This is a genomic window from Microbacterium trichothecenolyticum, assembly GCF_000956465.1.
Classification (GTDB): domain Bacteria; phylum Actinomycetota; class Actinomycetes; order Actinomycetales; family Microbacteriaceae; genus Microbacterium; species Microbacterium trichothecenolyticum.
Genome location: NZ_JYJA01000036.1, coordinates 172,020 through 287,362, shown reverse-complemented (window position 1 = coordinate 287,362; position 115,343 = coordinate 172,020). Strand labels below are relative to the sequence as shown.

General features: G+C 71.1%; 99 protein-coding genes (2 of these 99 cut by a window edge). 37 read left to right on the top strand and 62 right to left on the bottom strand.

What is annotated here, in order from left to right:
• From hemB to hemE, 5 genes are all read right to left on the bottom strand, one after another.
• Positions 1-589, bottom strand: partial view of a porphobilinogen synthase gene (gene hemB, locus RS82_RS12915; RefSeq protein WP_045300100.1) — the 5' portion only. It extends 338 nt beyond the left edge of the window; 589 of the gene's 927 nt are visible here — the first part of the coding sequence; it begins with the start codon at positions 587-589; its stop codon lies beyond the left edge, outside the window.
• Positions 590-639: 50 nt separating this feature from the next.
• Complete coding sequence (hemC, locus tag RS82_RS12910; protein WP_045300017.1) at positions 640-1,557, bottom strand: hydroxymethylbilane synthase; 918 nt, start codon at positions 1,555-1,557, stop codon at positions 640-642.
• Positions 1,554-2,237, bottom strand: a complete 684-nt coding sequence (gene hemQ / locus RS82_RS12905) for a hydrogen peroxide-dependent heme synthase (protein ID WP_045300016.1) — start codon at positions 2,235-2,237, stop codon at positions 1,554-1,556. Before hemQ ends, hemC begins: the two co-directional genes overlap by 4 nt.
• A gap of 258 nt (positions 2,238-2,495) precedes the next feature.
• A complete protein-coding gene (locus RS82_RS12900) occupies positions 2,496-3,701 on the bottom strand; it encodes a protoporphyrinogen/coproporphyrinogen oxidase (protein ID WP_045300014.1) in 1,206 nt (401 codons plus the stop codon).
• Positions 3,694-4,752: a uroporphyrinogen decarboxylase gene (gene hemE / locus RS82_RS12895; protein WP_045300012.1), complete on the bottom strand. Its 1,059-nt coding sequence runs from the start codon at positions 4,750-4,752 to the stop codon at positions 3,694-3,696. Before hemE ends, RS82_RS12900 begins: the two co-directional genes overlap by 8 nt.
• 17 nt (positions 4,753-4,769) lie before the next feature.
• Between hemE and RS82_RS12890 the strand changes: the two genes are divergently transcribed.
• The 3 genes from RS82_RS12890 (at position 4,770) to RS82_RS12880 (ending at position 7,974) form a co-directional block, all read left to right on the top strand.
• Positions 4,770-6,017: a glutamyl-tRNA reductase gene (locus RS82_RS12890; protein WP_045300010.1), complete on the top strand. Its 1,248-nt coding sequence runs from the start codon at positions 4,770-4,772 to the stop codon at positions 6,015-6,017.
• Positions 6,018-6,145: 128 nt separating this feature from the next.
• The gene (locus RS82_RS12885; RefSeq protein ID WP_045300008.1) at positions 6,146-6,745 is read left to right on the top strand and encodes an ArsR/SmtB family transcription factor; all 600 of its coding nucleotides are present in this window, start codon (positions 6,146-6,148) and stop codon (positions 6,743-6,745) included.
• Positions 6,742-7,974 carry an MFS transporter gene (locus tag RS82_RS12880; RefSeq protein ID WP_045300006.1) on the top strand — a complete coding sequence of 411 codons (1,233 nt, stop codon included), beginning with the start codon at positions 6,742-6,744 and terminating at the stop codon, positions 7,972-7,974. The genes RS82_RS12885 and RS82_RS12880 overlap by 4 nt, the downstream gene beginning before the upstream one ends.
• Positions 7,975-7,998: 24 nt before the next feature.
• On the opposite strand, the gene RS82_RS12875 is transcribed toward RS82_RS12880, so the two are convergent.
• From RS82_RS12875 to RS82_RS12865, 3 genes are all read right to left on the bottom strand, one after another.
• A complete protein-coding gene (locus RS82_RS12875) occupies positions 7,999-8,811 on the bottom strand; it encodes a ZIP family metal transporter (RefSeq protein ID WP_045300004.1) in 813 nt (270 codons plus the stop codon).
• 82 nt (positions 8,812-8,893) lie between these two features.
• On the bottom strand, positions 8,894-10,486 hold the full coding sequence (locus RS82_RS12870) for an AMP-binding protein (RefSeq protein WP_045300002.1): 1,593 nt from the start codon (positions 10,484-10,486) through the stop codon (positions 8,894-8,896).
• Between the two features lie 178 nt (positions 10,487-10,664).
• Positions 10,665-11,741, bottom strand: coding sequence for a Glu/Leu/Phe/Val dehydrogenase family protein (locus RS82_RS12865; RefSeq protein ID WP_045300000.1), 1,077 nt, complete (start codon positions 11,739-11,741; stop codon positions 10,665-10,667).
• Between the two features lie 192 nt (positions 11,742-11,933).
• On the opposite strand from RS82_RS12865, the gene RS82_RS12860 reads away from it, so the two are divergent.
• Together RS82_RS12860 and RS82_RS12855 are read left to right on the top strand one after the other, a co-directional pair.
• Positions 11,934-12,731: a methyltransferase domain-containing protein gene (locus RS82_RS12860; RefSeq protein ID WP_045299998.1), complete on the top strand. Its 798-nt coding sequence runs from the start codon at positions 11,934-11,936 to the stop codon at positions 12,729-12,731.
• Positions 12,732-12,746: 15 nt separating this feature from the next.
• Complete coding sequence (locus tag RS82_RS12855) at positions 12,747-13,223, top strand: YbaK/EbsC family protein (protein WP_045300098.1); 477 nt, start codon at positions 12,747-12,749, stop codon at positions 13,221-13,223.
• A 9-nt stretch (positions 13,224-13,232) separates the two neighbouring features.
• On the opposite strand, the gene RS82_RS12850 is transcribed toward RS82_RS12855, so the two are convergent.
• Positions 13,233-13,997: an IclR family transcriptional regulator gene (locus RS82_RS12850; RefSeq protein WP_245619603.1), complete on the bottom strand. Its 765-nt coding sequence runs from the start codon at positions 13,995-13,997 to the stop codon at positions 13,233-13,235.
• An 88-nt stretch (positions 13,998-14,085) separates the two neighbouring features.
• On the opposite strand from RS82_RS12850, the gene hutH reads away from it, so the two are divergent.
• From hutH to hutI, 3 genes are read left to right on the top strand one after another with little or no spacing between them, the layout of a single operon-like run.
• Entirely contained in the window at positions 14,086-15,657 is a 1,572-nt protein-coding gene (hutH, locus tag RS82_RS12845; RefSeq protein ID WP_045299997.1) for a histidine ammonia-lyase, read from the top strand.
• Between the two features lie 2 nt (positions 15,658-15,659).
• Entirely contained in the window at positions 15,660-17,369 is a 1,710-nt protein-coding gene (hutU, locus tag RS82_RS12840) for a urocanate hydratase (protein ID WP_045299996.1), read from the top strand.
• Positions 17,370-17,381: 12 nt separating this feature from the next.
• Positions 17,382-18,575, top strand: coding sequence for an imidazolonepropionase (gene hutI, locus RS82_RS12835; RefSeq protein ID WP_045299995.1), 1,194 nt, complete (start codon positions 17,382-17,384; stop codon positions 18,573-18,575).
• A 12-nt stretch (positions 18,576-18,587) separates the two neighbouring features.
• On the opposite strand, the gene RS82_RS12830 is transcribed toward hutI, so the two are convergent.
• From RS82_RS12830 to RS82_RS12805, 6 genes are all read right to left on the bottom strand, one after another.
• Positions 18,588-19,061: a SixA phosphatase family protein gene (locus tag RS82_RS12830; RefSeq protein ID WP_045299994.1), complete on the bottom strand. Its 474-nt coding sequence runs from the start codon at positions 19,059-19,061 to the stop codon at positions 18,588-18,590.
• Positions 19,058-19,954, bottom strand: coding sequence for an agmatinase family protein (locus tag RS82_RS12825; protein WP_045299993.1), 897 nt, complete (start codon positions 19,952-19,954; stop codon positions 19,058-19,060). The genes RS82_RS12830 and RS82_RS12825 overlap by 4 nt, the downstream gene beginning before the upstream one ends.
• A gap of 20 nt (positions 19,955-19,974) precedes the next feature.
• On the bottom strand, positions 19,975-20,325 hold the full coding sequence (locus RS82_RS12820; protein WP_045300094.1) for a gamma-glutamylcyclotransferase family protein: 351 nt from the start codon (positions 20,323-20,325) through the stop codon (positions 19,975-19,977).
• Between the two features lie 74 nt (positions 20,326-20,399).
• Positions 20,400-21,677 carry a DUF445 domain-containing protein gene (locus RS82_RS12815; protein ID WP_045299992.1) on the bottom strand — a complete coding sequence of 426 codons (1,278 nt, stop codon included), beginning with the start codon at positions 21,675-21,677 and terminating at the stop codon, positions 20,400-20,402.
• 208 nt (positions 21,678-21,885) lie between these two features.
• Positions 21,886-22,365, bottom strand: coding sequence for a hypothetical protein (locus RS82_RS12810; RefSeq protein ID WP_045299991.1), 480 nt, complete (start codon positions 22,363-22,365; stop codon positions 21,886-21,888).
• Positions 22,366-22,462: 97 nt separating this feature from the next.
• Positions 22,463-23,665 carry an acyl-CoA dehydrogenase family protein gene (locus tag RS82_RS12805; RefSeq protein WP_045300092.1) on the bottom strand — a complete coding sequence of 401 codons (1,203 nt, stop codon included), beginning with the start codon at positions 23,663-23,665 and terminating at the stop codon, positions 22,463-22,465.
• Between RS82_RS12805 and RS82_RS12800 the strand changes: the two genes are divergently transcribed.
• Entirely contained in the window at positions 23,664-24,671 is a 1,008-nt protein-coding gene (locus tag RS82_RS12800) for a TIGR00341 family protein (protein ID WP_045299990.1), read from the top strand. The genes RS82_RS12805 and RS82_RS12800 overlap by 2 nt on opposite strands.
• A 15-nt stretch (positions 24,672-24,686) precedes the next feature.
• Here the strand turns inward: RS82_RS12800 and RS82_RS12795 are convergent, their stop codons facing one another.
• Positions 24,687-25,445: an alpha/beta fold hydrolase gene (locus RS82_RS12795; protein WP_045299988.1), complete on the bottom strand. Its 759-nt coding sequence runs from the start codon at positions 25,443-25,445 to the stop codon at positions 24,687-24,689.
• A gap of 65 nt (positions 25,446-25,510) precedes the next feature.
• Here RS82_RS12795 and RS82_RS12790 point away from each other — a divergent pair, with 65 nt between their 5' ends.
• Positions 25,511-25,915: a hypothetical protein gene (locus RS82_RS12790; RefSeq protein WP_045299986.1), complete on the top strand. Its 405-nt coding sequence runs from the start codon at positions 25,511-25,513 to the stop codon at positions 25,913-25,915.
• Between the two features lie 50 nt (positions 25,916-25,965).
• Here the strand turns inward: RS82_RS12790 and RS82_RS12785 are convergent, their stop codons facing one another.
• A complete protein-coding gene (locus RS82_RS12785; RefSeq protein WP_045299984.1) occupies positions 25,966-27,174 on the bottom strand; it encodes an MFS transporter in 1,209 nt (402 codons plus the stop codon).
• A 404-nt stretch (positions 27,175-27,578) separates the two neighbouring features.
• On the opposite strand from RS82_RS12785, the gene nrdH reads away from it, so the two are divergent.
• The 6 genes from nrdH (at position 27,579) to RS82_RS12755 (ending at position 33,078) form a co-directional block, all read left to right on the top strand.
• Positions 27,579-27,812 carry a glutaredoxin-like protein NrdH gene (gene nrdH, locus RS82_RS12780; RefSeq protein ID WP_045299982.1) on the top strand — a complete coding sequence of 78 codons (234 nt, stop codon included), beginning with the start codon at positions 27,579-27,581 and terminating at the stop codon, positions 27,810-27,812.
• A 1-nt stretch (position 27,813) separates the two neighbouring features.
• Positions 27,814-28,260, top strand: coding sequence for a class Ib ribonucleoside-diphosphate reductase assembly flavoprotein NrdI (nrdI, locus tag RS82_RS12775; protein ID WP_084695628.1), 447 nt, complete (start codon positions 27,814-27,816; stop codon positions 28,258-28,260).
• Positions 28,261-28,298: 38 nt separating this feature from the next.
• A complete protein-coding gene (gene nrdE, locus RS82_RS12770; protein WP_045300088.1) occupies positions 28,299-30,398 on the top strand; it encodes a class 1b ribonucleoside-diphosphate reductase subunit alpha in 2,100 nt (699 codons plus the stop codon).
• A gap of 33 nt (positions 30,399-30,431) precedes the next feature.
• Entirely contained in the window at positions 30,432-31,406 is a 975-nt protein-coding gene (gene nrdF / locus RS82_RS12765) for a class 1b ribonucleoside-diphosphate reductase subunit beta (protein WP_045299980.1), read from the top strand.
• Positions 31,407-31,624: 218 nt separating this feature from the next.
• Positions 31,625-32,575: an alpha/beta hydrolase gene (locus tag RS82_RS12760; protein WP_045299978.1), complete on the top strand. Its 951-nt coding sequence runs from the start codon at positions 31,625-31,627 to the stop codon at positions 32,573-32,575.
• Positions 32,576-32,613: 38 nt separating this feature from the next.
• The gene (locus RS82_RS12755; RefSeq protein ID WP_211255928.1) at positions 32,614-33,078 is read left to right on the top strand and encodes an alpha/beta fold hydrolase; all 465 of its coding nucleotides are present in this window, start codon (positions 32,614-32,616) and stop codon (positions 33,076-33,078) included.
• Positions 33,079-33,104: 26 nt separating this feature from the next.
• Here RS82_RS12755 and RS82_RS12750 read toward each other — a convergent pair whose 3' ends face one another.
• Positions 33,105-34,103, bottom strand: coding sequence for a LacI family DNA-binding transcriptional regulator (locus tag RS82_RS12750; protein WP_045299977.1), 999 nt, complete (start codon positions 34,101-34,103; stop codon positions 33,105-33,107).
• A 163-nt stretch (positions 34,104-34,266) separates the two neighbouring features.
• On the opposite strand from RS82_RS12750, the gene RS82_RS12745 reads away from it, so the two are divergent.
• Genes RS82_RS12745 through RS82_RS12730 form a run of 4 tightly spaced genes read left to right on the top strand, consistent with a single transcriptional unit; the run spans position 34,267 to position 38,618 of the window.
• Positions 34,267-35,550 carry an extracellular solute-binding protein gene (locus RS82_RS12745; RefSeq protein WP_084695627.1) on the top strand — a complete coding sequence of 428 codons (1,284 nt, stop codon included), beginning with the start codon at positions 34,267-34,269 and terminating at the stop codon, positions 35,548-35,550.
• Positions 35,547-36,470 (top strand): carbohydrate ABC transporter permease, encoded by a 924-nt coding sequence (locus tag RS82_RS12740; protein WP_342666939.1) that lies wholly within the window; start codon positions 35,547-35,549, stop codon positions 36,468-36,470. The genes RS82_RS12745 and RS82_RS12740 overlap by 4 nt, the downstream gene beginning before the upstream one ends.
• A 1-nt stretch (position 36,471) precedes the next feature.
• Positions 36,472-37,365 (top strand): carbohydrate ABC transporter permease, encoded by an 894-nt coding sequence (locus RS82_RS12735; protein ID WP_052676828.1) that lies wholly within the window; start codon positions 36,472-36,474, stop codon positions 37,363-37,365.
• Between the two features lie 38 nt (positions 37,366-37,403).
• Complete coding sequence (locus RS82_RS12730; protein WP_045299971.1) at positions 37,404-38,618, top strand: glycoside hydrolase family 1 protein; 1,215 nt, start codon at positions 37,404-37,406, stop codon at positions 38,616-38,618.
• A gap of 288 nt (positions 38,619-38,906) precedes the next feature.
• Here the strand turns inward: RS82_RS12730 and RS82_RS12725 are convergent, their stop codons facing one another.
• Genes RS82_RS12725 through RS82_RS12625 form a run of 21 tightly spaced genes read right to left on the bottom strand, consistent with a single transcriptional unit; the run spans position 38,907 to position 65,804 of the window.
• On the bottom strand, positions 38,907-39,296 hold the full coding sequence (locus RS82_RS12725) for a hypothetical protein (protein WP_045299969.1): 390 nt from the start codon (positions 39,294-39,296) through the stop codon (positions 38,907-38,909).
• Between the two features lie 13 nt (positions 39,297-39,309).
• Positions 39,310-42,528, bottom strand: coding sequence for a DUF6519 domain-containing protein (locus RS82_RS12720; protein WP_045299967.1), 3,219 nt, complete (start codon positions 42,526-42,528; stop codon positions 39,310-39,312).
• Positions 42,529-42,549: 21 nt separating this feature from the next.
• The gene (locus tag RS82_RS12715; RefSeq protein ID WP_045299965.1) at positions 42,550-44,727 is read right to left on the bottom strand and encodes a hypothetical protein; all 2,178 of its coding nucleotides are present in this window, start codon (positions 44,725-44,727) and stop codon (positions 42,550-42,552) included.
• The gene (locus tag RS82_RS12710; protein ID WP_045299963.1) at positions 44,724-47,273 is read right to left on the bottom strand and encodes a baseplate J/gp47 family protein; all 2,550 of its coding nucleotides are present in this window, start codon (positions 47,271-47,273) and stop codon (positions 44,724-44,726) included. Before RS82_RS12710 ends, RS82_RS12715 begins: the two co-directional genes overlap by 4 nt.
• The gene (locus tag RS82_RS12705; RefSeq protein ID WP_045299961.1) at positions 47,270-49,993 is read right to left on the bottom strand and encodes a putative baseplate assembly protein; all 2,724 of its coding nucleotides are present in this window, start codon (positions 49,991-49,993) and stop codon (positions 47,270-47,272) included. The genes RS82_RS12710 and RS82_RS12705 overlap by 4 nt, the downstream gene beginning before the upstream one ends.
• Complete coding sequence (locus RS82_RS12700) at positions 49,990-50,364, bottom strand: GPW/gp25 family protein (RefSeq protein ID WP_045299959.1); 375 nt, start codon at positions 50,362-50,364, stop codon at positions 49,990-49,992. Before RS82_RS12700 ends, RS82_RS12705 begins: the two co-directional genes overlap by 4 nt.
• Complete coding sequence (locus RS82_RS12695) at positions 50,361-50,678, bottom strand: hypothetical protein (RefSeq protein ID WP_045299957.1); 318 nt, start codon at positions 50,676-50,678, stop codon at positions 50,361-50,363. The genes RS82_RS12700 and RS82_RS12695 overlap by 4 nt, the downstream gene beginning before the upstream one ends.
• An 8-nt stretch (positions 50,679-50,686) precedes the next feature.
• Positions 50,687-51,214, bottom strand: coding sequence for a phage baseplate assembly protein V (locus RS82_RS12690; protein ID WP_045299955.1), 528 nt, complete (start codon positions 51,212-51,214; stop codon positions 50,687-50,689).
• The gene (locus RS82_RS12685) at positions 51,211-52,350 is read right to left on the bottom strand and encodes a hypothetical protein (RefSeq protein ID WP_045299953.1); all 1,140 of its coding nucleotides are present in this window, start codon (positions 52,348-52,350) and stop codon (positions 51,211-51,213) included. Before RS82_RS12685 ends, RS82_RS12690 begins: the two co-directional genes overlap by 4 nt.
• Positions 52,343-52,717, bottom strand: coding sequence for a hypothetical protein (locus RS82_RS12680; protein WP_045299951.1), 375 nt, complete (start codon positions 52,715-52,717; stop codon positions 52,343-52,345). The genes RS82_RS12685 and RS82_RS12680 overlap by 8 nt, the downstream gene beginning before the upstream one ends.
• Position 52,718: 1 nt before the next feature.
• Positions 52,719-53,363 (bottom strand): CIS tube protein, encoded by a 645-nt coding sequence (locus RS82_RS12675; protein ID WP_045299949.1) that lies wholly within the window; start codon positions 53,361-53,363, stop codon positions 52,719-52,721.
• A complete protein-coding gene (locus RS82_RS20750) occupies positions 53,360-55,042 on the bottom strand; it encodes an eCIS core domain-containing protein (RefSeq protein WP_157005561.1) in 1,683 nt (560 codons plus the stop codon). The genes RS82_RS12675 and RS82_RS20750 overlap by 4 nt, the downstream gene beginning before the upstream one ends.
• Positions 55,039-55,539 carry a hypothetical protein gene (locus tag RS82_RS12665; RefSeq protein WP_045299947.1) on the bottom strand — a complete coding sequence of 167 codons (501 nt, stop codon included), beginning with the start codon at positions 55,537-55,539 and terminating at the stop codon, positions 55,039-55,041. The genes RS82_RS20750 and RS82_RS12665 overlap by 4 nt, the downstream gene beginning before the upstream one ends.
• Positions 55,536-58,787 (bottom strand): eCIS core domain-containing protein, encoded by a 3,252-nt coding sequence (locus RS82_RS21675; RefSeq protein WP_084695626.1) that lies wholly within the window; start codon positions 58,785-58,787, stop codon positions 55,536-55,538. The genes RS82_RS12665 and RS82_RS21675 overlap by 4 nt, the downstream gene beginning before the upstream one ends.
• Positions 58,784-59,044 carry a hypothetical protein gene (locus RS82_RS12655; protein ID WP_045299944.1) on the bottom strand — a complete coding sequence of 87 codons (261 nt, stop codon included), beginning with the start codon at positions 59,042-59,044 and terminating at the stop codon, positions 58,784-58,786. Before RS82_RS12655 ends, RS82_RS21675 begins: the two co-directional genes overlap by 4 nt.
• Entirely contained in the window at positions 59,041-60,912 is a 1,872-nt protein-coding gene (locus tag RS82_RS12650; RefSeq protein ID WP_045299943.1) for an ATP-binding protein, read from the bottom strand. Before RS82_RS12650 ends, RS82_RS12655 begins: the two co-directional genes overlap by 4 nt.
• Positions 60,909-62,234 (bottom strand): Pvc16 family protein, encoded by a 1,326-nt coding sequence (locus RS82_RS12645; RefSeq protein WP_045299941.1) that lies wholly within the window; start codon positions 62,232-62,234, stop codon positions 60,909-60,911. Before RS82_RS12645 ends, RS82_RS12650 begins: the two co-directional genes overlap by 4 nt.
• A complete protein-coding gene (locus tag RS82_RS12640) occupies positions 62,231-62,878 on the bottom strand; it encodes a hypothetical protein (protein WP_045299939.1) in 648 nt (215 codons plus the stop codon). The genes RS82_RS12645 and RS82_RS12640 overlap by 4 nt, the downstream gene beginning before the upstream one ends.
• The gene (locus tag RS82_RS12635) at positions 62,875-63,615 is read right to left on the bottom strand and encodes a hypothetical protein (RefSeq protein WP_052676824.1); all 741 of its coding nucleotides are present in this window, start codon (positions 63,613-63,615) and stop codon (positions 62,875-62,877) included. The genes RS82_RS12640 and RS82_RS12635 overlap by 4 nt, the downstream gene beginning before the upstream one ends.
• Before the next feature lie 9 nt (positions 63,616-63,624).
• Positions 63,625-64,146: a phage tail protein gene (locus RS82_RS12630; protein ID WP_045299938.1), complete on the bottom strand. Its 522-nt coding sequence runs from the start codon at positions 64,144-64,146 to the stop codon at positions 63,625-63,627.
• 17 nt (positions 64,147-64,163) lie between these two features.
• Positions 64,164-65,804 (bottom strand): phage tail sheath family protein, encoded by a 1,641-nt coding sequence (locus RS82_RS12625; protein WP_045299936.1) that lies wholly within the window; start codon positions 65,802-65,804, stop codon positions 64,164-64,166.
• 299 nt (positions 65,805-66,103) lie between these two features.
• On the opposite strand from RS82_RS12625, the gene RS82_RS12620 reads away from it, so the two are divergent.
• The gene (locus tag RS82_RS12620; protein ID WP_045299934.1) at positions 66,104-66,787 is read left to right on the top strand and encodes a collagen-like protein; all 684 of its coding nucleotides are present in this window, start codon (positions 66,104-66,106) and stop codon (positions 66,785-66,787) included.
• 11 nt (positions 66,788-66,798) lie between these two features.
• Here RS82_RS12620 and RS82_RS12615 read toward each other — a convergent pair whose 3' ends face one another.
• Positions 66,799-67,902 (bottom strand): class I SAM-dependent methyltransferase, encoded by a 1,104-nt coding sequence (locus tag RS82_RS12615; RefSeq protein ID WP_045299932.1) that lies wholly within the window; start codon positions 67,900-67,902, stop codon positions 66,799-66,801.
• Positions 67,903-67,992: 90 nt separating this feature from the next.
• Here RS82_RS12615 and RS82_RS12610 point away from each other — a divergent pair, with 90 nt between their 5' ends.
• Together RS82_RS12610 and RS82_RS12605 are read left to right on the top strand one after the other, a co-directional pair.
• Positions 67,993-68,412 (top strand): MarR family winged helix-turn-helix transcriptional regulator, encoded by a 420-nt coding sequence (locus RS82_RS12610; protein ID WP_082497048.1) that lies wholly within the window; start codon positions 67,993-67,995, stop codon positions 68,410-68,412.
• A gap of 63 nt (positions 68,413-68,475) precedes the next feature.
• On the top strand, positions 68,476-68,940 hold the full coding sequence (locus RS82_RS12605; protein WP_045299930.1) for a DUF3817 domain-containing protein: 465 nt from the start codon (positions 68,476-68,478) through the stop codon (positions 68,938-68,940).
• 79 nt (positions 68,941-69,019) lie between these two features.
• On the opposite strand, the gene RS82_RS12600 is transcribed toward RS82_RS12605, so the two are convergent.
• The gene (locus tag RS82_RS12600; protein ID WP_045299928.1) at positions 69,020-69,391 is read right to left on the bottom strand and encodes a VOC family protein; all 372 of its coding nucleotides are present in this window, start codon (positions 69,389-69,391) and stop codon (positions 69,020-69,022) included.
• Between the two features lie 168 nt (positions 69,392-69,559).
• Here RS82_RS12600 and RS82_RS12595 point away from each other — a divergent pair, with 168 nt between their 5' ends.
• The 5 genes from RS82_RS12595 (at position 69,560) to RS82_RS12575 (ending at position 75,999) form a co-directional block, all read left to right on the top strand.
• Complete coding sequence (locus RS82_RS12595; RefSeq protein ID WP_045299926.1) at positions 69,560-72,118, top strand: ATP-dependent Clp protease ATP-binding subunit; 2,559 nt, start codon at positions 69,560-69,562, stop codon at positions 72,116-72,118.
• A 217-nt stretch (positions 72,119-72,335) separates the two neighbouring features.
• On the top strand, positions 72,336-73,211 hold the full coding sequence (locus tag RS82_RS12590; protein WP_045299924.1) for an LLM class flavin-dependent oxidoreductase: 876 nt from the start codon (positions 72,336-72,338) through the stop codon (positions 73,209-73,211).
• Positions 73,208-73,972 carry an LLM class flavin-dependent oxidoreductase gene (locus RS82_RS12585; protein ID WP_045299922.1) on the top strand — a complete coding sequence of 255 codons (765 nt, stop codon included), beginning with the start codon at positions 73,208-73,210 and terminating at the stop codon, positions 73,970-73,972. The genes RS82_RS12590 and RS82_RS12585 overlap by 4 nt, the downstream gene beginning before the upstream one ends.
• Positions 73,969-74,370 (top strand): DoxX family protein, encoded by a 402-nt coding sequence (locus RS82_RS12580; RefSeq protein ID WP_045299920.1) that lies wholly within the window; start codon positions 73,969-73,971, stop codon positions 74,368-74,370. Before RS82_RS12585 ends, RS82_RS12580 begins: the two co-directional genes overlap by 4 nt.
• Positions 74,371-74,466: 96 nt before the next feature.
• On the top strand, positions 74,467-75,999 hold the full coding sequence (locus RS82_RS12575) for an ATP-dependent DNA ligase (protein ID WP_045299918.1): 1,533 nt from the start codon (positions 74,467-74,469) through the stop codon (positions 75,997-75,999).
• A 13-nt stretch (positions 76,000-76,012) separates the two neighbouring features.
• On the opposite strand, the gene RS82_RS12570 is transcribed toward RS82_RS12575, so the two are convergent.
• Together RS82_RS12570 and RS82_RS12565 are read right to left on the bottom strand one after the other, a co-directional pair.
• Positions 76,013-76,669, bottom strand: a complete 657-nt coding sequence (locus tag RS82_RS12570; protein ID WP_045299916.1) for a response regulator — start codon at positions 76,667-76,669, stop codon at positions 76,013-76,015.
• Positions 76,666-78,318, bottom strand: a complete 1,653-nt coding sequence (locus tag RS82_RS12565; protein ID WP_211255927.1) for a sensor histidine kinase — start codon at positions 78,316-78,318, stop codon at positions 76,666-76,668. The genes RS82_RS12570 and RS82_RS12565 overlap by 4 nt, the downstream gene beginning before the upstream one ends.
• 181 nt (positions 78,319-78,499) lie before the next feature.
• Here RS82_RS12565 and RS82_RS12560 point away from each other — a divergent pair, with 181 nt between their 5' ends.
• From RS82_RS12560 to RS82_RS12550, 3 genes are all read left to right on the top strand, one after another.
• Positions 78,500-80,032: a CitMHS family transporter gene (locus tag RS82_RS12560; protein WP_045299914.1), complete on the top strand. Its 1,533-nt coding sequence runs from the start codon at positions 78,500-78,502 to the stop codon at positions 80,030-80,032.
• A gap of 125 nt (positions 80,033-80,157) precedes the next feature.
• Positions 80,158-80,778: an alpha/beta fold hydrolase gene (locus RS82_RS12555; RefSeq protein ID WP_045299912.1), complete on the top strand. Its 621-nt coding sequence runs from the start codon at positions 80,158-80,160 to the stop codon at positions 80,776-80,778.
• On the top strand, positions 80,775-81,482 hold the full coding sequence (locus tag RS82_RS12550; protein ID WP_045299910.1) for an NAD-dependent deacylase: 708 nt from the start codon (positions 80,775-80,777) through the stop codon (positions 81,480-81,482). Before RS82_RS12555 ends, RS82_RS12550 begins: the two co-directional genes overlap by 4 nt.
• A gap of 63 nt (positions 81,483-81,545) precedes the next feature.
• Here RS82_RS12550 and RS82_RS12545 read toward each other — a convergent pair whose 3' ends face one another.
• From RS82_RS12545 to RS82_RS12495, 11 genes are all read right to left on the bottom strand, one after another.
• Complete coding sequence (locus RS82_RS12545; RefSeq protein WP_045299908.1) at positions 81,546-82,814, bottom strand: sugar ABC transporter permease; 1,269 nt, start codon at positions 82,812-82,814, stop codon at positions 81,546-81,548.
• Complete coding sequence (locus RS82_RS12540; protein WP_045299905.1) at positions 82,811-83,641, bottom strand: ATP-binding cassette domain-containing protein; 831 nt, start codon at positions 83,639-83,641, stop codon at positions 82,811-82,813. Before RS82_RS12540 ends, RS82_RS12545 begins: the two co-directional genes overlap by 4 nt.
• Before the next feature lie 93 nt (positions 83,642-83,734).
• Positions 83,735-84,814: a sugar ABC transporter substrate-binding protein gene (locus RS82_RS12535; RefSeq protein WP_045299903.1), complete on the bottom strand. Its 1,080-nt coding sequence runs from the start codon at positions 84,812-84,814 to the stop codon at positions 83,735-83,737.
• 297 nt (positions 84,815-85,111) lie between these two features.
• On the bottom strand, positions 85,112-86,359 hold the full coding sequence (locus RS82_RS12530) for a sugar ABC transporter permease (RefSeq protein WP_052676823.1): 1,248 nt from the start codon (positions 86,357-86,359) through the stop codon (positions 85,112-85,114).
• Positions 86,356-87,288, bottom strand: a complete 933-nt coding sequence (locus RS82_RS12525; RefSeq protein ID WP_045299901.1) for an ATP-binding cassette domain-containing protein — start codon at positions 87,286-87,288, stop codon at positions 86,356-86,358. Before RS82_RS12525 ends, RS82_RS12530 begins: the two co-directional genes overlap by 4 nt.
• Before the next feature lie 51 nt (positions 87,289-87,339).
• Entirely contained in the window at positions 87,340-88,383 is a 1,044-nt protein-coding gene (locus RS82_RS12520; protein ID WP_245619601.1) for a sugar ABC transporter substrate-binding protein, read from the bottom strand.
• Between the two features lie 123 nt (positions 88,384-88,506).
• Entirely contained in the window at positions 88,507-89,709 is a 1,203-nt protein-coding gene (locus RS82_RS12515; RefSeq protein ID WP_045299899.1) for an ROK family transcriptional regulator, read from the bottom strand.
• A gap of 71 nt (positions 89,710-89,780) precedes the next feature.
• Positions 89,781-90,656 (bottom strand): NYN domain-containing protein, encoded by an 876-nt coding sequence (locus RS82_RS12510; protein WP_045299897.1) that lies wholly within the window; start codon positions 90,654-90,656, stop codon positions 89,781-89,783.
• 1 nt (position 90,657) lies between these two features.
• Positions 90,658-91,650 (bottom strand): Gfo/Idh/MocA family protein, encoded by a 993-nt coding sequence (locus RS82_RS12505; RefSeq protein ID WP_045300068.1) that lies wholly within the window; start codon positions 91,648-91,650, stop codon positions 90,658-90,660.
• 48 nt (positions 91,651-91,698) lie between these two features.
• Positions 91,699-92,562: a hypothetical protein gene (locus tag RS82_RS12500; protein ID WP_157005559.1), complete on the bottom strand. Its 864-nt coding sequence runs from the start codon at positions 92,560-92,562 to the stop codon at positions 91,699-91,701.
• A gap of 62 nt (positions 92,563-92,624) precedes the next feature.
• A complete protein-coding gene (locus RS82_RS12495; RefSeq protein WP_045299893.1) occupies positions 92,625-93,995 on the bottom strand; it encodes an O-acetylhomoserine aminocarboxypropyltransferase/cysteine synthase family protein in 1,371 nt (456 codons plus the stop codon).
• Positions 93,996-94,110: 115 nt separating this feature from the next.
• On the opposite strand from RS82_RS12495, the gene RS82_RS12490 reads away from it, so the two are divergent.
• Positions 94,111-94,962, top strand: a complete 852-nt coding sequence (locus RS82_RS12490; RefSeq protein ID WP_045299891.1) for a sulfurtransferase — start codon at positions 94,111-94,113, stop codon at positions 94,960-94,962.
• A 26-nt stretch (positions 94,963-94,988) separates the two neighbouring features.
• Here the strand turns inward: RS82_RS12490 and RS82_RS12485 are convergent, their stop codons facing one another.
• Together RS82_RS12485 and hrpA are read right to left on the bottom strand one after the other, a co-directional pair.
• On the bottom strand, positions 94,989-95,930 hold the full coding sequence (locus RS82_RS12485) for a quinone oxidoreductase family protein (RefSeq protein ID WP_045299889.1): 942 nt from the start codon (positions 95,928-95,930) through the stop codon (positions 94,989-94,991).
• Between the two features lie 29 nt (positions 95,931-95,959).
• On the bottom strand, positions 95,960-99,904 hold the full coding sequence (hrpA, locus tag RS82_RS12480; protein ID WP_045299887.1) for an ATP-dependent RNA helicase HrpA: 3,945 nt from the start codon (positions 99,902-99,904) through the stop codon (positions 95,960-95,962).
• A 79-nt stretch (positions 99,905-99,983) separates the two neighbouring features.
• Here hrpA and RS82_RS12475 point away from each other — a divergent pair, with 79 nt between their 5' ends.
• Together RS82_RS12475 and RS82_RS12470 are read left to right on the top strand one after the other, a co-directional pair.
• Positions 99,984-100,820, top strand: coding sequence for an aldo/keto reductase (locus RS82_RS12475; RefSeq protein WP_045299885.1), 837 nt, complete (start codon positions 99,984-99,986; stop codon positions 100,818-100,820).
• A gap of 28 nt (positions 100,821-100,848) precedes the next feature.
• Complete coding sequence (locus RS82_RS12470; RefSeq protein WP_045299883.1) at positions 100,849-102,699, top strand: thioredoxin domain-containing protein; 1,851 nt, start codon at positions 100,849-100,851, stop codon at positions 102,697-102,699.
• A gap of 6 nt (positions 102,700-102,705) precedes the next feature.
• Here the strand turns inward: RS82_RS12470 and RS82_RS12465 are convergent, their stop codons facing one another.
• The gene (locus RS82_RS12465; protein WP_052676822.1) at positions 102,706-104,289 is read right to left on the bottom strand and encodes a dolichyl-phosphate-mannose--protein mannosyltransferase; all 1,584 of its coding nucleotides are present in this window, start codon (positions 104,287-104,289) and stop codon (positions 102,706-102,708) included.
• Between the two features lie 23 nt (positions 104,290-104,312).
• Between RS82_RS12465 and rsmI the strand changes: the two genes are divergently transcribed.
• A complete protein-coding gene (gene rsmI / locus RS82_RS12460) occupies positions 104,313-105,131 on the top strand; it encodes a 16S rRNA (cytidine(1402)-2'-O)-methyltransferase (protein WP_045299881.1) in 819 nt (272 codons plus the stop codon).
• A 16-nt stretch (positions 105,132-105,147) separates the two neighbouring features.
• On the opposite strand, the gene RS82_RS21955 is transcribed toward rsmI, so the two are convergent.
• The 5 genes from RS82_RS21955 to RS82_RS12435 all read right to left on the bottom strand — a co-directional run bounded on the left by RS82_RS21955 (position 105,148) and on the right by RS82_RS12435 (position 113,906).
• Positions 105,148-107,877: a glycosyl hydrolase 53 family protein gene (locus RS82_RS21955; protein ID WP_045299879.1), complete on the bottom strand. Its 2,730-nt coding sequence runs from the start codon at positions 107,875-107,877 to the stop codon at positions 105,148-105,150.
• Positions 107,878-107,918: 41 nt separating this feature from the next.
• Complete coding sequence (locus tag RS82_RS12450; protein WP_045299877.1) at positions 107,919-108,839, bottom strand: sugar ABC transporter permease; 921 nt, start codon at positions 108,837-108,839, stop codon at positions 107,919-107,921.
• Positions 108,839-110,458, bottom strand: coding sequence for an ABC transporter permease subunit (locus tag RS82_RS12445; protein ID WP_045299875.1), 1,620 nt, complete (start codon positions 110,456-110,458; stop codon positions 108,839-108,841). The genes RS82_RS12450 and RS82_RS12445 overlap by 1 nt, the downstream gene beginning before the upstream one ends.
• Positions 110,459-110,612: 154 nt before the next feature.
• Positions 110,613-111,842, bottom strand: a complete 1,230-nt coding sequence (locus RS82_RS12440) for a sugar ABC transporter substrate-binding protein (RefSeq protein ID WP_045299873.1) — start codon at positions 111,840-111,842, stop codon at positions 110,613-110,615.
• A gap of 42 nt (positions 111,843-111,884) precedes the next feature.
• On the bottom strand, positions 111,885-113,906 hold the full coding sequence (locus tag RS82_RS12435; protein ID WP_045299872.1) for a beta-galactosidase: 2,022 nt from the start codon (positions 113,904-113,906) through the stop codon (positions 111,885-111,887).
• A 197-nt stretch (positions 113,907-114,103) separates the two neighbouring features.
• Here RS82_RS12435 and RS82_RS12430 point away from each other — a divergent pair, with 197 nt between their 5' ends.
• Positions 114,104-115,120, top strand: coding sequence for a LacI family DNA-binding transcriptional regulator (locus RS82_RS12430; RefSeq protein WP_045299870.1), 1,017 nt, complete (start codon positions 114,104-114,106; stop codon positions 115,118-115,120).
• A 146-nt stretch (positions 115,121-115,266) separates the two neighbouring features.
• On the top strand, positions 115,267-115,343 hold the 5' end (the start) of the coding sequence (gene metG, locus RS82_RS12425; RefSeq protein WP_045299868.1) for a methionine--tRNA ligase. The gene runs 1,504 nt beyond the window's last position; only the first 77 of its 1,581 coding nucleotides appear in the window; its start codon is at positions 115,267-115,269; its stop codon lies beyond the right edge, outside the window.

The following is a 115,343-nucleotide window of genomic DNA, read 5'->3' as shown; positions in this document are numbered from 1 at the left end:
AGGACTGCACGGCCTCGCGGAACGGTCCGTAGAACGCCGAGGCGTACTTCGCCGCATAAGCGAGGATCGGGGTGCTGCCGTGACCGGAGTCGTCGAGCGCGTCGCGCACAGCGGCGACCTGACCGTCCATCATGCCCGACAGTCCCAGCAGCTGCGAGCCCGCTTCGGCCTGGGCCACGCCCATGTCGCGGTAGCGCTCCAGGGTCGCGTCGTTGTCGACGTAGCCCTTCGCATCGAGCACGCCGCAGTGGCCGTGGTCGGTGAACTCGTCGAGGCACAGGTCGGTCTGCACGACGAGCGCGTCCCCGGCCTCGGCGACGGCGATGCGCGTCGCGACGTTGAGGATGCCGCCGGGATCCGTCGCGCCGGAGCCCACCGCGTCCTTGTGCTCGGGCACGCCGAACAGCATGATGCCGCCGATGCCGGCGGCCGCGGCATCCGCCACCACACGCTTCAGGCTGTCGGTCGAGTGCTGCACGACGCCCGGCATGGACGAGATCGGCACCGGCTCGCTCGCGCCCTCGCGCACGAAGAGCGGCAGGATCAGCTCAGCAGGGTGCAGGCGGGTCTCCGCGACGAGCCGCCGCATCGCGGGGGTCGCGCGCAGCCGGCGCGGGCGGTCGGTGGGTCCCAGGACAGTCAAGGGCGTTCTCCCGTCAGGCCGGCGGCGCCGGCATCGAGCAGTTCACGGGCGACGGATGCTGCGACCTCGCGTGACGGATCGCCCTCGTCCTCGGGCCACCCGGTGGCGTGCGACGAGGTGAGCGTCGTCGTGCCGTCGAGGCTGTAGACGCTCGCCGAGAGCAGGAGCAGCCCGGCGTCGACGACGGCGCGTGCGCCGACCGGGGCGGAGCACCCGGCCTCGAGGAGGGCGAGCACTTCGCGCTCGGCCTCGACGGCAGCGCGGGTCTCGGCGTGGTCGAGACGATCCACGAGGTCCTCCTCGCCGCGGCGCACCTCGACCGCGAGCGCGCCCTGACCGGGCGCCGTCGGCCAGCGGTCGGCGTCGAGGAACTCGGTCACGACATCGGTGCGGCCGATGCGGGTGAGGCCCGCGGCGGCCAGGATGACGGCATCCAGCTCTCCGCTCGCCACCTTGCCGAGGCGCGTGTCGACGTTGCCGCGGATGTCGACGACCTCGAGATCGGGGCGGCGGGCGCGCAGCTGCGCCATGCGGCGGGGGGAGCCGGTGCCGACACGGGCGCCCGCCGGCAGCTTGTCGAGCGTGAGGCCGTCCCGGGCGATGAGCGCGTCCCGGGGGTCTTCGCGCGCGGGCATCGCCGCGACGACGAGCTGGTCGTGAGGCGCCGTCGGGAGGTCCTTGAGCGAGTGGACGATGACGTCGCACTCGCCGGCGAGGAGCGCGTCGCGGAGGGCGCCGGTGAAGAGGCCGGTGCCGCCGGCACGCGACAGCGGCTCGTTCGAGCGGTCGCCGTCGGTGGTGATGGTGACGAGCTCGGTCGTGACGCCGTACGCGTCGGCGAGGTCGTCGGCGACCATGCCGGTCTGCGTCAGCGCGAGCGTGCTGCCGCGCGTGCCGATGCGCAGGGTGGTCACGCCAGCACCTCGGCGATCTCGTCGATGCCGATGCGGCGTCCGGTGTAGAAGGGCACCTCTTCGCGCACGTGGCGGCGTGCCTCGGTCTGACGGAGATCGCGCATGAGGTCGACGAGCTCGACGAGCTCGGGCGCCTCGAGGGCGAGGATCCACTCGTAGTCGCCGAGCGCGAACGACGCGACGGTGTTGCTCAGCACGGAGCGGTGCGCGGCGCCCTTGCGACCGTGGTCGGCGAGCATCTGGCGTCGCTCGTCGTCGGGGAGGATGTACCAGTCGTACGACCGCACGAACGGGTAGACCGTGAGCCAGGCCTCGGGATCCTTGTCGCGCATGAACGCCGGCAGGTGGCTGGCGGTGAACTCGGCGTCGCGGTGCACGCCCATGGCGTTCCAGACCGGCACGAGAGAGGCGAGCGGCTCGGCGCGGCGGAGCGTGCGGAGTGCGGACTGCAGCACCTCGGGGGCGATCCCGACTCCGGTGAGCCAGATCATGAGATCGGCGTCGGCGCGCAGGCCCGACACGTCGTAGAACCCGCGGACGGTGACCCCGGATGCCTCGACCTCGGCGACCGCGGCGGTCAGATCGCCGGCAGGGGCGGAAGCGGACGGTTCGCGGCGGAAGACCGCCCACAGGGTGTAGCCGAGGGTTTCAGTGGGGGAGTTCGCCGCGGGGTCGGTCATGCTCCCATCTTTCCATCCCTCGCATGGGCAGTTTCCGGGAGCGCCGTTTCATTCCGTGCCCGCCTGCAGCCCGGGGCTCATCCTCCGCCTCCCTCGTGCGAAGTCCGGACTTCGCGGGTTTCGGCGTCGGAGGTCCCGCGTTCTCCGGACCGTGCGGATGGGTCCCCTGCGTGCTCCACTTGCGAAGTCCGGACTTCGCGGGTCGGCGGCCCGGAAGGTATGCGAAGTCCGGACCGCGTGAGCTCGGCGGAACTCCGGTCAGCGCGCCAGGAGATCCGCAGCCGTGCGCTCCGCGTGGGCGACGATGCCGGCGAGGCCGGATCCGGCTACCGTCTCGCCGACGACCGTGGGACCCGAAGAGGGGACGGATGCTGCGGCCGGCCGCACCCAGAACACCCGGGCCGCGTCGACCACGACCGGCAGTCGCACGCCCAGCAGTGTCTCCGCGTCGGCGACCGCTGCGGCAACCGGGTCCGCGGGGGTCTCGTCGTACGAGAGCCGGATGACGTGCCTCCCGGCGGCGGCTTCACGGAGCCACGCCCACTTGGTAGTGGCGTGCGTGAGGGCCCGGGCGCCCACCGGCGCCCCGGCGGCGACGAGCAGCCCGGTGCCGCGGGGAGCGGCATCCAACTCGTCCTGCTCCACGACGAGCGTCACGAGGTCGATGCGGCGACCCGGCGCGGCTGGGGTGGCCACACCCGGCGCGGCCGCGACGACCGTGCCATCGAGAGCGCCGACGTCGCCGACCCGTGTCCCGAGACGGATGTCGCCACCGCGCCGCACGAGGTCGTCGGCGAGAGCCGGCACGAGGCGGTTGACGCCACCGCGGATCCCCGCGACCGCGGCGCCCGGCGCTGCGGCGGCACGCAGACGCGAGACGGCTCCGCTGAGCGAGCCCGCACTCTCGACGGCGTGCGCGAGCGCAGGATGGGCGCGAGCGACCGGGAGTTCGTCGGGGTGCTGCGAGTGCACGCCGTGCACGACCGGTGCGACGAGCCGGTCGAGCACGTCGGCGCCGAGGCGCTCCCGCACGAGCGGACCGAGCATCGCGGGCACGGCGCCGACCGGCCGCGCGTCGAGCGCGACGGCTCGTTCGGCCGCGGCGAGGCCGACCACTCGCACGACGTCGTCGGCGAGGGGGTCCGCCGGAATGCCGAGCAGCGCGGTCGCGGGCAGGGGGACGGCGTCGCCCGTGACGGGCTGCAGCCACGCCGGTCCCGGAGCGGGAGCGACGATGTCGCCGGCGAGGCCCAGCTCCACGAGCAGCGCCTCGACGGCACCGCCGCGGACCGCGAAGCTCTCGGCCCCCGCATCGAGGGCGAGTCCTCCGACGTCGTGGCGCGCGATCGTTCCGCCGAGCCGGCCGGATGCCTCGAACACCGTCACCGAAGCGCCCGCGGCAGCCAGGCGGCGGGCGACGACGAGCCCGGCGACCCCGCCGCCGACGACGCTGAAGTCAGCCATTCGCGTGGACGAACTCCACGATGCGCGTGAGCACGGTCGGGTCGGTGTCAGGCGGGACGCCGTGCCCGAGATTCACGACGTGCGCACGGGCGGCGCGCCCGCGCTCGAGCACGTCGATGATGTGCGCCTCCAGCACCGGCCACGGGGCGCGCAGCAGCGCCGGGTCGATGTTGCCCTGCACCGAGACGTCGGGGCCGAGACGGCGCACCGCCTCGTCGAGCGGGAGACGCCAATCCACGCCCACGGTGTCGACGCCGACGTCGCGCATCGCGGCGAGCAGTTCGCCGGTGCCGACGCCGAAGTGCACCAGAGGCACGTCGAGGTGGCGCACGGCGTCGAGGGCCAGGGCGGAGAACGGCGCAACGTGCTGCGTGTAGTCGGAAAGGCTGAGCGAGCCCGCCCAGGAGTCGAAGAGCTGCCCGGCCGACGCGCCTGCCTCGATCTGGGCGGCGAGGAATGCGCCGGTGATCTCGGCGCACCACGTCAGCAGCGCGGCCCACGTCTGGGGATCGGAGTGCATGAGAGCCCGCGTCTTGAGCTGCTCCTTCGACGGACCTCCCTCGACGAGGTACGACGCGAGCGTGTACGGAGCACCGGCGAAGCCGATGAGCGGCGTCGTGCCGAGTTCTGAGACCGTGAGCGCGACCGCGTCGCGGATGGGGGCGAGCGCCGCAGGGTCCAGCGGGGGCAGGGATGCGACATCCTCCGCCGTCCGCACCGGGTTCTCGAGCACCGGGCCGCGACCCGCGACGATGCGCACGTCGACGCCCGACAGGCGCACCGGGATCACGATGTCGCTGAAGAAGATGCCCGCGTCGACGCCGTGCCGGCGCACCGGCTGCAGCGTGATCTCGCTGGCGAGCTCGGGATTCAGGCAGGCGTCGAGCATGTCGGTGCCCACCCGCAGCTCGCGGTATTCCGGCAGCGATCGACCCGCCTGACGCATGAACCAGATCGGCGTGCGAGCCGGCCGTTCGCCGCGATAGGCGCGTATCAGCGCGGGGGGATCGTTTCTCTGAAGGACGGAAGGGTGAGAGTCATGCAACGACACACGTTAAGATTAGGTCCGTGCTCCTCTGTCTGACCGCGAACCATCGGAACGCGAGCCTCGACATCCTGGAGCGTCTCTCTGTGGGGGCGCCCACCGCGACGCGCGCCCTTGTGGACGACGAGATCTTCGTCTCCGGCGCCGTCGTGCTCGCGACCTGCAACCGTTTCGAGGCCTATCTCGACATCGACGAGCCGCTCACGGGCGGCGAGGCGGTCGCGGCCGAGTCCGTCATCGAGGCGATGGCCGACGCATCCGGCGTTTCCGTCGATCTGCTGCGCGCGTCGGTCGCGGTCCATCAGGGGGCGGATGCTGCGGCCCACCTCTTCGCCGTCACCAGCGGCCTCGAATCGATGTCGGTCGGCGAAGACGAGATCTCGGGCCAAGTGCGTCGCGCGCTCGACGCCGCGCGCGCCGACGGCCTGACCTCGAGCGAGCTGGAGCGCCTGTTCCAGAAGGCCACCCACACCAGCCGCGGCGTACGCAACCGCACGCAGCTGCGCGGAGCGCACCGCTCTCTCGTGCGCCTCGCCCTCGAGCTGGCGTCGAGCCGCGTCGCCGAGTGGGCCGCCGCCAAGATCGTCCTCGTGGGCACTGGAAAGTACGCCGTCCGCACGGTGGAGGCGCTCCGCGCCCGCGGCGCCGGCGACATCCACGTCTTCTCGCCGTCCGGTCGCGCCGAGTCGTTCGCCGCGCAGCACGGGCTGATCCCCGTGTCGGACTTCGTCGCCGCCGTCGCCGAGGCCGACGTCGTCATCACGTGTACGGCAGATGCCGTCGTGCACGCCGACGCGTTCACGCCCGGGCGACGCGTGCTCGTGATCGACCTCGGGCTCCCGCGCAACGTCGACCCCGCCGTCGGCGCGGTCGAGGCGGTCGAACTGCTCGACCTCGAGACCATCCGGCTGCACGCACCGCTCGCCGAGTTCAGCGCCCACGCTGCCGCGCGTGCGATCGTCGGCGACGCCGCCACCGAGTTCCACGCCGACCGCGAGGCCGGACCCGCGATCACCGCACTGCGCGGTGACGTCCTGAGCATCGTCGACGATGAGATCGCCCGGGCCCGTTCGCGCGGCGCCGGCGACGAGGTCGAGGCCGCGCTGCGACATCTTGCGGGCGTACTGCTGCACCGTCCGTCCGTGCGCATCCGCGAACTCGCTGTCGAAGGCCGCATCGACGAGGCGCGTGCCGCCCTCGAACTGCTCCACGGCCTGTCGATCGAGGCGCCCGGCGCCGCAGAGGACGACGGCCTCTGGGCCACCGCCTGATCCCCACGTCCGGGTAGGCCGCTGGAGGAGTCCCTCCGCTCTGGCGTCCCCCGCGCCCCGCAGCATCCGTGCGACGTCATTCTAAAGAAGTCTTGCGAAAGGAGTCTTTAGAATCTAAAGTCGTCGCCATGACCACCGACGACCAGCCGTTCCCGCGGTCGGCGCGCCGTGAGCGCATCACCGATCCCGAGCGCATCCGGGCGCTCGCGCACCCGGTGCGGATCGCCCTGCTCGACCACCTGGGCGACGTGGCGGAGGCCACGGCGACGGAGTGCGCCGAGGCGCTGGGGGAGTCGGCCGCGAGCTGCTCGTTCCACCTGCGGATGCTGGAGAAGTACGGCTACATCGAGCGGGCGGAGCGGCGCGGCCGCGAGAAGCCGTGGCGCGTGAAGGTCGCGGACTTCGACATGAGGCCCGATCCGGAGGTGCCCGGTTCGCTGCTCGCGGTGCAGGCGGTCGCGTCGATGGGGCTCGAGTCGGAGTTCCTCCGCGCGATGGACTGGTTCGCACGCATCGATCGCGAGAACGACGAATGGGTGCAGGCGACGACGTTCACGCGCTCGTCGTTCTGGGCGACCGCGGAAGAGCTCGCACAGCTCAGCCGCGATGTGCAGGAGATCACCGACCGGTTCGCGGGCCGGCACACCGATCCGTCGAAGCGGCCGCCGGGTGCCCGCTACTCCCGGTTCTTCGCTGTGGTGAACCCCGAACCGGAGGACGAGAAGTGACCGCCGGCACGGAGCGCGGAGTCCGGCGCGGTCCGGTCGCATGGTCGGCGCCGGGGTTTCCGCGGCTCGCGGCGGGCTGGGTCGCGACCAACCTGGGCGACAGCGCCCTGTTCCTGATGGTCGCGGTCTGGGTGAAGGAGCTCACCGGATCGGACGTCGCGGCCGGCTTCGTCTTCGTCGCGCTGGGTCTGCCGGCGATCCTCGCGCCCTTCATCGGGATGCTCGCCGACAGGATGCCGCGGCGCCGCCTCCTGGTGCTCAACAACGTCGCGCTCGTTCCCGTCGTGCTGTCCCTGCTGCTCGTGTCGGGCACGGCGCAGCTGTGGCTCGTGTACGCCGTCGTCTTCCTCTACAGTGCGGCCGGCTACGTGACGGCGTCGGCGCAGTCGGGCATCATCCGCGCGATGCTGCGCGACGACCAGCTCGCATCGGGCAACGGCGTGCTGTCGACGATCGACAACGGGCTGCGTCTCGTGTCGCCGCTCATCGGCACGGCTCTGTACGTCTGGCTCGGCGCACCGGCGGTCATCGTGCTCACCGCGGCGTGCTTCGCCGTGGCTGCCGTCATCGTCGCGGGACTGCCGGTCGGCGGTGCGGCTCCGGAGCGTGACCCCGGGCGCGGCTCCCTCCGCGAGCTGGTCGCGGGCTTCGAGCAGCTCTTCGCACCGCAGAGTCTCCGGGTCATCACGATCGCCGCGGCGATCGGCTTCGGCGCGACCGGACTGCTCAACATCATCGTGTTCCCGGCCCTCGATGCGATGCACGTCGACCCTGTCGCGATCGGGGTGCTCGTGCCCGTCCAGGGCGCGGGCGCCGTGCTCGGCGGGCTCCTGTCGGCGACCGTCGTGACCCGGTGGGGTGAGGGGCGGTCTGCCGCCCTCGGGCTCCTTCTCATCGCGGTCGGCAGCGTGCCGTTCGCCTTCGGCTCGGTCGTTCTCGGCGGCGCCGGCATGTTCGTGATGGGGATCGGCATCCCGATCACCGTCGTCGCCTTCTCCACCCTCCGCCAGCGCCTCACGCCCGACGCCCTGCAGGGCCGTACCGGCGCCGCGGCCAATGTGGTCGTGAACCTGCCGCAGACCCTCGTATCGATCGCGGGTGCGGGACTCCTCCTCGTCGTCGACTACCGCGTGCTCATCTGGTTGGCTGTCGGGGCCGTGCTGGCCGGCGCGGCGACCGCGCTCCGGGCGCGCCGCACCGTCGCCGTCGCGGCGGCACCGGGGGAGTGAACGCTGCGGCTCCGATCGTCCGGCTCAGGTGAGCTCGTGCAGGAGGAACGCGCCGAGGAAGCCGATCGTCGCCCACAGGCCGGTCAGTGCCTGCTGCTCGTCGAACGCCTCGGGGATCATCGTGTTGCACACCATCGCGAGGAGGCCGCCGGCGGCGATCGTCGTGATGAGGGCGATCAGGTTCGGCGACGCCGACTGGAAGGCGACGTAGCCGAGCACCGACGCGACGACGGTGATCAGCGCGATCCCGCTCCACAGCAGGGCGACGTACCGCCCGCTCGAGCCGCCGCGCTTGAGGGCGGCGGTCGAGCCGAGTCCCTCGGGGAAGTTGCTGATGGCGATCGCCGCGACGATCGGGATGCTGATCCCGCCCTGGAGGACGGAGAGGCCCATGACGATGGATTCCGGGATGCCGTCGATCAGCGCGCCGACCGCGATGACGAGCCCCGCTCCGCTCACCGCCTGTGCCCCGGCACGGCGGGCGACGATGTTCGCGGGGATCGCGTCACCGTCGGAGTACTCGGTGACCGAGGAGGCGTCGAGCTGAGGCGAGCCGGCGGCACGCTGCCTGCTGCGTCGCGAGATCAGCTGGTCCGCGACGATGTAGAGGATCGCGCCGCCCAGGAACCCGACGGTGGTCGGAACCAGCCCTCCGTCGGCCGCCGCCTCTTCGACGAGTTCGAAGGCCAGCGTCGAGATGAGCACGCCCGCACCCACGGCCATGATCCCGGCGACGATGCGCTGCGGAATGTCGATGTACCACGCGACCGCGGCCCCGACGAGCAGCGTTCCGCCGCCGATGAGTCCGCTCAGCGCGGCCAGCCAGAGTCCTTCCATGGCGCCAAACTAGTGGCCGCGCGAACGGATGCCTTGGCGAAACGCGTTCGCCGAGGCATCCGTTCTCTCGCGGAGCGTGGTGTCAGACCGTCGCGGCCTCGCGGGCGCGCAGGTCTTTGCGGAGGATCTTTCCGGCGCTGGACTTCGGGATCGCGTCGATGAACTCCACGCGGCGCACCTTCTTGTGCGGGGCGACGTGCTCGGCGACGAACGCCATGACCTCGTCTCCGGTCAGGCCGGAGTCGGCGGCGGCGACGATGAAGGCCTTGGGGATCTCCTGCTTGTCGTCGTCGAGCACGCCGATGACCGCGGCATCCATCACCTTCGGATGGCCGAGGAGGAGCGCCTCGAGCTCTGCGGGAGCGATCTGGTAGCCCTTGTACTTGATGAGCTCCTTGACCCGGTCGACGATCGAGAAGTAGCCGCCCTCGTGGTAGACGGCGATGTCGCCGGTGTGCAGGAAGCCGTCCGCATCGAGCGTCTCTGCCGTGGCATCGGGCTTGTTGAGGTAGCCGAGCATGACGTTGGGTCCCTTGACCCAGAGCTCGCCCGCCTTGGTGACGCCGTCCGGTCCGAGCTCGGTGATCTCCTCGCCGGTCTCGGTGTCGATCAGCTTGTTGAGGGTGTTGGGCAGCATCACGCCGACCGAGCTCACCGGGATGTCGTAGCGGTCGACCGGCATCGCGTGCGAGACGGGGCTCAGCTCGCTCATGCCGTACCCCTGCATCATGCGCGCGTTGATGCGGCGGCCCGCCGTCTCGGCCGTCTCGCCGTCGAGCGGAGCCGCCCCCGAGAAGACCGTGCGCACACTCGAGATGTCGAACTGGTCGACGATCGGGTGCTTGGCCAGCGCGACCGCGATCGGCGGCGCGATGTACAGGTACGTGCACTGGAACCGCTGGATGTTCGTCAGGAACTCGACCAGGTCGAACTTCGGCATCGTCACGAGGCTCGCGCGCTGGCGCAGCGCGAGATTGAGCAGCACCGTCATGCCGTAGATGTGGAAGAACGGCAGCACCGCCAGCACGCGGTCGGTCTCGGCGAGGTCGAGGGCGACGCGGCACTGCGCGACGTTCGCGACCAGGTTGCGGTGCGTGAGCATCACCCCCTTGGGGATGCCGGTCGTGCCCGACGAGTAGGGGAGCACCGCGATGTGCGTCGCCGGGTCGAACGAGACGTCGGGTGCGGGCGCGCCCTCGGCGAGCAGCTCCCGGAGGTTCGGGTGACCCGATGCGCCGTCGAGCACGATGACGCGTTCGTGAGGGATGCCGACGGCCTCGGCGGCGGCCTGGGCCTGTGGGAGAAGCGGGCTCACGGTGACGAGCCACGTGGCCCCGGCATCGCGCAGCTGCTTCTCGATCTCGCCCGCCGTGTACAGCGAGTTGACCGTCGTGACGGTGGCTCCCGCGCGCAGGATGCCGTGGAACACCGTCGCGAACGCGGGCACGTTCGGACAGAGCAGGCCGAGCACCGTGCCCACGCCGACCCCGCGCGCCGCCAAGGCGCCCGCGAACAGGTCGATCTGGGTGCGCAGCGCGCCGTACGTGGTCTCCGCCCCGGTCGCGGGATCGATGAGCGCGACGCGCCCCAGATCCTCGTCGGTCAGGCTCGCGAAGAGGTAGTCGTAGACGTCGAGTTCGGGTATCTCGATATCGGCTTCGGGACTGGTGAACACCGGATCTCCTTCGATCGGGCGGCATGACGGTCGTCGTCGGCGGGCCCGGGCCCGGCCGTGCGACCATCATGCCATCCGCGCCGAGGATTGTGGAACGCGATTCCGCGATCGGTGGAACGCAGTGTCAAGTGATGCAACGCGCCCGGCCATCCCCTCCGGTGGCCGGGCGCGTGCCGGCTCAGTGCGCGAGTGCGGGCTGGCGGCCGCCGGCGGCCAGGCGCTCCGCGGCGAGCCCTTCGGCGGCCTCGAGCGGCGTGACGCCGCGCGAGGAGGCCTCGTCGAAGATGCGGCGCACGGTGTCGCCGATCTGGCCGACGCGCTCCATGATCTCGGTGCGCGTGCCGAGGCGCTTCGCCTCGAGGTCGAGGTAGATCACGCCACCCGCGTTGACGACGAAGTCGGGGGCGTACAGGATGCCGCGACCGGCGAGGCGGGCCGCGCCGCTGTGGTCGGCGAGCGGGTTGTTCGCCGGGCCGCAGACGGCCTTCGCGTCGAGAGCGTCGATGACCTCGTCGGTGAGGAGCCCGCCGATGCCGGCCGGCACGAACACGTCGGCGGGAACGAGGTGCTCCTCGCCGGGGGCGATCCACTCCGCGCCGAGTTCGGTGGCGAGGTCGCGCTTGGCGGGGTTCACGTCGGTCACGGTGAGGCGCGCGCCCTCGGCGGACAGGCGCACCGCGAGGCGGCTGCCGACCTGGCCGAGGCCGGAGATCGTGATGCGGCGTCCGTCGACGTCGGCGGTGCCCGCGACGCGCTCGAGGGTCGCGCGCAGCGACTCGTACACGCCGAGGCTCGTCGGGCCGGCGGGCTCGCCGGAGCCGCCGACGGCGTCGGGCAGGCCCACGACGTGCTCCGTGCGCTCGCTGACGACGAGCATGTCCTCGGTCGTCGAGCCGACGTCCTCGGCGGTGCGGTACAGGCCGTGCAGCGACTCGACCGCGTCGCCGAGGTCGAGGAACGCGGCGCGGCGCCGGTCGGTGTCGAGCGTGGTGCCGGGAGGCAGGGCGATGACGGACTTGCCGCCGCCGGCGTCGAGGCCGGCCGCGGCGTTCTTGAGGGTCATGGCGGCCGACAGGCGCAGTGCGTCGCCGAGGGCGTCGCTCCAGTGCGGGTACGTCCACAGGCGCGCGCCGCCGAGGGCGGAGCCGAGCACGGACGAGTGCAGCGCGACGGCGATGAACAGGCCGCTGCGGCGGCCGGTGATCACCTCCACCCGCTCGTGTGTGAAATCGGGCAGGGGCAGGGTGTGCGTCATCGCGGTTCTTCCTTCGGCGGGCCTCGTGGGCAGTGCGCTGCGGACGCCGCGGCGTTGCGGCATCCACTCTCATTGGACACCGATTCTGCGAATTGTTCAACCGTGTCGACGGCGAGTGGGCACATTGCGTGGTCGTCGGTGTGAGTTCTGCGCACGCGTCAGCAGTGTGTGCGCCGTCGGTAGCATCGACGAATGCCAGACGCCTACACCCACGGCCACCACGAGAGCGTTCTGCGGTCGCACCGCTGGCGCACCGCCGAGAACTCCGCGGCATATCTGCTGCCGCACCTCGGGCCAGGCATCTCGGTCCTCGATGTGGGCAGCGGGCCCGGCACGATCACCGCGGACCTCGCGGCCCGCGTCGCACCCGCTCGGGTGGTCGGGACGGATGCCTCGGCCGGCGTCGTCGCGCAGGCCGCGGCCGACCACGCGGCGCCGAATCTGTCGTTCGAGGTGGGCGACGCCTACGCGCTGCCCTTCGACGACGGCGGCTTCGACGTCGTGCACGCGCACCAGGTGCTGCAGCACGTGGATCGACCGGTCGACATGCTGCGCGAGCTCGGGCGCGTCGCCGGCCCCGACGGCGTGGTCGCCGCGCGCGACGTCGACTACGAAGGCGTGATCTGGTACCCGCTGATCCCCGCGCTCGACGAGTGGCTCGCGCTGTACCTGGCGACGCACCGCAGCGTCGCGGGTGAGCCGGCGGCCGGACGCCGGCTGAAGGCGTGGGCGCAGGAGGCGGGGCTCGCCGACATCCGTGCCACGGCCTCGCTATGGCTCTTCGAGGACGAGGCCGACCGCGCGTGGTGGGGCGGGATGTGGGCGGACCGCGTGCTGCAGTCGGCGTTCGCCGATTCGGCGCGCGCGACCGGCGCAGACGACGCGCTGCTGCAGCGCATCTCGGACGGCTGGCGCGAGTGGGCCGCCGCCGACGACGGCTGGCTCCTCATGCCCCACGGCGAGATCCTCGCGCGCGGACCGCGTCGTTAGGCTGAGCCGGTGACCATCCCCGACTCGCTCCCCGCCCGCAGTCGCCTCGTCCACGATGCGATCCGCGCCGCCGGCATCCCCGGTGACATCGTGGTGCTTCCGGATGCGGCATCCACCGCGGTCCTCGCCGCCCAGGCGCTCGGGGTCGAGGTCGGCGCGATCGCCAACAGCCTGGTGTTCTTCAGCGACGGCGCACCGCTGCTCGTGATGACGAGCGGCGCGCACCGCGTCGACACCGCAGCCCTCGCCGAGCGCCTCGGACACGGCAGGATCCAGCGCGCGACGCCAGAGCAGGTGCGACAGGCCACCGGCCAGGCCATCGGCGGTGTCGCGCCGACGGGCCACCCGGCGCCGTTGCGCACGATCGTCGACGAGGACCTCGCCGGCTACCCCGAGATCTGGGCCGCCGGCGGCACGCCGCACACCGTCTTCCCGATGACCTACGACGAACTGGTACGTCTGACGGGCGGCACCGTCATGAAGGTCGACTGAGCTCGCGCGTCAGAGTTTCGATGTGGCCGGACGGGCGCCGCCGATGCGACGGCCCAGCTCGGCCGCCACGGGGGCGACGAGCTCCGCGAAGTCCGCGGCCTCGCGCGCGCCGTCGGTGGGGAAGGTCACCGCGATCGCGGCGATGGGCCAGCCGACGTGGTCGAGCACCGCGACCCCGACCGACCCGAGCCCGAGGGTGACCTCGCCGTCCTCCGAGGCCCACCCGCGCTCCCGCACCCCTCGGAGCAGCTCCCGCAGCTCGCCGAGTCGCCGGGGGCCTCGCCCGGTGCGGTCCGCGAAGGCCGCGGCGTCCGGGAACAGCGCCCGCACCTGCTCGCGCGGAAGCGCCGCCAGCATCGCGCGGCCCGTCGCGGTGAGGTGCGACGGCAGGCGGACGCCGACATCCGTCACCAGTGCGGGTCGGCGCGGCGCGCGTTCCTCGACGATGTAGAGCACGTCGCGTCCATGCATGACGGCGAGGTGCGCGCTCTCGCCGGCGCGATCGACGAGGTCGGCGAGCACGGGCCGGCCGAGCCGCGCGAGCGGCTCCTGGCGCGAGTACCCGCCGGCGAGCTCGAACGCGGCGATGCCGAGCCCCCAGCGCCGCTCCTCAGGCAGGTGCACGACGAACTGGTGCTCCTGCAGCGCCGCGAGCAGGTGGTACACGGTGGAGCGCGGGAGCTCCAGCGCGGTCGCGATCGTGCGCGCCGGGACCGGCCCGCGCTGGCGCGCGAGGTACGACAGGATCCGCAGCGTCTGGTCCGCGGCGGGCACCTGAGGCCGGGTACTGCTGTCTGGAATCACAGACAGAGGATGCCACGACCCGCTGTCGCGCGCCACGGTCCGGGTGTGGAATCGGAGCATGGCCATCGTCACGCCCACTTCCGCCGCCGACGTCGCGGTCGTCACCGTCGGCGCGGCGCCGCTGCGTCCCGACGAGGTCGTCGCCGTCGCCCGTCACGGCGCCGTCGTCGAGCTCGCCCCCGAGGCGGTCGCGCGCGTCGCGGCGACCCGCGCCCTCGTGGAGGGCCTCGCCGACGATCCCGAGCCGCACTACGGCATCTCGACCGGCTTCGGCGCCCTCGCCACCACGTTCATCGCCCCCGAGCGCCGCATGCAGCTGCAGGCCAGCCTCATCCGCTCGCACGCGGCCGGCACGGGCCCCGAGGTCGAGCGCGAGGTCGTGCGCGCTCTGATGCTGCTGCGCCTGCAGACGCTGGCGACGGGTCACACGGGTGTCCGCCCCGTCGTCGTGGAGACCTACGCCTCGATGCTCAATGCCGGGATCACGCCGATCGTGCGCGAGTACGGCTCGCTCGGCTGCTCCGGCGACCTCGCGCCGCTGTCGCATGTCGCGCTCGCCGCGATGGGCGAGGGTCGTGTGCGCACCGCCGCCGGCGAAGAGGTCGACGCGGCCGAGGCGCTGGCGGCAGCATCCGTGTCCCCGCTCGTGCTGCGCGAGAAGGAGGGGCTCGCGCTCATCAACGGCACCGATGGCATGCTCGGGATGCTGCTGCTCGCGCTCCACGACCTCTCGGTGCTGCTCGACACGGCGGATGTCGCCGCGGGCATGTCGGTGGAGTCGCAGCTCGGCACCGACGCAGTGTTCGCCGCCGACCTGCAGGCGCTCCGGCCGCAGATCGGGCAGGCTGTGTCGGCCTCGAACCTGCGGGCGGTGCTCGCGGGCTCGGGGATCATGGCGTCCCACCGCGACCCCGCCGTCTGCACCCGCGTGCAGGACGCGTACTCCCTGCGCTGCTCGCCGCAGGTGCACGGCGCGGCCCGCGACACCGCCGATCACGCCCTGCTCATCGCCTCGCGGGAGCTCGCGGCGGCCGTCGACAACCCCGTGATCACCGACGACGGGCGCGTCGAGTCGAACGGCAACTTCCACGGCGCACCGGTCGCGTACGTGCTGGACTTCCTCGCGATCGCCGTGGCCGACGTGGCCTCGATCTCGGAGCGGCGCACCGACCGCGCCCTCGACCGCGCGCGCAGCAACGGCCTGCCGCCCTTCCTCGCCGACGAAGTCGGCGTCGACTCGGGCTTCATGATCGCCCAGTACGCCGCAGCGGGGATCGTCTCGGAGCTGAAGCGGCTGGCGGTCCCGGCATCCGTCGACTCCATCCCGTCGTCGGCCATGCAGGAGGATCACGTGTCGATGGGGTGGGCCGCCGCGCGCAAGCTGCGTCGGGCGATCGACGGACTGTCGCGCGTGCTCGCGATCGAAGTGCTCACGGCCTCGCGTGCCATCGACCTGCGGGCGCCGCTCGAACCGGCCGCCGCCACGGGTGCCGTGCGCGATCTCGTGCGCACCGTCGCGGGCGGACCCGGCCCCGACCGCTACCTGTCGCCCGAGATCGAGGCCGTGACCGTGCTCGTCGCGTCCGGCGCCGTCGCGGCCGCCGCCTACCAGACCACCACGAAGGAGTGACGATGTCCGTTCCCACAACCTCGACGACCGCGTCGGCCGCTCGCGGGCTCGGCGAACGCGCCGTGCGCGCGCCGCGCGGTCCCGAGCGCACCGCCAAGAGCTGGGGCGCCGAAGCAGCCAAGCGCATGCTCATGAACAACCTCGACCCCGAGGTCGCCGAGCACCCGGAGGACCTCGTCGTCTACGGCGGCACCGGGCGCGCGGCTCGTTCGTGGGAGGCGTTCGACGCCATCGTCCGCACGCTCGACGAGCTCGAGCCCGACGAGACGCTGCTGGTCCAGTCGGGCAAGCCGGTCGGGGTCTTCCGCACGCACGAGTGGGCGCCGCGGGTGCTCATCGCCAACTCGAACCTCGTGGGGGACTGGGCGACGTGGCCGGAGTTCCGCCGTCTCGAGGAGCTCGGCCTCACGATGTACGGCCAGATGACCGCGGGGTCGTGGATCTACATCGGCACGCAGGGCATCCTCCAGGGCACGTACGAGACGTTCGCCGCCGTGGCGCGGTCGCTCGGGCGCGACGACCTGTCGGGCACACTCACGCTCACCGGCGGCGCCGGGGGCATGGGCGGCGCGCAGCCGCTGGCGGTGACCCTCAACGGGGGAGCGGTGCTCATCGTCGACGTCGACGAGTCGCGGCTGGCTCGCCGCGTCGAGCACGGCTATCTCGACGAGTACACGACCGACCTCGACGCCGCCCTCGCCCGGGTCGTTGCTGCGAAGGCCGCCGGCGAGGCGTTGTCGGTGGGCGTCGTCGGCAACGCCGCCGAGGTCTTCGGCGACGTGCTGCTGCGCCACCGCGCGGGCGAGGTCGCCGTCGACATCGTCACCGACCAGACCAGCGCCCACGACCCGCTGGCGTACCTGCCCGTGGGCATCGCCTTCGAGGACTGGAAGTCCGAGGCGGCGCGTGACCCCGAGGCGTTCACCGCCCGCGCCCGCGGCTCGATGGCCAAGCACGTCGCGGCGATGGTGGGATTCCAAGACGCCGGTGCAGAGGTGTTCGACTACGGCAACTCGATCCGCGCCGAGGCGCAGCTCGGCGGCTTCGACCGCGCGTTCGCGTTCCCGGGCTTCGTGCCCGCGTACATCCGCCCGCAGTTCGCCGAGGGGCGCGGACCCTTCCGCTGGGTCGCGCTCTCGGGAGACCCCGAGGACATCCGCAAGACGGACGAGGCCGTCAAAGCCCTGTTCCCCGACAACGCCGGTCTGGTGCGCTGGCTCGACAAGGCCGGCGACGCGGTCCACTTCGAGGGCCTGCCGGCACGCATCTGCTGGCTCGGCTACAAGGAGCGCCACCTCGCCGGGTTGAAGTTCAACGAGATGGTCGCCTCGGGCGAGCTGTCGGGACCGATCGTGATCGGCCGCGACCACCTGGACGCGGGCTCCGTCGCCTCGCCCTACCGCGAGACCGAGGCGATGGCCGACGGCTCGGATGCGATCGCCGACTGGCCGCTCCTCAACGCGCTCCTCAACACGGCGTCGGGCGCGGCGTGGGTGTCGATCCACCACGGCGGTGGCGTCGGCATCGGTCGCAGCATCCATGCCGGTCAGGTCACCGTCGCCGACGGCACCCCGCTCGCCGCCGAGAAGCTCGAGCGCGTGCTCACCAACGACCCGGGCACCGGCGTCATGCGCCACGTCGACGCCGGCTACGACCGCGCGAAGGACGTCGCGCGCGAACGCGGTCTGAACGTACCCATGCTCGGTGACTGACGGACGGATGCTGTGACTGCGACGCTCATCACGAACATCGGCGAACTGACCACCAATGTCGCCGCTCACGGCGATGCACTCGGCACGTTGCACGACGCGGCCGTGCTGATCGAGGGAGACAGGATCGCCTGGGTCGGGGCGGGGGGCGAGGCAGCCGCCGTCGCTGCGCGCTTCGCAGGTGCGAGCGCCAGGGCCCATCTCGTCGACGCCGGGGGCCGCGCGGTCATCCCCGGGTTCGTCGACAGTCACACGCACCTCGTGTTCGGGGGCGACCGCGCCGACGAGTTCGAGGCGCGCATGACAGGTACGCCGTATGCCGCAGGGGGCATACGGCGTACCGTCGCGGCGACCCGATCCGCGAGCGACGAGGAGCTGCGGGCGCGCCTCGCCGCCTTCGTGGCCGAGCTCCACGGCCAGGGAACGACGACCTTCGAGATCAAGACCGGCTACGGGCTCACCGTCGCCGACGAAGAGCGACTCGCGCGCCTCGCCGCGGAAGTCACGCCCGAGGTCACGTTCCTCGGAGCCCACGTGGTGCCTGCAGAGTACAGCGAGCGACGCGTCGAGTACGTCGAGCTCGTCTGCGACGCGATGCTCCGCGCCTGCGCCCCGCACAGCCGGTGGATCGACGTGTTCTGCGAGCGCGGGGCGTTCACGCCCGAAGAGTCGCGGCGCATCCTCGCCGCGGGCGTCGCGCACGGCCTCGAGCCACGGGTGCACGGCAACCAGCTCGGACCGGGCGAGGGGGTGCGTCTCGCCGTCGAGCTGGGCGCAGCATCCGTCGATCACTGCACGTATCTGTCCGACGACGATGTCGCCGCGCTCGCGGGATCGACCACGGTCGCGACGCTGCTGCCGGGCGTGGAGTTCTCGACCCGCCAGCCGTACCCCGACGCACGGCGCCTGATCGACGCCGGAGCGACCGTCGCCCTCGCGAGCGACTGCAACCCGGGGTCGAGTTTCACGAGCTCGATGCCCCTCATGATCGCGCTCGCGGTGCGCGAGATGGGGATGTCGCCCGCCGAGGCGGTGTGGGCCGCGACCGCAGGCGGAGCGAAGGCGCTGCGCCGCGACGACGTGGGCGCACTCGCCCCGGGGATGCGCGCCGACCTCGTGATGCTCGACGCGCCGACCCGCGTGCACCTCGCCTACCGCCCCGGCGTGCCGCTTGTGCACACCGTGTGGATCGGCGGTGCCGCGCTCTGACCGTCGTCGGCGTCAGCGGGGCGGCGTGTCGAACGTCCAGTTGTCGGGATCGACGGAGCTCGCGACGTCCCAGTCGTCCTGCACCCAGATGAACGTCGCGACGGCGCACGTCGGCATGTGGTCGATGTCGTCGTCCGAGAGGCTCGCCGCGAGGGCGCTCATCCCGGGATCGTGCGCGACCACCATGACCGTCGCCGCACGCGTGGCCGCGGCCGCTGCGAGCAAGGTGTGCGCCGGGGCGCCGTACAGCTCGGGGTCCAGCGAGACGGCCACGCCGAGCTCGGCGGCGAAGGCTTCGGCCGTCGTCCGCGCACGAACGGCGGTGCTCGAGAGGATGACGTCGGGACGGAACCCGGTTGCGGCGAGCCGCGCGGCCATGCGGGGCGCATCGCGCATGCCCCGGTCGTTCAGCGGGCGGTCATGGTCGTCGAGGCCGGGGTTGCCCCACTCCGACTTGGCGTGCCGCACCAGTGCGAGACGGATCATGAAGTCACCTTTCCGGAGGCCTTGGCGGCGAGGAGTTCGAGGACGCAGAGCGCCGCGAGACGCACCGTGCGGTCGTCGGGGGCATCCGCCGTGGCATCGACCTCGGCGATGTCGGCGCTGTGCAGGCGGGTGTCGGCGGCGAGGGTGCGCACGAGCGCCCGCAGCTCCCAGGCGGCAAGTCCGCCGGGGACGGATGCCGGGCACCCGGGCGCCACGGACCGGTCGCACACGTCCACATCGATGTCGAGATGGAGCGGGCCGCCGCCGGCGCCGGCGATCTCGAGCGCCTCGGCCGCGACGTCGGCGGCGCCGCGACGGCGCAGGTCGTCCAAAGTCACGACGGTGATGCCGTACTCCGCCGCGCGCCGCGCGTACGCGACGGAGTTGGCGAAGTCGGCGATGCCGAGCTGGACGATCCGCCGCCCGTCGAGACCGTCCTCGACCAGCCGCCGCACCGGGGAGCCGTTCGAGACGCCGTCGCGCAGATCGAAGTGCGCGTCGATGGTGATGAGCCCCGTCGCTGCGGCGCCCTGCGCCACCGCGTAGGTGAGCGAGTTGTCGCCGCCGAGCGCGACGACGAGATCCGCGCGCTCGCGCAGCCGCGTCACCGTGGAACGCACTGATGCCTCGCCCTCGGGCCCGTCGGGCTCGGCGACGTCGCCCGCATCCGCGATGCGCAGCACGTCGTTCAGGTCGACCGGGGGAGGTCCCAGGAGCGTCGGGCTGTAGCGGCGCAGGGCCTCGCGGATCGCCGCGGGCGTGGCGCCTGCGCCGGTGGGAGACAGGGACGTGCGGAATGCGGGGACGCCGAGGATCGCGGCATCCCACCTCCCGTCTTCGAGAGGGGGCCACGCACCTGCGCGTGGCCACGAGGGATCGTGGGAAAGCGTCACGTGTCGACGGTACCGGGCGCTCACGCCGCGACGTAGACCCACGCGGAGCGACCGCTCGCGAGCACCACGGCGCAACGTCGATACAGCGCCACCTCGTACTCGTCGGCCGCGTCGAGCTCGTCGTCGGTCACGAGCAGCGCCTTTCCCACGACCTTGTCGAGGGGGTTCCCGGTCTCGCGCACGATCGGGTGCACCGTCAGACCCGACAGATCGACGACCCGCATGTCTTCGATCTCGGCGTAGTCGACGGTGTACCCGGGCAGCGCGTCCGGCTCGCTCTCGACCAGGCGCCCGAACGTGTCGAGCTGCACGTCGTCGTTCTGCAGCGTGCCGTAGCTGAAGAGGTATTGGGTGGGCTCGTCCGCGGACACGGCATCAGGGTAACGCTCCGCGGCCTCGATCGACCCGGACTTCACGCACTCTTAACACGGCTCGCCGAGACGCGTCACCCGAGCAGCGCGTGGGCGATCGAGAAGATCGCGAGGCCCGCGAGCGCGCCGACGATCGTGCCGTTGAGGCGGATGTACTGCAGATCGCGCCCGACCATGAGCTCGATCTTCTCCGTCGTCTCGGCGGGATCCCATCGCTCGACCGTGTCGGTGATGATCGAGGCGATGTCGTGGCGGTAGCGGTCGACGAGGAACACGGCGGCGTCGGTGACCCAGGTGTCCACGCGGTGCTGGAGCGCAGCATCCGTCGTCAAGCGCTCGCCGATCTCCACCAGCGCCTCCACGCCCCGCCGCCGCAGTCCGCTCTCGGGGTCGGCGAGGGAGCGCAGCAGACCTGCCTTCGCCGTCGCCCACGCCTCGCCGGCCAGCTCGCGCACGCGCGGGCTGTCGAACACGGCGAGCTTCGCGTCCTCGAAGCGCCCGATCGTCGCGGGGTCGTGCTGCAGGTTGCCGGCGAGGCGCGCGAGGTAGCCGTCGATCGCGATGCGGGCGGGATGCCGCGGGTCGGCCTGGACCGCCGCGACGAACTTGACGGCCTCGTTGTACACGGTGTCGTCGACGAAGCGGTGGGCCACCGACGGCACCCACGCCGGCAGCCGGCGTGAGACGACGCCGGTGAAGGCGACCTTGTTGGCGGCGAGCCACGCTGCGATGGTGTCGGCGGCGAGGTCCACCGCGCCGTGATGCGCCCCGGCGGCGATGATGCGATCGAGCCACTCGCCGAGCGGCGGACCCCATTCGGGCGCGATGAGGTGCTCTCGGGCGAGCTCCTCGATGACGTCGCGCACGTCGTCGTCGCTGAGCGCGCGCAGCACGCTGCCCGCCATGACGGATGCCTCCGCCGCGACCCGCTCGGCATGCACGGGTGCGCTGAGCCAGTCGCCCAGGCGCGCGGCGATCGCGGTCTGGTCGAGCTTCGTGCGCACCACGTCGGCGCGCAGGAACTCGGTCTCGACGAACTCGCCGAGGTTGCGGCCGATCTCGTCCTTGCGGCTGGGGATGATCGCGGTGTGCGGGATCGGGATGCCCAGCGGATGCCGGAACAGCGCCGTGACCGCGAACCAGTCGGCGAGGGCGCCGACCATGCCGCCCTCGGCCGCCGCCCGCACGTAGGCGAGGGCCGGAACATCCTGCTGGAACGCGAACGAGAACGCGAACAGCACCGCCATGAACACGAGCGCGCCGAGCGCGACGCCTTTCATGGTGCGAAGGCCCCGTCGTCGCTCCTGGTCGGCCGGACTCAGCAGGGCCGTCGGCGTGCGCGCGCCGCTCATCGCGGCACCCTCCCCGAACCCCGGGATCGCTGCCTGCCGGGCGGGAGCGGACCCTTCAGGATCCGCTCGCCGAGGATGACCTGCTGCATCGCGCCTCCCGAGGACGACGTCTCTCCGCGAGACGTCTCAGGGGTACATCGGGTGATGTCCTCATCGATCCTCGCACGGCCGCCGGCCCTGCGGCCGTGTGCTCATGCGCGCGAGCGCGCTACGGCAGCTGGCTGAGCGGCCACGAGCAGTACATGACGATCGAGGTCCGGTACGCGACGATCGTCGCCTCGGCGTGCGGAACATGACGGGTCTCGTCGTCGCGGTACAGCTCGCTCGCTGCGTCGACGCCGGGCGGCAGGCACGTGCCCGCGTTCCGGGAGACGGTCGGGCTCGTCGGCGCGAACCACTCGCCCTTCCAATCGCCGGTGGTGCCCTCGCCCGACGCCGGCACGTACGCCGGCACCCGGAAGTAGCAGACGAGGTGGAGTGAACCGGCCTTCTCTACCAGGGTGTACGTCGAGGTGAAGATGTCGACGGGCGGCGTGCCCGTCATGATCGCCCCGGCGTAGCATCCGTTCGGGATGTCGGGGTCGTACAGCTCTGCGCCGCCGTTGTGGTCGGCGTAGGCCGGAAGGGCGACGCCCACGGCGCCGATGACGCCGAGCACGATCGCTGCGGCGATGTTCCTGGTACGCATGGTGCTCCTCCGATGACGCGGGATGTGACAAGGGGAGCGGCCTGTGATGCGCGGCCGGTATGCCACGGTAGCGCCGAAGCGGACGCCGGCGGAAGGGTCAGTCCTCGATGGGCCCGAGCCACGCGGTCGCGACCGTCGAGTGCGCGGACTCGGGATCGGACGGATGGAAGAGGCCGGCCAGGACGTCGCGGTACAGGCGGCTCAGCTCGTTGCCCTGGAAGTACGAGGATCCGCCGGCGACGAGCACGGCCTCGTCGACGATCTGCTTCGCGGCCGTCACGGCCCGGTGCTTGAGTCCCGCGAGGAGCGAGAACCACCTCGCCCCGTGGTCGGCGAGGTCGTCGACGTCGCGGGCGAGCGCCTCGATCTGCGGCGGCAGCGCGTCGTATGCGAGCGCCATGCCGGCGATGCGCCAGCGGATGTCGGGATCCTGGCTGTACGCCTTGCCGGTGCGCTTGGACGTGCGCCGGCCGGCGGTGCCGACGGCGAGGTCCAGCGCGCGCCGTGCGATGCCGGTGTACACGGACGCCAGCAGGATCTCGAAGACGCTGAAGATGCCGAAAACCAGCGGGTCGGGGTTCGGGCCCGGGGCGAGCCGGCGCACGACCCGGTCGGCGGGAGCCACGGCGTCGTGCAGCTCCGTCGTGCGCGATTGCGTGCCCCGCATGCCGAGGGTGTCCCAGTCGTCGCGCACGACGACGCGACCGGCCCGCACCTCGGAGCGCGGGACGAACGCGTAGACCATCTGCGGCGCGTCCTGCGAGGAAGTATCGAGTCCGTGCAGGCCCAGCTGGGTCCACACCGGCGCGAGGGACGTGAAGATCTTGGTGCCGGTGAACGAGTATCCGCCGTCGGGGAGGGGCGCGGCATCCGTCCCGCTCCCGAACAGCACCAGGTCGTTTCCCGCCTCGCTGATCCCGAACGCGAAGACCTCGCCGGCGACCGCGCCCTCCTGCACGAATCGCAGTGCGTCGATCCCGCGGTCGGCGAGCACCTTGGCGACGCCCGTCCACACCAGATGCATGTTGATCGCGAGGGCCGTCGCAGGGGCCGCGCCCGCGAGGCGCTGCTGAAGGACGGATGCCTCGGCCAGTCCCAGCCCGGACCCGCCGAGCTCTTCCGGCACGAGGATCGCAAGGTACCCGGCATCTTTCAGGTCGGCCAGATCGTCGTCGGGGAAGGTGTTCTCGCGGTCGTGCACGGCCGCCCGCACACGAAGACGCTCCAACAGCTCGTCGTTCAGGATCTCGCTCGGTTCGAAGGACGCCACCACGCCATTCTTGCGCGATGATGTGCGCATGGCGACGCTCTCGGGGATGCTCCAGGCGCTCATCCCGCCGACGCAGCGGCAGACGGCGGCGGAGGTGACGGAGGCGCTCGACCTCGGCTCCGGCGACCGCGCCGGCAAACGCAGCGGGTTCCTCATCATGCTGACCCTGGCCGGAATCATCGCGATCGCCGGTGTGCTGACCGACTCCACCGCGACGGTCATCGGCGCGATGATCATCGCGCCGCTCGGCACACCGATCCTCGCGATAGGGCTCGGCATCGTCACCGGGCACCTCAGCATCGTGGTGCGGTCGATCATGTGGGTGCTGCTCGGGCTGGTCATCGTGATCGTGCTGGGCCTGGCGTTCTCGCTGTTCGTCGCGACGCCAGAGAGCCTCGAGACCAACTCGCAGGTGCTCGGCCGCACCTCGCCGAGCTTCATGGATCTCGTGGCGGCGCTCGCCACCGGCTTCGCGGGCGGCTTCGCGATGTGCCGCAAGGACCTCAGCGCCGTCCTCCCCGGCGTCGCGATCGCGATCTCGCTCGTGCCGCCCCTGGGGGTCGTCGGCGTCTGCGCGGGGCAGGGACTCTGGAACGACGCGCTCGGTGCGCTGTGGCTGTTCCTCTCCAATGTCGTCGCCCTCGTGATCGCCGGCAGCATCGTCTTCACCCTCGCCGGGTACGCACGCGACCCCGGCTCGTCGCCTGTCGCCAACCGGCGCCGCGCCTATGTGATCGTCACGGTGCTCGCGGTGGTCGTCACCGTGCCGCTCGCCGTGAACTCCGTGGTGTCCGTGGCGCTGGCGCGGTGGTCGGTGGTCATCCAGGACGCCGCGACCGACTGGCTCAGCGCCGACGACGGCGCTCGGGTGTACGGCGTGGACTGGTCGGGCGCGACCGGAACCGTCGCGGTCACGACCGACGACGGTCAGACCCCGCCGGTCGACGACCTGCGCGAAGAGCTCGCGAGCGTGCTGCCGTCTTTCGTCGGTGTGATCGTGGACGTCGGCCAGGGCGTCGAGATCACGGTGCAGTGAGCCCGCTCGCCGGGCTCACGCGAGTGCGGCGAACAGCGCCTGGATCGTCGCCTCCGGCTGATCGCGGTGTGGGGAGTGGCCCGCGTCGGCGACGACCGACACCGTGAAGTTCGGGTTGGGTGCCACCGCGGCCTCCGCCGGCTTGCCGCGGAAGATCGAGTACACGCCCGGATCGGACGCGATCACATGGGTCGGCACCGCGATGCGAAGCGCCGCATCCGTGACGTCCCAGTCCGAGTTCTGAGCGCTCGTCTGCTCCACGGCCCAGCGGCTCGCCTGCTGCGCCGACAGGGCCTTCAGCTCGATGTCCTGCGGATGCCAGTGCGGGTGCTCCGCCCGAACAGCCGCCTGCGACGGGTCGTCGAACGAGCGGGTCTGACTGTCGCGCACGATGTCGCGATCGTGGTCGGTGAGCGCGATCGCGGGGTCGATGAGCACGAGGCGGCGCGTCCACGACGCATCCGCCGCGGCGGCGAGAACGGATGCCGCACCCCCGAGCGAGTGCCCGATCACGAGGTCCCACGACCTGTCGTGGGCAGGGCGGGTCTCGGAGACGTCCGCGGCGTAGGCCGCCAAGGTGTAGTCGAGCGTGCGTGGAGCCGTCCCGTGCCCGCGCAGGTCGACGGCATCCGCCTGCCATCCGGCATCTGCGAGGGCGGAGCCGTAGCGCCACATCAGCGCGCCGTTCGACCCGAGGCCGTGGATGAGCAGAGCGCGATGCCCGGCCGAGGCCGAGCCCCACGAGACGCGGGGGAGAGTGACGGCGGTAGGCATACGCTCAGCCTAGGAGCGCGGCCCTGTGCGCCCGTGCGCACGGCAGGATGGGAGCGGAGGTTGGCATGATCTCGACGGAATTGGCCTTGGCGCTGCGCGAGGCGGGCCTGGTGTGGCACCCGCACTCGGGCGACCGCTTCCAGCTCGACGAGCCGGAGTTCGAGGCCGACGTCTTCACCGTCAGCGAGATGACCATCGAGCCGCGCGAGTACTCGACCGGGCGCATCCTCGCCTTCAACGGCACGACCGAGTGGGCGCTGGATTCGGTCGCCCTCGAGGACGCGCTGTGGCTGCCCTACGAGCACCAGCTTCGCGAAATGCTGCGCGGTGCCTTCCGGTCGCTGCGGCGCCTGCCCGACAACCACGAGGTCGAGATCGTGCTCGGCGGCGAGCGGCAAGTGTTCGAGCATCCCGAGCCCGCCGATGCCTACGCCCTCGCCCTGCTGGAGATGCTCCGTCGTCTCGCGTGACCCGGGCGCCTGCACGCCGATCGTGAGGGCGCTGCGCACGTCGGGTCGGCTCAGCCGATCGTCGTGACCGGCTCGGTGTCGGGGATCGGGCTCGCGCCGCGCACGCGCAAGTCGGGAAGGCCCCGCGCGAACACGATCGCGACGAGGAGTCCCAGCGCGCAGAACGCGGCGGCGGAGGTGTACGCGGCCGTCACGCCGCCCGGGCCGTCGATGAGGATGCCGGCGACGGCCGAGCCCGCGGCGGCGCCGATGAGCTGACCCGTGCCGACCCAGCCGAACGCCTCGGCGGTGTCGCTGAACTTGACGCTCGCGGTGGTCACGGCCGACAGCACGGCCAGTGCCGGCGCGATGCCGATGCCGGCGACGAACAGCGTGGCGCCGATCCACCACACGTTGACCCACAGTGCGGTGAGCGCGAGCCCGATGGCCACGACCGTCAGGCGACGCGCCATGGCCCAGCGGCCCATCGGCAGGTGCCCGAAGGTGAGCCCGCCGGCCAGGCTGCCGATCGAGAACACGGCGAGCACGAGTCCCGCCTCGAGTCCGCCGTGATCGAAGGTCGCCACGACGCTCGCCTCGACGGCCGCGAACGAGCCGATGAGAAGGAACCCGATCACGGTCGCGAGCAGGATCGGCGGACGGGTGAGCACGGTGCCGAAGGAGCGCTTGCTGCGCGGGATGCGCACGCGCCCGACCTCGGGCGAGAGGATGAACCAGGCGCCACCGGCCACCAGGATCACGACGACCAGCATGAGACCCACGACGGTGCCGGCCTGCGTCGCCACGAAGGTGATGAGCACCGGGGCGAGGATCCAGATGAACTCCTGCAGCGAGGCGTCCAGGGAGTACAGCGCCGTCAGTTGCGTGGAGTTGACCATCTTGGCGTAGATCGTGCGCACCGCCGCGACGATCGGCGGTGTGGCGGCGCCCGCGATGAACCCGAGGACGATGTACACCGGCACCGGGACGACGAGGAGTGCGATCGCCGTGAGGGATGCCGCGGCCACGACGGTGGTGAGGGTCAGCACTCGGCGCATGCCCCAGCGGCCCATCCAGCGGCTCGTGACAGGACCGGCGAGCGCCTGGCCGATCGACACCGCCGCGAGGACGATGCCGGCGGCGCCGTACGAGCCGGTGATCCCCTCGATGTGCAGGAGGATCACGAGGCTGATCATCCCGTTCGGGAAGCGCGCGGTCAGCTGCGCCGCGATGATGCGGGCCACCCCGGGGGTGCGCAGAAGTTCCCGGTAGCCGGCCACCCGACAACGTTACGGCACGCCCGGGGATGTCCTCGCACGGCCCCGACGACGACCTCGAAGCACACCCGTGCGCGACACGCCCGCGACACGCCGGGAGCGTTGTCCACAGGCGGATCCGATGTCGGAGGCGCTGGCTAGCCTGCACCCTGTGGACGGATGCGGCCGTGGCGTTCGAAAGCCCCGTGATCCTGGCCTTTTCCAGACCTTGTCGGCTGTGGATGAATCCGTGGACAACCTGTGTTGTACATGGGGAGAACGGTGGAAAATCACACCGATGTAACTACTAGCCCTTGTGGTGCTATCGAATGTCGGTACCCATATGTAGTATTGGACTCCCGGTGGGGGGACTACCGGGAAAGAGCACCGGATGCCACCGGGGGAAGCACTGAGGAGACGGAATCGACATGGCGATCACGGTTTACACGAAGCCCGCGTGCGTGCAGTGCACGGCGACGTATCGAGCACTCGACTCCAAGGGGATCGAGTACGAAATCCACGACCTCTCGGAGGACCCCACGGCCCTCGAGCAGGTCAAGGCGCTGGGCTACCTCCAGGCGCCGGTCGTCATCACCGATGAGGACCACTGGTCGGGCTTCCGTCCCGACAAGATCGACGAGCTCGCCTCGCGTCTGGCCTGACATGTCGGCGGTCGTGACGCAGCGCGTCGCGACGGACGCGCCACTGCTGGTCTACTTCTCGAGCGTGTCGGGCAACACCGCACGCTTCATCGAGAAACTCGGCGCTCGAGCGGTCCGGATCCCGCTTCACCCCACGGATCCGGCGCTCGTGGTCGACGAGCCGTACGTCCTCGTGACACCCACCTATGGCGGAGGCCAGGGCAGGGGAGTCGAGAAGGGCGCTGTTCCGAAGCAGGTCATCCGCTTCCTCAACGACGAGCGCAATCGGAGCCTCATCCGGGGAGTCATCTCCGCGGGGAACACCAACTTCGGCGAGCATTTCTGCGTCGCCGGCGACATCATCAGCCGCAAGTGTCACGTGCCGCACTTGTACCGGCTAGAGGTATTCGGCACGCCTGAAGATGTGGAACGCGTGAGCGCGGGATTGGAACGCTGGTGGGAACTCTGACGGAGACCGACTTCAAGACGCAGGCACGCTTCGAGGGCATGGACTACCACGCCCTCAACGCGATGCTCAACCTGTACGACGCGGACGGCAAGATCCAGTTCGACGCCGACAAGCGCGCTGCGCGGGAGTACTTCCTGCAGCACGTGAACCAGAACACGGTGTTCTTCCACTCCCTCAAGGAGCGTCTCGATTACCTGGTCGAGAAGGAGTACTACGAGCCCGCCGTGCTCGAGAGGTACTCGTTCGCGTTCATCCAGCAGCTCAACGACTTCGCGTACGGCAAGAAGTTCCGCTTCGAGACGTTCCTCGGCGCGTTCAAGTACTACACGAGCTACACGCTCAAGACCTTCGACGGCAAGCGCTACCTCGAGCGCTTCGAGGACCGCGTCGTCATGACCGCGCTCGCCCTCGCCGACGGCGACGAGCTGCTGGCCACCAACCTCGTCGACGAGATCCTCTCGGGGCGCTTCCAGCCTGCGACGCCGACGTTCCTCAACGCCGGCAAGGCGCAGCGCGGCGAGCTCGTCTCGTGCTTCCTGCTGCGCATCGAAGACAACATGGAGTCGATCTCGCGCGGCATCAACTCGTCGCTGCAGCTGTCCAAGCGCGGCGGCGGCGTGGCGCTGCTGCTGTCGAACATCCGCGAGGCGGGTGCGCCGATCAAGCAGATCGAGAACCAGTCCAGCGGCATCATCCCCGTGATGAAGCTCCTCGAAGACTCCTTCTCGTACGCCAACCAGCTCGGCGCGCGTCAGGGTGCGGGTGCGGTGTACCTCAACGCCCACCACCCCGACATCATGAAGTTCCTCGACACCAAGCGCGAGAACGCCGACGAGAAGATCCGCATCAAGACGCTGTCGCTGGGCGTCGTCGTCCCCGACATCACGTTCGAGCTCGCGAAGAACGGCGAGGACATGTACCTGTTCTCCCCGTACGACGTCGAGCGCGTCTACGGCGTGCCGTTCGGCGACATCTCGGTCAGCGAGAAGTACCGCGAGATGGTCGACGACCCGCGCATCAAGAAGACGAAGATCAACGCGCGCGAGTTCTTCCAGACCCTCGCCGAGATCCAGTTCGAGTCGGGCTACCCGTACATCATGTTCGAGGACACGGTGAACAAGGCCAACCCGATCAAGGGCCGGATCAACATGTCCAACCTGTGCTCCGAGATCCTGCAGGTGAACACGCCCACCACGTACAACGAGGACCTGTCCTACGCCCAGATCGGCAAGGACATCTCGTGCAACCTGGGCTCGCTCAACATCGCCCTGGCGATGGACGGCGGCGACCTCGCGAAGACCGTGGACACCAGCATCCGTGCCCTCACGGCGGTCAGCCAGCAGAGCCACATCGCCTCGGTCCGCTCGATCGAGGACGGCAACGACCGGTCGCACGCGATCGGTCTCGGCCAGATGAACCTGCACGGCTACCTCGCCCGCGAGCACGTCTACTACGGGTCGGAAGAGGGCGTCGACTTCACGAACATCTACTTCTACTCGGTGCTGTTCCACGCGCTGACCGCGTCGAACAGGATCGCGATCGAGCGCGGCGAGACCTTCGACGGGTTCGAGGACTCCACCTACGCGTCGGGCGAGTTCTTCGACAAGTACATCGAGCAGGAGTGGGTTCCCGCGACGGCCAAGGTCGCCGAGATGTTCGCCGGCCACCACATCCCCACGCAGGACGACTGGCGCGCCCTCAAGGCCTCCATCCAGCAGCACGGCATCTACAACCAGAACCTGCAGGCGGTGCCGCCGACCGGCTCGATCTCGTACATCAACAACTCGACGTCGTCGATCCACCCGATCGCCGCGAAGATCGAGATCCGCAAGGAAGGCAAGCTCGGCCGCGTCTACTACCCGGCGGCGTTCATGACGAACGACAACCTGGAGTACTACCAGGACGCGTACGAGATCGGCTACGAGAAGGTCATCGACACGTACGCCGCCGCCACGCAGCACGTCGACCAGGGCCTGTCGCTCACGCTGTTCTTCAAGGACACCGCGACCACGCGCGACATCAACAAGGCCCAGATCTACGCCTGGCGCAAGGGCATCAAGACGATCTACTACATCCGCCTCCGCCAGATGGCGCTGGAGGGGACCGACATGAGCGAGTGCGTCAGCTGCACGCTCTGACGGTCTGATCAGGATTCCGAGAGAAGAAGGACGATGAGCGAGAAGCTCCAGCTCCTGGACCACGTCCAGGCCATCAACTGGAACCGCATCCAGGACGACAAGGACCTCGAGGTGTGGAACCGCCTCGTGAACAACTTCTGGCTGCCCGAGAAGGTGCCGCTGTCGAACGACATCCAGTCGTGGAACACGCTCACCCCCGAGGAGCAGACCCTCACGATGCGCGTGTTCACGGGGCTCACGCTCCTCGACACGATCCAGGGGACGGTGGGCGCGGTGTCGCTCATCCCCGACGCCATCACTCCGCACGAGGAGGCCGTCTACACGAACATCGCGTTCATGGAGTCGGTGCACGCGAAGTCGTACTCGTCGATCTTCTCGACGCTGTGCTCGACGAAGGAGATCGACGAGGCGTTCCGCTGGTCGGTCGAGAACGAGAACCTTCAGAAGAAGGCTCAGATCGTCATGGAGTACTACCGCGGCGACGAGCCCCTCAAGCGCAAGGTCGCCTCGACGCTGCTCGAGTCGTTCCTCTTCTACTCGGGGTTCTACCTCCCGATGCACTGGTCGAGCCGTGCCAAGCTCACCAACACGGCCGACCTCATCCGCCTCATCATCCGCGACGAGGCCGTGCACGGGTACTACATCGGCTACAAGTTCCAGCGCGGACTCGAAACGGTCGACCAGGCCAAGCGCGACGAGATCAAGGACTACACGTTCTCCTTGCTCTACGAGCTCTACGACAACGAGGTTCAGTACACGCAGGACCTCTACGACGGCGTCGGTCTCACCGAGGACGTCAAGAAGTTCCTGCACTACAACGCCAACAAGGCCCTCATGAACCTGGGTTACGAGGCGATGTTCCCCTCGACGGTCACGAACGTGAATCCGGCGATCCTGTCGGCCCTGTCGCCGAATGCCGACGAGAACCACGACTTCTTCTCGGGGTCCGGTTCGTCGTACGTCATCGGCAAGGCCGAGGCGACGGAAGACGAGGACTGGGACTTCTGAGACCCGAACCATCGAAAGCCCGCGGTTTCCGCGGGCTTTCGTGTTTTTCAGCCCGCCCGATCCTCGTGCAGCGATGTGATCTGTGACGCCGGCATCCCGCGGAACGCTGATCGCCGTGCGGTTGTCACAACTGCGCGCTCTGCCCGGTCTTTGTGTTCAAGCCGGTGAATGCCGGCGGATCCGACGAACCGATCACCACACACAGATTGGCCTGCGACATGACCGAACACATCCTGCAACCGGAGGCACGCGCGTTCGCAGAGGCGGCGGCAGCTCCGCCCACCCTCGTCGAACGCGGCGTCGACGGCGCCCGAAAGCTGCTCGACGACGTGCAGTCGGGGCCGGTCGAGCTTCCCGATGTCGAGGACGAGTGGATCACCGTGCCGGCTGCTGTCGGCGACGTCAGGGTCCGGATCGTCAAGCCGGCCGGCACGACGGGGTTGCTTCCCGTGGTGCTCTACGTCCACGGCGGCGGCTGGGTTCTGGGCAACGCGGGCACCCACGACCGCCTGGTGCGCGACCTCGCCACGGGCGCCCGCGCTGCGATCGTGTTCGTCGAGTACACGCGTTCGCCTGAGGCGCAGCATCCCGTCGCCGTCGAACAGGCGTACGCGACCGCCCGGTGGATCATGGACAACGGTAGGCAGAAGGGACTGGATGCTGCGCGCCTGGCCGTCGCCGGAGATTCTGTCGGCGGCAACATGGCGGCGGTGCTCGCGATCCTCGCGAAGAAGCGCGGCGATGTCAGATTCATCCACCAGTCGCTGTACTACCCGGTCACCGACGCGCGGCAGGACACCCCCAGCTATCGCGAGTTCGCGGAGGGCTTCCACCTGCGTGCCGACGCGATGGCGTGGTTCTGGGACAACTACCTCCCCGACGTGCACAAGCGCAGCGACGTGACCGCGTCACCGCTTCAGGCGCCCGCCGACGAGCTCAAGGGGCTGCCCGAGACTCTGCTGATCGTCGACGAGAACGACGTGCTGCGCGACGAGGGCGAAGCCTACGGTCGCAAGCTCATCGAAGCGGGCGTGTCGACGACGCTCGTGCGCTACGACGCCACCATCCACGACTTCATGATGCTCAACCCGCTGCGCCCGTCGGCCGCGACGACCGCCGCGATCGACCAGGCGATCCACACGCTCCGCAAGGCGTTCGCCCGCGACTGACCCCACCGGACCCGACCCACCCTCCCGAGGAGTCCCTCATGATCGATGCGAACGTGCGGATCCGCCATGTCCCCGCCGGCGTCCTCGACGGCGAGATCGCCCGCGTGATCTGGCGACGCAACTCGCCCGAGTGGGACTTCAGCGAAGGGGAGCTGGTACGTGCTGCTCGTGCGTTCGACAACCCCGACTACGTCGACGTCGTGATCCACTCCTACCGGCATCGACTCGGCCTCGCCGAGGGCGCCGACGCCTACGCGGACGTCGAGGCGCAGCTCGCCGCGCTTCCGCCGATCAGCGTGCCGACGATCACCCTCGACGGGACAGCGGACGGCAACTTCCCGGCATCCGACGGCAGCCACGACGCCCACCTCTTCGCCGGTTGGCGCGAGCACCGCAAGGTTCCCCACGCCGGTCATCACCTGCCCGCCGAGGCGCCGCGGGCGTTCGCCGATGCGATCCTCGCCGTCGCCGAGACCCCCGGTGACGGCGCGGGAACGCCCTGACCGCAACCGCAGGACACCGGTCCGCGTCAGCCTCGCAGTGGGGCGGTCGACGAGCGGACGACCAGCGTCGTCGACAGCTCGGTGCGCGCCGCGGGGTGCGGGTGACGGCCGGCGCGTACGCGGACGATCACGTCGACCGCGGCGCTGCCCATCTGCGCGAGCGGCTGGCGGATGGTGGTCAGGGGCGGGTCGATCCAGGATGAGTGCGGGAGATCGTCGAAGCCGATCACCGACATGTCATCGGGGATGCGCAGGTCCGCCTCGCGGAGGGCGCGAATGGCCCCGAGCGCGCTGTCGTCGCTTGCGGCGAAGATCGCGGTCGGCCGGGAGTCGCGGGTGAGGAGGATCCGCGTGGCGTCGTAGCCCTGGTCGATCCCATACTGGGTGCGGATGATCAGGCCGTCGTCCACGGGAACCCCCGCCTGCTGCAGCGCCGCCTGGAAGCCGGCGAGCCGGGCGATGCCGTTGTCCTGGTCCAGGGGACCGGTGATCGTCGCGATTCGGCGGTGGCCCAGCTCGATGAGATGCTGCGCGGCGTCGAACGCACCCTGGAAGTTCGTCGCCGCGATCGAGAACGTCCCCTCGGGCATCCGGTGCAGGGGATCGACGACGACCAGGGGGATGCCCGCCTCCGCGAGCTGCACACGCGCCTCGGGGCTCGGCACCGCGACCACGCTCAGCAACCCGTCGGATCCCCGTTCCAGCGCGTGCATCACCCACTCGTCGCAGTCCTCCGGGTCGGGCTCGACGGCGAGGACGAGGTCCTTGCCGTGCGCCTTCGCCGCCTCTGCGGCGCCGCGGACGACGGCCTCCGACCATGCCTGGTCGAGGTTGACGACGCGCATGTCGAGGAATCCGGTCGCCATCCTCGGGCGCATCCGGATCTCGTAGCCGTGGCGCTCGAGGACCGCCGCCACACGATCTCGCGTGGCTCGGGACACATCGGGTCGGGAGTTGAGCACCTTCGACACCGTCGGGATGGAGACTCCTGCCTCGGTCGCGATCTGGGCGAGCTGGACTGCCATTGTTCCTCCGGATCAACTTTCCGAAAATGCTAGCGGCAATCGACGACGATCGGTGGTCGATTCTTCGACCTTCGCTGGACTCCCGCCCATCCATCGCTCTATAGTCTCACTCTGAGGCACGAAATTTCGAGCTTTCGTATCGAAAACACACGAAGGAGTGAGCATGCAAGGGATGCGAGTCACGGCGATCACTGCGATGGCGCTGGGCGCCGTCCTGGTCCTGTCCGGTTGCGGTCGCGGCGCGGACGGCGCCGCCGAGGGATCGTCGGTCGCCCCGGCCGCGGAGGGCAAGGCGTCCGGCGTCGTCGAGATCTGGACGGCAGGCGGCCACGCCGACAACCTGGAGAAGCTCACCAAGGACTGGCTGAAGGCCAACCCGGACGCCAGCATCAAGGTCACGGACGTGCCGTGGGACCAGGTGATCACGAAGGCGCAGACGGCGACGGCGGCCGGCAAGGGACCGGACATCATCATGACCGGCGCCGACCAGACCGCGACCGTCATCGGAATGGGCGCCTTCGACGCCGTCCCGGACGGCGTCTACGACACCGACGACTTCTACCCGGCCGCCGTGGACTCCGTGGCCGGCGAGACCGACCTGTACGCGATGCCGTGGTACGTCGAAACCCGCTTCCTCTTCTACCGCGCCGACATCGCGGCCGAGCTCGGCCTCTCGGCGCCCACGACGTGGGAGGAGACACAGGCGATGTCGGCGGCGTTCGCCTCGCGCCCCGGCGGCACCTTCGGCTTCAGCCTGCCCAAGCCCACCGAACAGCCCGCGCAGGTCATCGTGCCGTTCGACGCGCAGGCCGGCGGTTCGATGACCGACGGCGACGCGTGGACGATCGACACCCCCGAGTTCATCGAGGCCCTCGACTACTACGGCGGCTACTTCCAGCGCGGCGAGGCGCCGATGGGCGACACCGACGCGACGTTCGAGAACGGCGGGACGCCGATGTTCATCTCGGGTCCGTGGATGCTCGACATCTACCAGGAGGAGATCGAGAAGGGCACTGCACCCGAGGGATTCACGATGGACTCCGTCGGCTACACCGTCTCGCCGGCCGGTCCCGGCGGGAACAACGACCAGTACATCGGCGGCGGCAACCTGGGTGTGTTCTCGGCGTCCGACAACAAGTCGGCGGCATGGTCGCTGCTGTCGTGGATGAGCGCGCAGGAGCAGCAGGAGGCGTGGTACGACCTGCAGGGTGAGCTCCCGGCCAACATCGCGGCGGGGGACTACGCACCGATCCAGGACAACCCGGTGACCAAGACGCTCACGGAGCAGCTGCAGAACACGGTGGCGACGCCGAACTACCCGGCGTGGTCGCAGATCTCGGACCTCATCAGCAAGTACTCGGAGCAGGTCGCCCGCGGTGAGATCTCGAGCGCCGACGCGGCGAAGGAGATCCAGGCGCAGGCCGACACGATCGGCTTCGGGTGGTGACATCCGTTCAGGCGGCGCGGCCGGGGAAGGTTGCTTCCCTGGCCGCGCAGCGGCGGCGCTCCGCCGCCATCGCCTGGGTCTTCGTCGCCCCGTTCGTCCTGACGTTCGGCGTGTTCGGGCTCATCCCGCTCGTCAGCTCCCTGGCGATGGCGTTCACGGATCTTCGCGCGCGGGACATCCGCAACCCGTTCAACGTCAACTTCGTCGGATTCGAGAACTTCGTCGCGGTGCTCACCGACCCGTCCTTCCAGCGGGCGCTGTTCAACACGCTGATGTTCGTCGTGGTCGGCGTCCCCGCAACGCTGTTCCTCGCGCTCGTACTGGCGGTGCTGCTGAACTCGGTGAGTCGCCGGGCGGCCACGTTCTTCCGCGTGGGCTACTACACGCCGGTCATCACGACGATCGTCGCCGTGGCGGTCGTGTGGCGGATCATGTATCAGAACACCGGCGTCCTCAACACGATCCTCGGCTGGGTCGGGATCTCGGGGCCGAACTGGCTGAGCGATCCGAACACCGCGCTGCTGGCGATCACGATCATGGCCATCTGGCGCAACATCGGCGCGTCGATGGTGATCTTCCTCGCGGGGCTGCGGGGCATCCCCGCCGATGTCAACGAGGCCGCGTCGATCGACGGTGCGAATGCGGTCCAGAAGTTCTTCCGCATCACCATTCCGATGATGATGCCGACGATCCTGCTGAACACGATCCTCGTGACCACCGGCTATATGCAGTTCTTCGACGAGCCCTTCGTCATGACCAACGGCGGCCCGCTGGAGTCGACCACCTCGATCGCCCTCCAGGTCTACAACCAGTTCAAGTACGGCAATTACTCGGTGGGCGCCGCGGGAGCCTATGTGCTGTTCGCGCTCGTCGGCATCCTCGCGATCATCCAGTTCCGCTTCTTCCGTCAGAGGACCTGACATGACGACAACGCTCGAAAGACCCGCCGCAACCGACACGGTGAGCACACCCACACGGGCACCGCGCAAGCCCATCCGGTGGGGCAACCTCGCCGTGCCGGCCGTCCTCTCGGTCGGCCTGGCCGCTACCGTCCTGCCGTTCGTCTGGATGGTGCTCGGCGCTTTCAAGACCAAGGCCGAGATCATGGCGCGCCCGGTCACCTGGTGGCCGCAGCATCCCACGCTCGACAACTTCCGTGCGTGGCTGTTCGAGTTCGACATCCTCCGGCCGTTCTTCAACTCGGTGTTCCTCGCGGTCGTGACCGTCGCCACGACGCTGCTGTTCTCGTCGATGGTGGGCTGGGCGCTCGCGAAGATGAACTTCCGGGGCAAGAACGTCATCATCGTCGTCGTGCTGGCGACGCTGTTCGTGCCCGGCATCGTCACGCTGATCCCGCAGTTCGTCCTGGTGGCGAACCTCGGCATGGTCAACACCTACTGGGGGCTGATCCTGCCGGGCATGGTCGGCGCCTTCGGCGTCTTCCTGATGCGGCAGTTCATGCTCGAGATCCCGGACTCGCTCCTGGACGCGGCACGGATCGACGGCGCGGGGGAGTTCCGCACGTTCTTCCAGATCGTGCTGCCGCTGTGCAAGGCGCCGCTGGCGACCCTCGCGATCTTCACGTTCATGGGCTCGTGGAACAGCTTCCTGTGGCCGCTGATCATCTCGCAGGACGACTCGATGTACACCCTCCCGGTGTCGCTCGCGCTCTTCTCGGCCGAGGCCGGCGGGCACGGGTCCGACTACGGGCTGCAGATGGCGGGGTCGTTCCTCATCATCATCCCGGTGCTCATCCTGTTCATCGCGATGCAGCGCCACTTCATCCAGGGCATCGCGCTCACCGGGATCAAGTGACCCGATCCCGCAACCTCCACAAGAAAGGAACAGCATTCATGAGCAGTGTCATCGCCGCACCCGAGGGGTTCATCTGGGGAGCGGCCACCGCCGGTCACCAGATCGAGGGCGGCAACGTCAACACCGGACACTGGGAGAACGAGTACGCGCCGGGCACGCAGATCCCGGAGCCGTCGGGTGACGCGTGCGACTCCTACCACCGCTATCCCGAGGACATCGCGCTGCTGGCCGATGCCGGGCTCACCGCGTACCGCTTCTCACTGGAGTGGTCGCGCATCGAGCCCGAGGAGGGGGTGGTCTCGCGGGCGCAGCTCGCGCACTACCGTCGCATGATCGACACGTGCCGCGACCACGGCGTGCAGCCGATCGTGACGCTGCACCACTTCACCTTCCCGCGGTGGTGGGACCACTCCGGCGGCTGGTACTCGGAGCAGAGCACCGACCGGTTCCGGCGCTTCACCGAGATCGCCGCCACGATCCTCGACGACGTCGACCTCGTCGTCACGATCAACGAGCCGAACATGATGGTCAATCAGACCGAGGCGCGCATCGACACCGAGAACGGGGTCAACTTCCCCGGGCCGTCGCCGTTCGTCGCCCAGGCGATCGCCGACGCGCATCACGCCTCGACCGAGGTCCTGCGCGGGGTCGGCGGCATCCGCTCGGGATGGACCGTGGCGAACCAGGTGTTCCAGGCGGTGCCCGGGTGGGAGAAGCAGCGCGACGAGTGGCAGTACTGGCGAGAGGACTTCTTCCTCGAGCAGTCGCGGAACGACGACTTCATCGGTGTGCAGTCGTATCTGCGGACGATCATCGGCCCGACGGACGACGAGCTGGGCTACGGCCCCCAGGAGTGGCCCGAGGGCACCGAGCGCACGCTCACCGGGTGGGAGTACTACCCCGAGGCGCTGGGTCACGCGCTCCGCCACACCCGCGAGGTCACCGGCGGCGTCCCCATGATCGTCACCGAGAACGGGATGGCGACCTCCGACGACGCCCGGCGCATCGATTACACGACGGGTGCACTGGCGGGAATGGCCGAGGCCATCGCAGACGGCTGCGACGTGCGCGGGTACCTGCACTGGTCGCTGCTCGACAACTACGAGTGGGGGTCGTTCCGGCCCACGTTCGGGCTCATCGCCGTCGATCACGAGACGTTCGCCCGCACTCCGAAGCCGAGTCTCGGCTGGCTGGGCGGGCTCGCGCAGCGGAACGAGATCCCCGCGACGCCTCGAGTGGAGCTGGCCGTCTGAGCGGCGGTTTCCACCGGAACGGGAGGACGGATGCCGCGGGCCGCGGCATCCGTCCTCCCGTGGCCGTCGAAATCGGCCCGGATCAGCCATTCACCTCCGGCCCGATATTGCGCCGTGAACCCGTTCCAGAAAGCCGCCCGAAACTCGCGTAATAGATTCCCTAGGGCGTTGTCTCTTCAGTGGGGGATAGCGCCGGAGCCCCGGTCCGGCACCCCGGCCGTGGGTCCCGAGCTCGCGGCTACCGGGGGCGCCGGCATTCTCGCGTCGGCCCCCCGGTCAACCCCCGCGTCATGCGCCGGGGTCACGCAGCGCCTTGAGGGCCGTGAGCCACTCCTTGCTCGCATCGTGCAGCTGGGACCGCGCCTGCTCGGCGGCCGCGTCCTGACGATCCAGCTCCGCGCGGGCTGACTCGATGCTCGTGCCGAGTTCGGGCACGCGTCGCGCCGCTGCCCTGAGCTCACGGGAGCCGAGCAGTCCGCGGGCTGACTCGGCGCGAGCCCGGCGGGCCTCCTCGCCGCGTTCGAGAACTTCGGGCAACGCCGCGACGCTGTCGGTCAGCACGTCGAGCAGCGCGGTGACGGCCGCATCGTCGGCGACGCGATCCTCGCGCGGCGCCTCGTCAGCCTTCGACCGGCGGCGGGGCTTGGGCTGAGGCTTGGGCTTGGACGTGGGAGTCATGATGCTGCCTCTCTCAGATGCCGATGACGTTGAGGGCGTCCCACGGCGGGGGGACGGGCGCGCCGTTGAGGAACAGGATCCCTGTCGAGATGTTGCCGAGGACCGACGCCCCCGAGAGGAACAGGTCGGCCGTGGGCTCTCTGCCGCCCCAGAACCGGTTCTGGGCGACGGCGCCGGTCTCCGCGCGCAGGCGGAGGGCGGTCGTGCCGAACTCCCGGTTGCCGCGGATCTGGTTCGAGGTGACGATCGCATCGCCGCGCAGCCCGATGATCATCGCGGGCGGCGCGTCGCCGGCGCCACCGGCGACGATGTTCGCGTCGACGGTCACGAGCGGGGCGACGATGCGGGCAGATCCGACCGCCGCCGCCGCGGCGACTCCGAAGACCAACGGGCCGAGTCCGGTCACGATGCCGCCCGCTTTCGTGAGGCCGAGCTCGAGGTCGCGGTCGTCGCCGCTGCCGACGAGCAGTCCGATGAAGCGACCGCCGTTGGGGTCGAAATCGGGGTCCGCGGGGTACCTGCGCGACGCGTTGCCCTCGATCTGGGAGCGCGCGAATCCACGCACGGCGATGCCGATCTCACCGCGGCCGCCGTCGACCGGACCCACGCGCTCCACGGTGTTGCCTGCGACGAGCGACTCTGCGACGGCGACGACGTCGATCCCGATCGATTCGCTGCCCATGCTGCGCGCCGTGCCGACACCGCGCACGGTGTTCGATTCGACGGAGGCGTGCGCGGCGTTGACGACGCGGATCGCGAAGACCCCCGCCGCCTCGTCGGTGTCGCGGGAGCCGATGTCCATCAGCGTGTTCCCCGAGACCGTGGCGATCTCGACCGCGGCCTTCTCGTCGATGACGATGCCGTGCTGGGCGAGCTCCACGCGGTTGTGGGTGACCTCGAGCGTCTGCACCGACGCGTAGTCGACGATGCCGTGGCCGCCCACGCCGCGGACGCGATTGCCGTCGATGCGCACCACGTCGCGCACGAGCTCGCCCGGCGGTGTCGGCACGATGGCGATGCCGTCGGTGCGAGCCGGCTGGTCGGAGCGCGGCGCGCCGATCTGGTTGCGGGTGATCGCGAATCCGCCCTCCGAGACCGAGATCCCGGTGCCGCCGACGATCACCGTGTTGTCCTCGATCGCGAAGGAGCTGCCGGGGATGACCGTGCTGGGATAGACGAAGCCGGTGGCGACGATGCCGCCTTCGCGCGCCCGGATGACGGTGTTGTCGGCGACGCGGTTGGCGAGCAGGAACGCGGTGGTGCCGTCGAGCCGCATCCCGAAGTCGCGGCCGATGACGATGTTGTCGCTCGCCTCGAACTCGGCGACGAGCAGCACACGTCGCCGATCCTCCGCGCCGGCGCCTGCATGGCCGATGCCGGTCGGACCGGCGACGATGTTGTCGCGCAGGGTGGTGAGCAGCGCGGTCCCGGCGAGCGCGATGGCGGATCGCGACGGGCCCTCCTGCGCGAGGACGAGGGCGGTGACGCGCTCCACCCTTGCCGCGACCGTCGTGTCGAGCACCACGGCGGAGTCGTTCGCGGCGAGGACCGCGAGATCCTCGATCGTGACGAACCTGCTCTTGGTGACGACGAACCCGTCCGAGGCCGACGCCACGACGATGGATCCGGCGCCCTGTCCGCGGATGCGCAGCGACGTCGCACCGTCGACGCGCACCGGCTCACGGAGCGGGTACAGCCCGATCGCGAGGCAGACGGTGCCGCCGCCGGCGGCCTTGACCTTGTCGACCGCGTCCTGGATGGTGAGCTCGCCGCTGACATGCGACACCGGCGTCACGCAGACGGTGCACTCGCAGCCGCACTCGTCGCAGTTGCCTTCACCGGGCGTCGGCCACTTCGGCCGGCAGTCGGTGACACCCCCTGAGGTGAGGATGCCGAGCCGGACGTAGTGGTGATGGATGCCGAGTGGCGGCGCTGCATCGAGCAGCGGGTCCGCACCCGAGATGTCGCCCGCGGCATCCGCCGCTCGTGCGGGCACGATCCAGTGGTCGCCGGTGCGGAACGCTCCGCCGGCGGAGGAGAAGCCGACGACGAGCCCGTGCTCGAGCACGATCCGATCGGCCGCCGTCCCCGGAACCGGGATCGCGCCGGTCGCGGCGGCCTGGTCGAGGTCGACGACCGTGCCGCCCGCGGTGTTCTTGACGACGCCTACCTGATCCCAGCGGCGCACGCGGAGGTGGCGCTCGGCCGCCTCGTCGATCGTCAGCTGGAGGTCGGCGGGCAGCGCCGACCCGGCGAAGGCGATCGTCCCCTCGGCGTCGTCGACCTCGATGCGGCGCAGCTCGCCGGGCTCGCCCCGCAGCTCGCGGTGGTCGTCGACGACCTCGACCCAGTCGCCGTCGTGGAAGCCCAGCACGTCGTCTCGGCCCAACGACGCGGGGCGCACCGCGGCGCCGGCGTCCAGGACCTCGACGACGGCGCTCGCCACGGACCCGTTGTCGCGCGACCACTTGAACGACGCGGTTCCCGGTTCGCCGGGGTCGTGGATCTCGATCCGGTACGTCTGGTGCTCGAGCCCGCGGTACCCGCCGGTCGGCGGCAGCTCGCACGGGTCGCCGTCGGCGACCGAGATCGTCTCCACCGTGAGCCGTGCGCCGGAGGCCGCGGTCAACGCGGTCCACCCCTCGATGTCGTCGTCGGGGGTCCCGCACGTCGTGCCCGCGGGGACGGCGAAGTGCTTCACCTGCCACACCGTCTGCGTGCGCGCCGTGGTGTCGACGCCGATCGCCGGCTCGATCAGGCCCGGCTCCTCGAGGTGTGTGACCTCGCGCGGCCATACGTCGAGGTACACGAGGTGGGTGCCGTCGGCGGGGAGATCCGGTGGGGCGGGCAGGTACGGCTGCGCCGAATAGGTCACGGTGTCGGGCCCCACCGATTCGGCGAGGATCGGATCGAACGTGTCGCCGGGTTCGGCGCCGTGGTTCTCGGCGACGAGACCGTCGACGTACAGCCGCCCTCGGCCGATCGCGAGATCCCCGCCCGCGATCGCCAGCCTGAAGGCGTCCGGGGCCACCTTCGACACCGCGGCCGTCCCCTGGATGCCGGTCTGCGGCCCGGGTCCGTCCAGGTCGGCGACGTTCGCGCGCAGCCGCCGCTCGAGGATGGCGACCAGCTCGTTCCAATCGCCGTCCAACAGCAGACGGCCCTGCTGCAGCACGACGCCGGAGTGATCCTTGCGTGCGTCGAACGGCACACTGCTGAGGTCAGCACCCATCAGTTCGTCCTCTTCCCGTGTTCATGTCGCGAAGATGCGGTCGGCCGCGAGGCCGAACCGCAGGTACTCGTCGAGGCGGATGCGCAGGTTCGTCTCGCGCTGGGGCGCGTAGAGGCGGTGCGTCACACCCATCTCGCCCTCGTCGTCGGCGCCGAGCCGGATGCGGTCGGGCGTTCCCTCGTGGAGCCGCAGGTAGTCGTGGTCGCCGTAGCGCATCGAGCCGAAGCGCGGGCGTGAGGCCCGCTGCACCGCGAGGGGGTCGTCGGGACGGGGTGCGCAGTGGAAACGTCGGCCGGTGCGAGACCCGTCCGGCAGGAAGGAGTACCGCACACACCCTTGCTGCGTCCGCTCGGCGTGCACGGGGCGCGGCCGAGGATCATCCTCGGCCAGGGCCGCGAGCAGCAGTGAGTTCGAGGCATCCAATCGGATGCAGCGGATGCTGCCGACGATCGTCGACGCGACGATGTCGAGGTCGCCGGCGGCCGCGGTGCCGTCGCCCGTCTCCCAGTCGGCGACGGCCGACACCGTGCGCGGCGACGTGCCGTCGCGGCCGGTGACGGCAACGCCGGTCCGCGACGAGGCGTCCACGATGGAGTCGACGATCTCGATCGTCGCGCCCTCGACCGCGATGATCGGACCGACGACGCTGCGTTCGATCCGCACGCAGGCGAACGGGTCGAGCACGATCAGGCTCGCCCGGGTGGGCGAGGCCGGCGCCCCGGTGGTCGTGCGGGTGATGCCCGGAACGAGCGTCGTGTCGCGGATGACGATGGTGCGGGGCTCGCGATCGGGCGGGTCGATCTCGTCGAGCACGACGGGGGCACCCGAGATGAGCAGGCCGTCGAGCACCACCGTGCTCTTCGCCGCCATGTCGAGCCTCAGCGGCGACGAGAGCTCCAGCAAGGGCCGCGCGCCGGCGTCGGCGGCGAGGCACACCGCCGTGTCGTCGCCGGCCGTCGGGTCAGGCGTGAGCGAGGTGATCGTCACACTCTGCGGGTAGCGGTCGGAGTCGACGATGAGAACCGTGCCCGCCTCTTGCGAGAGATCGAGTTCGGCCTGCAGGGATCCGCCCGCCGAGGCCGTGCGGCGGGGGAAGGGGAGCGGGTCGTCGCCCCGGCGTCGGTTGCCCGCCCCGACGGGCACCGCCATGCCGATCGAGAAGGTCGCGAGCACCCGTTCGTCGGCGCCGAACGGCTCTCCGAACCAGACGCGGCCGAGCGAGGGGTCGATGTGCACGTCGCCCGCCGCGGGCTCGTGCGCCCATGCCCCGCCGCCGCCCGGCACATCGGAGAGGTCGGCGAATCGGATCACCGCGAGCGGGATGGCCTCGGGTTCGCCGCCACCCGTCTGCCGTTCGAGAATGATCGACCGGCGCGCCCGCGACATCGTCGGCCCGTAGACGGAGGGTGCGTGGTCGGCCGCCCACCGGACGGTGAGAGGCTGCGGCACGTCGGGCGGCTCCGCGAGGTGCGCGATGTCGGTCTCGATCCGTGGCTGGCTGAACAGCCGCACATCGGCGCCGAGCGGGTCGAACCGGAACCTGCGGCCATCGGCGGAGGGGTCGGGTGCGAGGGGCGAGCGCTCGATGAGCACCGGCTGCGTGCGCCAGAGGAAGATCGGCACCTTCACGATGCCGTAGCGACCCCGCCGCTCCCGCCAGGTCGAAGCAAGGGGACGGGCGTGCGCCGTGTGCGCGAGGTCGTCGAACGCGGCTCCCTGCTGCATGACGTGGTGGAGGGCTTCGTGCTCCCGCAGTCCCGCGCTCGCCGCCGCATGCGGACGCGTGTGGTTCAGGTACTGCGTCGTCGCGACGCGTTCGAACGACTCGTAGACGCGGGCCGGCCACCCGGTGACATCGCGGGCGAGCTGCTCGATCACCGCGGCGGTCCCTTTGCGACGGCGATAGGCGACCGTGTTCGCGACCTCGGCGCGCGGCGAGACCACCTCGGGCACGACGCCGTGGATCGGCCGGTACCCGACGACGCCGCCGACGTACGGCGTCGCCCACGGCGCGGCCGTCTCGACGAACTGGTCGTCGTACAGCTGCGCCAGCTCCTCTGCGAGCACCTCGAGCTGATCGCCGAAGACATCGAGGAGCTCGGCGAGCACGCCTCCCGCCTCGCCGTCGCGGAGGCGATAGACCGCCGGCAGAAGCTGCCAGAGGTGCGCGGCGGCCGTTGCGGCCTCGGGCTCGGTCATGGCATCTCCTGGAGGGGCGGGAAGGGGTCGGCCGAGAGCGCCAGCAGCTCGGCGCCGAGCGGACTGGGCACCGCGAGAGCAGCGGATGCCGCGACCAGGCGCTTGGCGAGGCCCGGTGCGGTCCCGCGGTGGAACTGGTCGAGATCGATCCCGACCACGCCGACGACGGATGCGGCGACCGCGACGAGCTCGGAGGCATGAACCGGATCGCCCAGCTCCCGGGCGACCGCGCCGAAAGTGTCGCGCAGAGCACGCTCGAGCGACACGAGCACCTTCCCGCGCTCACGATCGGGGTCGGTGTCGACCTTGAGGGCGATCCGGAAGTCCACCAGCCGGACGGGCACGACCGCGACCCTCACGAGCGGATCGCCCCAGCGCCGGAGTTCGCGCTCGAGCCGCTCGACGATCTGCAGGGGCGGCGCCGCGCCCGCAGCATCCGTCACCGTCACCACGATGAGTGGTCCGACATTCGCCGGCAGCACGTCCGCCCGTGCCTTGCCGATGCCGGCGAATGCGAGCGAGAAGTCGGCGTAGTCCACGAGCGACACCGTGCGGCCGAGGGTGCGCACGGGGATCGGGATGGCCCGCCGTGCGTCGGCCTCTGTCTCGGGATCGACGCCGCCGACGGCGGGTGCGGGGTTCGTCACGCCCTTGAGGCCGAGCGGTCGGTCGAGGGCGATGCCCAGCTGGTCCTTGCGGACGTTGCCCGCCGCGCCGACGCCCTTGCGGTGGCGGGCACGCACGTTCGTCGATCCCGTCGATGGCCGCGCGCCGTGGACGCCGTCGCCGAACACGACGCTGATCCCGCCGTCCGGGTCGTCCCGCGTCTCGTACACGCGATCGGTCGCCCCGGCGGTGGCCGTCGTCGCAACCTCGGTCCAGCGCACGTCGTCGACGCGCACCTCGAGGGTCGACGCGGTGCCCCGCGGTGTCTCGGCACGGACGAAGGTGAGGGGGGACTGCTGCAGGCGGTACGCGGCGAACGGCACGCGGGCGTCGCCCGAGCCGAGAAGCTGCGTCACGGTCTCGCCGTGCGTCGCGCGGGCGGCATTGCCGAAGACGACGGCGGATGAGCGGGTGGGGGCGATCGTCGGCGCGGACGCGAGCGTCAGAAGCGTTCTGCCGCTGGGGACGGGCTCGGCGGATGCGACCACGACCGGCTCGCTGACCGTCGTGCCCGCGGCATCCGTCCCCGACAGGATCACGGTGCGTCCCGCGACCATCTCGTGCGCGTCTCCGTCGACGAGGATCGTCGTGCCCGCGATCGCGGAGGTGACCGGAACCCCGGCGAGCGTGAGCGGCTCGGGGACGGCGAGCACCGTCACGTCACGCGGGGAGAGGTCGACGCCCAGAGCGGGTCCTGTCAGGCCGAGTGCCGTCGTCCTGCCGGAGACGCCCCAGATCGCGAGCGAGGCCTCCCGCACGCTCGCGACGCGGAACCGGCCGTTGGTCGCCGCCGCGTCGAGCACGAGCCACGACCCGATCGGGATCTCCGGGTGGGCGCCGTCGAGGAACGTGGAGGTCGTGTCGCCGGAGGACGTGGTCGCGAGGAAACCGCTGTCGGTGTCGGGATTGAGGTACGTCGGCGGGTCGGCCTCGGGGTCGGCGAGCACCCAGACGGGAGCGTTGTGGGCGAAGACCGCGAACCGGCGGCGGAACACGAACACCCGCAAGTCGGTGATCGGCATCGACGGCGGCATGGTGGACGCGACGCCGCCGGACCACGTGACGTGCGTCACGCCGGCCTTCTCGATGACCTCGACGGAGTCGAGGCTGCGAAGGTCCCATTCGGTGCCGAGCTCCGGTCCCGTGAACAGGAGCGCGTCGCCACGCGCGAGCCCCAGGGTGGTGCCTTCGAACCACGCCTCTGTCGGCGCGGCCACCTGGGGGAAGGGGAGGGTCGGCACGACGGGCAGGGCGTTCCACTCGGGGCGCGCCTCGATCTGCTCGACGGTCTCGAACGTCTGCGGTCTTTCGTCCGGCCCCGGCACGCTCTGCACCCGAAGCCCGACGGGCAGCGTGAGCGCGGTGGGCACGGCGGGCGGAGCGATCCCGGGATCCTTCATCGACTCGGGCAGGGGTGCCGGCGGCTTCTCGAGCGAGAACGCGAGGGCGACCTCGGCGGCCGCACCGCGACCGAGGCGATACGCGACGAGGGCGCCGAGCTCCTGCAGCGACGTGCGCTCGGTCGCGGTGCCGAGATACGCCTCGTTCGCGAGGCGCTCCGTGTAGAACGTGAGGATGTCGGCGGTCACGGCGAACGCGTCGAGGAGCGCGACGGTCGCGTCGTCGGCGTCGCGTGTGCGCAGCCCCCGCAGCGCCGGCCGCGCCTCGTGCGGCTGGGGCGGGTCGATGGCGGGAGGGATCGCCTGTGTCGGCGGACTGGTGTCGCGGGAGAGCCCTGCGATCATGGCCGAGAGGAAGTCGCCGTGCGTGCCCGACCGGTACCGGATGGAACGCAGGCCCGGACGGTTGGCGACCGGCAGCGGCGGTGCAGCAGCCGCACGGCACGCGGCGCAGCCGCAGGCCGAGCGGTGGGCGCTCATGATCCGCCTCCGTAGGTCAGCGCGAGCACCCCGCGCTCGGGGAAGTCGGGATCGTCGTCGAGCCTCGCGATCTCGAGGCGCCCCATCGGCAGGACGCCGGAATCGATGCCGTTCGACCACGGCTCGTGCTGTCGTTGGAAGCTCAGGACCTCCACGGACTCGACGCCCGGCACCGCGTGAGCGGCCGCGAGGATCGTCGAGAGGTAGACGGGCCTGCCGAACGTGAAGCGGTCGGGGTGGAACAACCCCAACCGCCCGTCGGGCAGTACCGCGTCCGACAGTGCCGACCGCAGCTCGCGGGCGACCGAGGAACGGTGGTGGCCGTGCTCGACGCACACGAACAGCGAGACGTCGAGCGGCACGAACGCCGGCCCGTCGACCTCGAGGTCGTACCCCGCCATGCGGTAGCGCTCGAGCTGCGCGCGCAAGGCCGCCTCGAACCCGGCGTCGACCCCGCGTCCGCCCCGGCGATCCGCCGTGACGAACACCGTGTGCCACGACCCGGTCCAGCGGAATGTCGCCTCAGCCTTCTCGACTCCGGGATGCAGCTGCGCCTTGGCCGCGTAGTCCGAGGTCGTCACCGCCCGTTCCTGGATCGACAGGGTCGCCGGGGCGTCGCGCCGGATCTCGTCCCCGGTCTCGGCGTCCACGCCGCCGAACGCCGCCATCGGGTTCACGACCCCGACGACGTCGTTCTCGTCCCCGACGAGGTAGGCGAGGCTCTCGCGCCCGATGTTGCCGGCGACGCCGTTGCCGACGCGGTAGGTCGCGCGGAACGCGGTGCGCTCCGGTGGCCGGGCGCCGTGCTCGTCGTCGCCGAACCTCAGCAGCACCGTCCCGTCGTGCTCCTGCTCGACCACGAACGCGCGGTGCTCGCCGTCGCTCGCGATGAGATCGGGGCTCGGATGCCACTCGTGCCCGGCGCCGCCGGGCTCTTCGCCCGTGAGCGTCACCGCCGGCGCCGCGGACCGGAGATCGCCCGAGCGGACCGCAGAGGCCGACTCCCATTCCTCGAGCACCTCGAGCGTGTCGTCGGTGACGTTCTCGCGCAGCAGCCAGGCGCGCCCGCCGAAGCTCAGGGAGTGCAGCATCCCTGATCCCCGCACGATGGCCTCGTCGCCGATCTGCGCGATGCCCGCGGCGGCGAAGAGCGCCTGCAGCCCATCCTTCGACGCGCTGCCCTGCAGCTCCGCCTCCAGAGCCGCGGTGAACGGGGCCGTCGCGAGCACCTCGCGATCGTGGACGACGGTGCGCGTGAGCGGCGACTGCATCAGCGAAGGGTGGTACCGGGCGGGAATGCGTCCGCCCTCGTCGTCGCAGTCGGCGGCGACCCGCACGAGTCGCGAGAGCGGCACGGCCCCCAGCGGCTCGCCGTCTCCGCTCTCGCCGGCGACGGTCGCCCCGTGGTCGGCGAGCACGATGTTGCCCCACGCGACCGCGGTCTCGATCCCGTCCACGGCGATGCACAGCGCGGCGGGAAGGGCATCCTCCTCGTGCCAGCGGATCTCGGTGACGTCCTCCTCGCCGCTGTCGAAGAGGGTGCCGGAGGGGTCCTTCGACGCCCGCACCTCGACCAGTCGCACGGCGAAACGGCGACGGGGGTCGGCATCCGCCGCGACGCGCGTCGAGGGGGAGACGGTCTCGGCGAGCACGAGCACCTCGCCCGCGCGCAGCGCAGGGTGATCGCCCCGCAGCGTCGCCGATGTCGTCCCGGGCTTCAGTGTCTCGTCGAGGCGCCCCCAGGTCCAGAAGCGCAGCTCGGAGAGGTCGTGGTCGAGCAGCGCGCCGTGCACGGTCTGGAACTCGACAGGCTGCGCGTCGATGACCCGCTCGTAGTCGCGCGTGTCCTTCTCCAGCCGCTGGTCGTCGACTCCGGGAACGCGCGTGAGCAGCCGCGTGCCCGCCGCGAGAGGGACGTCGACGGCGCCCTCGCCCACGAGGAGCCGCGCCCACACCCGGGCGCTCGCGCCGTCGTGCACGCGGTAGTCGACGAGGCGCGCGTGGCGTCGAAGTGAGATGCGGCTGCGGGCAGTTCCGAGGTAGGCCTCGGTCGCCACGGCGTCCTGCCGATACGACAGCTCGTCGGCGGCGTAGGCGAGCAGCTCGACGAGCATGACGCCGATGTCGGCAGACGACCTCTCCGTCCATCCCGGTGCGAGCAGCGCCATCCGCTCGAGCATGACTCGGCGGAAGCCCTGGTAGTCCTTCGCGAGGTAGTCGATCGGCGGCGGGTGGTGCACACCAGCCGGGCAGGTGCACGGCTGGAGGCAGTCGAGGTCGCTCGGGCACTCCACCTTGAACGAGAAGGGCACACCTGCCAGCAGCGGGTCGAAGCCCGTCGGCGGGTCGGTGGTTCCGGGCGTGCGCAGGCGGAGCGTATAGAGGGAGAAGTCGCCCCACCGTGCCGTGCGCACGACGAGCAGCGTCGCGGGGTCGTCGTACCCGTCGATGAGGCCGAGCTCGGAGCCGGTGAGGTCCGTGCCGGCCTTCGCCCACTCCACGGCGACCGGGCGGATGCGCTCGCCGCCTTCGAGCGCGATCCACGTGCGGTCGAGACCCGCCGGCACCGGCAGCAGCAGGCGGACGACGAGCGTCCGCTGGCGCAGGTCGGCCACGGATTCCTCGTGGTCGCGCACCTCGAGGAACTCGATGCCGTTGAGCACCCCCGCGAGCTTCACCGCCATGAGGCGGCGCTGATCGCCGCACGTGTAACAGGTCATGGCGACACCCCCGGCGGGGTGCGGAATGTCTGCACCTCGTGCGATCCGGTCGCCCGCACGACGTACGCGATCGTCGCGACGAGGGCTGCGTCGCGAGCTTCGACCTCGACCGACTCGATCGCGATGACGTTCGCGAGCTCGCGCTCAAGCGATGCCTGGATCAGGAACTGGGATGCCGCGGCCGCTTCCGGTCCGCCGGGTGCGAAGACCTGCGCGAGCAGCCCCGCTCCGAACTCGGGCCGCATGACGCGCTCGCCGGGGGAGGTGAGCAGCACCTGCTCGATCAGGTCGCGCACGTGCTCGTCGCGGCCGGTGGTCGCCGTGCGCCCGGTGCCGTCCACGGCCCACGGGAAGTCGAGGGTACCGCTCATGACGCGACCACCCTCGGCTGCACGGCGCCCGGGATCAGCGGCGCGCCGGTCGCGACGGTGAGGGACGACCCGGTCGCTACGGCGACGGGGACTCCGCCCGCCAGCACCCGGACGGCTCCGGCGACCCATTGCCCGCTGACGTCGAACGGGCCCGACGACGTCGAGAGGGAGCATCCCGCGATCGCGTACTGCGTCGCGAGCGTGACGACGGGCGCGCCCGCCACCAGCACCCGCGGGAAGGGCGACACCGCCGTCGCCACCCCGCCGTGCGAGCACAGCACGGAAGAGGCCTGAGTGAGCACGGGTCCCGGCATCCTTCCTCCTACGTCACCGTGAGGGCGCCCGCGTTGATGCTGACGGTCGGACCGACCATCGAGATCACGGCGCCCTTGCCGTTGCTGATCGTGATGCCGACGTCGCTGACCGAGATCATCGCGCCGGTCGTGGTCTTGATGAGGATGCCGCCGGTGGGCCCCGGCGTGTCGCTGATGGTGATCGAGTTGCTCAGCAGCGTCTGGAAGGTGAGGCCCGACACCCCGGGCGGCACGATGCGCGCGGCTGCCGGCACATCGGCGGGGGAGTAGAAGCCGCCGACCCAGACCGGGTAGTCGGGGTCGCCGCCCTCGAACTCCACCCAGACGCCCGCCCCGATGGCCGGGACGGTGAAGACGCCGGTCTGGGTGCCGGTGACGGGCAGGCACGGCATCGCCCACGAGCTCGGCGGGATGCCGATCGACGGGACGAGCACCTGGATGCGCCCCATCTGCATCGGGTCGATGTTGTTGACGCACGTCCCCCGGTATTTGCCGAAGAGCTTCTTGGTGGCGACGGCGGTCTCTGTGTCGCTCATACGGGCACCTCCGGGACGGTGGACAGAAGGGCGTTGCGGGCGAGGGTGAACGACTGCGTGTAGCTGCCGCGCGCGATCTTGTGGGTGACGCTGCTCACGTAGTAGAGCCCGTTGAAGGCGTCGCCGGCGCCGCGCACCCCCACGAGCCCGCGCGATCTGAGCACGCGGCCGTAGCGGGCGACATCGAGCTGACCGGTGCCGGTGACCATGTCGTCGTGCTGCCCCGCGTACGCGATGCCCTTCATGATCGCCGCCGGGGCGCTGAGCTTCGCCGTGCCGGGCAGGAAGGTGAGCTTCGGCGGAAGCGGCGGCACGAGGCCGAGCATGGGTCGAAGCGGATTGATGTCGGGGATGGGGATCGGGATCGGCGCCTTGCTCCAGGGCTCGTGCACCGTCACGACCGGCAGCTCCTTCGCCTCCTTGTTGAGCGTGAAGTTCAGCCCGGTCACGTTGTCGTGCGGGCCGTCGAGCCCGCCGTCGAGCGCGCGCTGCGGGATGCCGAGACGCACCTCCGGTCCCCAGTAGGCCTTGCTCAGGCCCGGGACTGGACCGGGGTCGATGTAGAAGACGTAGCCCGCCTCGTGCGCGAGGCTCCTGAGGTACGCGTAGTCCGTGCCCTGGTGGCGGGGGATCTTCTCGGTAGGGATCGGCGGGTCCTCGACGAGCGCGGGGATGACCAGGGGCGCGACGCCGAGCGCCGCGTACTTCGCGAGCACGGCGAGCGCGCGCACCGCGACGGGCATCGCGGGGTAGGGGATGCCGTCGAGTTCGAAGATGTCCATGACGGCGGTGAGGTCCTTGCCCTTGACGTGCAGCGTTGCGGTCGTCCCGTCGGTCTTGAACTCGTGGTCGGTCATCACGCCGTCGGCGAGGACCTCCGTCGACCCGCCGATCGTCACGGCGAGGACGATGCGCAGGAGCGGGATCGAGACGCCCCCGGTGAGGAGGAACAGCGTCGAGAGGGGCGACTTCTTGGGCACATCGAAGACGAGCTCGAACCCGCTCTGGGTGTCGCCCGAGCCGTTCTCGATCGTCACCTCGCGCAGCGCCTCCACGAGCGACTGCGGAGCCGGCACGGCGATCGCGGGTCCCGCGTACAGGTGCAGCCGCACGGGCTGCGACGACAGCTCAGCCATCGGCCCCCCTCATGTCGACGGGCAGGGTGACGCGCACGACACGCCCGGGAGGGCCGGCCATGCCGGCGGGGTCGATCACGCCGTTGGCGTCGGCGAGGCGCCACCACAGTTCAGGGTCGCCGTAGTGCCGGGCCGCGAGGAGGTCGCGCCGGTCGCCCTCGACGCACCGCACCTCGTAGAGGGTGCTGAAGCGCTCCGGCTTCGGCACCAGCCGTCGCCGCAGGAATGCGACGGGCACGGGCTCGACGCCGGGCTCCGCGTCGGCCACGTGCTGGGCGGTGCCGACACCGGCGTACCGGCTCGTGGGCGGCAGCGGATTCTGCGGCACGACGCCGGCCGAGAGCAGCTGCTGCAGCGGATCCACCATGTCAGAGCTCCTTCACGCCCAGCGCCGACGGCGGCGCCGAGCCGGCCTGCTTGGCGAGCGCCTCGCGGGAGCGGAGGTGCGCCATGAACAGCTGACCGCCGCGGTGCTCGAAACCGAGGTCGTCGACGGTGAGTACCCTCATGCCGAGCGAGACCGTCGCCCGGATCGGGTTGAGCTGCGCGTCGAACGCGTCTTCCGTGATGGAGAGGTCGGTGATGCGCACCGGCACGACGCGGTTCGGTCCCCACACGAACAGCAGCAGGGGCGTCTCGATCGCGAGCACCTCGAGCGCGCCGCCACGGGCGATCGAGTCGTTGCCCTGCAGCGCGTCGCTCGTGGGCTGCACGAGCAGCTCGAGCGCAGCGAGCTGCGGATGGATGCCGACCTCGGCCGCCGTCCGGTTCTGATCGGGGTGTTCGAGCCGATCGGTCGCGTCGATCTCGGCCTCGACCTTGATGGTCTCGGCCGCAGCGCCCATGATGCGCAGCGCTTGGGATCTGTCGCCCCCCGACTCGCCCGCCGCCTGCACCTGCATCGTGCGACTGAGGGAGTCGGGGTTGTACTGCAGGGCGATCGTGCGCAGCGTCCGCCCGCTCTTGACGTCGACCTGCACGAGGCCGCCCTTGATGAGCCGGGGTGAAGTCATGGCCGCTTCGCCGCCTTGTCTTTCGGGAGCGCGCTGTCGAAGTACGCGTAGGTCGCCGGACGCAGGGACTGCAGCAGCTCGGGGGACGAGACGTACAGCGCATACGCCTCGGCGTAGCTCTCCTTCCAGGCGGTGGTGCCGTACTGGGTCGCCGCGCCCCCGTCCCTCTCCGTCGCCTCGCGGAACGGCTTGCCCTTGGCGTCGCCGCCCTCGTCGACGTTCGCGGTGGTGCCGCTGAAGCTGACGGTCGACCCGGACTCCGTCGTCGTCGCGGCGAGGGCATCTCGCGCGGTCTTGGTCGCGCCCTCCGCAGCCTTGATCGCCTTCTCTGCCGGACCGCCCAGAGGGTAGTTGCCGGCGGCGTCGGCGTGCTTCGCGAGCGTGGCCGCCTGGGCCGCGCCGGCGGATGTGTACTTCGCCATCGCCTTGCGCATGTTGCGGTCATCGATCGCATGCCCGATCTCGTGGAGGATCACCTGCGATGCGTAAGAGAGAGCGGAGCCCTTGCCGGCGAAGCGCACGTCGGACGCGTCGAAGGCGGTCTTGCGGATCGTGACGGTATGCGTTCCCGCGTCGTACTCCCCGTCCTCTCCCGCGGGCGGGTCGCCGACGACAACGGTGATGCCCTGCACGAGGGCGAGATGCGCCGCGGGGACACGTGACACCGCGCCGCGCAGGGCTTCGAGCTGGCCGCCGGTGAGGGAATGCGTGATGCCGGCGGTCTTGATCCTCCCGGCGATCGGGTCGGGCGGCGGCTTCTTTCCGGGTTCGGGCGGTCCGGGGACCGCCTGACCGGGCGGTGCGGTCGCGGCGCCGAGCTGTTCGACGAGCACCCTCGTCGTCGCCGTCCCACCGGCGGGTGCCGGCGGCGCGGTGTGGGTGAAGCGGTAGAGCCCGTCGATCCCGCCGTGCTTGGCGAGGTCGAGCCTGAGGGTGATCGTGCTGTTCTCCGGCAGCACTGTGGGCGTGGCATCCATCAGCTGCCCGACGAGATTCTGCATGCCCTTCGCCGGCACCGCGCTCGCCGAGCCGTCGATCGTGATCGTCGTCTTCGCGGGCGGCGTGTACGGCGTGGCGTTCGCCTGGAACGACGTGTCGGGCGACGGGATGCTCACCGGCATGTCCGCCGTGATCTGAATGCGCTTGCGATCGGCCTCCGGGAGGGCCATGAGCGTCGTCGCCGGCGCGACAGGAGCCTTCGGCTGACGGCGCACGATGGGAGGACCGCTGACCCGGTGCTGCGCGACGTGAGCGAGCTCGTGCGAGAGCCTGCGCCGGCCCTCCTCGGTGCCGCGCTGCTCACGCCCCGGCGCGAACGCGATGCGACGGCCGACCGTGAGCGCCTCCGCACCCGCGCGCTCGGCGGTGTCGGCGGCCGCGGCATCCGTATGCACGCGGACGTCGCTCGCGTCGAGGCCCGGTGGCGCAGCCAGCCGCTCGGCCGAGTCGAGGGCGCGCCCCTCGCCGTCGAGCCGGACGTCGAGCTCTGTCGATGCTGCCGACCCGTGCGTGGGCACCGCCGCGAACGACCAGCCGGTGAGGGACGGAGCAGCGGCGACGGATGCCTCGGCGAACCGCTCCGCCATGCGCTCGGCGGGCGCGTCCGCATGCCCGACCGCGTGCACCCCGCTCGGGCGATCGGACGCGGGAGCAGCGGAGTGGACATGCGCGAGACTCACGGCGCACCCCGTCCCGCGAAACGCAGCTCCGGCACCGGAACGGGCCTCAGACGCCGGCGGTAGTCCTCGGGCGTCGTCGGCGCGTATCCGCGCACCGCGAGCAGCACACCGCTGTTCGGATTGACGCAGACGGCGAGACCGCGCGCGGCGTAGACGCGCTCGCCGCCGGTGATCGTCAGCGGCCCGAACACGTGGTCGAGCTCGGCGTCGGGTTCGCCGAGCTCGGGGATGGCGAGAAGGCCTCCGTCACCGTCCACGGGCATGACGCCCTCGACCAGGACGACGCGGCCCTCCCGGACCCACGCGCGCAAGCCGTCGCTGAACGACCGTGTCGCGAGCGGGACCCACGAGGTGACCGCGGGCGGATCGCCCAGCAGCCCGTCGAACGTCGATGCGGTGCCGGCCACGATGCCGAGCGTCTCCGCGGCGTCGGCGGGCAGGCCGGTCCACCCCGACACGTCGGCGGCGTCGAGGAGCCGTGAGAGCGCATCCGTCATGGCCGACTCCCGCTCGCCGTGCCGCCGATGCGGTCGACTTTGCCCAGGAAGTAGGCCGTCCACACGTTGTCGGCGCCCACGACGTCGACGAGGCGCTGCGCCTCGGTGATCGAGGTGTACGCGCCGGGTGGGGTCACGGTGATGGGTGGCAGCGCGGCCCAGGATCTGCCCTCGACCGACTCGCGCGTCGGCCGGTGCGACAGGAGCCGACGACCGCTCTTCGACCACACGACATCCGTGAGCAGGCTGTCGACGCCCTCCATGAGGGTGTTCCACTCCCGCTCCGACTTCTCCTTCAGCCTCACGGCGTACCGCCGGTAGTCCGCGTGTGCGAGGGTGTGGCCGTACTCGTGGATGAGGGTCTGGAACATGTCCCACCGTGCCGCGCGGTCCTCGTCGACGTCGCCGGTCTGGAACATGTCCACGTAGATCTGCCCCCCGACCTGTGCTCCGCCCCAGTTGCGGTCGATGTAGATGAGCTTGTCGGCGGTGGTCTGGGGATCGTCCTCCCACTTCTCGCTCACCCCGTCGACCACGGCGGCCTGGGCTACGTCCTCCAGTGCCTGCGCCTCGTCGTTGCGCTTGTCGCCGATCGTCTCTGGCCGCGCGTCGCACTCGGCGTTGATGGCGTCGAACGCGGCGTCCGAGCGGAAGTAGTAGCGGATCTGCTGCAGGGCCCACGCGACGCGGTCGGCCGGATCGGCGGACTTGACGGCGGTGGTCTGCCGGTGGTGCCAGGAGAACAGCGTCTGCGGCTTGCCGTCGCCGCCGAAGGTCAACTCGGGCCGCGCACCCGGGTTGTAGAAGTTGCCGAAGACGCCGTCGGTCGCATCCTTCGCAGGCTTCGCCATGCGCTCTATCTCGGAGGGCTTGGACGCGGTGCCCGCCGCGCGGGCGCTCTCGTAAGCCTTGTCGATCTTCACCGCCAGGGCCGCTGCGACCAGCGTGCGGTACTTGCCTCCGGGCGCGAACATCGCCTTGCGCTCGGCTTCCTCCTTCGCCTTCGCCTCGGCTTCGGCCTTCCTGCGAGCGGCCTCCTCCTTGCGCTTCGCCGCTGCTTCCCTGCGGCGTTCAGCGGCCGACTTCTTCGGCTTCGCCGATGCCGTGGTCGACGCGGCCGTCGGCGGTGTCGCGGGGTCCGGCGGTGTGGTGGGTGGCGTCGGCTTCGGCTTCACCGGGCGAGGCGGGGTGAGCGCGTCGCGCGCTGCCTTCGCCTTGTCGCCGGAGACCGGCGAGGTGGTGGCGAGGGCGTCGTCGGCGGAGGCGGGCAGGTCGCGATGAAGCGTGTCGGCGATGAACAGGTCGAGTGCGCGGACTCTGTGACGCAGCTTCCGCTCCTTCTTCGCGAGCCGCCGGCGCTCGGCGTCGTCCGTCGCCGCGACGCGCTCCCGGGTGACCGCCTCGAACTCGCCCTGCCATCGGGGGCGCGTCGCGTGCAGCACATGGTCCCGCGCCTTCCGGCGATCGGCGGGGGAGAGGCGGGCGACGACCGCAGCGGGGTCGTCGCCGTAGTAGTCCTCCTCGAACCGGGCGTCGAAGCGGGCGCCGTCGAACGCGAAGGACGGCGACCCGGCGGGGATCTCGGGCCCGACCACTTCGACGGTTCCCCGGGAGAGAGCCTTGCCCCCTCCGGCGAAGCGCCGGGCGACGAGATCGTCGAGGCGATCCTGCTGGGCGCCATGGAGATTGTCCTCGAGCGACGCGTAGCGCTTCGCCGGTTCGCGGAACACCACCAGCAGTTCGTCCGGCGTGGCGAGCTCGACGAGATCGAGGATGGCGTCCTCGTCGTCGTCGAGTGTGGGTCCGTCGATCATCTCGTCGATGAGCAGGCCCATCTGCTTCCCCGTGAGCTCCCATCCCGGGCTGCCGGCCTTCCATCTGCGCACGACCGCGCGGGCCTTGTTGTCGGCGTCGTACGAGCCGTCGTGCGATCCGGCCTTCGTGATCGCCTTCACGTAGGCCAGGAGCTCGGCGTCGCTCCATGAGCCCTCGGCGCCGAAGAAGACCGCAAGCTTCTCCCAGAAGCTCCGCCGCTGCACGCGGGCCGGTGCCCCGGTGGAGCGTGGTGCGGCGCCCCCACGCTGCTGGACGACGTGGGCGAGCTCGTGGGCGATGAGGTGCCGACCCGCCGGGTTCGACGGGTCGAAGCGGCCCGAGCCGAACACGATGTGCTCACCGACGGTGAACGCCGTGGCGTCGACTCCGGCGGCTGCGCTCGCCGCCTGCGGGTCGTCGTGCAGCCTCACCGACGAGAAGTCGTAGCCGAAGCGCGCCTCCATCGAATGCCTGAGGCTCGGATCCAGCGCCCGGCCGCCGCCTCGGGTCGCGGCATCCACTCCCGTCGTGTCGAAATCCTCCGTGGGCGCCGCCTCGCTCGTCGTCGCCGGGGCACGCTGCACCTCTTCGCGCTTCTTCTGCTCCTCCGCCTTGACGGCGTCCTCGGGCTTCTTCTGCTGTTCGGACTTCGGCGCGGCGAGCGGCGGCACGAGTGGGAAGGGGAGACCTGGCACCTGACCGGCCGGGGCGAACTTCTGCCGCGCCACGACGGACGCGATCGCGGCGTCGCTGACCTTCTTGTCCTGTTGCGCCTGGAGGCTCTTGATGATCGGGTCGTTCCTCAGCCGTGCGGTGTCGGCGGCGATCGCCGCCGTCTTCCTGTCGGCCGCGCTCTGTCGCTTCCCGCCTCCCTTGGGCAACTGCTCCGTGTAGCCGAGCGTGAGTCCGAGCCCGACGTCGCCGAAGCCCACGCCGCGGCCGCCCGGGCGCGGATCGCCCGCGAGAAGCCCGGGGACGCCCTCGGCCCTCACACCGACGCTCAGACCGGGCGGCACGATGTCCTTGACCTTCGGAATCGACCCGAGCGGCAGCGTTACATCCTTCCCAGAGACCGCGAGGCCGCTCGCGGCGACGGCCGACAGCAGCGGGCTGTCCTCGATGACCTCGCGGACCTTCTTGCCGCTGGGCAGCTCGGTCTCGGTGGCCGCCTCCACCGCCTTGCCCGCGCCCTCCTTGTAGGCCTCCGCCTGGGGTCGCGGCTTGTCCTCGAGCTTCTTGGGCTGGTCCTCGTCACGATGGACGGATGCCTCGGCCGGCACGGTCGCGAACGACCAGCCCGTCACGCTCCCGCCGCGAGCGACGATGTCCGCGGCCCGGTCGGCCTGGCGCTCCGTCGCGTCGTGGCGATGCGACACGCGCCGCGGGGGTGCGGCATCCGTGCCCTTCGCCGGGGGAGCGGGAGTCCTGCTCATCGCGGCGCCCCTTCCCGGATCCGGTCGCGGGCCGTCGCCCACGTGCTGCGCGCCACCTGGGCGGCGAGGTCCTCGCGATCGGTCACCGGCCGCGCACGGCGCGGCGCGGCGGCCCAGCGCGGCGGCTCGTCGCCGCGCCGGTCGGCGGTCGCCAGCTCGCTCAGGCGCTCCGCGATGAGCGGCCCGATCCCCTCGGCGAGCTCGGCCGGAACGCCCCGCAGCACGAGGCGCTCGATGTCGATGTCGATGCGCGTCATCTCGCACCGCCTCGGAGCGCCCCGGTCTCTGTGGCGGTGAGCGCGCGCTCGGACTTCGCCGCCTCGCGCGTGGCGGCGCGCAGCAGGTGCTCGGCACCGACGGCGACGCCCTCGCCGGCGGCGGCGAAGGCCGCCGAGAGGGCGATCTGCCGGATGGCGCCGCCGCTGAGCTGGATGCGGGCGAGCGCCGCAGGATCGACGTCCGCGAGCGGCGTCGCGGCCGGGAACACGCGCCGCCAGATCTCGGCGCGCGACGCCTCGTCGGGGAAGGGGAATTGCACGACGAACCGGATGCGGCGAAGGAACGCCCGGTCGACGTTGCCCCGCAGGTTCGTGGTGAGGATCGCCAGGCCCCGATAGGACTCCATACGCTGCAGCAGGTACGCGACCTCGAGGTTCGCGTAGCGATCGTGGCTGTCCTTGACGTCGCTGCGCTTGCCGAACAGCGCATCCGCCTCGTCGAAGAGCAGCACGGCGCCCGATGCCTCGGCAGCGTCGAACACGGTCGACAGATGCTTCTCGGTCTCGCCGATGTACTTGCTCACGAGCGCGGAGAGATCGATGCGGTAGAGGTCGAGGCCCAGGGACGCGGCGAGCACCTCGGCCGCCATCGTCTTGCCGGTGCCGCTCTCGCCCGCGAAGAGCGCGGTCACCCCCAGTCCGCGGTCCGAGCGGCTCGCGAACCCCCAGTCGTCGAGCACGGTCGCGCGGTGACGCACGTGCCGCTCGATCTCGCGCAGCAGTTCGCGCTGGCCCTCGGGCAGCACGAGATCCTCCCACCTCGCGCGCGGCTCGATGCGCTGTGCGAGCGCACCGAAGCCCGTGCGGGAGCGCTCGCGAACAAGGCGGCGCAGGGTCGCGACATCGCGGTCGGTGAGGCCGAGCCACTCGGCGGCGACCGCGGCGACGACCCCCGCGGGCAGGCGGAAGTGCTGCGACAGCTCACGTTCGGCGACGACGATCGCGTCGGCGGTCCTCGTCGCGTCGACCTCCAGGGCTGCGCGCCACAGCGCCGCCTCCTCGCTTGCGGTGGGCAGGGGCACGGTGCGGGCGAGGGTGACCCTGCCGGCGACGTCTCCGGGGCCGTCGGTGACGACGACCTCGGCCTCCAGCAGCGCGAGCAGTCGCGCGTCGTCGGTGGCGATGAGCCGCCCGTCGAGGACAGCCTCCCGGTCGAGCACGGCGGCGGTGTCGGCCGGGTCGCGCTCGGCGGCCGCGGCATCCCGCACGGAGAGCACGCCGCCCCCGAGGGACGCCGCCAGGCGGGCGACGACGCCCGCTCGCGTGTCGGCATCCGCGCCGTCGAGCCGCACGAGCACCCGCCCGTCGACCGCGCGCACCGCGGCGGCGAGCTCATCGGCCAGCGCGGTCTGCGCCGCGGTGAGGCCGCCCGCGAGCAGGTCGGCGACGAGTCCGTCGAGACGGCCCGGCCCGAGGCCGGTGAGGCGGTGCAGCACGGCTTCGTCGATGCGGAGGGGACGCAGCGCCAGGATGTCGCCGGCCCCGAGCCTCACCAGCCGCCGACGTCGCAGGGGCCGGTCGGGCGAGAGCGCGTCCCAGTGCGCCGCGGGCAGCACCGAGAGCGCGAGCCCGAAGGTCGGCGACGGCGTCCCGCCCTGCGCCGCCGCCACATCAGACGCCACCTGCGCGTCCAGTTCCACGGCGGCGGCGAGCATGAGCACGTCGCACTCGAACGCGGAGAGCCCGAGCCGGTGGCCGAGGTCCGCAAGCGGTGAGTCGTCGGTCCTGGGTCGGGGCGCGTCATTGCCGCGCAGCAGCGCCGCGATGCGGGCGAGCTCCGACACGAGCCGCTCGCGCGGTGCGTCGCGCGGCGGGTCCGGCTCGCCGAATGCGGCGGTGGTGCTCATGGGACCGTGATCCTCTGCACCGGATCGAACGCGGGCGGGTCCGGCGGGATCTTCGGGCTCAACAGGATGAGCCGGCTCTCGGCGCCGTCGACGGCGAGGCGCACCCATTGCGGCCCGCCGGGGACGTCGCCGCACGCGAAGACCAGCGTGTCGGTCACCGTTGCGTGCGGCTGCGCCCGCGCCACGGCGCCGCCGAGCGTGAGGGTCGCCCGCTGACCGGGCCGGACCTCGGGCGAGACTTCGATCGTCGCGGTGACGTCACCGGTGCCGCCGTCACGGACCGCGCCGGTGGCGCCGCCGAACCGGATGACGGGGGCGAGGAGCATCGCCGCGGTGTTCGTCTCGCGGGGGATCGTCTCGGTGGGCGGTGTCAGCGAGACGCGCACCGTCCACACGCCCGCGGGCCATGCGGCGTCCGCCCCGGGGCTCGCCGGGAGGGGCACGTCGACGACGTCGCGGCGCGTGTTGACGCCGATCGGCACGACGATCGGCGCGGCGAGCGCAGGATGCGAGAAGCGCACCTCCACGCCTGTCCCGTCGAGGTGGGCCCCCTCGACGCGCACGCTCTCGCCGAGTGCCGCGGCCGGCTGCGGCGCCGGCGGGACCACGCGGAACAGCGTGGGGACGGGTGGCAGCAGATCCGGGTGCACGAAGACACCGGGCTCCCGCCCGCTGTTCGCCGCCGGATCGCCCCGCGTGAGCACCGGCAGCCCGCTGCGCACCGGCTTGGTCGCCTCGATCAGCACCACCGTCACGAGATAGCCCACACTCGGGCGGTAGTTCGCCTGGATGGCCGACCACAGCCGCGACATCTCCTCGGAGTCGATCGGCTCGGTCGTGACCGTGATCTCGGCCGCCTGATCGGCGAGGTCCGCGGCCGCCAGCGCCTGGTAGGCAGGCGGCAGGATGCTTCCGCTCACCACGCCGGCCTGCAGTGCCGTCCGGATCGACGCCCGATCGAGGACCGGCTGGTCGTGCAGGATCGACATCGCGTACCCGAGCAGGATCTCGGCCTCGAAGTCCGCTGTCCCGTAGGCGGTGAGGAGATAGTGCAGATCGAGCGCGAGCGGCGGGTTCGCCGTGCGCGTGCCCGCGGAGTCGAACCCGGGAAGCCCCGCATTGCGCCATCCGGCGTTGGGGCTCACGCGGTACAGGAAGAGGTTGAGGCTCGGCTCGCTGTCGGGCTCGTTGAGCTTGATCGCGTCCGGCGCGAGCGCGGTCACCTTCACCGTGCCCACGGCGGGCCCGGCCTGCACGATGCCGTTGTCGAGCAGGTTGCGCAGCACCGCGCTGACGCCCCCGATCGCGAGCGGGCCGCTCATCGTGGCCTCCGCGAGAGGTAGTCGTGCAGCGTCCGCTCGGGGTCGCGCGCCGGGCGCGCGCTGCGGGGAGCGGTGGCGGGCGCCGTCACCCCGGCGCGCACCTCGATGCGCCCGATGGTGACGTGCACGACATCGGGCTCGGCAGCGGGGACGGATGCCTCGTCCCGCGCGCTCGCGCGCACCGCCGGCGTTGCGGCGATCGGAGGTTCCGCGCGGCGAGCCGGCATGGCCTCGACGCGGGCAGTGGCGGTGAGAGGAGTCGTCGCGGCCGGGGCGTCGCTGCGCTCGGAGTGGACCCCAACAGCCGAGCGTTCCGGGGCGGGCTTCGCGGTACCGGCCTCCGGTGCGATTCCCGTCGCCGGCCGGCCGCGGTCATCCGAGTGAGAGGGCGCGGGGATCGCGCGATCGCCCTCGTCGCGAGCCCGGGCGACCGGCTCGACCCGTGCGCGGGCGTCGGTGCTCCTCGGCGGACCCGGCAGGCCGGCCTGGGCGGGGGCTTCCGCGGCCGTGCCGATCGCCGGGGGCGCCGCAGCATCCGTCGATCCGTCGCCGGTGCTCGGTTCGAAACGAGAAGGCAGCCGCGGACCCGCGGCGGCGGGAGCCCCACCCGCGCGGGCGGCGAGACGTGCGAGGTAGCCGCTCATGCTCCCTCCCGCACGATCTCGAGGTAGGCGGCGCGGCGCTGCTCCGGGAGCGCGAGCACCTCGGCCTCGGTCCAGCCGTAGGCCCGCGCGAGCACGTCGACCTCGCGCAGCACCCTCCGGGCGCGCGACTCGACCTCACGCCACACGAAGGCGATCGGGTCGACGTCGGCGTCGAACAGCGCGCCGCACTCCGGGCATTCGAGCCCGACGGAGACCTCGGCGAGCGGGTCGGCGGCGGCGAGCGCGGCCTCGATGCGCTCGACCACCTCGGCCGGGGCGAGCGTCGCGTCCTCGCCACCGGGGCCCGTGACATCGCAGCACCGCGCGAGAAGGGTGGCGGCAGCATCCGTTCGCCCCGCGACCTCCGCGAGATCGCCCGCCGTCGGCACCCGCCAGCGCACCAGCCAGGCGCCGGCCTCCGTGGGCACGGTCAGATCGCCCGAGGCCGCCGCGCCGCTCAGCCCGAGCAGGGAGTCGGCATCGAGGGCGAACTCGACGGCCGATGTGCACGCCGGGCACGTGACGACGGCCTCGAGCCGCCGGCCGGCGAGCGCGCTGTGGAAGCCGAGGGTGGCGGCGTGCAGGTGCCCGAGCGGCGCATCGCGCAGACCCGCCGCATCTTCGCCGGCTGCCGCCGCGACCCGCAGCGCACGCGCGATCGGCGCCTCGCCCTGCGCCGCGTCGGCGAGGTCGAGGATCGTCTTGGCCCGCACCGGAGAGGCTGCGGCGGCGGCCACCGTCGGCTCCTAGGGTTCGGCGAAAACGGGTTCGGACGGCTCGACGACCGCGTAGTCCCGCTCCCAGCCCTCGTTCTCGAGCTTGAGCGTCTGGATGGCGACGGCGTTGGCGTTGGCGTCGAGGTCGGGGAGCGCCTGGTACTCCGAGACCCACGCGCGGAACACCTTGTACGCGATCACGAGCTGGCCCGCCTCGTTATACAGCTCGACGATGAGGTCCTTGCGGAAGTCCTTGAGCGACACCTCCGCTCCGAGCCCCGACCCGAAGTTCCACACCTTGTTCGCCCACTGCTCGAACTCGACGTCGTGCGTGACGCCGCGCTCGAGGGTGATCGCCTCGAACTTGACCCGGCCGGGCGACTTGCGCGACGTCGACGGATCTCCGCCCTCGCGGTGCTCCACGACCTCTGTGGTGCGTTTGAGGCCGCTCACTTTGCTGACGCCCGCAACGTACTTGCCGTCCCACTTCACACGGAACTTGAAGTTCTTGTACGGGTCGAACCTGCTGGCGGTGACGCTGAACTGTGCCATGTCCCGATTCCTTCGGCTCAGACGGCGCTCGCGCCGGCGATCTGCTGCAGTCGGATGACGACGAACTCGGCGGGCTTGAGCGGCGCGAACCCGACGTGGATGTTGACGATTCCCCGATCGATGTCGGACGGGGTCGTCGTCTCCTTGTCGCATTTGACGAAGTACGCGTCGCGCGGCGTGCTGCCCTGGAAGGCGCCCTGCCGGAAGAGGTCGTTCATGAACGTGCCGACGTTGAGGCGGATCTGCGCCCACAGCGGCTCGTCGTTGGGCTCGAACACCACCCACTGGGTCCCGCGGAAGAGCGACTCCTCGATGAAGAGCGCCGTGCGCCGCACCGGGATGTACTTCCACTCGTTCGCGAGCGAGTCCGCGCCTTTCAGCGTGCGTGCCCCCCATACGACGCGGCCGGCGCCGGCGAACGCGCGCAGGCTGTTGATGCCGAGCGGGTTGAGCTGCCCGATCTCGCCGTCGCTCAACGGGACGGAGAGCTCGGGCACGCCGTTGAGCGTGGCCTCGAGGCCCGCGGGGGCCTTCCACACGCCGCGGGTCGCGTCGGTCCGTGCGAGCACGCCGGCCACCGCGCCCGACGCGCCGAACGTCTCGAGCTGGTTGTCGCGCAGCGGGTTGGTCTGCCGCAGCCGCGGGAAGTACACCGCTGCGTTGGCGCTCACCGTCCCGAGCGACGCGAGGCCGGACTTGGCGTCGCCGACCGAGTCCCAGGTCGGCGGTGCATCGATCACGTAGAACGCGCGCCGTGCCTCGGCGTACGTCGCCGCCTCGGTGACGACATCGGCCTCGACCTCGCCGCCGGGACCATCGGGCGACACCCCCAGATACGGAGGGATGACGAGAAGGTTGAAGATATCGGCATCCTCGAGCGCGTACATCCCCGACTTGGCGCCGAGCGAGCCCTTCACATCGGCGGCGACGAGATCGTCGCCGTCGTCTCCGCCAGCGAGCCGTTGGCTCGCCTCCTGCGAGGGATCGCCCGGCGTCGGCGTGATGTCGTCCCAGATCGTCTTGCCCGCGGCGGGAGTGCCGGTGTGGACCTTGGGACGACTGCTGTCGGGCACCGTCCCTGCCGTGCGCACGAGGTCCGACTCGTTGTCGAGCACCCGCGACAGCAGCCGCGGATGATCTGCGGGCGTGAGGACGACGTTGCGGTGCGCCTCGATGACTCCCGTCGCGCCGTCGCGGACGGTGAGGTTGAACAGGGTGTCGGGTTCATCGCCGAGCGCGGGGTCCTCGGGACGCGTGTCGTGGTCGATGCGCACGCGCAGGCCGTCGCCCCACAGGCCCACGTCGACTGCCTGGAGCGTGAGGAGATCCGCGCCGGCGTCCAGGGCGAGGTCGACGGAGGACGATGCCGGATCGTCGGCGTCGGAGGCCGCATCATTCACGACGCGGACGATCACGGCCGTACCGCCGCCGTTGAGGAAGAAGTCGCGGACGGAGAATCCGAGCCGGCTGAGCTTCCACAGTCCGCCGAACGTGCGTTCGTACTCACCGAAGTTCGTCACGACGATGGGTCTGTCCACCGGTCCGCGGGGCGCCCGCCCCACGAAGGCGGTGACCGAGGTGGAGACCCCGACGATAGTGCGGACCCCGCTGGCCACCTCCTCGATGTACACGCCGGGATAGGTCAGTTGGGACGGCATGGCTGTCTCCAGAGAGGATGCATCGATCTGGGGGCCCCGCCGGCGGTACCCGAAGCCGACGGGAGGGTGGCGACCCCACCACGTGGCGTCGTCGGCGTGGCCTCGACGGCCACGGTGGGAAATGCAAGGACCTCGATTCGAGAGTCAATCCCTCACGGTGAGGGCTGTCAAGGGCCCGGCGTGCAGGGACGAATTCCCGGCGAAGAGGTGACACGGGGCGCCCGCGTTCCTACAGTTGAGTCACGCCGAGGCTGTGGGAGTCCGGCGACGACGACGCACGCGGTGGAAGGGGAGGTGCCGTGGTCCAGGATGTGCAATCGACCGAGGATCCCGCGTCCCCGCGGGCAGCCGCACCCGCCGCACCTCCGGTGACGCGCGGCACGCTCATCTGGTTCGGGCTCGGCCTCGTGCTGCTGTCGTTCTTCGCCGCCTTCCTCGGATCCTGGCTCGCGCGCTCGGTCGACACTGCCGCGCCGGTGCCGGCACCCGAACCCTCCGCCTCGGCCACCGCGTCGCCCGAGTACGAGGACGTGCTCGCCGAGATCCTCCCCGCCGGGTCGGCGGTTCGCGCCGGTTCCGGCGCGCCCGAGGAGGGCAAGGGCTACGAGGGCGACGTCTACATCGACATCCTCGACGCCGACGTGTACCTCTTCAAGGACGACGCGTGGACGCTCGTCGGCAATCTCCGCGAGGCGGCTGCCGAGAACCTCACGGGCGAGCAGGGGCCGGCGGGGGAACAGGGCGAGCAGGGTGCTCAGGGCGAGCAGGGGGCCTCGGGTGCTCAGGGACCCAGCGGCGCCCCCGGTTCCCCGGGAACACAAGTGATTCTCGGCACATCGGCGCCCGCCGACGACGCCTGCACCGCCGACGGCGACGTGTACATCGACACCGCAGCGGTCGAGTTCTACGAGTGCACCGACGGTGCGTGGGTGCTGTTCGGACCGACGACCGGGCCCGAGCCGACCCCGGAAGCCGGCGAGTAGACGCAGGCTCCTCAGCGGCGGGTGGACGCCGTCACCGTGAACTTGGCGTTGCGCGCGACTTGCCGCGTCGGCCCGACCGCCCGCTCCAGCGCGGGGCGGTAATGCAGGCCGGAGTTCCAGACCGCCCAGAGTTCGCCGCCTTGCCGCAGCACGCGGGCGGCCTCTGCGAACATCCGCGGCGCTATCCCTTCGTGCACCGCGGAACCCGAGTGGAACGGCGGGTTCAGCGCGATGAAGGTCGCGCTCGCGTCCGGCTGCGCCCCCAGCATGTCGTCGCGGACGACCTCGACGCGGTCGGCGACGCCGTTCGCCTCCGTGGTCGCCCGGGCGGAGGCGACCGCCGCCGCCGATTGGTCGCAGGCGAGCACGTGGAGGGATGGATGCCGCAGCGCGAGCGCCGTCGCCACCACGCCGGTTCCGCAGGCGAGGTCGATGGCTGAGCCGTCGGGGAGCGGGGGAAGCTGCTCCAGCAGGAACCTCGTGCCGATGTCGATCGATGCGCCCGCGAAGGCGCCTCCGAAAGCGCACACGACGATCCCGTCGTGCGTCACGCGCACCGGCGCCGGGTCGCGGCCGTCGTGAGGTCCGCGCGCGACGAGCACGCGCGACTTCTGACGGGCATGGGTGACGTCGAGCCGGGCGAAGCTCTCGCGCAGCACGTCGTTCATGGCGAGCGTCATGTGCTTCACACGACCGCCGGCGAAGACGACGACGTCGGGTGCCGCGTGCGCGGCGATCAGCCGCGCGATGTCGCGGAGCGCGTCGAGCGAGCGCGGCAGCCGCATCAGCACGACCCGCGCGCCGCGCACGAGTTCTGGCGAGAGTGGCAGCGACACGAAGGCGTCGCCGAGGCCGAACCGCTCGGCGTTGGCGGCCAGTGCGCGTTCGCCGGTGAGCGGGTCCTGATGGACACGGATGCCGCGGCCGCCGTCGGACGCCGCGCCCAGCGTGAGCGCTCCGTAACCGTCGCCGATCACCACGAGCTCACCGTCGCCGGCGCCGGTGCGGGCGGCGGCGGACTCGTCCAGGAGCAGCCGGTCCGCAGCATCCGTCGCGACGAGGTCGGGAGCCTCGACGTCGGGCCACCGGCGCAGGCCCTCGAGCGAGAATGTCACCGTCCCACGGTAGCCGGACCGGCCGCGTCCGGTTCCGGGAACTGCGGGCGAATGCGTGCCGTCCCGCGGCAGCGGGACTAGCATTCAACGGTGCCAGACCGTGCGTTCAGTCCCGTCATCTCACTGCTGACCGTGGCCGCAGTGTGGGACGCGCACCTCGGCGCTCAGCTGCGCGACCTCGGCCTCACGACCCGCAAGTACGGGCTGCTCGCCCACATCGAGGCGACGCCGGGCATCTCGTTCAGCGAGCTCGCGCGGCGCTCGCAGATCACCGTGCAGTCGGCGCACACCGCCGTGCAGACCCTTGTCGCCGACGGGCTCGTCGCGGATGCGACGAAGCACGCGGGCGCGGCCTCCGATCTGCGCGTGACCGACCGGGGGAGCGAGGTGCTGCAGGCCGCCGAGCAGCGGCTGGCGGCGCTCGACGCCGGGCTCGCCGCGGGGGCGCCGGCGCTCGCCACTGCGCTGGAAGGGCTGCACGAACAGCCGTTCGGGCTCGCGCCCGAATAGGTCGGGAGGCCGCGCACGGCCAACCTTCAGAAAGCCTGAAGCGCTTTCAGTTAGGCTGAAGGTGTGTTCCGAACACCTCACACCCTGTTCCGTGCGCTCGCGATCCTCGAGGCGATCTCGTGGACGCTCCTCATCGCCGGTCTCGTGATCCGCGCCACCACCGACTGGGCGCTCGGCGTCACGATCGGCGGCGGCATCCACGGTTTCATCTTCCTGTCGTACGGCGCGACCGTGATCCTCGTCGCCCTCAACAACCGCTGGCGCGTCGGACCCACGGTGCTCGCGCTCGTGAGCGCCGTCATCCCGTACGCCACGATCCCGGCGGAGCTGTGGCTCCAGCGCAGCGGCCGCCTCGCGGGTGCCTGGCGCCTCGAGGCCACCGACGACCCGCGCGACGCCACCTGGTACGACCGGCTGATGCGGTGGTTCCTGCGGCGGCCCTGGGTGCTCGGCGCCTTGATCGCGCTCGCGGTCGTGCTGCTGTTCGTCGTGCTCGTCATCCCGGGCCCGCCCGGAGGTCGCGACTGACGACACCCGACCCCGGCCGCCTCTCTCCCTCGGGAGCGAGGCGGCCGAGTCGCGTCGTGATCAGTGGCGGTGCCGCGGCTCAGCGCCAGGCGGGCAACTGCTGCAGGGTCCAGGTGTTGCCGTCGGGGTCGTCGAACTGCACGAACCTGCCCCAGTCCTGCTCGTCGACGCCGCGCCCCTCGACGCCGTTGGCGCGCAGATGCGCGAGCGCTTCGTCGGCGTCGGGCACGACGACCTGGATCGTGTTCTGGCGGCCGGGCTCGAGATCGTTGCCCAGCCCGGTGCCGAAGGCGATGGAGCACGCGGAGCCGGGCGGAGTCATCTGCACGAAGCGGAGTCCGTCGACGGGCGTCTGATCGTGATCGGCGTTGAAGCCGATCCGCTCGTAGAACTCCTTCGCGCGATCGACATCCGTCACCGGCACGAAGATGAGCTCGATCTTCCAGTCCATCGTGTTCCCTCTCGTCTCTGAAGCAGGTCCCCCGTAGACGAGACGTTACGCCGGGGGTGCGACATCCGGCGCTGGGGAATACGTGCGGACGTGAGCGGTTGAAATTGACAATGTCTGTATCAAGTTCAAAACTTGATACTCCTCCGCTCAAGTTTCAGGAGAGATGGAATGCCAGAAGACTTCACCCCCCAGGCCGGCGACGACGCGAGCTCGTTCGACGAGTTCCTGGCGCGCTACCTCGCGGGCGAGCGCGCGCGCGCCGAGCGCTCGATCGACCTGAGCCGCTACCTCGGCGCCCGCACGCAGGAGCTCCTCCAGCGGGCCGGCAAGTACGCGCTCGACCGCGGCCAGCAGGAGCTCGACGCCCTGCACGTGCTGCGCATCCTCGTGAGCGAGGCGCCGGCGCGGGACGCCGTCCAGCGCATCGGCGCGGACGCCGACGCGATCGCGCGCGCCACCGAGGAGCGCCTGCCCGCCGCCACGGCGGCGGCGGACGTCGACGGGGCCGTCGTGACCTCGTCGGTGCAGCGTGCGCTGTTCCATGCCTTCCAGGTCGCCCGCTCGTCGGGCTCGACCTACGTCGACCCCGAGCACCTCTTCTTCGCGCTCGTGCTCGCGCAGGACACGCCCGCCGGCCAGGTGCTGGCCCGCGCCGGCGTGACGGCCGAGGCGCTCATGCAGGGCGCGCGCGAGACCGTGACGCCGGGCGAGAGCACTCAGGCCGAGATGCGGCCCGAGGGCGCAGCATCCGACACCCCCATGCTCGACACGTACGGCACCGACCTGACGGCGCACGCCGTGGCCGGCGAACTCGACCCGGTGATCGGGCGCGCCGACGAGATCGAGCAGACGATCGAGATCCTCAGCCGCCGCACCAAGAACAACCCCGTGCTCGTCGGCGAGGCGGGCGTCGGCAAGACCGCGATCGTCGAGGGCCTCGCCCAGGCGATCGTCGACGGCTCCGTGCCCGAGCAGCTGCTGGGCAAGCGTGTGGTCGCCCTCGACCTGCCGGCGATGCTCGCAGGCACCCGCTACCGCGGCGACTTCGAGGAGCGCCTCACCAAGACGATGGACGAGATCGCCGCGCACAAGGGCGAGCTGATCGTGTTCATCGACGAGGTGCACACGGTGGTCGGCGCCGGTGGTGCCGGTGACGGCGGCATGGACGCGGGCAACATCCTGAAGCCCCGCCTCGCGCGCGGCGAGCTGCACCTCGTGGGGGCGACCACGCTCAAGGAGTACCGCGTCATCGAGAAGGACCCCGCGCTCGAGCGGCGGTTCCAGCCGGTGCGCGTGGGCGAGCCGTCGATCGAGGACGCCGTGCTCATCCTCCGCGGCCTCAAGCCGGCCTACGAGGAGCACCACGGCATCGTCTACACCGACGAGGCCCTCCGTGCGGCCGTCGAGCTCAGCGACCGGTACCTCACCGAGCGCGTGCTGCCCGACAAGGCCATCGACCTCATCGACCAGGCGGGCGCCCGGCTGCGGTTGCGCCTCGGGTCGAAGGTGGACGTGAGCGGGCTGATCGAGCGGCTCGCGACGCTCGAGGCCGACAAGAACGCCGCAGTGTCGGCGGAGCACTACGAGGAGGCGTCGCAGATCCGCGACCGGATCGCCGAGGTGCAGGACCGCCTCGAGCGTGCCACTGCCGCGGGCGCCGCCGTGCGCACCGACGCCATCGTGGACGAACCCGAGATCGCCGCGGTGATCAGCCGGGCCACCGGCATCCCCGTGAACCGCCTGACCGAGACCGAGCGTGAGAGGCTGGCGTCCCTCGAGGACGAGCTGCACGACCGCGTGATCGGGCAGGACGACGCCGTGACCGCCGTCGCCAAGGCGGTCCGCCGCAACCGCACCGGCATGGGCGACGCCCGGCGTCCGGTCGGGTCGTTCCTCTTCCTCGGCCCGACCGGTGTCGGCAAGACGGAGCTCGCGAAGGCCCTGGCAGGCTCGCTGTTCGACGACGACACCGCGGTGATCCGGTTCGACATGAGCGAGTTCGGCGAGCGGCACACCGTGTCCCGCCTCGTCGGCGCCCCTCCCGGATACGTCGGCTACGACGAGGCCGGACAGCTCACCGAGCGCGTGCGGCGCAACCCGTACTCGATCGTGCTGTTCGACGAGATCGAGAAGGCGCACCCCGACGTGTTCAACCTGCTGCTGCAGGTGCTCGACGACGGGCGCCTCACCGATGGCCAGGGGCGCACGGTCGACTTCCGCAACACAGTGGTCGTCATGACCTCGAACCTCGGCTCGGAGTTCCTCGCGTCGCGCGGCGGCGCGATCGGGTTCCTCGCCGACGGGGGAGGGGCGACCGGCTTCGGATCCGAGAAGGACCTCCGCGACCGCGTCTTCAGCAAGCTGCGCGAGGCGATGCGGCCGGAGTTCCTCAACCGCATCGACGAGATCGTGCTGTTCCGCAAGCTCGAGGAGCCGCAGCTGCAGAACATCGTGCGTCTGCTGCTGGGCGCGTCCGACGCGCGGCTCGCAAGGCGCGAGGTGTCGCTGGTCGTGACGGACTCGGCGGTGGCCTGGCTCGCCGAGAACGGCTACGAGCCCGAGTACGGCGCGCGGCCGCTGCGGCGGCTCATCCAGCGCGAGGTGGACGACCGCATCGCCGACCTGTTCGTCACGGGCGCGCTCGTGGACGGCGGGACGGTGACGGTGGATGCCTCGGCGGAGGCGCTGTCGGTGGTCGCCGGTTCGCCCTTCGCGGTGGCCGCCTGACCCGACACGGTGGGCAGAGAGGCGCCGGGCCTTCGGGCCCGGCGCCTCTCGCCGTGCATGGGGTGGGCGTTCCTCCGCTTCGACAGGTCAACCGGAGCTGCGCCGGACAGATCCAGCCCGAATTCTCCTGTAGAACCCCGGTTGACCTGTCGAAGATGCGGGTGCACGGATGCCGGCGGCCGCGGTGCGGGTCGGTGGCACCTGACAGAGTGGGTTCATGACCCGCATCGGCGCGATCTTCAATCCGTACACCCACACCCCCGACGAGTTCCGCGACGCGGTGCTGGCCGCCGAGTCGGCGGGCCTGCCCGAGCTCTGGATCTGGGAGGACTGCTTCCGCCAGTCCGCCTTCACAACGGTGGGCGCGGCCCTGGCCTGGACAGAGGCGCTGCGCATCGGCATCGGGATCGCCCCGATGCCGCTGCGGAACGTGGCGGCCACCGCGATGGAGATCGCCACGGTCGAGCGGCTGTTCCCCGGTCGGCTCCTTCCGGGCGTCGGTCACGGCGTGCTCGATTGGATGGGGCAGGTCGGGGCGCGCGTCGCCTCGCCGCTGACCCTGATGCGCGAGTACGTGCCGACGCTGCGCAGCCTGCTCGCGGGCGACCAGGTGAGCGTCGACGGACGCTATGTCACCGTCCGCGACGTGCGCCTGGACTATCCGCCGGTCGCACCGCCGCTCGTGTATGCGGCCGCAGAGGGTCCCAAGACGCTGCGGCTGAGCGGCGAGGTGGCCGACGGCACCGTGCTCGACAGCGGGCACACGGCAGGGGAGTACGCCATCGCCACCGCCGCCATTCGCGAGGCGCGGGCCGCGTCGGGTCGCGCCGGTGACCACGACGTGGTGGCCTACGTCGTCACCGCCTTCGGCGCGGATGCCGAGGCCCGGGCGATCACCGACGTGGGCGACAAGCCCGATCCAGCCGAGCGCGCGCTGTGGGGCGAGCCGGCAGACGTCGCCGCGGGCGCGCAGCGCTTCTTCGACGCGGGCGTCGACGACGTGGTGCTGCTGCCCTCGTCCCGAGGCGACATCGCCGAGTTCTACCGCGCGGCGGCCGAGGTGTCGCGGCTCGTCGGCGCGCACGTCGCATGAGCGCGGCGCTGTCGATCGGGATCGCTGCGGCGGCCGGCCCAGAGGTCGGTGCGCGTGTCGCGGCGGCCGCCGAGGCGGCAGGCCTGCGCGCCCTGTGCGTCAACGACACCCCGGGCCACGACGCGCTGGCGGTGCTCGCCGCCGCCGCGGGCGCGACCGAGCGGCTCGTGCTCGCCACGGGAGTGCTCCCGATCGACCGTCGCACGCCCGACGACATCCTCGCGGGCGCCGCAGGAATCCCCGCCGACCGGCTCATGCTCGGAATCGGTTCGGGGCAGCTTCGTTCCGGGGCGGTCGAAAGCGTGACGGATGCTGCCACCGCCCTCCGCGCGCGCACCGAGGCGCGCGTCGTGGTCGGCGCTCTCGGCCCGAGGATGCGGCGCGCGGGGGCGGAGGCGTCTGACGGGCTCCTGCTCAGCTGGCTGACACCGAAGATCGCTGCGGAGCAGGCACGCCGGGCGCACGAGCGGGCCGGCGCGGCACACGTCGCGCTGTACGTGCGGACGGCTGCCGACCCCGCCGCGACAGCGGCGCTCGACGAGGAGGCACGGCGCTACACCGGGTACCCCGCGTACGCGGCGAACTTCGCGCGCCTGGGTGTCGAGGCGGCGGACACCGTCATCCGACCCGTCGCGCTGCGTGACCGGATCGCCGCCTATCGCGCCGCCGCCGACGAGGTGGTCCTCCGAGCGATCACCGCCTCGGGCAGCCTCGATGAGCACCTCCGGTTCATCGACGCGGTCCGTGGGGCAGTCGCGTGACGCGGATCATCGTTCGCTGGGCGCTCGCGGCGCTGCTGGTGACCGCGGGCGCGTCGCACCTGACGTGGGGGAGGCGCGGCTACCGCATCGTCGTCCCCGACTGGGCGACGCGGCTCTTCCACACCGACGAGGACACGATCGTCGTCGCGTCAGGCGTCGTCGAGCTGATGCTGGGCGGTGCTCTCGTGGCGCTTCCCGCCGAGCGCCGCCGCGTGGGTTGGGCGGTGGCCGCGTTCTTCGTGGCGGTCTTCCCTGGCAACGTCTATCAGTGGCGGACGCGCCGGCCGGCGCCCATGCTGCGCACCGATCGGGCCCGGTTCGTCCGGCTGCTGCTGCAGCCGCTGCTCGTCGTGTGGGCCCTGTGGGGCACGAGCGGAACAGTCGGACGCGGCCGATGAGTCGGCCGGTCGCGGCCCACGATCGGTCGGTCGCCCAGCGGCGGCACAGCCGCCGAGCCCGGGACAGGTGTCGGGGGCCGGTGCCAGAATGCCGATGTGCTGCTGAACGAGCTGGTGACCGCGACGGGCGAGGTCGCGTCGACCTCGTCGCGCTTGGCCAAGATCGCCGTCCTGGCCACGTTGCTGCGCGGGCTTCAGCCGGATGAGGTCGCTCCCGCCATCGGTTTCCTCACCGCCAACCCGCGGCAGGGGCGGCTCGGCGTCGGGTGGCGCAGTCTCACCGGCCTCGATGTCGTACACGCCGATACGCCGACGCTGACCGTGCTCGATGTCGACGCATCCCTCAGCCGACTGGCGGGGGCCGATGGCGCGGGCTCGGTCCTCGCGCGCCGCGGCGAGCTCGACGCACTCGCGAGCGCCGCCACCGCCGACGAGTGGGACTTCCTGGCGCGCGTCATGATCGGCGAGCTGCGCACCGGTGCGCTCGAGGGTGTGCTCCTCGATGCGATCGCGAAGGGTTCCGAGCGCGAGGCGCCCGTCGTGCGGAGGGCCGCGATGCTGTCCGGCGACCTGGGCGCGACCGCGCGCATCGCGCTCACCGGCGACGCCGATGAACTCTCCGCGGTCGGCCTCCAAGTGGGGCGCGGTGTGCTGCCGATGCTCGCCGCGACGGCGGGATCGACGAGCGAGGCGCTCGAGACGCTCGGGGCCGCAGCATCCGTCGAGTACAAGCTCGACGGTGCACGCATCCAGGTGCACCGCGACGGCGACGACGTCCGAGTCTTCACGCGCAGCCTCGCCGACATCACCCACCGCGTGCCCGAGCTCGTCGAGGCGGTGCGGGCACTGCCCGCCGAGCGGGTGATCCTCGACGGCGAGACGCTGTCGCTCGACGAGGACGGCGGCCCGCGGCCGTTCCAAGACACGATGTCGCGGTTCGGATCGATGGGCGACGACGCGGCGGCCACCGTCCTGAGGCCGTGGTTCTTCGACATCCTCCACCTCGACGGACGCGACCTGATCGACGAGCCGCTGGCGACGCGCCTCGAGCTGCTCGATCGAGCTGTCGGCGACGCACGCATGCCGAGCGTCGTCACCGACGACCCGGTGAAGGCCGAGGAGTTCTCGCGTCAGGCGCTCGCCGCGGGCCACGAGGGCGTCATGGTCAAGGCGCTCGACGCTCCCTACGCCGCCGGACGGCGCGGCAAGAGCTGGCTCAAGGTCAAGCCGGTGCTCACCTACGACCTCGTGGTGCTCGCCGTCGAATGGGGGTCCGGCCGTCGCACCGGGCTGCTGTCGAACCTGCACCTGGGTGCCCGCGACCCGGAGGGGATGTTCGGCGAACCGGGCGGCTTCGTGATGGTGGGGAAGACCTTCAAGGGGCTCACCGACGCGACGCTGCGGTGGCAGAGCGAGCACTTCCCGACCATCGAGACCCACCGCTCGGCGTACGCGGTGCACGTGCGCCCCGAGACGGTGGTCGAGATCGCCATCGACGGCGTGCAGCGATCGACGCGGTACCCGGGCGGTGTCGCTCTGCGCTTCGCGCGTGTGAAGGGCTACCGCCCCGACAAGCGTCCCGATGAAGCCGACACGATCGAGTCGCTCCGCGCCCTGCTTCGAGGGTGAGGGCCGCACCCCGTCATCCGCGGGCGGAGACGTAGCGGTGCTCCGGCCTCCCCGTGGTGCCGTATCGCAGCCGCACCTCGACTTGGCCGCGTGCGGCGAGCGTGGCGAGGTGTCGCTGCGCGGTCGCGCGCGAGATGCCCACCCGCTCGGCGACCTCGGCCGCGGACGCCTCGTCGTCGCCGAGGCCCTCGAGGATCCGCTGCTCCGTCGCCGATCGGGCGACGGAGGCAGGTTCCGCACTGCCGTGGAGGATCGTCAGGGCGCGGTCGATCTGCTCCTGCTCCAGTGGACGGTCGGTGGCGAGGAGATTCCGCATGCGGGCGTAGCGGTCGAGGCGCTCCGCCAGCACGCGGGCGTCGAACGGCTTCGTCAGGTACGCGAGCGCGCCGGCGCGCAGCGCGCGACGGACAGTCGCAGCATCCGTCGCAGCCGACAGCACGAACGCATCCACGTCGACACCCGCGATGAATTCGACTCCGTCGCCGTCGGGGAGGAAGGCGTCCACGAGCAGCAGGTCGGGGGCGTGGGCGCGCACGGCCTGGCGCGCGGCCCCCAGCGAATGCACGGGGTCCAGCGCGGTGAAGCCGGTGCGGGAGGCGACGACGTCGCGGTGCAGTCCGGCGACGCGGAAGTCGTCGTCGACGACGAGCACACGGATGGGCTGACTCATGCGTTCTTCTCCTGTCGGCGGACAGCGGTGTCGCGGCGCAGCGCGCCCGGAAGTCGCGCGCCGAACACGGCGCCCGAACGGTGGCCGCCGGCATCGATGACCCACACGTCGCCGCCGTGACGGCGGGCGAGGTCCCGGGAGAGGGGCAGACCGTAGCCGTGTCCGTGTACCGCGTCGTTGCGACCTGGATCGGCCTCGCGAGATCCGGCGCGGATGAACGGATCGCTCCCGGGCGGACGGATGCCGCGGCCCGAGTCGGCGACCGTGACCACGAGCTCATCGTCGTCGTCGAGCAGCGCGACCTCGACCCAGCGGGGTTCATCGCCGGCCACGGCCGCGGTGACCGCATTGCCGATCAGGTTGCCGAGGATCGCCGCGACGTCCTCCGGGAGCGCGACCTCGCTCAGCAGCAGGGTGTCGTCGGAGACCCGCACGCTCACGCCCCGTTCACGCGCCGCCGCGCCCGTCGCGCCCAGAAGGGACTGGAGGAAGGCGTCGGGAACCCGCTCGAGGCCGGCGACGGCGAAGTCGACGGCTCCGCGCTCGGTGAGGTCGCCGAGGAACGCGCGCGCCTCGTCGACGCGGTCGGCGTCGATCAGCCCGGATGCGACGTGCAGACGATTGGCGAACTCGTGCCGCTGCACGCGCAGAGCCTCGGTCATGGCGCGGACGGTCTCGAGCCGCCCGGCGAGCGCCTCGACATCGGTGCGGTCGCGCACCACGACGATCTCGCCGAGCGCGCGGGCGTCGCGGCGCACCGGACGCGTGTCGAGGTACAGCACGCGGTCGCCCACGACCGCCTCCACGGCGGTGGCGCCTTCGCGCACGGCCCGGAGCACGTCTTCCGGCAGCGCCAGCTCGTCGAACCGGCGGCCGACGGGGTCGTCGAGTCCCAGCATCCGTTCCGCGGCCTGATTGCACACGCGGACCACACCGTCGGGATCGAGGGCGACGACGCCGTCTCCGACTCCTTCGAGCACCGCGGCCTGGTTCTGCACGAGCGCCACGAGCTCCTCGGGCTGGAGTCCGAGGGTCAGCCGTTCGAAGCGCCGCCGCAGGAGCAGTGTCGCCAGCGTCGCCAGAGCCACTCCGCCGAGCGCGGCGACCGCGATCGTCGTCAGGAGCGCAGGGAGGTCGTCGAACACGCTCGCACGCTCGAAGCCGACGCTGACCTCGCCCGCCGGAGTGCCTCCGGCCTCGGCGTAGATCGGCACCTTCGCGCGAGCGGACTCGCCGAGCGTGCCGACCTCCCAGTCGACCACCTCGTTGCCCTCGAGCACCTCGGCGAAGGGTGTCGAGACCACTTGGCCGAGCAGGTCCTGATTCGGGTGGGCGAGACGGATGCCGTGATCGTCGGTGATGACGACGAACAGCGCGTCGGTGCGGTCGGCCACATCGGTGGCGATCTGCTGCAGCGGACCGTCACGGAGGTGCGCGGCATCCGGAGTTCCCGGGTCCGCTGAGAACTCGGCGACGAGGGACTTGACGTCGGGGTCCTCGGCGACGGTGCGGGCGATGTTGAGCGCGGCTGCCTCGGACTCCGCGCGCAGCTGACGCACGCCCAGCCAACCGAAGACGAGTGCACACACGGCGACGACGGCGGCGACCGTCGCCAGCTGGACCAGCAGCAGCCGTGTCGCGAAGCGCATGCCACCTCCTGGGTGTGTGAGCGGAGTGCGCGTGAGCAGAATGCGCAGAACACACGCTACGCGCAGAACGTGAGGGAATGCGACTTACCGCGCGCTGGTCCGGCGCTCGACCCTAACCTCACTCAGACGCACCGAGAGATGGTGCGGGAGACCTGACGCACCCCACGACGAAGGAGTCGACATGAACGCGGCAGCACCGTTCCTCCTCCAGGCCGCCGAGGCCGACGAAGGCTACGCGACAGCCTTCGTCCCACCCGAATGGGTGCTGGTAGCCCTCGGGTTCACGATGGTGCTCGTGTTCATGGCGCTCATCATGACGCGGCGGCTCACGCCGATGGTCGCGCTCATCCTCGTGCCCACCGTGTTCGGCCTGTTCGCCGGTGCGGGGCTCGGGCTCGGCGACATGATCATCGACGCCATCGGAAGCATGGCTCCGACGGCCGCCCTCCTCATGTTCGCGATCATGTATTTCGGCATCATGATCGACGTCGGGCTGTTCGATCCGTTGATCCGCGCGATCACGCGACTGCTCGGCGACGACCCGGCCAAGGTCGTGCTCGGCACGGCGATCCTCGCGGGAGCGGTGTCGCTCGACGGCGACGGGTCCACGACGTTCATCATCACGACCTCCGCGATGCTGCCGATCTACCTCCGTCTGGGCATGAACCCGGTCGTGCTCACGTGCGTCGCAGGCCTCATGAACGGCACGCTCAACATCGTGCCGTGGGGTGGTCCGACCGTGCGTGCTGCGACCGCGCTGGGCCTGCAGCCGACCGACATCTTCGTGCCGATGCTGCCGTCCCTCGCGGCCGGCCTGGTCATCGCGCTGACGTTCTCGTGGTTCCTCGGCCTGTCGGAGCGCAAGCGCATCGGCAGCATCGACGCCTCGCGCCTCGGGGACGGCGGCTCGCTCGCCGGCCCGCGGATCTTCCGCGGCGCCGACACGAAGCCTGGTGCCCGTGCGACGCTGCGCACCGGCAACATCGTCACCCTCGCCGGCGGTCACGGCGGCGTGCCCGCGGCGACCGCGGTGGTGGACCGTGAGGACACCGCCATGGCGGACACGATGCTCGACCCCAACCGCGCGACGCTTCGGCCGAAGCTGATCTGGTTCAACCTGGCGCTCACGCTCGTGGTGATGGTGCTGCTGGTGCTCGACATCTTCCCGCTCGCGTATGTCTTCATGGTCGGCGCCGCGATCGCGCTGGTGGTCAACTTCCGAAAGCTCAAGAGCCAGGCCGACGAGATCGTCGCGCACGCTCCGAGCATCGTCGGCGTCGTGTCGATGGTGCTGGCCGCCGGCGTGCTGGTCGGCGTGCTGAACGGCACGGGCATGGTCGACGCCATGGCCACCTGGATCACGACCGTGATCCCGGCTTCGCTCGGCCCGTTCCTCGCCGTGATCACCGGCATCCTGTCGATCCCGTTCACGTTCTTCATGTCGAACGACGCGTTCTACTACGGCATCCTGCCGGTGCTCGCGCAGAGCGCGGAGCACTTCGGGATCGCCCCGGTCGAGATGGCGCGGGCATCGATCACCGGCCAGCCCGTGCACCTGCAGAGCCCGCTGGTGCCGGCGATCCTCCTGCTGGTGTCGCTGGCGAGCGTGAACCTCGGCGACCACCACAAGAAGGTGCTGTGGCGCGCCACGATCGTGTCGCTCGCGATGCTCGCGGTCGGCGTGGTGGTCGGCGCCATCCCGCTGATGGCCTGACCCGACTCGACGACCTCTCTCCGCGAGAATCCAACCGGGGGCCGAGACCGTGGGTGGTACCCACGGTCTCGGCCCTCCACCGGATTCTCGCGGTGGCAGGGCGTCGGTGAACGTAGGATTTCGCCATGACCAAGGGAGCCGCACCCGACGCCTCGTACGAGAACCGCAGCTTCGGGGCACCCGGCGCGGAGCGGACCGTCGTGCTGCTGCGTTCAGGGGTCTCGACCCTGTCTGATCCACGCCCGGATGCCACCGCACGGCGTGACGCGAGGATCGTCGCGGTGGGGCTCACGATCGACGACATCGACGATCCCGCCGCCTACCGTGGCGCGACCCCTGCAGAAGCGACCGCGAGCGCCATCGCGCGGTTCGTCACGGAGGAGTCGCACGGGCGCCCGGTCGGTCTCGTGGGAGTCGGCGAGGCCGGCGAGCTCGCGATCATGGTCGCGGCCCATCTCGGCGAGAACGTCGACAGGCTGGCGCTCGTCGCCGTCCCCCGGCCGGAGTCCGAGCTCGGTGCGAGCGAGGTCGCTGAGCTCCTCGACCGCATCGCCGCGAAGACGCTCCTCATGAACGGCCAGGCGGATCCGACCGCCGCGTCAGGCGCCGCGGAGTGGTTCAAGAAGCACCTGGCGTCGGCGCGGGTGGAGATGGTGCCGAGGACGGACGATCCCGATGCGCGGCTCATTCTGGCCGACGTCTGGGAGCGCGTGCTGTCGCACGTCGCGCCCGCCACCGTGCGATGAACCGCATCGTCGTACTGACCGGCGCAGGCATCTCGGCCGAAAGCGGCGTGCCCACGTTCCGCGGGGCCGACGGGCTCTGGGAAGGGCACAGCATCGAAGACGTCGCGACGCCGGAGGGGTTCGAGCGCGACCCCGACCGCGTTCAGGCGTTCTATGACGCGCGACGGCGGGCCGTGGCATCCGTCGTCCCGAATGCCGCGCACCGCGCGCTCGCCCGGCTGGAGGGAGCGATCGGCGACGACCTGCTGGTGGTCACGCAGAACGTCGACGACCTGCACGAGCGCGCCGGCACCCGCAACCTCGTGCACATGCACGGCGAGCTGCGGCGCGCGCTCTGCCTGGCCTGCGGATCGCGCCCCCAGTGGGACGCCGACCTCATCGACGGCCCAGCCTGCCCGGAATGCGGAGAACGGATGCTGCGCCCCGACGTGGTCTGGTTCGGCGAGATGCCGTACGAACTCGATCGCATCGAGCAGGCGGTCGTCGCGTGCGATGTGTTCGTCTCGATCGGCACGTCGGGGGAGGTGTATCCGGCTGCGGGATACGTCGCGCTCGCCGCCGCCTTCGGGGCGCGCACGGTGGAGCTGAACCTCGAGCCCAGCGACCCGGCCGTGGCGTTCGACGAGACACGGGCGGGCCTCGCGAGCGAGCTCGTACCGGCGTGGGCCGACGAGGTGATCGCCGCACGGAGCGCATCGCGCTAGACACATGAGAGCGCCGGGTGGTGGGCCCACCACCCGGCGCTCGTCGCGTGCTGTCGCGACGCGTTAGCGTCCGCCGCCCGACCGCACCCTCGAGAGGGCGTCGACGGTGGCCGCGAGGATCAGCACGCCGCCGGTGACCAGCAGGTTGACGCCGGCGGGCAGGTTGAGCAGGCCGAGGCCGTTGGTGATCGTCGCGATCACCAGCGCGCCGATCGCCGCATGCATCAGACGGCCCTTGCCGCCGAACAGGCTGACGCCGCCGACGACTGCCGCCGCGACACCCGACAGGACGATGTCGCGCCCGACGGTCGCGTCGACCGAGCCGACGCGGGCGACGCTCAGCAGAGCCGAGAACACGGCCAGGCTGGAGCAGATCACGAACGCCCACCACTTGATCCAGCGCACCTTCACACCGGACCGGCGAGCCGCCTCCGCGTTGCCGCCGATCGCGTAGATGTAGCGGCCGAACTTGGTGCGATCCAGCAGGAATGTGCCGATCCAGAGGATGACGAGCACCACGGGCACCACGATCGGCACCCCGGCGACCTCGATCACGGACTGGCCGCGGTTCTGGTTCAGCACATACACGACGATGCCGCCGATGACGGCGATCGCGGCGAGCTTGATCCACACCATCGACAGAGCCCGGTTGGGAACGCCCGCGCGCTTGCGACGCGCTCGGTCCCAGAACGACGTCCCCGCCGAGATGGCGAGCATGATCACCAGCATCGCCCAGCCGCCCCACACCGGCAGGTTGCCGTTCTGAAGCGCGATGAGCTCGGGCACCTCGAGGCGGAACAGGCCGCCCGGGCCGATGATGACCAGCGCGAGACCCTGGAAGCCCAGGAAGAGGCCCAAGGTGACGACGAACGACGGGATGCCGACCCTCGCCACGAAGAAACCTATCAATGCGCCGGTGAGGAACCCGAACCCGAACCCGATCAGCAGCGCGAGCGGCCACGGGATGCCGAACTGCGCGTTGAGGACCACGAACAGCGCCATGCCGACGCCGCCGGTCACGCCCGCGGAAAGGTCGATCTCGCCGAGCAGCAGCACGAACACGAGCGCCATGCCGAGCACGACGAGCGTCGCAGCCTGGTTGAGAAGGTTGGCGAAGTTGCGTTCGGTAAGGAAGAACGGGCTGAGGATCGAGAACAGTGCTCCGAGGACGACGAGGCCGCCGATCGCGGGGAGGGCGCCCATGTCGCCGCCTCGCACGCGCTGCCACCACGCGCGGATCTGATCGCCGACACCGCCTTCGACGCCGCTGCCGATCATGTCGCTGGCGAGTGGGTCGGGAGCGGCCTCGGTGCGGGTGACGTTGCTGCTCATTCCGCGCCTCCTTCGGTGCGAACGGTCGACGTGTCGAGGATCGAGACGCCGGCGGGTGTCTTGGTGCCGGTGATGTAGCCGACCACGTCGTCGCGGGTGGTCGAGGACGTCGGGATCTGCGCGACCATCTGGCCGAGGTACAGCACGGCGATGTCGTCCGCGACCTCGAACACGTCGGCGAGGTTGTGGCTGATCAGGATCACTGCGACGCCCTGCTCCGACAGGCGCTTGACGAGGTTCAGCACCTGCTCGGTCTGCGCGACGCCGAGCGCCGCGGTCGGCTCGTCGAGGATGACCACGCGCGCCTTCTTGAGCACGGCGCGGGCGATCGCCACGGTCTGCCGCTGGCCGCCGGAAAGGCTGGACACCTTCTGACGCACGGACTTCACCGTGCGCACCGAGAGGGAACGCAGCGTGTCGGAGGCCTCCTTCTCCATGCGGCCCTCGTCGAAGGTGCCGAAGGAGAGCTCCTCGCGGCCGAGGAACATGTTCTGCACGATGTCGAGGTTGTCGCATAGCGCGAGGTCCTGATAGACGACCTCGATGCCCAGGCCGGACGCATCGCGCGGGGCGTGCAGATCGCGGTGCTGGCCGTCGATCAGGACCTCGCCCTCGTCGTAGGGCTGCACGCCGGCGAGGCCCTTGATGAGCGTGGACTTGCCGGCGCCGTTGTCGCCCACGAGGGCGGTGACCTTGCCGGGGTGGACCTTCAGGTCGACGCCCTTCAGGACGCTGACCGGTCCGAAGGATTTCTTGACGCCGACCAGCTGGATGATCGGCTCGGCGCCGGCCGTGGTGGCCGGGGCGGTGGTGAATGTGTCTGACATGCTCGCTTCCTTGGGAATGCCGTAGTCCGGCGCGAAGGGGCGTCACGCCGTGCGGCGCGACGCCCCTTGCGGCTCAGTCCGCAGACCGCTCCATTACTGGGCGGTGACTCCGTACTGCTCGCAGGCAGCCATCACGTCCGGCGTGCAGACGTCGTCGTAGTCGGCGTCGCCGGCGGCGACGACGTCCTTGACCTTGTCGGGGCCGACCAGGATCGGCGTGACCTGGATGTAGGGCGTGCCGTCGTCGAGCTTGGCCTGCGCGGTGACGTCCTCACCCTTGAGCAGGGAGACGGCGGTGTCGACGGCGGCCGTGGCCTCGTCCTTGACCGGCTTGTAGACCGTGGCGGTCTGCCAGCCGAGCAGGATGTTCTGCAGGCCCGCGACGTTGGCGTCCTGGCCCGACACGGCCACACCGGTCAGGTTGTTGTCCTGCAGGACCTTGATCACGCCCGCCGCGTTGGTGTCGTTCGCGACCCAGACGCCGTCGACCTTGCCGCCGAGCGAGGTCAGCGCCTGCTCGAAGTTGGTCTGCGACTTGGCCTGGTCCCACACCCCGGGAGGCTCGGCGGCCGCCTTGATGCCGGCGGCCTCCATGACCTCGACGGCGCCGTCGTGGAACATCGCTGCGTTGCCGTCGGTCGGGTCGCCGCCCATGTAGACGACGATCGCGGTGGCCGGGTCCTTGCCGGCGGTCTCGAGACCGTCGAGCACTGTCTGGCCCTCCAGGCGTCCGACCTCGGTGTTGTCGAACGACACGTAGTAGTCGGCGCCGGTGAACGGGCGGTCGTAGGCGATGACCGGGATGCCCTCGGCCTTGGCCTTCGTCGCGACGGCCTCGGCCGCGCCCTGGTAGTCGACCAGGAGCATGACGCCGCAACCCTGCGTGAGCTGCTGGTCGGCGATCGTCGAGTACTTGTTGACGTCACCCTGCGCGTTCTGGATGTCCGCGTCGAATCCGGCCGCCTCCAGGCCCTCCTGGAGGTACTTGCGGTCGAAGTTCTCCCAGCGCGGCGACGAGGCCGCGTCCGGCAGGATCACGCATGCGCGACTGGCGGCGTCGCCGCCGGCCTCCGTGGACCCACCGTTGCCGTTGCCGCTGCTGGAGCAGCCGGCCAGCATCACCGCGGCGGCGCCCGTGAGGGCGGCCACGGCGAGGATCGAAGACTTCTTCATCTCTTGCCTTTCGTCATTGAAGCGGGCGAGTCCCCAGGATCGTCCCTGGCGTTCATCGCGCTGATGCGATCATCGACGACACGGATTCTTATCGTCAAGTCTTGAACATAACGCTTTGGCAACGCACCGGGTCGGACGCTGCGCGGACCCGCTCGCCGGGCCCCTAGAGAGCGTTTACCGTGCAGAATGCGTGCAAAGTGGATGAAAACGCCTGTTTTCGCGTAGGTGAAGCCCTCTCACAACCTGTACTCCCGCTGAGAGCGTTCGTCAAGTGAAGACAGCGAGGGTGCAGTGCGCTCAGGCTCGGCCTGTCGCGGCGCGGGTGCGGCGCGACAGCGAGTCGACGATCACGGCGAGCACGAGCACGACGCCGGTGACCATGAACTGGACCGACGAGTCGAGGTTGAGCAGAGTCAGGCCCGACGAGATCGACTGGATGACCACGATGCCGATCAGGGCCGAGAAGGCCGATCCGCGCCCGCCGAACAGGCTCGTCCCGCCGATGACGGCGGCGGCGATCGCATTGAGGTTGACGTCTCCGGTTCCCGAGCTCTGATTCGCCGAAGCCAGCCGTGCGGCCGCGAGGATCCCGCCCACCGCCGCGAGCGTGGAGCACATCGCGAAGACGGAGAGGTAGATGCGATCCACCCGGATCCCGGCGCGCCGGGCAGCCTCGACGGACCCGCCGACCGCGTAGACCGCGCGGCCCCAGCGGGTGCGTGTCAGGGCGAAGTTCATCGCCACCACCAGCCCGAGGAAGAACAGGAACATCACGCCGATGCCGCGGTACAGGTTCAGGTACCAGGTGGCGGCCAGCAGGAAGGCGAGAAGGGCGCCGCTGCGCACGGCGATCTCGCCGTAGCTCTGACTCACGAGGTTGGCCGCCGCGCGCCGCCGCGATCGTCGTACGAGCGACCACGCGAAGGCGGCCACCGCGAGAACGGCCACCAGGTACGAGGCCCACGCGGGGAGGAACATCTGCTGCGCGAACTGCACGAGCCACGAGTCGAACGGGATCGCGATCGACCCGGTCTCGCCGAGCACCCACAGTTGCAGCCCGAGGAAGCCGAGCAGACCGGCGAGCGTGATGACGAAGCTCGGCAGCCCGAACCTCGTGTACAGGAAGCCGTAGAGCAGCCCGACGAGGCAGCCGATCGCGATGGCCGCGATCAGCGAGAGCACGAGGTTCCACTGCAGCTGCACGAAGGTCACAGCCAGCACGGCCGCGGCGAGGCCTGACACCGAGCCCACGGACAGGTCGATCTCGCCTACCAGGAGCACGAGCACCACTCCCAGCGCGATGGTTCCGATCGCCGCGCACTGCATCGTGAGGTTCACGAGGTTCTCGCTGGAGAGGAACACGGGATTGAGCAGCTGGAACACCGTCCAGATCACCGCGATGCCGAGCACCACGGGGAGCGCCCCCAGGTCGCCGCCGCGGACGCGGGAGACGAACGCCTCGAACGTGTGACGGATGCCGCTGCCGCTGAGGAGGCGTTCCTGCGCGATCGGCTCGGCCAGGCGCTCGTCGCCGTGCGGACTCATCGCGACCCGTCCCCACGGGGACGAGGCGTGCGGGAACCGGCGCGGGGCATGCGGATCACGGTGCCGCCGGATGTGTGCTCGTCCAGCGGCGGCTCGTCGAGCGGCTGGCCCGTCGCCGGCGGAGGCGGCGCAGCATCCGCCCGCTCCGGTGCCCGTCGGGCGGACGGGTGATCGACCGCACCCGTGATGGCCGCGATGAGCGTCTCGCTCGTGACGTCGGCGACGTTGTAGACGCCGTTGTTGCGGCCCAGGCGCAGCACGACCACGCGATCGGCGACCGCCATGACGTCGGCCATGTTGTGGCTGATCAGGATGACGCCGTGCCCGCGTTCGCGCAGCCGCTCGATGAGGTTCAGCACCTCGGCGGTCTGCGCCACGCCCAGCGCGGCGGTCGGCTCGTCGAGGATCACGACGCGGGGCTCCCCGATGAGCGACCGCGCGATCGCGACGGTCTGGCGCTGTCCGCCCGAGAGGGAAGCGACGGGCACGCGCACCGACGGGATCTTCGCCGACAGCTCGCGTAGCAGGGTCCAGGTGCGCTGCTCCATGTCGACCTCGTCGAGCGTCGCACCGTCGCGCAGCTCCCTGCCCAGCCACAGGTTGGCGACAACGTCGAGGTTGTCGCACAGTGCGAGGTCCTGGAAGATCGTCTCGATCCCGAGCTCCTGGGCGTCGGCCGGGGTGTCGATGCCCACCGGCTCGCCGTCGAACTCGATCGACCCGCTGTCGGGCGGGTGCACACCGGCGAGCACCTTCACGAGCGTCGACTTGCCGGCGCCGTTGTCGCCGACGAGGGCGACGACCTCGCCCTCGTTGACCCAGAAGTCGACGTCGGTGAGCGCCTTGACCGCGCCGAAGCGCTTGCCGATGCCGCGCATCGTCAGCACGCGTTCGCGCGGGCGTCCCGCCCGCGGGTGCGTCATCGACATCCTCGCCTCGTCCTCATCGATCCCCAGCCGACCCCTGTCAGAGTCAGGACCCTACCCGATGCCCGCCGCTTCGCACGCATCCGCGTACGCCGGGGTGCAGATGTCTTCGACGGTCCAGAACCCGTCGGCGACCACGGTGTCCATGATGTCGTCGATCGTCACGGCCACCGGGTCGAGCAGAGTGGCCGGCGTGCCCTGGATCTCGAGCGGAGCGGTGACCTCCTCGCCGTGGAGCAGCTTGACCGCGACCTCGGCGGCGAGCTCGGCCTGCGGCTTGATCGCCTTGTAGACGGTCATGTACTGGTCGCCGGTGAGGATGCGCTGGATCGCGGAGAGCTCGGCATCCTGGCCCGTCACGATCGGGAGGGGCTCGACGTTGGCGACCCGCAGCGCCGCGATGGCGCCGCCGGCCGTCGCGTCGTTCGCCGCGTACACCCCGGCGATGGCGCCGCCGTGCTGGGCGATCTGGCCCGACACCCACTCCTGCGCCTTCTCAGGGCTCCACCCGGGGGTGTCGTACTCGGCGAGCACGCGCAGTCCGCTGCCGTCGATGATGCTGTGGGCACCGTGCTTGAACAGCGCCGCGTTGCTGTCGGTGGGCGAGCCGTTGACCATCAGGATGCCGCTGCCGTCGTCCTCCGCGTGCACGCCCTCCACGAACGCGGTGGCCTGCAGCACCCCGACCTTCTCGTTGTCGAACGAGATGTAGTACGCCAGGTCGCCGCCGGCGATGAGCCGGTCGTACGAGATGACGGGCACGCCCTTCGCGTTGGCCGAGCTCACGATGCTGACGGCCGCGTTCGCGTCCACCGGATCGAGCACGAGCACGCCGGCCCCGGCCGTCAGCGCCGACTCCGCCTGCTGCTGCTGCTTCGCGGCGTCCTGGTCGGCGTTGGCGTAGAGCACCTCGTAGTCGCCGAGCTCGGCGACGCGGGCCTCGAACATCGGCCGGTCGAACGTCTCGTACCGTGCGGTCTTCGCGTCGGGCAGCAGCAGCGCGATCGTGTCGTCGGAGGGGGTTCCGCCCGGCGCGGGTGCACCGGAGCAGGCCGACAGCAACGCCGCGGCGAGGAGGAGGCCGGTTCCTGCGCCCACCCCCCGCAGCGCCGGCGCGCTGGGGCGAGCCTGCGGGTGTGAAGGCCAGGCTGTCGCCGGCGCGCGACGCCCGATCGGGCGCCGTCGCGGCCGATCCAGTCGCGTACGGGGCATCGGACGAGCCTATGCGGTGATGGGCAGCGACGGCGCAGTCGGAAGCTGGGCGTCGACCGTGACGTGGTCGAGGGCGATCGCGATGGCGCCGCGCGTCTCGGCCCACTCCCCGAACGAGGCGCCGACGATCTCGGGGAGGCCGTCTGCAGAGGGGAGCGCGGTGCGCTCGAGCGAGTGGCGCATCGGGGCCATGAGGATCTCGCCGGCCTGACCGAGCTCGCCGCCGACGACGATGATCTCGGGGTCGAACAGGTTGCACAGGCTCGCGGCGGCGATTCCGATGTGGCGGCCGGCGTCGGCGATCACGCGGCGTGCGGCGCCGTCGCCGAGTTCGGCGGCGTGCAGCAGGTCGCCGAGGCGGTGCATGCCTTCGCTGGGCGGGAACAGCGACAGCAGGGCGGGGCCGCCGGCGTAGGTCTCGAGGCATCCGCGGTTGCTGCAGCGGCAGATGGGGCCGTTCTCGTCGAGCGTCACGTGGCCGATCTGGCCGGCCTTGCCGTTGACGCCGCGGAAGAGATCGCCGTTCACGACGAGTCCGGCGCTGATCGTGTGGCCCACGCGGATGAACACCGACGACGCCGCGGACCGCCCGTTGCCCTCGCGGGCCTCGGCGAGTCCGCCGAGGTTCGCCTCACTGTCGACATGCACCGGGCGGCCGATGCGGATGGCCAGGCTCTCGGCGACGTCGACATTCTCCCAGCCGCGCAGGAGCCCCGGTGTGGACACCATCCCGGTGCGGGGGTCGATCGGCGCGGGCAGGGCCAGCCCGACGCCGAGGAGGTCGGTGATGGATCCGCCGAGGGACTCCATCATGTCGCCGAGCAGCAGCGCGAGGCGGTCGAGCTCGGAGTCGTGGCGGTGGTCCAGTGGGAGCGGGAGCGACGACTGCGTCACGATCGTGCGCGCGGTGTCGGCGATCGCGATGTGCAGGTGGCGGGAGCTGTAGTGGACGCCGGCGACCAGTCCCAGACGGCGGGCGAGCGACACGAGGGTCGCGCGGCGTCCGCTGCTCGTGGTGAACGACGTGTGCAGCAGGCCCGATGCGGTCAGCTCTTTGACGATGTTCGAGACGGTGGCGGGCGAGAGGCCCGTGCTGCCGGCGAGCTCGATCTGCGTGAGACGGCCGTGGCGCTTCAGAGACTCGATGACGCGCGCGCGATTGGCCTCGCGGAGCGAGGTCTGCGAGCCCGGCGGGGCTTGACGGCGTGCCACAGCTCACACTGTATCCCACGGCCGATTTCCCAGGTCGGCCGTGGGATCACGCGGTGTCGCGCCCGCCGGACTCAGCGCCGGTCGGCGGCCAGGCGGATGAGGACGATGTTTCCGGATTCGTCGACCTCGGCGACGCCGGGGTGGGCCTTCACGAACTCGGAGAAGCTCTTGTGCCCGAGGGCCTTCTCGCTGAACGACGGGTCGAGTCGTTTGATGAGGCTCTTCACCGCCGAGGCGTGCTGCCACTCCACGCCCTCCTTGTCGCTCTCGAGCCGCAGCGCGCGCTCGAGGAGGGACTCGGTCGGGTCGACGGCGGCCTTCCTCGAGCGCCGGCTGCCGGACGCGCGCTGCGGCGCGGCATCCTTCTTCCCGGTCGGCGGAGCCGCCACACCCGGGAGCGCGTCGTACGAGTCGAACTGGTCGCACGCCGCGGCGAGCGACTTCGCGGTCGATCCCGCGACGCCCACCCCCACGACGAATCGGCCGAGGCGGCGGCAGCGCTGGGCGAGCGGCACGTAGTCGGAGTCGCCGGCGACGATGACCACGTGCGTGAGGTCGGGGAGGCGGAACATGTCCTCGACGGTGTCCACGGCGAGGCGGATGTCGGCGCCGTTCTTCGCGTACGCGGCGGCGGGGAAGAGCTGCACGAGGTCGACGGCGCGCGCCACGAGCTGGGAGCGGTACTCCGCGTTGACCGGCGCCGACCAGTCGGCGTACGCCCGGGTGAGCACCAGGGTGCCGAACGACGTCGCGTAGTCGATGATGGCGCCGACGTCGATCGTCGCGGCGGCGAGGCGCTCGGCGATCTCGGGGTCCGAGGCATCCGTCGCGATCTTCTGACGGTCGCGCGAGTAGGAGTTCTTGCCGTGCACGCGGTCGTACCACGACATCACGATGTTGTCGAAGTCCAGGTACACCGCCACGCGGGGGCTCTGCAGGTCGGGCATGTCACTCCTCACCGGGGTAGTGGACGCCGACGAGGTCGCGGATCTCGTCGAGCGTGGCCATGATCGCGACGGTCTCGTCGATCGGCAGCACGTCGGAATCGGTGCGGCCCTCGGCGAGGTACCGCTCAGCCGCGAGCGCCTGGTACTGCATGCCGCGGCCGTCGATGTCGGAGCGGAATTCCTCGATCACCGTGCCGTCGGGGCTGACGAGGCGGAACGAGGTGGCCGTGTACCAGACGCTGTCGATGTCGATGCGGGCCTCTGTGCCGATGATCGTCGCGGTGTTGGGGCCGGCTGCGCGGGATGCGGAGATGGAGGTCGACAGCGCACCCGACGCGTGCGTCATGATCGTCGCCACCTCGGTGTCGGATCCCGCGTCGCCGATGCGGGCGGCCGCGGCGATGGAGAGGGGCTCGCCCAGGATGTCCCACGCGAACGAGACCGGGTAGACCCCGAGGTCGAGGAGGGCACCGCCGCCGAGTTCCAGCGCGTTGATGCGGTGCGCCGGGTCGGAGGGCAGCAGCTGTGTGTGGTCGGCGGTGACGGCGCGGACCTCGCCGAGGGCGCCCGACTCCACGAGTTCGCGGATGCGGACCATGTGCGGCAGATACCGCGTCCACATCGCCTCCATCGCGAGGAGTCCGCGTTCCGCTGCGGCGTCGCGTACCTCCAGGGCCTCCGCCGCGTTGAGGGTGAACGCCTTCTCGACCAGCACGTGCTTGCCCGCTGCGAGGGCGAGGAGGGCGTTCGCCGCGTGCATCGGATGCGGCGTCGCGATGTAGACGATGTCGACGTCCGGATCGGCGACGAGTTCCTCGTACGAGCCGTGGGCGTGCGGGATGGCGAAGTCGGCGGCGAACGCCTCAGCGGTCTCGCGTCGCCGCGAGCCCACCGCGGCGACGTCGAGCCCGGCGGTGCGCAGGTCGCTGGTGAACGCACGGGCGATGCCGCCCGGTCCGAGGATCCCCCAGCGGGGGGAGGAGGGCGAGTTCATGAACACGAGGCTAGTGGCGCGATGCCCCCCGTGCCCGGAGGAGGCCGTCTACTGCTGCAGCGCGGCGGCGAGATCGTCCTCGCGGAAGTACACCCCCAGGTACGGCGGGTTCTGAGTCAGGTAGAGCCGGTCGAACGCGACGTTGTCGTGCTCGGCGATGATCTCGCCCTCCACCCCGCCGCTGCCGGTCTGGATCGCATAGCCCTTCGGACAGAAGTACAGCGCGGCGCCGCCGCCGCCGTTGGGGTCGATCGGCGTCATCCCGCTCCCGTAGCAGGGGTCGCCGAAGCCGCCGGGCGTCGGATCGTCGAGCTTCGAGTGGGGCGGGTTGTCCAGGTCGGCGACCATGCTGTCGGCGATCGTCATGCAGCTGGTCCGGTCGTAGGCCGCGCACCACGTTCCGTCGATCGTGTCGAAGGGCGGCATGTCGGCGACGGCGCCGGCGGGCACGAGCGACAGCGGGATCGTGCAGGCATAGCCGTTCGTCCCGCCGGGATGGATGCCGCCGGCCTCGCCCGTCCCGCGCGCGACCCCGTCTTGACCGAGTGCTGCGGTGATGTCGATCGCATCCTTGGTCGGCGCCGTGCGCTCCAGGTGCATCGTGACGGCGTCGCCGTGCAGTTCGACGGGCCCGGCCAGCGGGGTCTCGCCGGTATCGAGAATTCCCGTTTCGCCGGCGACCGTCAGGTGACGATAGCCGAGCAGCATGATGCAGCCCGGATCCGGGTCCGCGAGATCCACGATCCACTCCCCGTCGAGTCCGGGGCTGGTCGGCGTCGGCGTCGACGATGCCGTCGGACCCTCCGGCGACGGCGATGGCGAGGGCGCTGCGGTATCGCCCGCTGCGGGTGTGCACCCAGCGAGCAGCACGACAAGCGAGAGGACGGCCAGGCTCCCCAGAGACCGCGCCATGGTCGTGAAACTACCGACCCTGCCCGACGGGTGCAAGGGCCGGGCGTGCGGAGCACTCGCGGCTAGCGGGCAACGCTCTCCGCGAGTTCGCCGCGGCGCTGGGCGGCAGGGACCTGGTCCAGAGCGCGGGCGAGGTCGTCGACGATGTCGCGGGCGTCCTCGAGGCCGATCGACAGGCGCACCGTGGTCGGGCCGATGTGCGCCTCGGCGAGCTGCGTCGGCGACATGTGGCTGTGCGTCATCGACGACGGGTGCGCGACCAGGCTGCGCGCGTCGCCGATGTTCGCCACCAGACGGATCACCTGCAGGCGCGAGATGAACGCCTCGACGAGCCGGAAGTCCGCCTCGGCGTCGCCGGTGGCGGGCAGGTCGAACGCGAACACCGAGCTCACGCCGTCGGGGAGATAGGTCTGCGCCTGTGCGTGCCACGGGCTCGACTCCAGCCCCGGGTGGTGCACGCGCGACACAGCGGGGTGCGTCTCGAGGAACCGGGCGACCGTGAGGGCGCTCGCGGTGTGCCGCTCCATGCGCAGGTCGAGGGTCTCGAGGCCCTGGAGCAGCTGGAAGGCGTTGAAGGCCGACAGCGACGGACCGAGGTCATGCACGTACTTCGTCTTGACCAGCGCGATGTACGGCGACCCGGTCTCGCCGAAGCGCTCGACGAGGCTGCCGTCCGGCACGCGCGGATACGTCTGGGTCAGCTGCGGCCAGCGCTCGGGCTCCGCCGTGAAGTCGAAGGTGCCCAGGTCGACGACGACGCCGCCGAGGGACGTGCCGTGGCCGCCGAGGAACTTCGTGGCGGAGTGCACCACGATGTCGGCGCCGAAGTCCTTCGCGCGCTGCAGGTACGGCGTCGCGACGGTGTTGTCGATCACCAGAGGCACGCCCGCCTCCTTGGCGACGGCGGCGACGGCGCCGAGGTCCAGCACCTGCGCGATCGGATTCGAGATCGACTCGGCGAACAGCGCGCGGGTGGTCGGCCGAACGGCGGCGCGCCACGCGGCGAGGTCGTCCTGGTCGACGAACGTCACCTCGATGCCCCAGTCGGCGAACGTGTCCTGCAGCAGGTCGACGGTGCCGCCGTAGAGCTGACGGGCGGCGACGATGTGCTCGCCCTGCTTGGCGAGCGCCAGGAGTGCCACGGCGACGGCGGCCTGCCCCGATGCGACACCGGCCGCGGCGATGCCGCCCTCGAGCTCCGCGACACGGCGCTCGAACACGAGCACGGTCGGGTTCGCCGCACGGCTGTAGATGTTGCCGTCCTTGCGCAGCGCGAAGAGGTCGCGTGCCTCGGCGAGCGAGCGGAACTCGAAGCCGTTGGACTGATGGATGGAGGGGATGGCGGTGTTCTCCGCGATGCCGGAGTCGAACCCGGCCTGCACCTGCGCCGTCGCGAACGAGCGAGGGGCGGCAGGACGAGTCTGTTCAGGCATGCAGACCATTGTCGAGCCGCGGCGCCCGGGGCGGTGCGTCGTGTGTCGAACTGTTGCGAGCCCGGCCCGGGGCCGCTGGAGGGGCGGTAGTGCGCCGGCACGCCAGAATGGTCGGGTGGCGCAGCTGATCACCCCCGCAGAACTCGACGATCTCCTCCGGTCCTCCGCCGTGCGCGTGCTCGATGTGCGCTACCGCCTCGACCGCCCCGACGGCAGCGCCGAGCACCTCGAGGGGCATGTGCCCGGCGCCGTGTACGTCGACATGGAGACGGAGCTCTCGCAGCACGGTCGCCCCGACGAGGGGAGGCATCCGCTTCCTCCTCGTGAAGCGCTGCAGGCGGCCGCGCACCGCTGGGGCATCGACGACGGCGACACGGTGGTCGTCTACGACGACGATCGCGCCCTGGGCGCCTCGCGCGCATGGTGGCTGCTGACGCGCTCCGGCATCGCCGACGTGCGCATCCTCGACGGCGGCCTCGGCGCCTGGACCGCGGCCGGCCTGCCGGTGGAGTCCGGACCCGTCACGCCCGAGCCGGGTGCGGTCCGGCTCGCGCCGATCGCCGAGCCCGTGCTGTCGATCGACGAGGCCGCCGCGCTCGCCGCGTCGGGCGTGCTCATCGACGTACGTGCCGCCGAGCGCTACCGAGGCGAGGTCGAGCCGATCGACCCGATCGCCGGCCACATCCCGGGCGCCGTGAACCTCCCGACCGGCGCCTACATGGACGGTGAGCGATTCCGGGATGCTGCGAGTCTGCGCGCGCTGTTCGGCACGGTCGGCGTCGGCGACGGCGTGACCGCGGCGGTGTACTGCGGTTCGGGCGTGACCGCCGCGCAGGCGGTGTTCGCGGCCGAGCTCGTCGGGCTGGAGCTGCGGATCTACCCGGGCTCGTGGAGCCAATGGTCGAACACTCCCGGACGCCCGGTCGCGACAGGGCCGGCGCCCGCGGAGGTCACCGGCTCAGTGTGACCGGCGCGGTGGCCGGTCTCGACGGGTCACGGCACGAGGGTGATCTTGCCCGCCACGCCCGTCTCGGCCGCGCGATGCGCCTCGGCGGCGTCGGCGAGCGCGAAGGACGGACCGAGCTCGACCGAGAAGCGTCGGGCGGCCATGAGCGCGAGCGCGACGGGCACCGCCTCGGTGCGCCAGACCTGCTGCTGCCCGGTGAGCGGTTCGGGCGAGCCGCCCGAGAACGCGCGGATGCCGAGGCCGGCGGCATCCCGTCCTCGCACCAGCGTCGCGATCCGGTGCCGGTCGGCGACCAGATCGAGCGAGGTGCGGAGGGCCTCGTCCGTGCCGGCGGCGTCGATCGCGACGGTCACGCCCTGCGGAGCCGCCGCGCGCACCCGGTCGGCGAGCCCGTCGCCGTACGCGACCGGGATGGCACCGAGCTCGCGGACGCGGTCGAATCGGCCTTCGGACGACGTGGCGACGACGGTCGCCCCCCACAGCACGGCGAACTGGATGAGCGCCTGGCCGACGGCGCCCGACCCGGCGTGCACGAGCACGGTGTCGTCGCCGCCCACCGCGAGCGAGCGGAGCGCCTGGTACGCCGTGCCGACCGGGACGCCCAGAGCGGCGCCTTCGGCGGCGCTCACCTGCGGCGGGCGAGGGAAGACGTGGGAGGCGGGAACCGCGATCTCGGTCGCGTAGGCGCCGAACGCCCCGGTGAAGACGACCGGCTCACCCACACGGAACCCGTCGACGCCTTCGCCGACCGCGGTGACGACTCCGGCGCCGTCGGCGCCGATGCGGCGCGGATCGACGATCTCCGCCGACGGCCGCCGGCCCGAGCGGAGCTTCGCGTCGATCGGATTGACGCCGGCAGCCGTGACGCGGATCGCAAGCTGCCCGGGTGCGGGCACCGGCTCGGGTACGGGGATCTCATGCAGGACCTCAGGGCCCCCGAACTCGGTGTAGGCGATCGCAGTGGTCATGACGGGGGCAACTCCTGTCGTCGAGGCGGCTATTCCCTCAGGGCTTTCTGCATCCGCTGCAGCGACACCGGCTCGGCCGTGCCGAGGGACTGCGCGAACAGGCTCACACGGTACTCCTCGAGCAGCCACCGGGCGTGCACGAGCGGCAACGGCGCGTCATCCGCCGGCGGGATCACGCCGCCGGCCTCGGCGAACACGGTCGTCGCGCGTTCGAACTCGGTCATCCGCTGGCGGTCGCGGCCCGGGTTGTCGGCGAGCGTCCGCACGCGATCGAGCGCCCCGCGCAGGTAGCGGGGAAGCTGCGCCAGCCGTCCGGTGCCGGTGCGGGACACGAAGCCCGGGAACACCAGGCCCGCCAGCTGCCCCTTGATGTCGTTCAGCGCGCCGAGCAGCGTCAGCGAGTTCGCGTCGCGCATCGCGCGCTCCACGTCGCGCGCGGCCGTCAGGATGCGGGCGGTCAGCGACACCGTCTGGAACAGCTCGTCGACGACCGCGGCCGAGAACGCATCGCGCACCGTCTCGAAGCCGGCTCTGCTGCGTACGACGGCGTCGGCCACGGTGCGTGCGATGACCGCGTCCGCCACCGCGACGCGGCCGTCCTCGATGAGCGCCTTCGCGGACGGATACGGCGATGCCGCGAGCGCGAGCTTCTCGGCGGACGTCAGGTGCTCGAGCACGTAGGCCGACGGCGACGCGACCGACAGGAGCACGAGGCGCCGGACGCCGGCCTGGGTCGCGCGGGCTGCGGCTTCGGGGGTCGTCTCGATCCGGAGCGCGACCGAGGCGCCCTCGTCGACGATCGCGGGATAGCCGCGCACGACGCCGCCCGCGACCTTGGTGTCGACGACGTCGGGCAGGTCCCCGAACGTCCAGTCGGTGAGGCCGGTGCGCTCGGCGAACGTCGACTCGGGCCGCGCGGCGTCGCGGGGTGTTCCCGCGAGGCGGGCCGCGGGGCCCTTCGCGGCCTGGCTGCCGCGCCCGATCGCCGGCGCCGTCGCGGTGAGCGAACGAGACACGGACGCCCGGGCCCGATCGGCGAGCCGTGCCTGCAGCGCGGCCAGGTCGCGGTCTGATCCCACCGCGCGCCCGCGCTCGTCGACGGCCCGGAACGATACCTGCAGGTGCCCGGGCACCCGTTCCATCTCGAAGTCGGCCGCGCTCACCGGCTGGCTCGCGACGCGCTGGATGCGCGCCGCGAGCGCATTGCGCAGCGGCGTCGGCGGACGGCCGTCGTGAGCCTCGGGGCCTTGCCCCGCGAGGTCGGCGGCGAACGTCGCAGCCCAGTCCGCCGCGGGGACGACGTGGCGGCGGATGGACTTGGGAAGCGAGCGCAGCAGCGCCGTGATGAGCTCGTCCCGCATGCCCGGCACCTGCCAGTCGAAGCCGTCGGGGCGCAGCTGCGCGAGGAGGGCCAGCGGAACGACGGCCGTCACGCCGTCGTCGGCGGCGCCGGGCTCGAACCGGTATGCGAGCGAGAGCACCTGGTCGCCCTGGGTCCAGCGCGCCGGGAAGTCGCGCTCGTCGCCGCGCGACGCCTCGTCGACGAGGTCGGCCTCCGTCATGTCGAGCAGGCGCGGCGTGCGGGCCGAGGCATCCTTCCACCAGGCCTCGAAGGAGCGCGCGTCGAACACGTCGCGGGGAATGCGGGCGTCGTAGAACCGGAACACGGCCTCGTCGCCCACGAGGATGTCACGGCGGCGCTCGCGCTCCTCGATCTTCTCGAGGCGTCGCCGCAGCTCGAGGTTGCGGCGCTCGAACGCCGTGAGCTTCTTGTCGAGGTGCGAAGAGTCCCACTCGCCCTCGACGAGCGCGTGGCGCATGAACAGCTCGCGCGCGAACGGCCGGTCGAAGCGCGCGAGCTGCACCCGGCGCTTGGGCACGATCTCGAGGCCGAAGAGGGTGACCTTCTCGTACGCGGATGCCGCACCCGACGCCTTCGACCAGTGCGGCTCGCTCAGCGAGCGCTTGGCGAGGTCGCCCGCGAGCGGTTCTGCCCAGGCGGGGTCGATCGCGGCGACGGTGCGGGCGAACAGGCGGCTCGTCTCGACGACCTCGGCGGCCATGACGGCGGTCGGCCGCTTCTTCTTGAGCCCGGAGCCGGGGAAGATCGCGAAGCGCGTGCCACGCGAGCCGAGGTACTCGGCGCCGCGGCGCTGGTCGGTGCGGTCGGAGCCGGCGCGGCCCCGCGTGGCGGTCGAGGTGGTGCGCTCGTCGAGGATGCCGAGGTGCGAGAGCAGCCCCGACAGGATCGCCTTGTGGAGCTCGTCCGGGTCGGCCGTGCCCGGTGCCGCCTTGCGAGGAGCGTTGACGAGTGCGCTGAGCTGACGATGCACGTCGGCCCACTCGCGCACCCGCACGTAGTTGAGGTGCTCGGCGCGGCACAGGCGCCGGAACGCGCTCGAGCCCAGCTCTGCCTGCTTCTCCTGGAGGTGGTTCCAGAGGTTGAGCAGGCTCAGGAAGTCGCTGGAGGGGTCGGTGAACCGCGCGTGCAGGCGATCGGCCTCCTCGCGACGCTCTTCCGGGCGCTCGCGCACGTCCTGGATCGACATCCCCGCGACGATCGCGAGCACGTCCCGCAGCACGCCGGTGCGGCGCGCCTCCACGAGCATGCGGGCGAAGCGCGGGTCGATCGGCAGCCGCGAGATCTCGCGGCCGAGGTCGGTGAGCGTCGGATGACCCGCGCCGCTTCCTGGACCTGTCGAGGTGCGCACTGCCCCGAGCTCGACGAGGAGGTCGAGAGCCGCCTTGACTCCGCGGGAGTCCGGAGGCGTGAGGAACGGGAAGGAGGAGATGTCGCCGAAGCCGAGCGACAGCATCTGGAGGATGACCGAGGCCAGGCTGGTGCGCAGGATCTCCGGCTCGGTGAACTCGGGCCGGGTGTCGAAGTCCTCCTCGGAGTACAGCCGGATCGCGATGCCGTCGCTGGTGCGGCCCGCGCGCCCCGACCGCTGCTGAGCGGACGCCTGCGACACCGCCTCGATCGGCAGCCGCTGCACCTTGCTGCGGTGGCTGTAGCGCGAGATGCGCGCCGTTCCGGTGTCGACGACGTAGCGGATGCCCGGCACCGTGAGGCTCGTCTCGGCGACGTTCGTCGCGAGGATGACACGACGACGGATGCCGGCCACCCGCGACCGCTCGAACACCCGGTGCTGCTCGGCGGCGGACAGGCGCCCGTAGAGGGGGAGCACCTCTGTGGGTGCGGCGTCCTTCGCGTACATGCCCCGCACCGCGTCCGCGGCATCGCGGATCTCGGCCTCGCCCGGGAGGAACACGAGCACGTCGCCGGCGGCCTCGCGGTCGAGCTCGCGCAGGGCGGAGGTGATGCCGTCGACGTCGTCGGACTCCTCCTCGCCCTTGGCCGGCCGTGCGGGCGGGCGGTACCGGATCTCGACCGGATACGTGCGGCCGGACACCTCGATGATCGGCGCCGGGGTTCCGTCGGGCCTCGCGAAGTGCTTCGCGAAGCTCTCCGGGTCGATCGTCGCGCTCGTGACGACGACCTTGAGGTCGGGGCGCTTGGGCAGGATGCGCCGCAGGTACCCGAGGAGGAAGTCGACGTTGAGCGAGCGCTCATGGGCCTCGTCGACGATGACCATGTCGTAGCGGCGCAGGAGCCGGTCGCGGTGGATCTCGTTGAGGAGGATGCCGTCGGTCATCAGCGCGATGCGCGTGTCTTCCGACACCTTGTCGGTGAAGCGGACCTTGTAGCCGACTGCCGAGCCGAGCGGCACCTGCAGCTCCTCGGCGATGCGCTCGGCGATCGTGCGCGCGGCGATGCGGCGCGGCTGTGTGTGCGCGATGCGCGTCCGCCCGAGCTCGAGCGCGATCTTCGGCAGCTGCGTCGTCTTGCCCGACCCGGTCGCGCCCGCGACGATCACGACCTGGTGGTCGCGCACAGCGCGCGCGATCTCCTCGCGCGCGGCGCTGACAGGGAGCTCCGGCGGAAACGAGATGACGGGTTCGGGCGCGGACATAGCCTTCGATCGTATCCCTTCCGGCCGGGCGCCGGATCGCCCCGTCCGACGCCGCGTCCGCGCGCCTAGGCTGGGAACCATGACAGTCCCCAGCGTGACCCTCAACGACGGCAACACGATCCCTCAGCTCGGCTACGGCGTCTTCAAGGTGCCGCCGGCGGACACGGAGCGGGCCGTCGCCGAGGCGCTCGAGGTCGGCTACCGCCACATCGACACCGCCGCGATCTACGGCAACGAAGAGGGCGTGGGCGCGGCCATCGCGGCGAGCGGCATCGCGCGCGACGAGCTGTTCATCACCACCAAGCTCTGGAACGACCGCCACGACGGCGACGAGCCCGACGCCGCGATCGCGGAGAGCCTCGCCAAGCTCGGACTCGAGCAGGTCGACCTGTACCTCGTGCACTGGCCGACCCCCGCGCAGGACAACTACCTCCACGCGTGGGAGAAGCTCATCGAGCTGCGGGGCGCCGGCTTGACCCGCAGCATCGGCGTCTCGAACCACCTCGTGCCGCACCTGGAGAAGATCGTGTCGGCCACCGGAGTGGTCCCGGCCGTCAACCAGATCGAGCTGCACCCCGCCCACCAGCAGCGCGACATCACGGACTGGGCCGCCGCCCACGATGTGAAGATCGAGTCGTGGGGACCCCTCGGGCAGGGCAAGTACGACCTGTTCGGTGCAGCGCCGGTCGCCGCGGCCGCCGAGGCGCACGGCAAGACGCCGGCTCAGGCCGTGCTGCGCTGGCACCTGCAGAAGGGCTTCATCGTCTTCCCGAAGTCGGTGCGCCGCGAGCGCCTCGAGGAGAACCTCGACGTGTTCGACTTCGAGCTCACCGCCGACGAGATCGCCGCCATCGACGCGATGGAGCCGGGCGACGGCACGGGTCGCGTCAGCGCGCACCCCGACGAGGTCAACTGACCGCTCGCGGGCGGCAGGAGCGGATACCGTGAACCCTCGCCTCGCGGACGCGACGAGCCCGTACCTGAGAGCCCACGCGGGCAATCCGGTCGCGTGGTTCCCGTGGGGCGAGGAGGCGTTCGCAGAAGCACGACGCCGCGACGTGCCTGTCATGGTGTCGATCGGCTACTCGACGTGTCACTGGTGCCATGTGATGGCTCGGGAGTCCTTCGAGGACGAGACGACCGCCGCCGAGCTCGACGCCGGCTTCGTGTCGATCAAGGTCGACCGCGAGGAGCACCCCGAGGTCGACGCCGCCTACATGGCCGCCGCTTCGGCGTTCTCGCAGAGCCTCGGCTGGCCGCTGACCGTGTTCGCGACGCCCGAAGGGCGGCCGTTCTACGCGGGGACGTACTTCCCGCCGCAGCCTCGCGCCGGCATCCCGGCGTTCCGCCAGGTGCTCGCGGCGGTGCACGAGGCGTGGACCGAGCGGCGCGACCAGATCGACGAGACGGCGGATGCCGTCGCCGGTGCGCTCGCCGAGGTCCGCCGATCGGCGCCCGACGCGGATGCGTCCACCCCGTCCGCGGATGAGCTGGTCGGCGCCGCACGCGCACTCGCCGGGCGGGAGGATCCGCAGCACGGCGGCTTCGGCGAGCCCGCCGCCGGTGCCCCCAAGTTCCCCGTCGCCACAGCGCTCCGCTTCCTGCAGACCCCGGTCCTCCGCGAGCACGCCGCCGAGGCGTCCGCCGTCGCCGATCGTGCCCTCACCGCGATGGCTGCCTCGCCGCTGCGCGATGCGGTCGAGGGCGGGTTCTTCCGCTACGCGACCCGGCCCGACTGGACGGTGCCGCACTACGAGCGGATGCTGACCGACAACTCCCAGCTGCTCGACGTCGCGATGGCGGCGGTCCCCGCGCGCGACGACGTCGCGCGCGGCATCGCCGGGTTCCTGCGCGACGTGCTGCAGCAGCCGGGCGGCGGCTTCGGCGCCGCACAGGACTCGGAGTCGTGGATCGACGGTGCCCGCAGCGAGGGTGGCTACTACGCCCGCGATGCCGCGGACCGCGTCGGTCTCGACCCCCCGGCCGTCGACGGCAAGGTGGTCAGCGGCTGGAACGGCCTCGCGATCGGAGCCCTCGCGCGTGCCGGCGTGCGGCTGGACGAGCCGTCGTGGATCGAGTCGGCGCGCTGGGCGGCGGACGCCGTGCTCGAGGTCAACGTCGCCGCCGACGGCCGGCTGCTGCGCGCCTCGCTCGACGAGGTGCCGTCGCGCGCCCAAGCGACGCTCGCCGACCACGGCCAGCTCGCCGCGGGTCTCATCGCGCTCGCCGTCGCCACCGGGGAGGTCGCGTATGCCATGCGGGCGCGAGAGCTGGTCGACGCATGCGTCGATGCAGAGCACCGTGTCGCCGTCCCCGGAGGCGGCGACCCGGTGCTGTCCCGGCAGGGGATCGGAGCGCCGGATACCGCCTCCGATGCCGACGAGCCGTCGGGTGCCGCGTCGGTCGCGGAGGCCGCCGCGGCGCTCTGGATGCTGGGCGCCGGAGACAGCTATCGCTCGATCGCCGAGCGGCTCGTCGCCGCCCACGCTCCCGCGGCCCTCGCGCAGCCGCTCGCGTACGGCGCTCTCCTGCGGGTCGCCGCCGGCCTCGCGGAGCCGCCGCGACAGGTCGTCGTCGTCACGGACGATGCCCACGCCGCGCTCGCGACAGCGGCGCGCAGCATCCGTGCCGATGTCGTGATCATCGTGTCGCCGGAACAGTCGCTCTCATGGGCCGCAGCGGGATTCGAGCTGCTCGCCGGGAAGGAACAGCGCGACGGGCGGCCGACCGCCTACGACTGCCGGGACTTCGCCTGCCGGCTGCCGGTCACGGACGTCGCCGCACTCGAGGCGTGATCGCTCTCAGACCCAGCTGTTCACCCACATGTGCAGGTGCCAGAAGTCGTAGGGCACCGTCATCGCGGAGATGATCGGGTACCAGAACGCCGACAGTGCGAGCGCGACGACGAGGAAGACCAGCACCAGGCGCTGACCTGTGAGCCGGCGGTAGGAGTCCGCCGACGGCGAACCGGCGATGTCCTTCAGCGCGAAGGTGAGCGCAAGCAGCATGAACGGCAGGATCAGCACCGTGTAGAACTGGAAGATCGTGCGCTCGGGCAGGAACAGCCACGGCACGTAGGTGACGGCGACCCCGGTGAGAACGAGTGCGTAGCGCCAGTCGCGCGCCACCACGAAGCGGTACGCGAGGTACAGCACGGCGGCCACCCCGGCGTACCAGATCAGCGGGTTCGGCATCGTCGAGATCACATCCACGCATCCGCTCGGGGACGTGCAGCCGTTCACGCCCATCGCATCGTGGTGGTAGTAGACGCCGGTGGGACGCCACAGCAGCGGCCACTGCCACGCCGGGCTCGCGTAGGAGTGCCCGGACGTGATCCCGGCCGTGGACTTGTACATCGCGACGTGGTAGATCCAGAGGCTCTGGAGCGGGTTGCTCCCGGCCTGGCGGTCGTAGCCTCCTGAGCCGAACAGCCAGCCCGACCACGACGCGACATAGACGACGAGGGCGACCGGGACGAACAGCACGAACGTGGCGAAGCCTTGGCGCACAGCATCCGTCGGCCAGAACAGCACGCCCGCGCGGCGTCGGGCCAGCGCGTCCGTGACGACGAGGTAGACCCCGAGCCCGGCGAGCACCCACGCGCCCGACCACTTCACGGCGCTGGCCGCCCCGAGCGCGGCGCCCGCGGCGATGATCCAGGGCCGGTTCCAGAGGACCGGTCCCCAGGAGGGCGGCGCGTCACCGTCGTAGCGGGCCGCGACGATGTGGGCGATGCGCGTCATCGTGCGCTCGCGATCGCGCAGCACGAACAGGAAGGCGAGCAGCACGAAGAACGTGAGCGACGTGTCGAGCAGCGCGATGCGGCTCATCGAGATGGCGAGGCCGTCGACCGCCATGAGCAGGCCCGCCACGACGGCGAACGTGGTCGAGCGGGTGAGGCGCTTCGCGATGAGCATGAGCACCAGCACCGAACCGATGCCGAGGAGCGCCGTCGTGATGCGCCAGCCCCAGCCGGAGTCCGGCCCGAGCACCGCCATGCCCAGCGCGATGATCCACTTGCCGAGGGGCGGATGCACCACGAACGACGGATTGGTCGTGAACACGTTCACATCGCCCGAAAGAAAGCTCTCGTTGGCGCCCGCGGGCCAGGATGCCTCGTACCCGAGGCGGAGCAGCGTCCAGGCGTCCTTGACGTAGTACGTCTCGTCGAACTGGTTCATCAGGTCGTGCGCCGCGGCGAGGTTCCACAGCCGCAGGACCGCGGCGATCACCAGGACGATCGCAGGACCGAGCCACCGATACAGCCGCCGTGCACGCGCGTCCTCGCTCAGCCGGCGGGCGAAGCGGTCGTACACGCTCGGTCGTGCCGGGGGGTTCAGCGGCGCGGCGGGCTGGTCGGCCTCGAGCCGCGCGGCATCCGTCACCCGGTCAAGTTTAGGCTGAGGGGGTGATCATCCTCGCGGCGACCCCGATCGGAAACCTCGGGGACGCGTCCCGCCGGCTGGTCGAGGCCCTTGAGGAGGCGACCATCGTCGCCGCGGAGGACACCCGAACGACCCAGCGTCTGCTGGCCGCGCTCGGCATCGCGAACCGGCCACGGCTCATCGCGCTGCACGACCACAACGAGAAGGAGCGGGCGCCAGAGCTCGTGGAGCTCGCGCGCGAGCAGGACGTGCTCGTGCTGAGCGATGCCGGAATGCCCACCGTGAGCGACCCCGGCTACGGCCTCGTCGCGGCGGCCGCAGCGGCCGGCGTGGACGTCACGGCGATCCCCGGGCCGAGCGCGGTCGTGACGGCGCTCGCCGTATCGGGGCTGCCGACCGACCGCTTCACGTTCGAGGGCTTCGTCGCCCGCAAGGCGGGGGAGCGCGGTGCGGCCTTGCGCGCGCTGAGCACCGAGACGCGCACCATGGTCTTCTTCGAAGCGCCGTCGCGCGTCGCCGCGACGCTCGCCGACATGGCGTCCGAGTTCGGTGACGATCGTCGCGGTGCCGTGTGCCGTGAGCTGACGAAGCTGCACGAGGAGGTCGCGCGCGGCACCCTCGCCGAGCTCGCCTCGTGGGCAGGGTCCGGCGTCCGGGGCGAGCTCGTGATCGTCGTCGAGGGCGCGCCCGCGCGCGGCGTCGCGTTCCCTGATGCGGTCACGCAGGTGCTCGAGCTCGTCCGCGGCGGCACGCGTCTGAAAGAGGCCGCGGCCGAAGTGTCCGGACTCACCGGACACTCCAGCCGCGAGCTCTATCAGGCCGCGCTCTCCGTCCGCGGGTAGCGACGGCGCCGCGAGGTCATCCGCGCACGGTGACGGCGAGGTCCTTGCTCGTGGCCGCGCCGGCGTCGTTCGCGAAGACGACGCGGTAGGTGTGCGTGCCGCGCGTGGCGCCGGTGACGGAGAGCGTCGCACGCTGCGCGCCCGGCGTCGCCGCGACGAGTGCACCCTCGCCGATGAGGGTGGCGCCCTCGTAGAAGCGGTAGCTCGTCGCGTTCGTGCCCCACCAGAGGTCCGCGGTCAGCGTGTAGGTGCCGTCGCCATCCTTGTCGTCGTGGCTCAGCACGGGCTTCCCAGGAGACGCGTCGGTCACCGTGACGGTCACCGGCTGCAGCGCGGTGGTGCCCTTCGAGTTCACGAGCTCGCCGGTGTAGACGTAGACGCCGTTCTTCTTCCCGGTGACCGGGATCTCGGCCGACTGCGCGCCGACGCCTCCGTACCCGAGTGCCACGGTGGCGATGCGCTCGCCGTTCTCGAACAGGCGCAGCTTCGTCGCGTTCTCGCCCCACCAGAGGTTCATGCGCACGGTGTACGCGCCGTCCTTGAGGCCGGTGTCCCACCCGTTGTCGTGCGACAGGATGCCGCGGCCCGGAGCTCTGGCGGCCGTGTCGAGCACCAGCAGCCCGTCGACGGCGCCGGCCAGGGCGGTGGTCGCTGCGTCGACGGCGGTGCGGGACGGGGCATCCGCCGACAGCACGATGTGCGCCCTCTCGATCGCCGCCTGCAGGGCGGCCGCAGTCGCGGGCGTGTGGCCGGACGTCTCGATCGCCTCGGCGTCCGCGAGTGCCGCGGCGAGGGCGGAGGTATCGACACCGGTCGGCGTGGCACGCACGAGCTCGATGTCGTCGATCGTGCCCCACGCCCCGCCGGAGAGGGTCGCGGTGACGGTGACGGTGACGCTGCCGCCCGCGGGCACGTCGATCGGTGCGCTGGTCGGCGCCGACCAGTTGCGCCACCCGTCCATCGAGAAGGGGACGAATGCCTCGCCGGACGCGCTCGAGACGATCAGGCGCACGCTGCTCGCGGCATCCTCTCCGTCGCCCTGCAGCGCGCCGCGCACGACGTACGATCCGGCGGGGACGGCGTCCACGCGCTGCGACAGGGTGAAGGAGTAGGCGTTCGCGGCCCAGAAATGCGCCGAGCGCTCACCGGTGCGCGGGTCGTCCCACGCGCCGATGGTGAGGCCGCCGCCTGTCTTCGTCCACGCGCTGCTGTCGCCCTCGAACCCGGGGCTGCGAAGCAGGTTCTTCTGCGCGACCATGAGCGTGGCCGTCGCCGCGAGGCCCGACGCGGTGACGCCGGCGATCGAATAGGTGCCGGGGCCGTCGATCCACTTCGCGGCGTCGGACCACGTGACCGGCTGCGTCTCGGACGAGCGGTCGTTGTACGACACGGTGACGGTGGCGGGGAGGGCGAGCGCATCGCCCTCGGCGACGGTGAGGTTCACGGGCGCGACCGCGGTGACCTCGCGCGGCGCGACGGCGCCGGTGCGGGCGTAGGCGAACACGTGGAGAGACTCCAGGGGCGTGCCGTCGTGCGCGAACAGCGCCTGGTTGTCCCACGCGGAGCCGCCGTACCACTGGCCGGCGTCGTCCGGATCGTACTCGCCGGCGTAGCTCGAGGCCCAGCCCGATCCGTGCGCCTCCCACAGCGCCTTGTTCGCATCGAGCGCCGAGGGCGGTCCGACGGGGAGCCACGCGGGCTCCCAGTAGAAGACGCCGATGCCCGCGGTGCCGACGTTCGCGACCGCCTGGATCACGTCGCGCACGGCGTCGGCCTGCCCCTGCACGCTGACCGGGTACTGCGTGGCCTCCGAGGGGAGGTCGATGACGTTGCCGTGGCCGTCGCCGTCCTCGAGCGTGTACGCCCACGAGGTCTCGGCCACCATGACCTTCTTGCCGTACGTGTCGGCGACGTTCTTCAGCACCGAAGTGAGGTTCGTGACGGTGCCGTGCCAGTACGGGTAGTAGCTCGAGGCGAACACGTCGTAGTCGACGCCGCGTGAAGCGAGGTTCGCCGCGTAGCCGGCGTAGCGCCCGCTGGACTCGGGGTTCGTGAAGTGCACCGCGACGAGGGCGCTCGGGAACACCGCGCGCACCGCCGCCGAGCCGGCGGAGAAGATCTGCGCCATGCCGTCCCACCCGCTGACACCGGCGACCGCGTTGTTGGTCTCGTTGCCGACCTGCACCATCTGCACGTCGACGCCCGCGATCTTGAGCTCCTCCAGCGCATCCGTCGTGAAGTCGTTCACCGCGACGGCCTTCTCGGCCAGGGTCTCGGCCGCCCAGGCCTTCGGAGCCTTCTGCTTCGCGGGGTCGGCCCAGAAGTCGGAGTAGTGGAAGTCGACGAGCACACCGAGTCCGGCGTCCGTCGCCCGCTTCCCGATCTGGACGGCGTGCGCGACGTCGTTGTCACCGCCGCCGTAGCCGTTGCCGGCGGCGTCGAACGGATCGTTCCACACGCGTACGCGGACGTCGGTGACGCCGGCGTCGGCGAGGACGTCGAACAGGTCGGCGGGCTGCCCGGCCGCGTCGCGGAAGACGACACCGGACTCCTCGAGCGCGATCGCCGACGACACGTCGACGCCGCTGATGAAATCAGCCGCGAGGTTCTCGACCTTCGGGACGGTGATGCCGGCCTCGACGGGGCCGTCGTCCGCGGCGGCGGGGGATGCCGCGAGCCCGGTGATGACCAGGGCGAGGGATGCCGCGACCGCCGCGAGGCGCGCGGAACGAGGGTGGTGAGACACGTGGGTTCTCCGATCGACGTTGATCTGGGGGCGGCTGAGGATCAGCCCTTGACGGACCCCGCGGTGAGGCCGCCGACGATGTAGCGCTGCAGCGACAGGAACAGGACGAGCACGGGGATCGCGGCGATCACCGCACCGGCGGCGAACAGACCCCAGTTGGAGGCGAGCTGGTTCGAGACCCACTGGTACATGCCGACCGCGAGGGTCCAGTTGTCCTCCGAGACGAGCACGATCTTGGCGATGATGTAGTCGCCGAACGCCGCGATGAAGGCGAGAAGTGCCACGACCGCGAGGATCGGCGTCACGAGCGGGAAGATCAGCCGCCAGAAGATCTGGGCGTGGGATGCGCCGTCGATCTTGGCGGACTCGTCGATCTCGATCGGCACGGTGTTGAAGAAGCCGTACATGAGGAACGTGTTCACGCCGAGCGCGCCGCCGAGGTACACGCAGATGAGCGCGATCTTGGAGTTGAGGCCGAGTGCCGGCACGACCTCGCCGAGACCCAGCAGCATCAGGAAGATCGCGACGAACGCGAGCGCCTGCGGGAACATCTGGATGATGAGGAGTCCGGTGAGCCCCGCTCGGCGGCCCGAGAACCGGAAGCGCGAGAACGCGTACGCGGCCGCGGCGCCCATCAGCACGGCGCCGACCGAGGCGATGCCGCCGATGAGGAGGGTGTTGCCCGCCCACGTCCAGAAGCTCGTCTCGCCGAGGGCGGCGTAGTTCGACAGGTCGACGACGCTGAAGAGGGCGTTGCTGGCGGCGAGCGTGCCGTTCGGGTTGAGGGACGCCGACAGCACGTACACGAGCGGGAAGATCGCGTAGAAGATCACGACGACGGCGAGCAGGTACTTCCAGCCGACCTCGAGCAGCCAGCGGCGTCGGCGTGCGCTGCGGCGGTCGCGAGGGGCGCCGGGTGCGCGGGTGGTCGGTCCCGTGGCGACATCGGTGGCGGTGGACATCACTGGAACTCCTCGAGCTTGCGGGTCTGACGGAACGCGATCGCCGAGATGCCCCCGACGACGGCGAACACGAGGATCGACAGGGCGCTCGCGAGGCCGTAGTCCGCGGCACCGCCAGACACACCGGAGATGTCGTAGATGGCGGAGATCAGGATGTCGGTGGCCCCGAGCGCGTACGGGGCACCGGGGATCGCCGGGCCGCCGTTGTTGAACATGTAGATGACGGTGAAGTTGTTGAAGCTGAACGCGAACGAGGAGATCAGCAGGGGCGCGGTGGCCACGAGCACGAGCGGGAGGATGATCGAGCGCAGCTGCCGTGATCGGCCGGCGCCGTCGAGGGATGCCGCCTCGAGGGTGTCTTGCGGGAGCGCCTGCAGCGCGCCGGTGCACACGAGGAAGTAGTACGGGTACGTGAGCCACAGGTTCACCCACACGACGGCCGCGCGGGCGAGCCATGGGTCCCCGAGCCAGTTGATGTTCGCGCCGAAGAAGAACAGGTCGTTGATCACGCCGAACTCGGCGTTGAACATGCCGCGGAACAGCAGCGCCGACATGAACGCGGGGAAGGCGTAGGGGAGGATGTACAGCGTCCTGAGGAACCGGCGGCCCTTGAGGCGCGCGTCGTTGTAGATGAGGGCGAGCAGGAGGCCGAGCGCGAAGGGCAGCACGACCGACAACGTCGCGAAGACGAACGTCCAGACGGTGACGGAGAGCAGCGTCTGTGCGAGAGCGGGGTCGGTGAACAGCCGGAAGAAGTTGTCGAACCCGACGTTGACGTACCAGCCCGTGGGGAGAGCCGAGCCGTCCTCGGCGACGAACAGTCCCTCGTCGTTCGCGGTGTAGACGGTGCCGGTGGTGGTGTCGGTGATGGTCTGGGCCCCGGCATCCCATACCAGCGTCGATTCGTAGACGGCGCCCGAAGAGCCGTCACGCGTGCGGATCGAGCCGTCGTTGGGGTCTTCGGAGACCGGCACGCGCAGGCTCGCGATCTGCTCCTGCAGGGCGGCGTCGGTGATGACCGTGGCGCGCGGCACGACTTCCCAGCCCGGGACCTCCGTGGGGGACCCGGCGCTGCCGACCTCGGCGCCGCGGGCGTCCTCGAGCGGCTGCTCGGCGGAGCCGACGAGCACGTCGCCGTCCTCGTCGACGATCGCGAAGCCGACCTCGCCGACGCGCTCGACGACCGAGAGCGGATAGGTGGGGGAGTCCTCGATGCGACGCTCGCCCTGGATGAGCGCGGCCTCGACCGCCTGCTCCTGGGTGCCGGCGTGACCGGTGCCGTAGTTGGTGAAGGCGATGTACGCGGTGTAGCCGAAGATGAAGACCTGGAAGACGAGCAGGAAGGCCAGGCCCGGCAGCAGGTACTTGAGCGGCAGCGCGCGCTTGGTGAAGTAGACGACGTCGGCGGCGAGGAGCAGCACGAGCGTCGCCGAGAACACGACCCACGACTCGACGCGGAATGCGCTCAGCAGCGTCATCACGCCGAAGGCGTTCACGAGGGCCATCAGGGCGAGCTTCGCGAGGAAGCCCCAGCCGGGGCCGCGCCAGCGGCGGGCGTGCGATTCGGGCGGCGGCGTCTGTGCCGGCGCCTGGGGGAGGGTGGGGGCGTCCACCGTCATGCGTCTGCTCCTGTCACGGGGCCTCATCGCCGGGCGTGAGGGGGATCGGGTCGATCCGGGAAGAGGTTGGGATCCGGGAGGCGGGGAGAGGCACTCACCCGCCTCCCGGAGCATGTCGGCCACCGTGTCGGTGGCCGGGTTCAGCCGGCCGGGATCAGCCCTCGACCGCGGCCTGGACGTCGGCGACCATCGTGTTCCACGTCGACACGGGGTCGGCGCCGCTGATGATCTGCGACTGCGCGGCGTTCCAGAGATCCCACACCGAGCCCATCTCGGGGATGCTCGGCATCGGGACGCCGTTCTGCGCCGACGCGAGGAAGCCCGCGATGATCGGGTCGGACGAGACCTCGGTGGCCAGCGTCGACCACGCCGGGATGCGGGGGTCGGCCTCGTAAAGGGCGCGCTGCGCCTCCTCGGTGCCGAGGTAGTTCACGAGGAACTCCTGCGCGAGCAGCGCGTTCTTCGACTGCGAGCTGAGGTAGAAGCCCTGCACGCCCACGAACGGGGCAGCCGTCTCGCCGCCCGCCGAGGGGATCGGGTTCACGGCGATGTTCTTCACGTCGGTGTACGCGCTGATCGCCCACGGACCCTGGATCGTGTAGGGCGCCTTGCCGCTGTTGAACAGCTCGTTGTTGATGTCGTAGTCGACGGTGGTCGAGATGTAGCCGGTGCCCGAGGTGCCGTTGGCGCCGAGCCAGGTCGCGAACGCCTCGCCCGCGGCGCCGCCCATGCCGACCTCGGTGGTGTACGAGCCCGACGCGTCCTGCACGAAGACGGGGGCGGCGAACGACGTCTGGAAGCCGTACATCGTGTAGCCGTCGCCGGTCTCGCCGGCGGTGTTGATGACGAACGGACGCTCGGCGCCGGACGCCAGGCCCTTCTGGATCATGTCGTCCCACGACGTGGGGGCCTCGGCGCCCACGAGGTCGACGTTCTGCACGAGCGCGATCGTCTCGAGCGAGTAGGGGAGCGCGTACAGCTGACCGTCGTAGGTCATGGCCTCGAGGGCGACGGGCTCGAACTCCGACGCCTTGTCGCCGAGGTCGATCGTGTCGACGACACCGGCGGCGACGAGCGCGCCCAGCCAGTCGTGCGCGCCCACGGTGATGTCGGGGCCCTCGCCGGTCGGCACCTGCGCGATGAAGTCGTTGCGGAGGTCCTCGAAGTTCTTCTTGACGATCTTGACGGTGGCGCCGGTCTCCTCCTCGAAGGCCTTGGCCGCGTCCTTGACCGCCGTCTGGCGCTCCTCGTCGGTCCAGACGACGAGCTCGGCGCTGCTGTCGGCCGCGTCGTCGGCGTTGTCGGACGAGCCTCCGCCGGCGCAGCCGGCGAGGACGACCGCTGCCGTGAGCGCCAGCGCTCCGAGTGCGATCTGCTTTCGCATGGTTTCCCTTTCGGTGATGTGGTGTTGCAGGGTTCGGGTGGGTCAGGGGGTGTGCGGCGTGCGGACGACCGCGACGCCGCCGGCGGGCACGAGGAGTTCGCCGTCGACGTCCGCGCCGGTGAGGAGCTCGACACCGGATGCCGCGAGGGAGGCGTCGTCGTCGCGGTGGTTGATCGCGATCGCGTAGTCCGCGTCGTCGCCGCGGCGGACGACGACCTCGAGGCCTTCGGGGTGGCCCGAGGGGGCGACGCCGGCGTCGGCGTACACGTCGGACATGACGGTGCCGAGGCTCGCGGCATCCAATCGCGTGCTGATGTACCAGCCGTGCCCGGTGCCGTGCGCGTGACGCGTGATCGCCGCCTTGCCGGCGCCGGGACCGTCGACGTACGTCGCCTTGACCTCGGCACCGTGCAGGACGAGGTCCTCCTGCCAGGCATCCGCGACGAGGGTGGATGTCGACCCCGACCCCGCCCACTCGACCGTGTGCCGGGCGCCCTCGCGGAGCGGAAGGAACTCCTCCACGACGACGCCGAGCGCGTCGCGCAGCGGTGCGACGAAGCCGCCCGCGTGCACGGCGTCGTTCTCGTCGACGATGGCCGAGAAGAAGGAGACCACGAGCGTGCCGCCGGCCTCGACGTAGCGGGTGAGGTTCGCGGCGTCCGCGACGCTCAGCAGGTACTGCGCCGGGGCGACCACGAGCTTGTACGCCGAGAGGTCCTGGCCGGGCAGGGCGAAGTCCACCGTGATGCCGTCGCGCCACAGGCGCTCGTAGAACGCGCGGATCTGGTCGGCGTGCGACACGTCGACCGACGGGCGCCACTCGAGGTCCTGCGCCCAGAACGACTCGAAGTCCCACAGGATGGCGACGTCCGCCGCGACCCGCGAACCGCGCACCTCTTCGAGGCGTTCCAGCGCGTCGCCGAGCTCGACGACCTCGCGCCAGACGCGAGAGGAGGTGCCGGCGTGGGGGATCATCGCCGAGTGGAACTTCTCGGCGCCCGAGCGTGACGCGCGCCACTGGAAGAAGAGGATCGCGTCGGCCCCGCGTGCGAGATGCGCCAGGGAGTTGCGGGCCATCTCACCCGGCCGCTTGGCGACGTTGCGCGGCTGCCAGTTGACCGCCGACGTGGAGTGCTCCATGAGGATCCACGGCGTGCCGCCGCCGACCGAGCGGGAGAGATCGGCCGCGATCGCGAGGCCGATCTCGCCCTCGGGGTCGGCCGCCCACAGGTAGTGGTCGTCCGAGACGATGTCGACTTCGCGGGCCCATGCCCAGAGGTCGGTGGTCCAGCTCTGGTTCGCCATGAAGTTCGTGGTGATGGGCTGCGTCGCGTGGGCGCGGATCGCGTCGCGCTCGGCGACGAAGCAGGCGCGCAGCTGCGCGTCGGTGAAGCGGGCGAAATCCAGGCGCTGTGCGGGGTTGACGACGGAGGGTGCCGCCGCCGGGGCGCCGACGTGGTCCCACTCGCCGTAGCGCTGCCCCCAGAACGAGGTGCCCCACGCCGCGTTGAGCCCGTCGAGCGTGGCGTACTTCTCGCGCAGCCAACCGCGGAAGGCACGCACCGACTGCTCGGAGTAGTCCTCGCCGACCGGCACGCCGTACTCGTTGTGGACGTGCCACATGACGACCGCGGGGTGCGAGCCGTAGCGCTCGGCGAGCGCCGACGCGATCCGCACGATCGCCTCACGGTAGGCGGGTGATGCGTGCGATGCCATGCCGCGTGCGCCGAACCCCATCGTGACGCCGTCGCGCGAGACCACCCGGGCGTCGGGGTGGTTCGCGAAGAACCACGCCGGCGGGGATGCCGTGGGCGTGCCGAGGTCGACCGAGATCCCGTTCTCGTGCAGCAGGTCGAGCAGCTCGTCGAGCCACGTGAAGTCGAAGACCCCTTCGCTCGTCTCGATGAGGGCCCAGGCGAAGATCCCGACGCTGACCAGGTTGACGCCGGCCTCGCGCATGAGGGCGACGTCCTCGTGCCACACCTCTCGCGGCCACTGCTCGGGGGTGTAGTCGCCTCCGTAGGCGATGCCCCGGATCTCGGGCCAGCGGTCGGGCGAGGTCATGGACGCTCCATCGGGTCGGTGCAGTTCGTGCTGCAGTTCGCTTCGGGCCACGTGAAGGCTGTGACCGGTCACAGTCTTACCCGGACGGATGCCTCGACGCAGGCTCGGTCCGGGAACCGTTACGTAACTGTGACCGGTCACAGTCGGCATCGTGTCTGCGCGCGATTCGCCCCGTCACGGGGGTAGAGTCGCTCGTCGTGGAGGAGACGACGTCCGTGCGACGCAAACCGACGATCCGCGATGTCGCGGCGGCCGCGGGTGTCTCGCGCGGCACCGTGTCACGGGTGATCAACGGCGGGCACTGGGTGTCGCCCGACGCGCGCGTGGCCGTCGAAGAGGCGATCCGGCGCACCGGGTACACCGCGAACCACGCGGCGCGCAGTCTCGCCACCGGGCGTGCGGGCTCGCTCGCATTCCTCTTGACCGAGCCGCAGCACCTGCTCTTCCAGGACCCGACGTTCGCGCTCCTGCTGCGCGGCGCGGCCGAGGCTCTGGCGCAGCGGTCCATGACGCTCGTGCTGCTGGTCGCCGGCACGCCGGCGGAGCGCGCCAACGTCGCCCACTTCGTGAGCGCGGGTCACGTCGACGGCGTGCTGCTCATCTCGTCGCACGAGTCCGATCCGCTGGTCGACGAGCTGCTCGAGGCGGGCGTGCCCACCGTGTGCTGCGGCATCCCGCTCGGCCATGAAGCCCAGGTGCCGACCGTCTCGGTCGATGAGATCGCCTCGGCCCGCGAGATGACGCGGTACCTCCGCGGACGGGGGCACCGGCGCATCGCGATGATCGCCGGACCCCACGACACGCCGGGTGGCAAATTCCGCCTCGTCGGATTCGAGAAGGAGATGGGGGACGACTTCGACCCCGCCCTCGTCGAGGAGGGCGACTACGGCCAGGAGTCGGGCGCGCTCGCGATGGCGCGACTGCTGGAGCGCACCCGTGACATCGACGCCGTCTTCGCCGCCAGCGACATGATGGCCGCCGGCGCCATCGCCACGCTGCGCAAGGCGGGCCTGCGCGTGCCGGAAGACATCGCCGTGGCGGGATTCGACGACTCCGGTCTCGCCGCGACGCATGAGCCGGCCCTCACGACGATGCGTCAGCCCTGGGAGCGTCTGAGCAGCGAGATGGTGTCGACGCTGCTCGAGGTGATCGGCGGCGCGCGGCCCGCGCCCATCACGCTCCCGACGACGCTGGTCGTCCGCGACAGCGCCTGAGGCGACGCGCGTCGCCGCGACCGCGTGACGCACGGCGCCCGTGAAACGCAGGGCCCGAGTGTTACGTTCGGGCGCATCGGCGGGTCCGGACGGCGGCGTCCGGTCACAGCGGCGGGCGGGGCATCCGCGCTGACTAGACTCGTCGGGTGACTTCCGGCCCCTCGTCCTTCTACATCACGACGCCGATCTACTATCCGAGCGACGTGCCCCACATCGGCCACGG

Excerpts from the sequence above, each read along its gene's own strand:
- RS82_RS12730 (WP_045299971.1), top strand. The coding sequence starts at position 37,404 with ATGAGCAGTGTCATCGCCGCACCCGAGGGGTTCATCTGGGGAGCGGCC.
- RS82_RS12815 (WP_045299992.1), bottom strand. The coding sequence starts at position 21,677 with ATGAGCGGCGCGCGCACGCCGACGGCCCTGCTGAGTCCGGCCGACCAG.
- RS82_RS12875 (WP_045300004.1), bottom strand. The coding sequence starts at position 8,811 with ATGGAAGGACTCTGGCTGGCCGCGCTGAGCGGACTCATCGGCGGCGGA.
- RS82_RS12645 (WP_045299941.1), bottom strand. The coding sequence starts at position 62,234 with ATGAGCGGCCCGCTCGCGATCGGGGGCGTCAGCGCGGTGCTGCGCAAC.
- RS82_RS12800 (WP_045299990.1), top strand. The coding sequence starts at position 23,664 with ATGGCGACGCTCTCGGGGATGCTCCAGGCGCTCATCCCGCCGACGCAG.
- RS82_RS12790 (WP_045299986.1), top strand. The coding sequence starts at position 25,511 with ATGATCTCGACGGAATTGGCCTTGGCGCTGCGCGAGGCGGGCCTGGTG.
- RS82_RS12630 (WP_045299938.1), bottom strand. The coding sequence starts at position 64,146 with ATGGCACAGTTCAGCGTCACCGCCAGCAGGTTCGACCCGTACAAGAAC.
- RS82_RS12760 (WP_045299978.1), top strand. The coding sequence starts at position 31,625 with ATGACCGAACACATCCTGCAACCGGAGGCACGCGCGTTCGCAGAGGCG.
- hutH (WP_045299997.1), top strand. The coding sequence starts at position 14,086 with ATGGCCATCGTCACGCCCACTTCCGCCGCCGACGTCGCGGTCGTCACC.
- RS82_RS12540 (WP_045299905.1), bottom strand. The coding sequence starts at position 83,641 with ATGTCAGACACATTCACCACCGCCCCGGCCACCACGGCCGGCGCCGAG.
- RS82_RS12565 (WP_211255927.1), bottom strand. The coding sequence starts at position 78,318 with ATGCGCTTCGCGACACGGCTGCTGCTGGTCCAGCTGGCGACGGTCGCC.
- RS82_RS12690 (WP_045299955.1), bottom strand. The coding sequence starts at position 51,214 with ATGAGCGACACAGAGACCGCCGTCGCCACCAAGAAGCTCTTCGGCAAA.
- RS82_RS12650 (WP_045299943.1), bottom strand. The coding sequence starts at position 60,912 with ATGAGCACCACCGCCGCATTCGGCGAGCCGGACCCGCCGCGCGACGCA.
- RS82_RS12810 (WP_045299991.1), bottom strand. The coding sequence starts at position 22,365 with ATGCGTACCAGGAACATCGCCGCAGCGATCGTGCTCGGCGTCATCGGC.
- RS82_RS12595 (WP_045299926.1), top strand. The coding sequence starts at position 69,560 with ATGCCAGAAGACTTCACCCCCCAGGCCGGCGACGACGCGAGCTCGTTC.
- RS82_RS12865 (WP_045300000.1), bottom strand. The coding sequence starts at position 11,741 with ATGACGCACACCCTGCCCCTGCCCGATTTCACACACGAGCGGGTGGAG.
- nrdH (WP_045299982.1), top strand. The coding sequence starts at position 27,579 with ATGGCGATCACGGTTTACACGAAGCCCGCGTGCGTGCAGTGCACGGCG.
- RS82_RS12525 (WP_045299901.1), bottom strand. The coding sequence starts at position 87,288 with ATGTCGATGACGCACCCGCGGGCGGGACGCCCGCGCGAACGCGTGCTG.
- RS82_RS12505 (WP_045300068.1), bottom strand. The coding sequence starts at position 91,650 with ATGAACTCGCCCTCCTCCCCCCGCTGGGGGATCCTCGGACCGGGCGGC.
- hutU (WP_045299996.1), top strand. The coding sequence starts at position 15,660 with ATGTCCGTTCCCACAACCTCGACGACCGCGTCGGCCGCTCGCGGGCTC.
- RS82_RS12570 (WP_045299916.1), bottom strand. The coding sequence starts at position 76,669 with ATGAGTCAGCCCATCCGTGTGCTCGTCGTCGACGACGACTTCCGCGTC.
- RS82_RS12585 (WP_045299922.1), top strand. The coding sequence starts at position 73,208 with ATGAGCGCGGCGCTGTCGATCGGGATCGCTGCGGCGGCCGGCCCAGAG.
- RS82_RS12710 (WP_045299963.1), bottom strand. The coding sequence starts at position 47,273 with ATGAGCGCCCACCGCTCGGCCTGCGGCTGCGCCGCGTGCCGTGCGGCT.
- RS82_RS12900 (WP_045300014.1), bottom strand. The coding sequence starts at position 3,701 with ATGGCTGACTTCAGCGTCGTCGGCGGCGGGGTCGCCGGGCTCGTCGTC.
- RS82_RS12440 (WP_045299873.1), bottom strand. The coding sequence starts at position 111,842 with ATGCGAAAGCAGATCGCACTCGGAGCGCTGGCGCTCACGGCAGCGGTC.
- RS82_RS12560 (WP_045299914.1), top strand. The coding sequence starts at position 78,500 with ATGAACGCGGCAGCACCGTTCCTCCTCCAGGCCGCCGAGGCCGACGAA.
- RS82_RS12600 (WP_045299928.1), bottom strand. The coding sequence starts at position 69,391 with ATGGACTGGAAGATCGAGCTCATCTTCGTGCCGGTGACGGATGTCGAT.
- RS82_RS12675 (WP_045299949.1), bottom strand. The coding sequence starts at position 53,363 with ATGACTTCACCCCGGCTCATCAAGGGCGGCCTCGTGCAGGTCGACGTC.
- RS82_RS12805 (WP_045300092.1), bottom strand. The coding sequence starts at position 23,665 with ATGCGCACATCATCGCGCAAGAATGGCGTGGTGGCGTCCTTCGAACCG.
- RS82_RS12705 (WP_045299961.1), bottom strand. The coding sequence starts at position 49,993 with ATGACCTGTTACACGTGCGGCGATCAGCGCCGCCTCATGGCGGTGAAG.
- RS82_RS12445 (WP_045299875.1), bottom strand. The coding sequence starts at position 110,458 with ATGACGGTGGACGCCCCCACCCTCCCCCAGGCGCCGGCACAGACGCCG.
- RS82_RS12830 (WP_045299994.1), bottom strand. The coding sequence starts at position 19,061 with ATGATCCGTCTCGCACTGGTGCGGCACGCCAAGTCGGAGTGGGGCAAC.
- RS82_RS12860 (WP_045299998.1), top strand. The coding sequence starts at position 11,934 with ATGCCAGACGCCTACACCCACGGCCACCACGAGAGCGTTCTGCGGTCG.
- RS82_RS12510 (WP_045299897.1), bottom strand. The coding sequence starts at position 90,656 with ATGCCCGACCTGCAGAGCCCCCGCGTGGCGGTGTACCTGGACTTCGAC.
- RS82_RS12755 (WP_211255928.1), top strand. The coding sequence starts at position 32,614 with ATGATCGATGCGAACGTGCGGATCCGCCATGTCCCCGCCGGCGTCCTC.
- RS82_RS12795 (WP_045299988.1), bottom strand. The coding sequence starts at position 25,445 with ATGCCTACCGCCGTCACTCTCCCCCGCGTCTCGTGGGGCTCGGCCTCG.
- RS82_RS12435 (WP_045299872.1), bottom strand. The coding sequence starts at position 113,906 with ATGACCTCGCCCGACCGCTGGCCCGAGATCCGGGGCATCGCCTACGGA.
- RS82_RS21675 (WP_084695626.1), bottom strand. The coding sequence starts at position 58,787 with ATGAGCAGGACTCCCGCTCCCCCGGCGAAGGGCACGGATGCCGCACCC.
- RS82_RS12640 (WP_045299939.1), bottom strand. The coding sequence starts at position 62,878 with ATGAGCGGCTACCTCGCACGTCTCGCCGCCCGCGCGGGTGGGGCTCCC.
- RS82_RS12485 (WP_045299889.1), bottom strand. The coding sequence starts at position 95,930 with ATGACCACTGCGATCGCCTACACCGAGTTCGGGGGCCCTGAGGTCCTG.
- RS82_RS12685 (WP_045299953.1), bottom strand. The coding sequence starts at position 52,350 with ATGGCTGAGCTGTCGTCGCAGCCCGTGCGGCTGCACCTGTACGCGGGA.
- RS82_RS12700 (WP_045299959.1), bottom strand. The coding sequence starts at position 50,364 with ATGAGCGGTACCCTCGACTTCCCGTGGGCCGTGGACGGCACCGGGCGC.
- RS82_RS12475 (WP_045299885.1), top strand. The coding sequence starts at position 99,984 with ATGACAGTCCCCAGCGTGACCCTCAACGACGGCAACACGATCCCTCAG.
- RS82_RS12750 (WP_045299977.1), bottom strand. The coding sequence starts at position 34,103 with ATGGCAGTCCAGCTCGCCCAGATCGCGACCGAGGCAGGAGTCTCCATC.
- RS82_RS12590 (WP_045299924.1), top strand. The coding sequence starts at position 72,336 with ATGACCCGCATCGGCGCGATCTTCAATCCGTACACCCACACCCCCGAC.
- RS82_RS12530 (WP_052676823.1), bottom strand. The coding sequence starts at position 86,359 with ATGAGTCCGCACGGCGACGAGCGCCTGGCCGAGCCGATCGCGCAGGAA.
- hemQ (WP_045300016.1), bottom strand. The coding sequence starts at position 2,237 with ATGACCGACCCCGCGGCGAACTCCCCCACTGAAACCCTCGGCTACACC.
- RS82_RS12665 (WP_045299947.1), bottom strand. The coding sequence starts at position 55,539 with ATGACGGATGCGCTCTCACGGCTCCTCGACGCCGCCGACGTGTCGGGG.
- RS82_RS12715 (WP_045299965.1), bottom strand. The coding sequence starts at position 44,727 with ATGACCGAGCCCGAGGCCGCAACGGCCGCCGCGCACCTCTGGCAGCTT.
- RS82_RS12695 (WP_045299957.1), bottom strand. The coding sequence starts at position 50,678 with ATGCCGGGACCCGTGCTCACTCAGGCCTCTTCCGTGCTGTGCTCGCAC.
- nrdE (WP_045300088.1), top strand. The coding sequence starts at position 28,299 with ATGGACTACCACGCCCTCAACGCGATGCTCAACCTGTACGACGCGGAC.
- RS82_RS12725 (WP_045299969.1), bottom strand. The coding sequence starts at position 39,296 with ATGACTCCCACGTCCAAGCCCAAGCCTCAGCCCAAGCCCCGCCGCCGG.
- RS82_RS12885 (WP_045300008.1), top strand. The coding sequence starts at position 6,146 with ATGACCACCGACGACCAGCCGTTCCCGCGGTCGGCGCGCCGTGAGCGC.
- RS82_RS12735 (WP_052676828.1), top strand. The coding sequence starts at position 36,472 with ATGACGACAACGCTCGAAAGACCCGCCGCAACCGACACGGTGAGCACA.
- RS82_RS12495 (WP_045299893.1), bottom strand. The coding sequence starts at position 93,995 with ATGCCTGAACAGACTCGTCCTGCCGCCCCTCGCTCGTTCGCGACGGCG.
- RS82_RS12450 (WP_045299877.1), bottom strand. The coding sequence starts at position 108,839 with ATGTCCACCGCCACCGATGTCGCCACGGGACCGACCACCCGCGCACCC.
- hrpA (WP_045299887.1), bottom strand. The coding sequence starts at position 99,904 with ATGTCCGCGCCCGAACCCGTCATCTCGTTTCCGCCGGAGCTCCCTGTC.
- RS82_RS12745 (WP_084695627.1), top strand. The coding sequence starts at position 34,267 with ATGCAAGGGATGCGAGTCACGGCGATCACTGCGATGGCGCTGGGCGCC.
- nrdI (WP_084695628.1), top strand. The coding sequence starts at position 27,814 with ATGTCGGCGGTCGTGACGCAGCGCGTCGCGACGGACGCGCCACTGCTG.
- RS82_RS12545 (WP_045299908.1), bottom strand. The coding sequence starts at position 82,814 with ATGAGCAGCAACGTCACCCGCACCGAGGCCGCTCCCGACCCACTCGCC.
- RS82_RS12555 (WP_045299912.1), top strand. The coding sequence starts at position 80,158 with ATGACCAAGGGAGCCGCACCCGACGCCTCGTACGAGAACCGCAGCTTC.
- RS82_RS12550 (WP_045299910.1), top strand. The coding sequence starts at position 80,775 with ATGAACCGCATCGTCGTACTGACCGGCGCAGGCATCTCGGCCGAAAGC.
- RS82_RS12720 (WP_045299967.1), bottom strand. The coding sequence starts at position 42,528 with ATGGGTGCTGACCTCAGCAGTGTGCCGTTCGACGCACGCAAGGATCAC.
- RS82_RS12680 (WP_045299951.1), bottom strand. The coding sequence starts at position 52,717 with ATGGTGGATCCGCTGCAGCAGCTGCTCTCGGCCGGCGTCGTGCCGCAG.
- RS82_RS12655 (WP_045299944.1), bottom strand. The coding sequence starts at position 59,044 with ATGACGCGCATCGACATCGACATCGAGCGCCTCGTGCTGCGGGGCGTT.
- nrdF (WP_045299980.1), top strand. The coding sequence starts at position 30,432 with ATGAGCGAGAAGCTCCAGCTCCTGGACCACGTCCAGGCCATCAACTGG.
- RS82_RS12625 (WP_045299936.1), bottom strand. The coding sequence starts at position 65,804 with ATGCCGTCCCAACTGACCTATCCCGGCGTGTACATCGAGGAGGTGGCC.
- RS82_RS12500 (WP_157005559.1), bottom strand. The coding sequence starts at position 92,562 with ATGGCGCGGTCTCTGGGGAGCCTGGCCGTCCTCTCGCTTGTCGTGCTG.
- RS82_RS12535 (WP_045299903.1), bottom strand. The coding sequence starts at position 84,814 with ATGAAGAAGTCTTCGATCCTCGCCGTGGCCGCCCTCACGGGCGCCGCC.